Origin of the sequence: Microbacterium sp. GbtcB4, assembly GCF_019091465.1 — a bacterium.
GTDB lineage: Bacteria > Actinomycetota > Actinomycetes > Actinomycetales > Microbacteriaceae > Microbacterium > Microbacterium paraoxydans.
On sequence record NZ_JAGXJJ010000002.1, the window covers coordinates 217069 to 327447 of the forward strand.

A 110379-nucleotide genomic window follows, 5' to 3' on the forward strand; every position below is an offset into this window, starting at 1 on the left:
ACCAGTACCGATCACGACGGCGACCGTGCCGGCGCCGAGCTTCGGAAGCGAGTTCTTGATCGCGTGGTAGGGGGTGAGGCCCGCGTCGGTCAGCGAGACGTTCTGCACGGGGTCGAGGTCACCGAGCGGCACGAGGTGACGTGCGTCGTCGACGATCATGTACTCGGCCATCGAGCCCTGGCTGCCCAGCCCCGGAGGACGGATGCCCTCGGCGGCGGCATTCGTGCAGTAGTTCTCCTTGCCCATCGAGCAGTTGTGGCAGCGACCACAACCCCACGGACCATAGACGGCCACGGCATCCCCGACCTTGAGCGTCGAGTCGACGCCCTCGCCGATCTCGTGCACGATGCCGGCGCCTTCGTGGCCGAGCGTCAGCGGCAGCGGGTAACCCTGCTCGTGGTAGTCCTTCTCGGGGAGCCCCATGACGTAGTCGTCGGAATGGCAGACACCGCCCGCGGTGACCTTGAGGAGGACCTGTCCGGGACCGGGCTTCGGAATCGGGATGTCGACGACCACCGGGGGCTTGCCGATCTCGACGTAGCGGAGAGCTTTCATGAGCATCTTCTTCCTGGCGTCGAGAGGTCTGCCGCGCGGTGCGGAGGCGGGGGCTCTCGATACCGTCCCTTCCAGTATCCGCCCGAATCATCGTGATCAAACCGTTGCATTCGTTACCTCGCCGTTATACAGTGATCACACGGTGAATGTTTGCTGTGGCATCCACCGCATGTGATTGCAGGACACTCTTGGTGCAAGGGACAAGGGCCGGTCGGGAGCCTCTCCGACCGGCCCTTTACTGCGCCCGGTACTCTGTGAGGATGACCGATCGGAAGCTCGCGCTGGAGGCCTGGGAAAGCCTCTTCCGCGCGCAGCACGAACTGTTCACCGAGATGGCGGCCGACTTCGACACCAGCGACATCACGCAGGCCGAGTACGACGTGCTGCTCACCGTCACGCGCTCGCCGGAGATGACCGCCCGCCTGCGCGACATCACCGCCAACATGCTCATCAGCCAGCCGAGCGTCTCCCGCCTCGTCGACCGGATGGTGACGCGGGGACTGGTCGCGAAGTGCGCCGACCCGGACGACGGCCGCGGCGCCCTGATCCGCGCGACGGACGAGGGCGCCCGGGCCTTCCGTGCGCTCGCGACCGTGCACGGTCGGTCGATCGCCGACCGGATGTCACGCCTCGACGACGAGGAGCTGCGCCTGCTGCGCGACCTCGCGGAGAAACTCCGCACCCGCTGACCGCTCCCCTCCTCCACAGGCAGGGCGACGGGAGGAACGCCCACCGATACCGGCATGATGGCGCCCGACGCGGTGGCGGGCGTCTCTTTTCTGGCAGGGTGGGTTGCGCACGCCCACATCGACCGTGGGCATATCGGACCGCCCCCTCGGGGGGAACCAGGGAGGTCATCCATGGAGATCGCCGGAATCGTCGGCATCCTCATCGTCATCGGGATCGCGGTCGTCGCCGCGATCGTCGTCCTGCTGATCCTGCTGCTGTTCGCCCGCAGCTGGATCAAGGTGGCTCGCGCCGACGAAGCGCTCGTCATCTCCGGACGCAAGCAGAAGGTGCAGCGTGCCGTGATCGGCGCCGACGGCACGAGCAGCTCGGAGATGTCGGAATCGCCCGTCACGGTCATCGTGAACGGGAAGTCGCTCGTCAACCCGATCACCCAGCGCCACGAGATCATCTCCCTCCGCTCACGGCAGGTGTCGCTCAACGCCGAGGCCCAGTCGCTCGACAACGTGACGCTCAACGTCGACGGCGTCGCCATCGTCAAGATCGGCTCCGACCCGCTGCTGGTGCGCCGGGCCGCCGAGCGCTTCGCCTCCCAGGACAAGGCCATCGAGCAGTTCACCACCGAGCAGCTCGAGGGCGCCCTGCGCGGCATCGTCGCGACGCTCTCCGTCGTGGAGCTCATGCGGGAGCGCAAGAAGTTCTCCGACCAGATCGCCGCCGACGTCTCCCAGGAGCTCGCCGAACAGGGCCTCATCCTCGACTCCTTCCAGATCAAGGGCATCACCGACAAGGTCGGCTACATCCAGTCCCTCGGTGCCCCGGAGATCCAGGCGAAGCGCCAGGCCGCGGAGATCTCGCAGACCAACGCCGACCGCGCGATCAACCAGAAGAACATCGCCAACCAGGAGGCGAACCTCGTCGAGCAGACCGCCCTCGACACCAACACCGCCAACGCCAACGCGGGCATCGGCCGCGCACGCGCCGAGGCGGAGCAGGCGGAGCAGCTCGCCCGCGCCCAGGCCGAGCAGGCCGTGCTGCAGCAGCAGGCCGAGAACAAGCAGGCGCAGCTCGACGCCGACGTCAAGCGCGTCGCGGACGCGCAGCGGTACGAGGCGGAGACCCGCGCGCAGGCCGAGCTGTACACGCGTGAGCGGGCGGCCGAGGCGGCGGCGATCGAGCAGGTCAAGCAGGCCGAGGCGCGCACCCGCATCGCCGAGCAGCAGGCACAGGCCGACAAGGCGCGCGCCGACGGTGAGGCGGCGGCCGCGATCGCGAAGGCCACCGGTGACGCCGACGCGCTGCGCGCCCAGGCGGAGGCGGAGGCCGAGGCTCGTCGGCTGCGCGCCAACGCCGAGGCCGAGGCGATCCGCGCCGAGGGTGAAGCCCGTGCCGCCGCTGTCGAGGCCGAGGCCAAGGCCATCGCCTCCAACCAGGATGCCTTCCTCTCCCAGCGCGTGCTGGAGGTGCTGCCGTCGATCATGTCGGAGTTCGCGAAGGGCTACGCCGCCATCGGCAGCGTCTCGATCGTCGGCGGATCCGGCGAGGACGGCGCGTCCAACGTCGTCGGTGCCGACAGCGCGAAGGCCCTGCGTTCGGTCTTCGACAGCGTGCACTCCGCGACCGGCCTCGACCTCGCCGGCATCATCCAGGGACAGGCCGTCGGCCGCGGTTTCGGGGCGGGAGTCGCCGAAGCGTCCGCGCCCGCCCCGGCGCCGCGTACGCCCACGCCGACCACTCCACCGCCGCCCGCGCCGCCCGCTCCCGCTGCGGAGTAAGCAGCGTACGACAGCGGATGCCGCGGCCGATCGGGTCGCGGCATCCGCTCTCTCACGACCGGGCAGACTGGACGGGTGACCCGCGCCGCCTTCGACCTCACCGCCATCGGCGCCGGTCTGTCTTTCGCGGGCGCCCTCGACGACCTCTCCACCGTCCTCGACACGAGCGGATCCGTGGTCGTGACCGCGCCGCCAGGTACGGGCAAGACCACGCTCGTCCCGCCGCTCCTCGCCTCACGCCGCACCGGACGCGTGATCGTCACCCAGCCGCGCCGGATCGCCGCGCGCGCGGCCGCTCGCCGACTCGCACAGCTCGACGGCACACCCCTCGGCTCCCGGGTGGGCTTCACCGTCCGCGGCGAGCGCACTGTCGGGCCGGACACGAGGGTCGAGTTCGTCACCGCTGGCGTGCTCCTGCGACGGATGCTCGACGACCCGGGGCTCGACGGCGTGAGTGCGGTCATCATCGACGAGGTGCATGAGCGTGCCCTCGAGACCGATCTCCTCATCGGCCTGCTCTCCGAGGTTCGCGAGCTGCGAGATGACCTCGTCGTCATCGCCATGTCCGCCACCCTCGACGCCGACCGGATCGCTGCGGTCATCGGCACCGAGGAGGCTCCCGCGCCGATCATCGACCACGACGTCCCGGCCTTCCCCCTCACCGAGCGCTGGGCACCGAGTTCCGCGCCCCGCCTCGACGAACGCGGAGTCACCCGGGGCTTCCTCGACCACGTCGCGAGTGTCACCGCCACCGCCACCGCCGAGCTCGTCCGGGATGATCCCGAAGCGGATGTGCTCGTATTCGCCCCCGGCGCGCGCGAGGTGTCGGAGATCGCTCGACGCGTCCGGGACCGGAACAGCACCTTCGATGTGCGAGAGCTGCACGGCCGAATCCCGTCAGCGGAGCAGGACGCCGTGATCCGTGGTCGTGCGCCGGAGGCCCCGCCCCGCATCATCGTCGCCACCTCGGTCGCCGAGTCTTCTCTCACAGTGCCGGGTGTGCGGCTGGTCGTGGACAGCTGTCTGGCACGGCAGCCGCAGCGTGACGCCGCGCGCGGAATGACGGGCCTGGTCACCACCGCCGCCTCCCGTTCCTCCTGTGTGCAGCGTGCCGGACGCGCCACCCGGCAGGGCCCCGGCACCGTGATCCGCTGTGTGGACGAGCGCGCCTATGCTGCCGCTCCCGCGCGGCCGTCCCCGGAGATCGCCACGGCCGACCTCACCGACGCCGCCCTCCTGCTCGCCTGCTGGGGCGCCCCGGGCGGTGCCGACCTGCGCATGATCGAACCGCTGCGAGCCGACAGCCTGGCCGATGCCGTCACGGTGCTCCGCGGTCTCGGAGCGATCGACGGCGACGGGCGCGCCACGGCAGAGGGCCGTGCGCTGGCACGAATCCCCACCGATCCGCGGTTGGCCAGAGCGCTGCGTGACGGCAGCCCCGCGGTGGGGAGCCGGCTCGCCGCCGAGGTCGTGGCGCTCCTGGGTGGCGATCAGCGCACCCCGGACGCCGACGTCGCCCGCGCTCTCGTCACGTTGCGCGGAGGGGGCACCGCCGAGGCCCGGCGCTGGCGAGAGGACGCGCGTCGTCTGGAACGCCTCGTCGACGTGACGCCCGACACGCGCGCGGGTCTCGACGGCGTCGGGCTCGTGATCGCGCTGGCCTTCCCCGAGCGTGTCGCCCGCCGCGTCGAGCACTCGGGATCGGGAGCGACCTTCCTGCTGGCGTCCGGCAGCCGGGCCGGTGTCAGCGGCGCTCTGGCCGCCTCGGAATGGCTCGCCGTGGCCGACGTCGCCCGAACCTCGTCCCGGACGGCAGCCGGCTCCGGTGCGGTCATCCGCGCCGCAGCGGCCCTCACCGAGGAGCAGGTGGAGCGCGCGGCAGGCCCCCTGATGAGCGACCGCGTCGAGGCCGAGTACGTCGGAGGCCGTGTACAGGCCCGCCGCGAACGCCGGATCGGGGCGATCGTGCGCTCATCGGTGCCGGTGCGCCCTTCGGCCTCGGAAGGCCGGGATGCCGTAGGCCGAGCACTCCGACGCGATGGCCTCGGCATGTTCACGTGGTCCGACGGCGCGGAGGCCCTGCGGCGCCGACTCGCGCTGCTGCGACGTGAACTCGGAGACCCCTGGCCCGATGTGTCGGACGCGGGTCTGCTCGAATCGCTCGATGTGTGGCTGGCACCGGAGCTCGACGCTCTCGCCTCCGGCACGCCCGCGAGTCGGCTGGATCTGTCATCGGCGCTGCGTCGTCTGCTGCCCTGGCCCGAGGCCGTGCACCTCGATGCGCTCGTCCCGGAGCGGCTCGACGTGCCCAGCGGCTCCCGGGTACGCATCACCTACCCGGAGCCCGACGGCGACGCGACCGCACGGCCCGTCGTGGCGGTGAAGCTGCAGGAGTGCTTCGGGTGGGCGGAGACTCCCCGGCTGGTGGACGGCCGCGTCCCCGTCCTCTTCCATCTGCTGTCCCCGGCGGGGCGGCCGCTCGCGGTCACGGACGACCTCGCCTCGTTCTGGTCGGGCCCCTATGCGCAGGTGCGCGCCGAGATGCGCGGCCGCTACCCCCGGCACCCCTGGCCCGAGGACCCCTGGGCCGCCGTGCCGACGAAGCACACCAAGAACCGCGCCGCGCGCTGACCTGGGCCAGGACTCCGGCTCAGCGTGTACGCCGCCGCAGCGTGAGGGCGGCGAGCACCAGAGCGCCGACCGTGAAGGCCACGACGATGAGCAGCGGACCGAACACGTCCCACTCTTCGTCCCCCGCCGTGACGGCGTTGATCGTGTCGATCGCGTAGCTGAGCGGCAGCCAGTCGGAGATGGCGTACAGCACGTCGGGCATCTGGTCGCGCGGCATGAACAACCCGCCGAGGATGATCTGCGGGAACACCAGCAACGGCATGAACTGCACGGCCTGGAATTCGGTCTGGGCGAACGCGCTCGCCAGGAGGCCGAGGGCTGTGCCGAGCAGTGCGTCGACCACCGCGACGAGACCCAGCTGCCACAGCGGCCCGTCCACGTCGAGCCCGCACACCCCGACCGCGAACGACACCGTGATCACCGCCTGCAGCACGGCCATCAGCCCGAACGCGAGCGCATACCCGAGGATGAAGTCGGCCTTCTCGAGCGGCGTGGTCATCAGCCGTTCGAGCGTGCCGGAACGGCGTTCGCGCAAGGTGGTGATCGACGTGATGAGGAACATCACGATGAACGGGAACAGCGCCAGGATGGCACCCCCGAATTGATCGAACACACCGTCCTGCTCGCTGAACAGCCAGGCGAAGAGACCGACGAGCAGGCTCGGGGCGATGAGCATCAGGGCGATCGACCGCGGGTCGTGTCGGAGCTGCGTGAGCACACGGCCGGCGGTCGCGAACAGCCGTCGGCCGTTCATGTCCCGTCCTCCTCCTGGTGCTCGTGCGCTTCTCGGCGTGCGCGCCTGGTGGTCGCGGTGCCGGCGGCCCTGTCGCGTTCGATCAGCGCAAGGAACGCGGCCTCGGCGTCGGTCGTTCCGGTGTCGGCGAGCAGTGCGGACGGCGTCGTGTCGGCGATGATCCTCCCCTCCCGCATCAGCAGCAGCCGGTCGCAGCGCACCGCCTCGTCCATCACGTGACTGGACACGATGAGCGTGACGCCCTGATCAGCCAGGCGGCGGAACAGGGTCCAGAGTTCCGCCCGCAACACGGGGTCGAGACCGACCGTCGGCTCGTCCAGCACGATCAGTTCCGGGGAGCCGATCAGTGCCACCGCGAGCGACACCCGCGTCGCCTGGCCGCCGCTCAGCGCATCGACGAGCTGCCCCGCCTGCGCGCCGAGGCCCACCTCCTGGATGACCCGGTCGACATCGCCCTTCGGCGCTTTCAGGAGCGACGCGAAGTAGGCGAGATTCTGCCGCACGCTGAGATCGCCGTAGACCGAGGCGCCCTGCGTGCCGTATGCGACGCGGTGCCGGAGCGGGCGGGACCCGCCCGGCTCGCCGAGGACAGTCACATCACCGGAGGCGATCCGCTGCACACCGACGATCGACCGCATGAGCGTGGTCTTGCCGCACCCGGAGGGGCCGAGGAGACCCGTGATCTGGCCACGCGGAACGACGAGGTCGATGCCGTCGAACACGGACACGGCCCCACGCCGCACGCGGAGCTGCGTGATCTCGACGGCCGCATTATTCATCATGCGATGAATTATGCGCCTCGCCTCGTCGGGCGTCAACGCCTCTCGGTCGGCACGGCTTCGGAGCGCCGGATCGACACGCCGCCGCCGGCCCGTGCCGTCCGGCGCGGCGGGCGAGATCTCCGAAGCTGTGCCCGCCGCGGGGAGGGTCAGTCGAAGAGGTAGCGCTGGACGGTGGGGCCGACGCGACCGACGAGCTCGTCGACGGAGGCGCCGGCGAGCGCGGGAAGCTGCAGGACGTAGCGGCCGATGAGCATCCCGGCGATCTGCGACGCGACGAGGGCGGCACGGAGGTCGGCGTCCTGCACGTCGAGGCGGCGCGCCACACGGGAAAGCAGTTCGCGGGAGAGGAATCCGGCGAGGAGGGGCGTCGTCAGTCTGCTCCCGATCGCCGTGCGCAGGAGCAGCACGCCGCGGCGGCGCACGTCGGGCTTCTCGAACGCGTCGAGCACATAGCGGACGAGTCGGGCCCCCGCTTCGTCCTTCGGCCCCGCGAGGATCTCGGGCACGTCGAGGTCGGGGCGCAGCGGTATTCCGGCGGCCTCGGCGAACAGGTCGGCCTTGGTGCCGAAGTAGTGGTGGACGAGCGCGGAGTCGACCCCGGCGCGGGCGGCGATCGATCGCACCGTGGCGCCGTCGTACCCCTGCGCACCGAACTCGTCGACGGCGGCGGACACGATGCGCTCGCGGGAGTCGGTGCCGCCGCGCGGGCGCCCGCGTCGTCTCGGCGCCTTGTGCTCGGTCATGCCCGTCAGCCTACGGCTCCGCGGATCCTCACTCACCGAGCAGATGCCGGAGATACCGCTGCGGCTGCCCGAGGAACGAGCGCCAGTGGTTCACGATCTCGAGGTCCTCCCAGGCGGCCGGGCGGAGCCCCCACTCCCCGACCTCCCCTCCTCCGTCGAGCCACCCCTCTGTGTGCCTGCCACCCCCTCCGTGCGCACGCAACGGGCCGGGGCGCGCGAAAGGGGGTGGGTCGGCGAGGTCAGCACTCGATGACGTTCACCGCCAGACCGCCCTCGCTGGTCTCCTTGTACTTCGTCGACATGTCGAGGCCCGTCTGCCGCATCGTCTCGACGACGGCATCCAGCGAGACGTAGTGGCTCCCGTCACCGCGGAGCGCCAAGCGGGCAGCGGTGACGGCGGTCGAGGCCGCGATCGCGTTGCGCTCGATGCACGGGATCTGCACGAGTCCCCCGATCGGATCGCACGTGAGGCCGAGGTGGTGCTCCATCGCGATCTCCGCGGCGTTCTCGATCTGCCGGTTCGTGCCGCCCATCACCGCGGTGAGCCCGCCGGCAGCCATCGCGCAGGCGGAGCCGACCTCCGCCTGACACCCGCCTTCGGCGCCGGAGATCGAGGCGTTGGCCTTGAACAGCGACCCGAGGGCAGTGGCCGTCAGCAGGAACCTGCGTATTCCCCGGCGGCGGTTGGCCTCCGCGATCTCCGCGTCCTCGCCGTCGAGTGCGGGAGGCGACGGCGGAGCTCCGTCGAACCCGAGCAGCGCGCTGCCGACGAGCTCGCCGTACGGCGTCACCGCGTTCCCGGCACCGAGGCCCGAGTCGGCGAGGAAGCGCCACCAGTACATCGCCACCGCGGGGAGGATTCCGGCCGCGCCATTGGTGGGTGCCGTCACGACGCGGCCACCAGCCGCGTTCTCCTCGTTCACCGCAAGCGCGAAAGCCCCGAGCCACTCGCCGGGGAGCTCCCGGTGCCCGTCGGCTTCGACCGCCTCGAGCTGCGCGCGGATCGTGCCCGCACGGCGCTTCACCTGCAGCATGCCCGGAAGGACGCCCTCGGCGTGGAGTCCGGCGTCCACGCAGCCCGCCATCGCGTCCCAGATCGCATCGAGGCCGGCGGCGACCTCCTCCTCGCTCCGCAGCGCCGTCTCATTGCGGCGAGCGACTTCCGCGATAGACAGGCCGAGGTCATCGCACACCGCGAGCAGCGAGGCGGCATCGGTATAGGGATGCGGGAAGGCACCGGTCGAGAGGTGCGCCTCCTCCCCCTCGCGCCGGATAAAGCCTCCGCCGATCGAGTAGTACGTCTGCTCGAACAGTGTGGTCCCGTCGGTCTCACGGGCGATGAGCGTCATGGCGTTCGGATGCCCGGGGAGACGGGTCCGCGGCGCGAACACGATGTCGTCCTTCTGGAACGGCACCGCATGGGCGCCGTCGATCCGCAGCGGCTCCCCCTCCGGATACGCCGACCACGCCGCACGGACGGCCGCCGGATCGCACGTCTCGGGAGCGAGACCGCGGAGCCCCGCGACGACCGCATCCGGGGTGCCGTGGCCGATCCCGGTGGCGCCGAGCGAGCCGTACAGCGTGCACTCCACGCGACCGACACGGTCGAGCTCGCCGGAGGCGGAGAGCTGTCGCGCGAAGTCGAGCGCGGCGCGCATGGGTCCGACGGTGTGCGAGCTGGACGGGCCGACGCCGATGGAGAAGAGGTCGAAGGCCGAGACGTACGCAGTCACCCCTCCAGGCTACGCCGAGTTCGGGATTCCGGTTCACCGCGATTAACCGCGCGGCCGGCGGGTCCGCGTCAAGGCCCTTCATCTCCCGGAGAGGCGGAGGCAGGCTGAGAGGACGACATCGCAGAAAGGGACGATCATGACCGACAGCACTCCCGAACCGACCGCGAACGACGACCTCTCGCCCGAGGCGCAGACCCCGACCCCGACCCCGGCCTCCGACACCACGGAGGGTGAGGCGACGACGCCGGAGCAGGCGGACTCCCCCGAAGACGCGGACCCGGCCGAGGTCCCGAGCACCGAGGAGCTGGAGGAGCCCAGCACCGAGAAATCCCCCGGCGAGGAGCCGAAGGCCCCGAAGCGCGACGACCCGGAGCCGGATCACGAGGCCGTCGGCCTCGGCGTCGACTGACCCCCTCCCCGAGACCCCGCACTACCGTCGAGACCCCGCCCTGCAGACATCTGCAGGGCGGGGTCTCGACGCGAAACCGGGGTCTCGGGGATCTACTCGACGAGCTTGCCCGTCGTGTCGACGTCGCGCATGAGCTCGGCGATCTCGTCGGGGACGGCGGGGATCTCCTCGCGGGTCACGCCGGCGGTCGGCGACCACACGAGGTTCACCTGCAGCGTGGGATCGGTGTCCGGGAAGTCGCTGCGGTTGTGGCATCCCCGCGTCTCCCGACGCTCCCGCGCCGCCTCCAGCGTGGCCCGGGCCGCGAGCGCGGAGGCCTTGAGATCGAAGGCGTGCGCGAGGTCCTGGAATCCGGCGATGTCCGGGTGGATGCCGATGTCCTCCATCCGCCCCTCGATCATGTCGAGGTCGGCGAGGCCCGCCTTCAACCCTTCCTCCGACCGCACGACGCCCGCATACTCCGTCATGAGGTTGCGGATGGCGCGCTGCAGCGCCCGCACGTTCTCGCGCCCCTCCGCGGCCAGGAGGTCGTCGATCTCGGCACGAGCGGCGGCGACCGCATCGGCCGACCGGCGCTGGGCGTCGAGCCCCGCGGCGTGGGCCATGGCGGCCTGACCGACGATCCGGCCGTAGACGAGCAGCTCGATGAGGGAGTTCCCGCCGAGACGGTTCGCGCCGTGGAGTCCGCTCGACGCCTCCCCGATCGCGTACAGCCCCTCGACGTCGGTCTGGTGGTCGTCCGGCCGCACCCACACACCGCCCATCGAGTAGTGCGCGGTCGGCGCGATCTCGATCGGGTCCGCCGTGATGTCGAGCATCTGCAGCTCCATCATCGTCTGATAGACGCGCGGAAGCCGGGTCATGATGGTCTCGCGGGGCAGGTGCGACACGTCGAGCCAGACGCCGCCGTTCGCGGTGCCGCGTCCTTCCTGGATCTCGGTGTAGGCGGCGAGCGCGACCCGGTCCCGCGTCGACAGCTCCATCCGCTCGGGGTCGTACTTCGCCATGAACCGCTCGCCGAGTGCGTTGCGGAGGATGCCGCCCTCCCCGCGCGCGGCCTCGGAGATGAGCGTGCCGGCGGCGTTCTCGGGCTCGATGATGCCGGACGGATGGAACTGCACCAGCTCGGGGTCGCGAAGTCGCGCCCCCGCCTCGACGGCGAGCCGGAAGGAGTCTCCGGTGTTCTCGTCGCGGCGCGACGACGTGCGGCGCCAGATGCGGTTGTGTCCGCCGGCGGCGAGGATCACGGCGTCCGCATGGATGAGGTAGCGCGTGCCGTCGGCCTGATCGAAGCCGTAGGCGCCGAAGACGACGTTGTCGCGCACGAGGAGGCGGGTGATGTAGACGTTGTCGAGGATGGGCACGTCGAGCTGCTCGGCGCGGGCGACCAGCGTCCGTTGGATCTCGAGGCCCGTGTAGTCGCCGGCGAAGGCGGTGCGGCGGTAGGTGTGCGCGCCGAAGAAGCGCTGCGAGATGCGGCCGTCGCCTTCACGGGCGAAGTCCATGCCCCAGCGCTCGAGGTCGCGGATGCCGCGCTCGGCGCCCTGGGTGACGATCTGGACCGTGTGAGGGTTGGCGAGGAGGTAGCTCTCCTTGATGGTGTCCGCGGCGTGCTGCTGCCAGCTGTCCTCGGCGTCCATCGTGCCGAGCGCCGCGTTGATGCCGCCGGCTGCGAGCGACGTGTGGGCGTCCTGCCGCGGGCGCTTGCCGACGGCGAGCACGTCGACGCCGTGCTCGGCGACCTCGATCGCGGCGCGGAGCCCGGAGCCTCCGGTGCCGATCACCAGGACCGTGGTGGAGATCTGTCGTTCGGGTGCATTCATGCTCTCGACGCTAGTTAGGCGATCCTAATAACTCCAATGCATAGTTCGTCTGGAAACCATGCGGGTACGCTATGGATATGAACCTCGAGCAGCTCCGCGGGTTCGTCGAAGTCGCCCGCCTCGGCCATTTCACCCGCGCGTCCGAGCACCTCCACCTCGCGCAGCCCTCGCTGAGCCGTCAGATCTCGACCCTCGAGCGGGAGCTGGGCGCCGAGCTGTTCCATCGCGCCCGCGGCCACATCGCCCTCACCGCCGCCGGTGAGACGGTCCTCCCCCGCGCGCAGCGCATGCTCGCCGAAGCCGACGCCATCCGCGACGAGGTGGCCGAGCTCGCCGGCCTCCGTCGCGGCCGCGTGCGCCTCGGCGCCCCACCCACCCTCTGCATCAGCCTCGTCGCGGAAGCCCTCAGCTCGTTCCATGCCGCCCACCCCGGCATCGACCTGCACCTCACCGAAGGAGGCTCCCGGCTGCTCGTCGAGCAGCTCGCCGTCGGTGCCGTCGACATCGCCCTCGTCACCCAGTCCGAGGGGCCCGTGCCCGCCGGAGTCAGTCTCACGCACATCCCGCTGCTCGCGGAGGAGCTCGTGGTGATCTCGTCGGCGGCCGCACCTCCGGTCACCCACGGCCCATCCGTGAGCCTCGCGCACCTCGCGACCCTCCCGCTCATCCAGTTTGATGAGAGCTACGAGCTGCGCGCCGCGATGGACGCCGCCTTCCGCGCCGCCGACCTCACCCCGACCCTCGCGCTGGAGGGTGCGGAGATGGATGCGGTGCTCCGCTTCGTGGAACGAGGCGTCGGGGTCGCGGTGGTCCCGGCGATGGTGCTGTACGAACGCCCCGCCCTGCGGTCGGCGCGCCTCGCCCACCCGGCGATGTCCCGGACGATCAGCCTCGCCCACCGCTCCGACGTCACCCCCGCGGTCGCGGTGGCCGCGATGCGCACCGCCATCATGGCCACGGCGGCCGACCTCGCCGAGCGCGACCCGGCGATCACCAGCCTGCTCTGACCGGAGCACTCACCCCGGAACAGCGAAAACCCCCGCCGCTTCCGCGACGGGGGTTCCGTACTGTCTCAACACAGTGTGCGCCTCGAGGGACTCGAACCCCCAACCTTCTGATCCGTAGTCAGATGCTCTATCCATTGAGCTAGAGGCGCAGGACCCGCGGTGCTTTACCGCTCAGCGGGCCGACGACCAGCCTACAACAGACGAGACCGGAAAGCGAAACGAGGCCTCAGTCCGCCTTCGCGGCCGCCTTCTCCTGCTTCTTCCGCCGCTTCTCCTTGGCGCGCTGCTCCGAGGAGAGTGCCTGGAGATCGACCAGTCGCAGCGCCTGCATCCGCGCCTCGCGCATGCGCGCGTAGTCGGGATCCTGGTCCGGTCGCATGCCCTCGACGCGCAGCCGGCGGTCGAGGTTGTGCCGCACGTCGGCCCAGGCCGCCGCGCGCGCCTCCTCGACGATGCTCTCGAGTTGCGGCCGGTCGTCCATCATCTCGCGCAGACGCTGCGCGACGCCGAGCGACTGCTTCGCCCGCCGCCGGAGATTGCGCACATCGCGGTCGCGGTAGTCGTGCGTGCCGACCGGGTCGGAATGTCGACCGCGGGCGCGCTTGCGCAAGGCCGTGACCGTGGCGGCGGCCTCCTCCGACTCCTCGGCCATCGCCTCGAGAGCAGCCCTCGCATCCTCGACGTACTTGTCGAGGTCGAAGATGCCGTCCTCGGCGATGGTGCCGATGAGGATGTGATTCTTCACGGCGAGGCGCGCAGCGGCCGTCGCGATCGCGACGCCTTCGGCGATGGCATCCGCAGTCCGTCCCACCGGCACCTCCTTCTCTCGAGCGTACCGGTATGGATGCCGCGCAGTCTCGGCCGGAATCGCTCCGGATCAGCTTGCCGCAGACGTCCGACATCGGCAGGCGGCATCGGGCCGAGGCTCAGCCGACGACGCCGACCCAGATTCCGGAGGCCCAGGCCTGCTGCTCCCCGGAGCAACCCACCGCCCCGGGGAAGCCGCGGACGACAGCCATGCAGTTGGCGAGGAACTCCGGATCGCCGCCGAACATCGCCCCGTACGCGCCCGAGGAGGTGAGGGTGCCCCAGACCCGGAACTGGTAGATGTGAGCCAGCTCATGCGCCATCGCCCAGTTCAGGCGTCCGTCACTCCAGCCGGTGATGTCGGCGCGGTACTTGATGTACCCGTTGCTGTTGGCGCAGGCCGGGGCTGTGCCGCCCGCACAGGACGACGACTCGTACAAGCCGACGCCCCCGCCGCCGACCCTGTCGAGGGCGGCCCGCACCCGCGCGTAGCCGTCCGGCCCGCTCGACGTCCATGCGGGCCCGCCGGGACCGGCACTCTGCGACGCCTGCCACCCGGCGACCTCGGTGCCGACCTTCTGCGTGAGCGCCTCCACCGTCGCGGTCGCCGCGACCACGGTGTCCGGGTCATGGCGCTCGGCGCGCACGGTCTCCTGCGCGGACCGGGCGGACGCGAGATGCGCCGCCGTGTCGACCTTGCCGTCCGCGCCCTGGAGGACGGCGGCCAGCGTCGAGAGCTCCTCCAGGAATGCCGGCCGCACCGCCAGGACGGAGGCCCGATCCTCAGCGTCCTGCTCGGCCCGGGCCACGGCGCCGGACAGGTGGTCGGTGCGCTGTGCGGCGTCGTATGACCGGTCGGCCAGTACGGAGAGCTCGGCCACCGCCTCGGCGCGCTCCTGGTCCAGCGCGTCGGAGCGCGCGACGGCGGCCGCCGCGACGAGCACGGCCGCCGACACCGTCACCGCGAGCACCCGGCGCCTCACGGGAGGAAGCCCGTCGTGTCGTTCAGCTCGGCGTCCTGCTCCGCGATGCGCGACCTCAGGGCGGTGAGACGCTCCGCCAGTTCGAGGTTCTCGGCCTGCGACTCCGCGAGCACCTGCTCGATCCGCGCGATCTCCGCCTTCACGGCGGCGACACCGGCGGCGCGCTCCTGATCGGCCACCACCAGGAGTGCAGCACCTCCGAGCAGGAGGATCCCCCCGACGACGACAGCAAGACTTCGCATCTCGCTCCCCAGGACAGCGCGAACAGACCGGACCGACTCCGACCGGACAAGGATACAACCGCTCGCGGCGCGTCCGGGGGTCGTTCTCCCGACGGATGCCTCAGGTGGTCGCCGTCTGCGCCAGCCGCCGTTCGGCCGCGGAGTGCCCGCTCGCCAGGTGCGCGGGGACGATCCGCCGCAGCGCCTCGACATCGCGCGCACGGACGGCCTTGAGGATGACGCGGTGCTCCTCCGCCATCGCCTCCAGATCGTCGTGCTGTCCGAACAGCCAGCGCAAGCGCGTCAGGAACACGGCGATGAGCTCGCCGAGCATCTCGTTCCCCGCCAGGTCGACGGCGACCTCATGGAACGCCGCGGCCGCCGTCCGGGCGGTCTCCGCGTCGCCGGCCCGGGCCGCGGCGACTTCGCGCTCGTACACCTCGCTCAGCCGGGCGAGCCCTTGCGCATCGTGACGCTCGGCCGCGAACACGAAGATGAGGGTCTCGATCGCCTCGCGCACCTCCGCGAAGTTGCGGATGTCGTCATGGGTGAACTCGCGCACCACGGCCCACGTCCGGGGCCGTGCGACGACCACGCCCTCCGCGACCAGCGTGCGGATGGCTTCCCGCACCGGGAGTCGGGACACATTCAGCTCGGCGGCGATATCCCGCTCCACCAGCCGGGAACCGGGCGCGCGCCGCCCCAGCACGATGTCGTCTCGGAGGATCCTCGTGACCCTGACCGACTCGAGTTCCCCGCCTACCCCCACAGCCCCCGCCATCCGGGCATTGTCGCACCCCGGCCCGGGATTGGCCAAGTTTGGTATCCCAGACCGGGGCGCGCGCCAGGGTCAGGGCAGACGGTTCGCCCGCGCGACGTTGGCCGTCAGCTCTTCCGCGTTCTGCCGGATGACGTATGCCGGGCGGTCGCGCTCGACCCGCCACGACTCGCTGAGCGGGCCGACGTTGACCGTGTCGAAACCGGCCTCGTCGTAGAAGCGGGTGACGAAGGCCACGGCCTCCGCGTCGTCCCCGGCCGTGGCCAGCGCGCGACGGTTCGGCGTACCGGCCGGGGTCCCGTCGGTGGTGATCTCCGCGGCGTAGATGTGGTTGAACGCCTTGGCGATCTTCGAGTCCGGGAGCTGTGCCTGCACGAGCTCGGACGTGGTGGTCTCGCCCTTGTCGAGGGCCTCGATGTGCCCGTCGCGCTCGAAGTAGTAGTTGTTCGTGTCGAGCACGATCTTCCCGGCGAGCTGCGCGGCGGGAAGCTGATCGATCGCGTGCAGCGGCACCGTCACCACGGCCACGTCCGCCGCGGCGGCCGCCTCCTCCGCCGTCGCCGCCTTCGCGCGCGGCCCGAGCTCTGCGACGAGATCGGCCAGGGTCTCCGGCCCTCTCGAGTTCGCGATCACGACGTCATAGCCGTTGGCCACCGCCACACGGGCGACCTGGCTGCCGATGTTGCCTGCTCCGATGATTCCGAGAGTTGTCATGCTCGGGCCAACGCCTGCCGCCGGATGCTATTCCCGGCGAGGAGGGAGGCGAACGCGGTCAGAGGCGCGTGAGCGCGTCCTCCGCCGCCACCCAGGCGAGCATGGCGCACTTCACGCGCGCCACGTACCGCGAGACTCCCCCGAGCGCCGCGGCATCGCCGAGCAGTTCCTCGTCCGGCTCGATCGTGCCGCGGGAGCGCATCGCCTCCCGGAAGGCAGCGATGCGCACCTCGAGCTCGTCCACGGTGAGGCCCTCGGCGAGCTCGGCGAGCAGGGACGCGGAGGCCTGGGAGATGGCGCACCCGTGTCCCTCCCACGCGATCGCCTCCACGCCGCCGTCGGCGCCTCGATGCACCTGCAGCGTGATCTCGTCGCCGCAGGTCGGGTTGAGCTGATGCGATTGCGCGGGGATCTCCTCGCGGAGGCCGAAGCCGTGCGGCGTGCGCGAGTGGTCGAGGATCAGCTCCTGGTACAGGCTCTGCAGGTCGCTCATGCGCCCCTCCCGAAGAACGCGATCGCCCCGGCGACCGCCTCGATGACAGCGTCCACCTCGGACGCGGTGGTGTACAGATAGGTGCTCGCCCTCGTCGATGAGGTCACGCCGAGCCGACGGTGCAACGGCTGGGCGCAGTGGTGACCGACGCGCACCGCGATGCCCTGGTCGTCGAGGAACTGCCCGACGTCGTGCGAATGGATGCCGGCCACGTCGAAGCTCGCGAGACCGACCCGCGGCAGCTCGATGCCCGCGCCCAGGACGCGCACGCCGTCGATCGCGCCGAGCCCTTCGACGAGACGCTGCCCGAACGCGGCCTCGTGCGCGGCGATGCGATCCATCCCGACCGCGGAGAGGTAGTCGACCGCGGCGGCGAGCGCGATCGCCTGGGACACCCGCTGCGTGCCCGCTTCGAAGCGCTGCGGCGGCGGCAGGTACTCGGCCGCGGTCGTGGTCACCGTCGTGATCATGGAGCCGCCCGTGAGGAACGGTGGCATCGCGGTGAGGACCTCGCGACGACCGTAGAGCGCGCCGATGCCGGTGGGGCCGAGCATCTTGTGGCCGGAGAGGACCGCGAAGTCGACGCCGAGCGCGTGCAGGTCCAGCGGGAGGTGCGGAGCCGACTGGCAGGCGTCGAGCAGGGTGAGGGCGCCGACCTCCCTGGCCAGCGCGACGAGGGTCTCGACCGGATTGATCACGCCCAGCACGTTCGACACGTGGGTGAAGGCCACGAGCTTCGTGCGCTCCGAGATGATCTCCGCGGCCGCATCCAGACGGAGGGCCCCGTCGTCGTCGAGCGGGATGACCCGGAGCGTTGCCCCGGTGCGCGCGGCGAGCTCCTGCCAGGGGATGAGGTTGGCGTGGTGCTCCATCTCGGTAGTGACGATCTCGTCCCCTTCGCGGAGCCGGAGAGGCTCGGCCGCAGCACCACCCCGGCCGAGGGAGGCGTTGGAGAGGGAGTAGGCGACGAGGTTGACCGCTTCGGTGGCGTTCGAGGTCCAGACGATCTCGTCGTCATCGGCGCCGACGAACCGGGCGAGGGTGCTGCGGGCGTCTTCGAAGAGCTCGGTCGCCTCGGCGGCCAGCGTGTGGGCGCCGCGGTGGACGGCCGCGTTCATGGTGGTGGCGAAGCGGCGTTCGGCGTCGAGCACGGACTCCGGACGCTGCGACGTCGCCCCCGAATCGAGGTACGCCAGCGGGTGGCCGTGGACGCGGGTGTGCAGGATCGGGAAGTCCTCGCGGATCCGCTCCACCTCGGTCTCGGTCAGCGGGGCGATCACGTCGACTCCGGGAGAAGCGCTCATCGTTCCAGTCTCCCATCTTCCGGCTGACCGGGGCCCGGCTCCGGACGGGCACAGCTTCGGAGATGGGGCGAGACACGTCGGGCTGCCGGACCGTCGAGCGGCGTGTCGGCAACGATCTCCGAAGTCGTGCCCGGCGGAGGCGCTACGACATGCGGGCGAGGCGGGCGCGAGCGATGCAGAAGGCCCCGTACAGCGCGAAGCCGACGCCGACAGCACCGAGGATGAGCCGGCCGAACGGCAGACTGAGGAGGCTGTGCAGAGCGGCGTCGAGACCCGCGGCGCGTTCCGGGTCCTGCGTCACGGCCGCCACCACGAACAGCACCCCGGTGACCCCCACCGCGATGCCCTTGCCGATGTAGCCCACGATGCCGAGCGCCATCACGCCGGCGCGGGCGGCTCCGGTCGGCACGTCGATGAGCTTGCGGAAGGAGCGCATGATCCCGCCGATGATGAAGCCGATGCCGACGCCGATGACGCTGAGACCGATCACCACGAGCAGCGCCACGCCGCCGGGCGCGGACAGGACCACCTGGCTCAGGGTCTTCGAGGCGTCGGAGGACTCCGCGCGGCCCCCCACGGCGTAGATGAGCGCGAGGCCGGCGATCACGAGGTACGTCCCGGAGATGCCGAAGAGCTTGAGGCGCTTGCCCCACTTCTTCGTCTCCGCGGGGTCGGCGGCGAGGAACCCGCTCGCCACCTGCCACACGGCGAGCGCAAGAAGGCCGACTGCGATCGCGAGGAGCAGCAGTCCGCCGATCGGGTTGTTGCGCACCTGCTCCATCGCGCCGTCCTGGTCGGCGTCCCCCGACCCGCCGGCCGCGATCGTGATGGCGATCGCGCCGATGATGATGTGGATGATGCCGAGGACCACGAATCCTGCGCGGGCGGTCCGCCGGAACGCGGTGGAGTCCTTCGCCACGCGTGCCGCATGCTTGACGGTGCTCATCCTCGAAGAGTATCCGCCGCGGACCGCCGGAATCAGGGGGTTGCTTTCCGGACGCCCGGTGCGAAAGCGCTCAGGTGATCCGTTCCACCGGCTGCCGCAGGATGGTGCGCAGCTTCTCCGGGGCTGCGCGACGACGGTCGCTGAGGTAGATCTCGTGGTGCCGCCCGCGCAGCCGCAATCCGTTCTCCGGGACGAAGCGCTCGTGCAGCTCCTCGAGCACCGGGCCCTCGTCGTCGAACGGCCCGACGTGCAGCGTCTGCACGCACAGACCCTCGTCGAGCACCTCCGGCCGGACGGCGGCCAGCGCCGGGAGCTCTTCCCCCTTCTTCGCGTTCTTCGCCGCGACCGTCTCGACCGCGCGGTCGAACAGGGCAGGAGTGACGTGATCGCCCACCATGATCATGAGCGTCCAGAGCCAGGTCGACTTGTCGCGCCGGGTGGTGAACGACGCCATGTCGGGCGCATGCCACAGGCCTTCCAGGGGCATCACGACCTGATCGATGCCGAGCTCGGCGCGACTGGCGAACTTGAGGGTGTACGCCAGCGGGTAGAGCGCCGCGACCGCATCGAAGAAGGCCGGAGCGGTGTTCGGATCTCCGGCGCCGTCGATCATCAGATAGGTCAGCGGCGGCACCTCGAGGACACGGAAGGCGCCCCGCTTCGCCTGATACGCGTCGAGAGTCTTCTTGGGATCGATCGCCGCCATGGCCCGCCTCTCAGTACGTCGTGCGGTCAGTGTGCCACCGGGCACCGACATCGGGTCGAGCCGCTCGGGCCCGACCCGATGCACAGTCAGCTCTGCTCGACGGGGAGCCAGAGCTCGCAGGAGGCCGTTTCGCCGGTGAACTCGCGATAGCGGACGATCGAGGGCCCGGGTCGCAGCCGCCACGGGTTCGACGGGAACCACTCGGTCGCCGTCGCCGCCCACAGGTTCTGCAGGGTCTCCGGGAACGGGCCGCTCGCGCCGAACACGGCCCAGGCACCCTCCGCCACGCGCAGAGCGTCGAGGTCGTCGGGGACTGCGGTGTCTTCGCGCACGGCCACCCCGTGCAGGTAGGTCAACGGCGTCCCCTCCGGGGCGTCCGGGTCGATGTCGGCGGTCACGGCGAGGATGCCCGCGGGCTCCTCGTTCCCGAGCGCCTTGAGGCGGGCGTGCTCCTCGGGCGGTATCGCGGCGATGTGCGCCTGGATGTGCGGATTGACGCCGACGTGGATCAGCGGGACCTCCGCGGCATGCCCGGCGAGGACGAATGCGGGACGGTGGGTGATGGTGACATCCATCGGGGTGCTCCCTTCGACGCTCAGGCGGAACCGGAGCGTGGGTTGTGTGCGGAGAGGACCCCCGTGCCGACGCGCGTCCGCCGGCCCGATGCCGTGCACGGCGCGGAACGCCCGGGCGAACGCCTCGGTCGAGCCGTAGCCGTGCCGAACGGCGACATCGAGCAGACTCGGCGCGCCGGCCGCGAGCTCCGCGCCGGCGAGCGTCATCCGACGACGCCGCACGTACTCGGTCAACGGCATCCCGGCGAGCGCCGAGAACATCCGGCGCAGGTGGTACTCGGTGGTGCCATGCGCACGGGCGAACGCAGCGACGTCGATCTCCTGGCCGTGGTCCGCCTCGACGAGGTCGACCAGGGCGTTGAGCGTGCCGATCACGGGGGCCCTCCTTTCCCCCTCATCGTCTGGCCGCTGTCCATCCGCGCACCCGACCGTTCCGACCCGATGCGATCGGGTCGGTGCTCAGAGCTCGGTCGGGACTGCGGGCTCCGTGTCCTCCACCTCGGGGTGACGGGCGAGGTTCACCACGGCGGCGATGAGACCGCCCCACACCGTGACCATGGCGATGATCATCATGACGATCGCGGTGGTGGTCATGCGCCCGCTCCCTTCTTCTGCGCCGCCGGGACGGCGATGCTCGTCGTCTCGGGGTCGGCGGCGTACTCCTCCTGGTCCAGGAAGTCGTCGTACCCGACGTCGTCCTTGGCACGGGAGCGCCTGCTCCACGGCACCAGCGACAGCAACACTCCCCCGATGACCAGCGCGATGACCATGCCCCAGCCGAACAGGCCGAGGAACCAGCCGGGGTAGCCGCTGTACGGCTCGGCGATCTTCGTCAGGAGTTCCGTGATCAGCAGGTACCCGAGCACGAGCGGTGCGAGGACACCCACGAGCAGGCGCCAGAGCAGGCCGACGCGGAAGCTCGAACGGCGGTTCAGGTGGTCCTGCAGCTGCGGCAGCTTGTGCAGCACCCAGGCCACGACGATCACTGCGACGAGAGCGACCGCCATGATGCCGAAGGCGTTGACGAAGGCGTCGGTCGTGTCGAGGACCGACAGCGCGGTGGTGGTGGAGAACAGGGCGGCGGAGATGATGGCCAGCGGGATCGAGACGACGAGGGTGGTGCGCACCCGCGCCCAGCCGAGCTTGTCCTGCAGCGCCGCGACGATCACCTCCAAAATCGAGATCATCGAGGTGATCCCGGCGAAGACGAGGGCGCCGAAGAACAGCACGCCGATGATCGAGCCGCCGGTCGCCTGCGACACGATCGTGGGGAACGCGACGAACGCGAGACCGATACCCGAGGTGGCGACACCGGAGACATCCGTGCTCTGCGCCTGAGCCATGAACCCGAGGGCGGCGAACACGCCGATGCCGGCGAGGATCTCGAAGCCGGAGTTGGCGAACGCGACCACGAGACCGGACCCGGTGAGGTCGGTCTTGCGCTTGAGGTAGGACGCGTACGTCACCATGATCCCGAACGCGACGGACAGCGAGAAGAAGATGTGCCCGTAGGCGGAGGCCCACACGGCCGGGTCGGCGAGCGCTTCCCAGTTCGGCGTGAAGAACGCGTTGAGGCCGTCCAAGGCGCCAGGGAGGAAGAGGGCCTGCACGACGAGCACCGCGAACATGAGGGTGAGCAGCGGCATCAGGATCATGTTGGCGCGACCGATGCCGCGCTTGACGCCGAGCGCCATGATGATGATGACGATCAGCCACACCGCGATCAGCGGTAGGCCCACCTGCGGCACGAACTCGCCGGACAGGCCGACCTCCGCGACGTCGGCGGACTGCAGGAAGTCGACGAAGAAGAAGTCGTTCTCGTTGCCCGCGCCCCAGGTCAACTGCGCGGAGAACCAGGTGTACATGCCCGCCCACGCGACGATCACCGCGTAGTACACCGCGATGACGACGCAGATCAGCACCTGCCACCAGCCGAGCGGTTCGGCGGCCCGGTGCAGACGCCGGAACGCGAGGGGCGCGGAGCCCCGGAACCGGTGGCCGATCGCGTAGTCGAGGAACAGCAGCGGGATACCGGCGGTCAGCAGCGCGCACAGGTACGGAATGAGGAACGCACCGCCGCCGCCCTCGTAGGCGACGTAGGGGAAGCGCCAGATGTTCCCGAGACCCACGGCCGAGCCGATCGCCGAGAGGATGAACACGTTCCGCGAGCCGAAGGCCTCGCGCTGCGGCGTCTGGGTGGGTCTAGGCATGCCCGCGAGGATACCGGAAGCCATGGGCCCCGGCGAGTGACGCGCTCGGGTCAGAGCATCGCCGTCAGCACGCCCCCATCCGCCCGCAGCGCGGCGCCGTTCGTCGCGGAGGCCCGGACGCTGGAGAGGTAGACGACGAGGTCCGCGACCTCGGTCGGATCGAGGAAGCGCTCCAGGAGTGTGGTCGTGTTCTGTCCGATGATCGCCTCTTTCATCACGTCCACGGAGACGGACTGGGCTGCTGCGACGGCGGCGACGCTCGCCGCGACGCCCTCCGAGTAGGTCGGGCCACCCAGGACGGTGTTGACCGTCACGCCGGTGCCGCGGGTGAGCTTGGCCAACCCGTTGCCCAGGGCGATCATCGCCGCCTTCGTCACGCCGTAGTGCACCATGTCGGCCGGGACGTTGACGCCGGACTCGCTGCTGACGAAGACGATGCGCCCCCAGCCCCGTTCCCGCATCCCCGGCAGGAGAGAGCGTGAGAGACGCACGCCGCTCATCACGTTCACCTCGAAGTAGCGCGCCCAGTCCTCGTCGGTGATGTCGGCGAAGTCGGCGAGTCCGAAAAGACCGACGTTGTTGACGAGGATGTCGACGTCGCCGAGCTGCTCCGTCAGCCGCGCCACCTGCGACGGGTCGGTGAAGTCCGCGGCGATCCCGGACACGGTCACCTCCGGGTGCGCGAGGGCCAGCACGCGCACCGCCGCGTCGACCCGTCCCTCGTCACGACCGTTGATCACGACATCGACCCCCTCGGCGGCGAGAGTGGACGCGACCGCGTATCCGATCCCCTGGCTCGATCCGCTGATGAACGCCCTCTTGCCGCGCAGCCCCAGTTCCATCCGTCTCCCTCTCACTTCCGCGGACCACCCGCTTCACTTGCCTGAGCAAGTCATCCTAGTCTCCACTTACTTTCCCAAGCAAGCAAAGAGCACGGATCGACCGCTACGGTGGAGGAATGTCGCCATCCTCCCGCGCCCCCTTGAACGCCGACGAGATGGACGTCTGGTCGGCGCTCGCGACGCTCCTCGAACGGCTCCCCGCGGCCCTCGACGCGCAGCTGCAGCACGACAGCGGACTGACCCACTTCGAGCACGGCATCCTGTACGCCCTCGACGCTGCACCGGAGCGCACGCTCCGCCTCAGTGTCCTCGCCGGCTACGCGAACAGCACACTGTCCCGGCTCTCCCGTGCGGTCACCCGCCTGGAGGCGAAAGGCTGGATCCGGCGCGAGGTCGATGCGGAGGACGGGCGCTTCACCCTCGGCATCCTCACCGACGCGGGCCACCGGAAGGTCGAGGAGTCGACCCCCGCGCACCAGGCCCTCATCCGCCGCGTCGTCTTCGACACCCTGACCCCGGCGCAGGCCCGGCAGCTCGGCGCAGCCAGCCGGAAGATCTCAGCCGCGCTCTCCCCCGACCCGACCTGGGCGCCGGGGGCGAAGGCGTGAGGAGGGCCCGCCCGCACGCGAGAACACGAAAGCCCCGGCGAGCGGACTCGTCGGGGCTTCTCTGTGCGGAGACGAGGGGATTTGAACCCCTGGTCCCCGTAAGGGGACTCCACCTTAGCAGGGTGGTGCACTAGGCCGGACTATGCGACGTCTCCAGGCATCCGGCTCGAGAGCACGGATGCACCCCACCATCATAACGGGTCCGACGCGTGGTCACGAACCGCCGGTGTCGGATGCTCCCCGGAGCGGCCCGGTCGCCCTGCGATACTGGCCGCACGTTGCGAGGGTCCGGCCCCGCGGACGCGAGAGGAGTCGCCATGTCCGAGTCATCGGGAGCGCACGTCCGCGCGGGGTTCGCCGCCCCGGCCGACCCGAGGCGCGGCGCCCTGGGCTATGCCGCGGTGCTCGCCCTCCTCATCGTTTCGTACGGGCTGTGTGCGGCCCAGCCCGGCACGGTCCCCAGCCCCTGGGCGTTCCTCGCGATGCTGGTCACGGTCGCGATCGTGTTCCGCGTGACCAGGGCGCACGCCCTCGTGCAGCGGGTGTCGTGGGTCGTGCTCTCGGCCGCGGGCCTGGCCGCCCTTCTCGCGGCGTTCTTCGCCACGGACAGCCCCGCCCTCGCCGTCGCCCTCTCCGCCGCCTCCATGATCGCGCTGCTGGTCGCGCCGTGGGCCATCATCGCGCACCAGGTCACCCGCCGAGGCCTCGACGTCGAGGCGCTCCTGGCCGCGGTGACCGCGTACATCCTCGTCGGCATGTTCTTCGCCTTCGTCTACAACCTGCTGTCGCTGCTACTGCCGACCCCGCTGTTCGGGGATGCGGCGAACGACTCGCTCGGCAATCAGCTCTTCTTCTCGTTCACGGCACTGACCACGACGGGCTACGGGAACCTCGTCCCCGTCGGACCGGGCGTGCAGGCGGTGGCCGTCGCCGAGGGGATCACCGGGCAGCTCTTCCTCATCACCGCCGTCGCCCGCATCATGCGGGGTGCGAGCGCGCAACGCATCACCCCGACGCCGGCCTGATCGCGGTCACTCGCCGGTCGTCGAGCGGCGGGCGACGAGCTCCGGCCGGAACAGCACGTGCTCCGGCGCCGGTGCCACCTCGTCCTGTCCCCGCAGCAGCAGGTCGACGGCGGTCGAGCCGATGAGGGCGGCCGGCTGCCGCACCGAGCTGAGCGGGATCACGGCGGCCGCGGCGAAGTCGATGTCGTCGTAGCCCACGAGTGCGATGTCCTCGGGGACCCGGGCGTCGCCGGTCATCACCAGGCTCTGCAGGAGGCCCAGGGCCAGGAGGTCGTTCGCCGCGAAGACCGCGTCCGGCCGATCCCCCGGGGCACGGTCGAGGATCTGGGCGCCGGCCCGGCGCCCCTCCTCGACGGTGAGCGCGGAGGTCGGGATGAACTCCAGCCCGATCCCCGCCGCGGCTGCCGCGGCCTGCGCGCCGCTCAGGCGGTCGGAGACCTGGCGCAGCGCGACCGGGCCGCCGACGAAGGCGATCCGGCGACGGCCGACCGCCAGCAAGTGCTCGGTCGCGATGCGTCCGCCCTCGACGTCGTCGACGGCGACCGAGGCGAACCGCTCATCCTGCGATTCCCGGTCGACGAGCACCGCGTGCGTCCCGCGCTCGTGCATCCGCACCAACCGCGGCAGGGACTCCGCCACGGGAGTGACGAGCACGCCGGTCACCCGCTGCTCCTCGAAGAGATCGAGATGCATCGCCTCCCGCTCCTGCTTCTCGTCGCTGTTGGCGACGAGGACGGAGAGTCCGTGCTGGTCGGCGCGCTCCTCGGCTCCGCGGATGACCTCGGCGAAGAACGGGTTGCGGATGTCGAGCACGACGAGGCCGATCGTCCGGCTGCGCCCCGCCCGGAGCTGCCGCGCCGCATCGTTGCGCACGAACCCGAGGCGGTCGATGGATGCCTGCACACGCGCGACGGTCTCCGCGGCCACCTTCTCCGGCCGGTTGAGCACGTTCGATACGGTCCCGACGGAGACACCCGCGTCCTCGGCGACCTCCCGCACGCTGACGGCCATCGCGCCCTCCCTCCGGTTCCCGCCGCTGAAACGACTCATCCGCGGGGATCGCCTCAGACTCTCACGTCGTATTGACACGCGTCAACACAGCCCCTAGTCTCATCTGCATCAGGGTTTGAAACGATTCATTCCCTCAATGGAGAGAGAAATGATGTCCTCACCCACGACGGCGCCCGTGCTCGAGCTCGCCGACGTCCAGAAGGCGTTCGGGTCGGTGATCGCCCTGCGCTCCGGCACCATCGCCGTCCACCCCGGCTCCATCCACGCGCTCGTCGGCGAGAACGGGGCCGGCAAGTCCACGCTCGTGAAGATCGTCGCCGGCCTCTATCAGCGCGACGGCGGGGTCTTCCGCCTCCGCGGCGAGGAGGTCGACTTCACCTCGACCGCGCAGTCGAAGGCCGCCGGCGTCGCGGTCATCTACCAGGAGCCGACGCTCTTCCCCGATCTCTCCGTCACCGAGAACATCTTCATGGGGCGCCAGCCGACCGGGCGGTTCGGGCGGATCGACCGCAAGGCCATGCGCCACGAGGTCGAGCGCCTCTTCACCCGCCTCGGCGTCACCATCGACCCTGACCGCCCCGCCGAGGGCCTGTCGATCGCCGATCAGCAGGTCATCGAGATCGCCAAGGCGGTCTCCCTCGACGCCACGCTGCTCATCATGGACGAGCCCACCGCGGCGCTCTCCGGCGTGGAGGTGGAGCGGCTGTTCGCGATCGCCCGGAGCCTGCGCGATGAGGGACGCGGCCTCATCTTCATCTCACACCGGTTCGACGAGGTGTTCGCGCTCTGCGACACCGTGACGGTCATGCGGGACGGCGCGTACATCGCGACCTCCGCCATCGCCGACACCACGGTCGACGAACTCGTGCACCAGATGGTCGGCCGCGAGGTGTCCGAGCTGTTCCCGAAGCAGGAGGCGACGATCGGCGAGCCGCTGCTCGAGGTCGAGGGGCTCACGAGCCCCGGCCTCTTCCACGACATCTCGTTCTCCGTCCGTGCGGGCGAGATCGTCGGGCTCGCCGGCCTCGTCGGCGCCGGGCGCAGCGAGGTCGCCCGCGCGGTCTTCGGCGTGGACGGGTACCGCGAGGGCAGCGTGCGCATGAAGGGCCGCCGCATCCGCGCCCGCCGTCCGGTGGACGCGATGCGCGCCGGTCTCGCCCTCGTCCCCGAGGACCGCCGGAAGCAGGGCCTCGTCATCGAAGCCGGCGTCGGCGGGAACATCACCCTCGCGATCCGCCGGCGTCTCGCCCGCCTCGGCCTGCTCACCACCGCGATGGAGAACCGCGCCGCTCGGGAGTGGGCCTCGCGGCTCGAGGTGAAGACGCACGCCCTGGACACCGTCGCCGCGACGCTCTCCGGCGGCAACCAGCAGAAGGTCGTCCTCGCGAAGTGGCTCGCCACGCAGCCGCAGGTGCTGCTCATCGACGAGCCCACCCGCGGCATCGATGTCGGCACCAAGTCCGAGGTGCACCGCCTGCTGTCCCAGCTCGCCGGCCAGGGCATGGGCATCCTCATGATCTCGTCCGAGCTGCCCGAGGTACTCGGCATGGCCGACCGGGTGCTCGTGATGCGCGAGGGTCGCATCACGGCCGAGATCCCCCGCTCGGAGGCCACCTCCGAGAACGTCATGTTCGCCGCGACGCACGCATCGGAGCTCAGCTCGTGACCACCGCCATCCCCGTCTCCGCGCTCACCAAGCGCATCTCCGGTCTCGGCAGGGCCCGAGAGTTCGGCATCCTCCTCGCCCTCGTGCTCGTGGTCACCGCCGCGACCCTCAACAACCCGAAGTTCCTGTTCAGCGCCGACGGCTGGCGCGACCTGCTGCTGACGCCGTCGATCCTCGTGCTCGTCGCGGTGGGACAGGCCATCGTCCTCATCACGCGCAACGTCGACCTGTCCGTGGGTTCCGTGATGGGTCTGACCGCGTACCTGACCGGTCGGCTCTTCATCGACATCCCCGGCATCCCGATCGTCCTGGTCGTGGTCGCCGCCGTGGTGCTCGGCGCCCTCCTCGGCCTCGTCAACGGCGCGCTCGTCGCGTACGCCAAGGTGCCGGCGATGGTGATCACCCTCGGCACCCTCTACGCCTACCGCGGCATCAACGTGCTGTGGACCGGCAGCGACCGCGTGAACGCCTCCGACATGCCGCGCGACTTCCTCGCCCTCGGCACAGGGCAGCTCCTCGGCATCCCGATCCTCGCGATCGTCGCGGTCCTCGTACTCGCCGTCGCCGCCTGGTACATGAAGAACACCCGCGGCGGCCGGGAGTTCTACGCGATCGGCTCCGACCCCGCGGCGGCCGAGCTCTACGGCCTGCGCGTCACCCGCCGCGTGCTCACCGCGTTCGTCCTGTCGGGAGCTCTCGCCGGACTCGCCGGCGTCTTCTACGCGGCCCGGTACGGCACCATCAACTCCCAGGCGGGAGCGGGATGGGAGCTGGACGCGGTGGGCGCGGCCGTCATCGGCGGCGTCGCGATCACCGGCGGCATCGGCTCGGTGTGGGGCGCCGCGATCGGCGCCGTGCTGCTGCTGACCATCAACCGCGTACTGCCGATCCTCGGCATCCCCGACTTCTGGCAGCGTGCCGTCGTCGGCCTGCTCATCATCGGCGCCATCGTGCTCGACCGCGTGCTCGCGGTGCGGCAGAGACGGCGGCTCATCGAGGCGAGGGACGAATCATGACCACCGCGACCGCCACCGCGACCACCCGCGTCATCCGCGACTACGACAAGCCCCTGTGGCGCCGGCTCCTGCTCACGCGCGAAGCCGCGATCGTCGGCCTGCTCCTGCTCGTCGCGGTCGTCTCGGCCTCCAGCATCCGCGGGTTCGGACAGCCCATCACGCTGACCTACCTGCTGCTCGACATCGCGCCGATCCTCCTGATCGCCCTGCCGATGACCCTCATCATGATCACCGGCGAGATCGACCTCTCGGTGGGCAGCATGGTCGGGCTGTCCAGCGTCGTCACCGGCGCGCTGGTGCAGGCCGGGCTCCCGTTCGAGCTCGCCGCGCTCGCCGCCCTCGTCGTGGGCGTGGTCGGCGGAGCGTTCAACGGCTTCCTCGTGACCGTCGTCGGACTACCCTCGCTCGCCGTCACGATCGGCACGCTCGCCCTCTTCCGCGGCCTCGCCGTCGGGCTGCTGGGCACGGCCGCCGTCACCGACTTCCCGGAGTTCTGGACGGCTCTCGCCAAGGCGAAGATCGCGGGCACCCCGATCCCCGTCATCACGATCCCGTTCCTCCTGCTCGTCGCGGTCTTCGCGATCCTGCTGCACTTCACGCCGTTCGGCCGCGGGGTGTACGCGATCGGTCTGTCGAAGGACGCGGCGCACTTCTCCGGTGTGCACGTCGAGCGCACGAAGCTCATCCTGTTCGTGCTGTCCGGAGCGGTCGCCGCGTTCGCCGGCATCTTCTATACGCTCCGCTACGGCAGCGCCCGCGGCGACAACGCCACCGGCCTCGAGCTCCAGGTCATCGCGGCCGTCGTGCTCGGCGGGGTGTCGGTGTTCGGCGGTCGCGGCAAGATCTACGGCGTCATCGCCGCCGCCTTCCTCATCGGGGCGCTCGCGAGTGCACTCCGCCTGGTGAACGTCACCTCCGACGTCATCAACATCATCACCGGCACGCTCCTCGTGATCTCGGTGGTGGCCGCAAGCTTCCTGGCCTGGCTGCAGAAGGCACGCCGCCGACCGGGCAGACCCCCCGCCGGTGCCGCCACAGCGACGAAGGCACCGATGGACGCCGCGCCCGCGGCATCTCCCGACGAAAGGAACGAACAATGACGTTTGCACGCAAGCGTGTCACCGCCTTCGCCGCCCTCGCGGTGGCGGCGGCGGTCGCACTGACCGGCTGCGCCGGCTCCACCGACGGCGGAGGAGACGGCGGCGGCGACGGGGCGGACGCCTCGATCACCTTCTTGCCCAAGAACCTCGGCAACCCGTACTTCGACACGTCCAGCGAGGGCGGCAAGAAAGCCGTCGAGGAGTTCGGCGGCACGTTCTCCGAGGTCGGCCCTGCCGAGGCCACGCCCGACGCCCAGGTCAGCTACATCAACACGGCCACGCAGCAGGGTGTCGGCGCCCTCGTCGTCTCGGCCAACGACCCGCAGGCCATCTGCGACGCGCTGAACGAGGCCAGGGACGCCGGCGTCAAGGTCGTCACCTTCGACTCCGACACCAACACCGACTGCCGCGACCTGTTCATCAACCAGGCCGACTCCGAGGGCATCGCGAAGGTGCAGATCGACCTCATCGCCGAGCAGATCGGCGGCGCCGGGGAGATCGCCATCCTCTCCGCGTCGGCCAACGCCACGAACCAGAACGCCTGGATCGAGCTGATGGAGGAGTACGTCGCCAGCGAGTACCCCGACATCACGATCGTCGAGACGGTCTACGGCGACGACGACGACCAGACGTCGTTCGACAAGACGGCCGCGCTGCTGCAGACCCATCCGGACCTCAAGGGCATCGTCTCGCCCACCACGGTCGGCATCGCCGCCGCGGCGCGCTACCTGTCGACGTCCGACTTCAAGGGCCAGGTCGCGCTGACCGGACTCGGCACCCCCAACCAGATGCGCGAGTACGTGGAGGACGGCACCGTCACCGCCTTCGCGCTATGGAACCCGGCCGACCTCGGCTACCTGGCCGCTTACGCCGCCCAGGCCCTGATCGCCGGCGACATCACCGGCGAAGAGGGCGACACCTTCGAGGCCGGCGACCTCGGCGAGTACACCGTCGGCGCCGACGGCGTCGTCCTGCTGGGCGACCCGTTCGTGTTCGACGCCGACAACATCGGCGACTTCGACTTCTGAGTCGCCCTCCGGCCGGCGCTCCCTGCGGGCGCCGGCCGGACCCCGGGAGGAATCGCATGACCCGCGTCGCCTTCCAGCTCCAGGTGAAGCCCGAGCTGCTGCCCGAGTACCTCGCCCGTCACACACCGGTGCGCCCGGAGATGCTCCGCGAGATCGCGGCCGCCGGACGACGCGACTACAGCCTCTTCCTCGGAAGCGGTGGCGTGCTCTTCGGCTACTACGAGACCGATGACGACGCGGCCGCGCAGGCGTACCTCGCCGCCTCCCCCGTCGCCGCACGCTGGGAGGCCGAGATGGCCCCCTTCTTCCTCGACCTCGACGGCCGTCCCGATCAGGCCGCAACCCCTCTCACCGAGGTGTTCCACCTCGAAGACCAGCTCGCCGCCGCCGGCGAGAGCGCCACACCCGCCACCGACAACGAAGGCCGTGCATCGTGAGCATCCTCACCCCCGACATCCTCGCCGCGCTCGAGAAGCAGAGCATCGAGCTGCCCAGCTGGGCGTTCGGCAACTCCGGGACCCGGTTCAAGGTGTTCAGCACTCCCGGCACGCCCCGCGACCCGTACGAGAAGATCGCCGACGCCGCGCAGGTCCACGCCCACACGGGGCTCGCCCCGACCGTGGCGCTGCACATCCCGTGGGATCTGGTCGACTCGTTCGACGATCTGCGCCGTCATGCCGAGGACCACGGCGTCGCCCTCGGCACCGTGAACTCCAACACCTTCCAAGACGACGACTACAAGTTCGGCGCCCTCACCCACGAGGATGCGGCCGTGCGCCGCAAGGCCATCGACCACCACCTGGCCTGCATCGACGTCATGGACGCCACCGGCAGCCGCGACCTGAAGATCTGGCTGGCCGAGGGGTCGAACTACCCGGGTCAGGCCGACCTGCGTGGACGCCAGGATCGCCTGCACGACTCGTTGCAGCAGATCTACGCGCGTCTCGGCGACCACCAGCGCCTCGTGCTCGAGTACAAGTTCTTCGAGCCGGCGTTCTACCACACCGACGTCCCGGACTGGGGGACGTCCTACGTGCAGGTGACCGCCCTCGGCGACAAGGCGATGGTCTGCCTCGACACCGGTCACCATGCGCCGGGCACCAACATCGAGTTCATCGTGATGCAGCTGCTGCGCCTCGGCAAGCTCGGCTCGTTCGACTTCAACTCCCGCTTCTATGCGGACGACGACCTCATCGTGGGTGCCGCCGACCCGTTCCAGCTGTTCCGGATCCTGTTCGAGGTGATCCGGGGCGGCGGGCTGAACAACCCCGACGTGGCCTTCATGCTGGACCAGTGCCACAACATCGAGGACAAGATCCCCGGGCAGATCCGCTCCGTCCTGAATGTGCAGGAGATGACCGCGCGCGCCCTGCTCGTCGACCGCGAAGCGCTGGCGACCGCCCAGCGCAGCGGCGACGTGCTCGCGGCGAACGCCGTCTTCATGGACGCCTTCTCCACCGACGTCCGCCCGGCCCTGGCCGCGTGGCGAGAGGAGCGCGGGCTGCCTGTGGACCCGATGGCGGCGTACGCGGCCTCCGGGTACGGGCAGCGGATCGCGGAGGAGCGCGTGGGTGGCGTGCAGGCGGGCTGGGGAGCCTGAGCGTATGAGCGCGCACGACATCCACGATCACGTCTTCGACGGGCCGCACGGGCCGCTGCGCGTGCGCGTCTACTCCCCGGAGTCGCCGAGCGGCCACGGCTTGGTGTGGGCTCACGGCGGCGGATTCGCGGGCGGGGACATCGACATGCCGGAGGCCGACGCCGTCGCACGGGCGTTCGCAGATCGCGGAATCGCGGTCATGAGCGTGGACTACGCCCTCGCCCCGATGACAGCCGAGTGGAGCGCACGCCTCGGCGCGGAGAGGCGCGGCGGCGTGCACTACCCCGTCGCGCACGAGGAGATGGTCTCCGCGTTCCGCTGGGCCGCCATGTCGGACGTCGCGTCGCGAGGTTGGGCGATCGGCGGAGCCAGCGCAGGCGGCAATCTCGCCACCGGCGCGGCGCTCCGCCTCGCGCACGAGGGCGGCGCCGTGCCCGCACTCGCCGTCCTCGCGTACCCGACCCTGCAAGCGGTGCAGGCCGCTCCCGACCCGGAGCTGCGTGCCCTGCTCGACGGAGATCCCTCCGCGGACGTGTTCACCCCCGATTTCGTGCGCGGCATGTACGAGAACTACCTCGGGAGCGACCCCGACACGGCGGACGTCTATGCCGTCCCCGGCACCGCAGAGCCCGCAGCACTCTCCTCCTTCCCGCCCACCATCATGGTCAACGACGAGACCGACGAGCTCCGAGTATCCGGCGAGGCGTTCGCCCGCTCCCTCGCCGCTGCCGGCGTCGAGGTCGAAGTCGTCGTCGAGCCGGGCACCACCCACGGCCACCTCAATCGCCCCGAGGAATCCGCTTTCGCCGCGACGATCGATCGGTTCGCGGCTCGGATCCTGCAACTCCCCTGACTCTCCGGCGTCGACCGGGCATCTTCACTCACGAACCGAGGACTCACATGACGAACCCCACCGCCGCCGAACTGATCGCGCGGAGCAACCGCCTGGGCGCCGACCCGAAGAACACGAACTACGCGGGCGGCAACACCTCCGCCAAGGGCACCGAGATCGACCCGGTGACGGGGCAGCCGGTCGAGCTCCTCTGGGTGAAGGGCTCCGGCGGTGATCTCGGCACCCTGACCGAGGCCGGCCTCGCGGTCCTCCGCCTCGACCGTATGCGCGCGCTCGTCGACGTCTATCCGGGGGTCGAGCGGGAGGACGAGATGGTCGCCGCGTTCGACTACTGCCTGCACGGCAAGGGCGGCGCCGCCCCCTCGATCGACACCGCGATGCACGGCCTGGTCGACGCCCCGCACGTGGATCACCTCCACCCCGACTCGGGCATCGCGATCGCCACCGCGGCCGACGGCGAGGAGCTCACGACGACGATCTTCGGCGATCGGGTCGTCTGGGTGCCGTGGCGCCGCCCCGGCTTCCAGCTCGGACTGGACATCGCGCAGATCAAGGCGGAGAACCCGCAGGCCATCGGCACGATCCTCGGCGGCCACGGCATCACGGCGTGGGGCGACACCTCGGAGGAGGCGGAGGCGAACTCCCGGTGGATGATCGACACCGCCGCCGCCCACATCGCGGAGCACGGCTCCCCCACACCGTTCGGCGGCACGCGATCGGGCTTCGAGGCCATGCCGGAGCGCCGCGCACGGGCGGCCGCCCTCGCCGGCACCATCCGCGGGCTCGCGTCGACGGACAAGCCGATGGTCGGCCACTTCACGGACAGCGACGTGGTCCTCGACTTCCTGGCCTCCGAGAAGGCTCCGGCCCTCGCCGCTCTCGGCACGAGCTGCCCCGACCACTTCCTGCGCACCAAGGTCAAGCCGCTCCTCCTCGACCTGCCCACCACCGCGACCCTGGAGGAGCAGACGGAACGCCTGCGGGAGCTCCACGCCGCCTACCGCGCCGACTACCAGGCCTACTACGACGCCTACGCGACCGCCGAATCCCCCGCGATCCGAGGTGCGGATCCACTCATCGTCCTCGTGCCCGGCGTCGGGATGTTCTCGTACGGAGCGAACAAGCAGACCGCACGGGTCGCCGGAGAGTTCTACGTCAACGCGATCAACGTCATGCGCGGTGCCGAGGCCTTGTCGGCCTACACCCCCATCTCCGACGCGGAGAAGTTCCGCATCGAGTACTGGGCGCTGGAGGAGGCGAAGCTGCAGCGGATGCCGAAGCCGAAATCCCACCAGGGCCGCATCGCCCTCGTCACCGGTGCCGCGAGCGGGATCGGCAAGGCCATCGCGACGCGCCTCGCCGCGGAGGGCGCCTGCGTCGTCATCGCCGACCTCGACCTGGACAAGGCCAGAGCCGCGGCCGCCGAGCTCGGGAACGAGGACGTCGCCATCGGCGTGGCCGCCGATGTCGCCGACGCCGACGCGGTGCAGGCGGCGATCGACGAGGCGGTGCTCGCGTTCGGCGGCCTCGACCTCGTCGTGAACAACGCGGGTCTCTCGCTGTCGAAGCCGCTGTTGGAGACGACCGAGAAGGACTGGGATCTCCAGCACGACGTGATGGCGAAGGGCTCGTTCCTCGTCTCGAAGGCGGCAGCCCGGGTGCTCATCGATCAGGGACTCGGCGGCGACATCATCTACATCTCCTCCAAGAACTCCGTCTTCGCCGGTCCGAACAACATCGCGTACTCGGCGACGAAGGCCGACCAGGCGCACCAGGTGCGACTGCTCGCGGTGGAACTCGGCGAGCACGGCATCCGGGTCAACGGGATCAACCCCGACGGCGTGGTCCGCGGTTCCGGCATCTTCGCCTCCGGGTGGGGAGCGAACCGGGCGGCCACCTACGGCGTCAAGGAAGAAGACCTGGGCCAGTTCTACGCCAACCGCACCATCCTCAAGCGCGAGGTCGTCCCCGAGAACGTCGCGGACGCCGTCTTCGTGTTGACCGGTCCCGAGCTGAGCCGGACCACCGGTCTGCACATCCCCGTCGATTCCGGCGTCGCCGCGGCGTTCCTGCGATGACCGACGACCGCTCGCCCGCGACCGCACGACACGTCCGTGCGGTCGCGGCGGTGGATCTCGGCGCCACGAGCGGCCGCGTGATGATCGGCCGGGTGGGGCCGGGCGTCCTGGAGCTCGAGCCGGTCTCCCGCTTCCCGAACGGCCCAGTCACCCGCGCCGACGGTCTGCACTGGGACTTCGACGCGCTCGTCGCCCATGTGCTCGACGGCCTGGCCGAAGCGGTCAGCCGGGAACCGGGGATCGAGTCGATCGGGATCGACTCGTGGGCCGTCGACTACGGCCTCCTCCGCGCCGGAGAGCTGCTCGCGGAGCCGTTCCACTACCGTGACGATCGCACCGCTCGAGGAGTGGCCGAGGTGCACGCCCTCGTCCCGTTCGACGACCTCCACGCGCGCAACGGCCTGCAGTTCCTCCCGTTCAACACGCTCTACCAGCTCCGGGCGGACGAACTCAGGCACGACGCCGACACCGCGCTCCTCATCCCGGACCTCCTCGCCTTCCTCCTCACCGGCGCCCGCGTCGCCGAACGGACCAACGCCTCGACGACGGGGCTGCTGGATGTGGAGTCCGGCACCTGGGACCGGGCGCTCGCGACCCGCCTCGGCATCGACGCCTCCCTCCTGCCGGACCTCGTCGACCCCGGCATGGTCATCGGTCGGCTGCGCCCCGAGGTCGCGGAGCGCATCGGCGCGGATCTGCCGGTGATCGCCGTGGGTTCGCACGACACCGCCTCGGCGGTGGTCGCCGTCCCGATGACCTCGCCCCGTGCCGCGTACATCTCCTGCGGCACCTGGGGGCTGGTCGGGGTCGAGCGGGTCGAGCCGATCCTCACGGGGGCGGCAAGGGACGCCAACTTCACCAACGAACGCGGCGTGGACGACCGCTTCCGCGTCCTCCACAACGTGACCGGACTCTGGCTCCTCAGCGAGACCGTGCGAGCCTGGGAAGACGAGGACGGAGCGCCCATCGACCTGTCGGGGCTGCTCGCCGAAGCTGCTGCCGCGGCGCCGCCGTCGGGGGTGTTCGATGCGAACGACCCCGCGCTCTCGGCCCCCGGCGATATGCCTGCGCGTATCAGCGATCTCCTGCGTTCCCGCGGCACCACCGTCCCCGCCTCGCGTCCCGCGTTCGTCCGGCTCGTCGTGGAGAGCATCGCCACCGCGTTCGCCGACGCCGTCCGGACGGCGGGCGGTCTCGCCGGGCACCCCGTCGACGTCATCCACCTCGTCGGGGGCGGGTCCCTCAACCGGCTCCTGTGCCAGGCGACGGCGGACCGCACCGGGGTTCCCGTCCTGGCCGGCCCCGTCGAGGCGACGGCCCTCGGCAACGTCCTCATGCAGGCGCGGGCGCTCGGCGCGGCGCCTGCCGAGCTCTCGGAGCTTCGCGCCCTCGTGGCGACGACGCACCCGCCGACGGTCTACCGCCCGCGGAGCGCCTGAGCGCTGATCAGCGCACGTTGCCGTTCGAGCACGTCTGCTGCGCGGCGGAGTTGCCCTTGATCGAATCGGGCAGCGCCACGACGTCCGGAGCGGTCGTCGGGGTCGGCGTCGCCTCCTGCGTCGGGGTGGTGGGCTCGGCGGGCTCGGTGGGTGTCGTCGGCTCCTGCACGACGACACCGTCGTTGCTGGTGTTCTCGTGCGTGATCTGCAGCTGGGCGTTGGCCTCGATCGCGTCCCAGAGGGCCGCGGCGGCCTCGTCGTTCGGCACGACCTTGTTCGGGTCGTCCCAGTCCTCCAGGGTCGGGTACTGCACGAACACGATGTCCTCGAACGGCACCGACTTCACGGCGAGAGCGATCTTCACCATCGTCATCGGATCGGCGAGCGACGTGCTCGTCTCCAGGTTCTGGATGCCCGTGTTGGCGAGCTTCAGCATCACCGGCACGTTGCCCAGCACCTCGCCGCTGATGAGCTTGCGGGCGAGGCTCGACATGTACTGCTGCTGGTTGCCGATGCGGCCCAGGTCGCTGCCGTCGCCGACGCCGTGACGGGTGCGGAGGAACTGCAGAGCCTCGAGCCCCTGGACGGTGTGCGTGCCGGCTGCCATGTCGAGACCCGTGTAGCGGTCGCGGATCGGGTTGGCGAGGCAGACGTCGACGCCGCCGATCGCGTTGGTGATCTCGATGACGCCGCCGAACGTCACGGAGGCGGCGAACTGCACCTCCTGGTCCGTGAGGGCCGATATCGTGCGGACGACGCAGTTCAGTCCGCCGTCGGTGTAGGCGACGTTCAGGGGCTGCTTGCTCATCGCGGCGGTGGCGTTGCCGTCCTCGTCCTCACAGGACGGGATGGGGATCATCAGGTCGCGCGGGAAGCTGACGACCGTGATCCGCCGCGGCTCCTCCGAGACGTGCACGAGCAGATTCACGTCGTTGAGGGTGCCCTCGGCATCCCCGCCGGTGCACCGATCGCCGAAGTACTGCTTGTAGTCGTCCTCGCACGTGTCGACGCCGGTGAGGACGAGGTTGAAGCCGCCCTTGTACTCGCCGATGTCCGGCGGCACGTCTTCCTGCCCGTCGAGGTCGACGGCGTTCGCCGAGACGGTGCTGGAGAAATCGAGGTAGAAGTAGGCCGCGACGCCGATGCCGCTGACGAGGACCACCGCCATGCTGATCGCGAGAAGCCGGAGGAGCTGGCTGACGGCGCCGGGCGAACGCAGCTGACCATGTCGCGCGACGGTGCGGCGGCGGCGGGTGTTGTCGCTCACTCGGGCCCTTTCGGATTCAGCGCGGCGGGGGTACCGCGCTCAGGAAGCGGAGGGTGTGGGATTCGAACCCACGAGACATCTCTGCCCACTGGTTTTCAAGACCAGCTCCATCGGCCGCTCGGACAACCCTCCCGACAGAAGCATCTGTCGACCAGGCGCGAGTCTAGCCGAGTTCTATTCTCCGGCGTCGACCTGGGCGGGCGCTGGAAGCGTGTCCAGGGCGCTGGCGAGCCCTCCCTGCTCGACGTCGGCGGTGATCTCCCCCGCGGCGTCCTTCACCTCGACCGGCGCCTGTCCCATGGCCACCGCGCGCCCACCGCCGCTGCGCGCCCAGCCGAACATGCCGATGTCGTTGCGTCCGTCTCCGGCGACGAGCACGCGCGCGGCGTCGAGACCGAGCTCGTCGCGCACGCGTTCCAGGGCCGTGCCCTTGTCCACTCCCTGCGGTGCGATGTCCAGCCAGGCCGTCCAGCCGATCGCATACGAGACCTCGTTGAGCCCGGCATCGGCGACGAGCCGGTGGAAGTCGTCCTCGTCGTGCCCGGGTGAAACGACGACGATCCGGGAGACGGGGAGGGCCCCGAGCTCCTCGAAGTCGACCTGACGGCCGCCGTCGAGCGTCCAGTCGTCGAGCTGCTCGGTGAACAGCCGCTGCCCCGAGCCGAGCTCCACCATGTACCGCGCGTCCGGGAGCCGGTCCCGCAACAGCGCCAGCACGGGTGTCGGGTCGAAGGTCTCGACGTGCCAGCGCTCCCAGTCGTCCCCGTCGCGGCGCATCGTGACGGCGCCGTTGGAGCACACCACGTACTCGGCGGTGAGGCCGAGCTCCTCCACGTAGCGACGGGTCGCCATCCAGCTGCGACCGGTCGCGATGGTCACCACGTGTCCCGCGTCGCGGACGCGGGCGACGGCCTCAGGAACACCGGGGCTCATCGTCTCGTCCTGCAGGAGGATGGTCCCGTCGACGTCGAGGCCGACCAGCCAGGGCGCCGTCACCGGGTGCTCTGCTCGTCGGCGAGCGGGCGGATCACCTCGAGTCCGCCGAGGTAGGGGCGCAGGACCTCCGGAACCCGCACCGAGCCGTCCGCCTGCTGGTGCGTCTCGAGCAGGGCGACGATCCAGCGCGTCGTCGCGAGCGTGCCGTTGAGGGTCGCGACGTGCTGGGTCTTCGGCGCCGTACCGCCCTCCTCCACGGCAGGGCGGTAGCGCACGTCCAGACGACGCGCCTGGAAGGTCGTGCAGTTCGAGGTGGAGGTCAGCTCGCGGAACGCGCCCTGTGTGGGCACCCAGGCCTCGATGTCGTACTTCCGCGCCGCGCTCGGCCCGAGGTCTCCCGCGGCGACGTCGATCACCCGGTATGCGAGGCCGAGCGAGGTCAGCATCTCCTCCTGCAGCGCGACGAGGCGCAGGTGCTCGGCCTCGGCGTCCTCAGCCGTGGTGTAGACGAACATCTCCAGCTTGTTGAACTGATGCACGCGGATGATGCCCCGGGTGTCCTTGCCGTGCGAGCCGGCTTCCCGGCGGTAGCACGTGGACCATCCGGCATAACGGAGGGCCCCGCTTGCGAGGTCCACGATCTCGTCCTTGTGATACCCGGCAAGAGCGACCTCGCTGGTGCCGACGAGGTAGAGGTCGTCGTCCTTGTCGAGGTGGTACACCTCATCGGCGTGCTCCCCCAGGAACCCCGTGCCCTGCATGATCTCAGGGCGCACGAGGGTGGGCGTGATGAGGGGGACGAAGCCGTTCTGCAACGCCTTGTCGAGAGCGAGGTTCATGAGCGCGATCTCGAGTCGGGCACCGATCCCGCGCAGGAAGTAGAAGCGCGCACCGGAGACCTTGGCCCCCCGCTCCATGTCGATGGCGCCGAGAAGCTCACCGAGCTCGAGGTGGTCGCGCGGCTCGAAGTCGAACGCCGGGACCTCGCCCACGCGACGGAGCTCGACGAAGTCCTCCTCGCCGCCGGCCGGGACGCCGTCGATCACGACGTTCTCGATCCGCGCGAGTGCCGTGGCAGCGGCCTCGGCCGCTTCGTTCGCCGCGTGCTGGGCCTGCTTGACGCGGTCCGCGAGGTCTTTGGCCTGCGCGACGAGGGCCGCCTTCTCCTCCTTGGGCGCCTTCGCCACCTGCTTGCCGAACGCGTTCTGCTCGGCGCGCAGCTCCTCGAACGCGGCGAGCGCGGCGCGGCGCGATCGGTCGGCCTCGAGTGCGACGTCGACGGTGCTCTGGTCATTGCCACGGGCAGCCTGCGAACGGCGGACGATCTCCGGGTTGTCGCGGAGGAGTGCGAGGTCGATCATGCCGCAAGTCTACGAGGTGTGCGCCCGGGGACCGGGCTGCCGGGTATCCCTCCACCCGTGCTGCTCTCCTCGGACGATGCCGGTCTAGAGTAGCGCCATGACCACGAGTCCTCCCGTTCTGAAGCAGGCGGCGCTCGTGTACAACCCGGTGAAGGTCGACGGGAAGCGTCTGCGCGCCCAGGTCCGCGACCTGTCCCGCGAGGCCGGATGGGACCACCCCGCCTTCTACCCCACGACCGTGGAGGACGCGGGGCAGGGGGCGACGGCGGAAGCGCTCGCGCGCGGGGTGGACGTCGTGCTCGTGGCCGGCGGCGACGGCACGGTGCGGGCGGTCGCCGAAGCCATCGCCAATACGGGCGTGCCACTCGCGATCGTCCCGAGCGGCACCGGGAACCTTCTCGCGCGCAACCTCGGTCTCCCGCTGGCCGACCCCGCGGAGATGATCCGTGCCGCCCTCGGCGACTTCCACCACCCCATCGACATCGGCTGGGCCCGGATGACCAGGGAGGACGGCGGCGAGGAGGAGCATGCGTTCGTCGTGCTCGCCGGCATCGGCCTGGACGCCGACATGATCGCGAACACCCGTGCCGATCTGAAGAAGTCCGTCGGCTGGATCGCCTACGTCGACGGCGCCGCCCGGTCACTCCCCCGCGCGAAGCCCTTCCGCGCGGTCTACCAGATCGGCACAGGGCGCCTGCACTCCACGAAGGTGCACAGCATCCTGTTCGCGAACTGCGGCACCCTTCCGGCCGGCATCTCCCTGATCCCCGACGCGTCGATCACCGACGCGACCCTCGACGTCGCGGTCATCCAGCCGACCGGCGTCCTCGGCTGGCTCGGCGTCTGGCGCAAGATCTGGTGGGACAACTCCGTGCTGCGCCGGTTCCGTGCCGGACGGCTCGTGCTCGAGCGCCGTGGCACGGACGCGTCCGTCCATTACTTCCGGGGCGCCCGCGCCGAAGCTGCGGCGCCCGCCCCCACGCCCATCGAGCTCGACGGCGACGAGTTCGGCGAGGCCGTGCGCGTCACCTGCCGTGCCGACCCCGGCGCACTCCTGCTGGCTCTGCCCACCGGGCACCCGGTGCACATCCTCTGAGGAGTCGCCTCCTCAGCGCACGTCGACAGTGCCCTCCAGACCGCCGCCGACCAGGGTCAGCTGGAACGGACCATCATCATCGACCTCGTCCTCGGCGAACTCGATCACCGTGCCCCGCGGCGCCATGTCCATGGTGCACACCTGGTTCTCGTCGGTGACGAACGTGACGGTCCCCGTGGACCCCTCGCCCTCGACGGACTCGACGACCGGAGCACAGCTGGAGGATCCCCAGGTCAGGAGGACGAGCCCACCGTCGTCGAACCAGCCGGCCGAAGGCTGATACTCGGTCGACGATCCCGGTGTCGCCGTGGCGTCGGGATCGGCATCGACGTCGATCTCGTCCAGCAGGTCCCCGTACGTCACGACGAGAGTGATGTCCTTCGTCGGGTCGACCCCCTCGGGCAGCGCGCCCAGGCTCGCGCGCGGTGCGAGGTCGGCCGTGCAGGCCTGTTCCGTCGCACCATCGGCGTCCGGCTCGACGAGGGTGACCGAGACCCGCTGTCCCTCGGCGGTGATGTCGTCGACCTGGGGCAGGCACGTCGAGGATCCCCAGCTCACGATGGCGAACATCCGTCCGTCGTCGAGGAGCGTCGCGTCCATGTCGTCCTGGTCGTCGCTGCTCCCCGCACTCCCGGGACCGCTGGACGGGTCGGACGTCGAGTGCGGTGCCGCTCCGCCGGGACCGACCGTGCAGCCGGCGAGGACGAGAGCGGCGGCGAGCGCGGAGGACACGGCGATCACAAGCCTGCGGGGAGTCATGCCCTCAGGCTAGCGGCGGGTTCCCCCGCCCGAAATGGGGCTTGACGAAATGCGCGGTCACTGCAGCGCGGAGGTCAGCCGTGCCAGGTTGTCGAGCACGGTGGAGCGCAGGGGCTGCTGCATCCATTCCTCGAGGGTCAGCTCCCGGCTCAACGACCGGTACTTGTCCTCGACCTCGCGCATCTCGGCGACGAACTCCTGGCCGCGGACGAGCATCGAGACCTCGAGGTTGAGGCCGAACGAGCGCATGTCCATGTTGCTCGACCCGATGACGGCCACCTCATCGTCGATCGTGAGGCTCTTCGTGTGGAGGATGTAGGGCTTCCGGTACATCCAGATCCGCACCCCCGCGCGCAGCAGCGCTTCGTAGTAGCTCCGCTGGGCGTGGTAGACCATCGCCTGGTCGCCCTCCTCCGAGACGAACAGCTGCACCTCGACACCGCGGTCGACGGCCGCGGTGACCGCCAGCAGCAGAGCCTCGTCCGGGACGAAGTACGGGCTGACGATCATGATCTGCTTCTTCGCCGCGTAGAGGAGCGCGAGGAACAGGCGCAGGTTGTTCTCGACCTCGAAGCCGGGACCGGACGGCACCACCTGGCAGTCCAGGTCCCCCGATCCGATGTTGGCGTGAGAGATGTCGATCTCCTCCAGCACGACATCGGTCTCGCTGTACCAGTCGCTGAGGAAGATCGCGTTGACGCTCAAGACCACCGGTCCGTCGAGCCTCACCATCAGATCGACCCAGTGCAGACCGCGTCGGATGTTCTTCGGCAGGTTGTAGGTGGAGTCGGTGATGTTCTGCGATCCCAGGAAGGCGATGTTGCCGTCCACGACGAGCAGCTTGCGGTGGTTGCGCAGATCAGGGCGCTGCATCTTGCCCTTGAGTGGCTGCACCGGGAGCATCAGATGCCACTCGGCGCCCATCTCGTTGAGACGGGCGATGGTCTGGCGGTAGCGGGGCTTGCCGCGGTTCGCCCAGTGGTCGAGGAGCACGCGAACGGCGACGCCCCGCGCCGCGACCTCTTCGAGGGCGCGGAAGAAGTTGTCCGTCGAGTCGTCGGACTGCAGGATGTAGAACTCGACGTGCACGTAGTCCTGCGCCGTGCGGATCGCCTCCGCCATCTCGTCCAGTGATTCCTGGTAGTCGGAGATGAGGTGCGCGCCGTTGTCGCCGGAGAGCGGCAGAGCGCCGAGGCGCTGATTCATCTGCACGATCGGCCCGAACCAGGCGGGGGCGTTCGGCCGGAGCGTCCCGAAGTGGAGGTGCTCGCTGGTCTCCGCGATGTACTCGTTGATCTGCTCCTGCTTGCGGCGCCGCGCACGCGGCAGGCGGGGGTTGCCGATCAGCAGGAACAGGAAGACGCCGACCACCGGGATGAAGAACACGGCGAGGAGCCAGGCCATCGCCGCGGTGGGCCGGCGGTTGCGCGGGATGACGATGATCGCGGTGACGCGGATGATGATGTCGAGCACCAGCACGAAGGCGGCGACCCACCAGCCCCAGGACTCCGCGGTCATCACGCCCCCTCACCCACACCGGGGATCGTCGTCACCCCGGGTCGCGCCGGACCCGGCGCGCTCGCTTCACAGTAGCGGATGGGGCGGACTCAGGCCCGCGGAGGCAGTCCGCGCGCGGCGCGTTCCTCGGCCTCGATCTGCGCGTGGACCTTCCGCTCCGTGCGGTCGAACCGGAGGATGCCGCGGAGAACGACGAAGAAGACGATGCTGACGCCGACCGTCGGCAGGAGCGACCATGCCGCGGCGAGCCAGAAGTTGTCCATGCCTCCATCGTACGCGAGCGACTACTCGTGCACAGGCGCCGCTTCACAGGAATCTCGTCCACATCGCGCCGGACCCGCTCCGACGGAGACGGGGGCACGCGAACCTCTCCTCATGACAACCGTGCTCCGCGCCTCCGACTCCGCCCAGTTCCTCGGCATCGTGCCCGCCCTCGCAGGGTTCACGCCGCACGAGAGCATCGCCCTCCTCCCGTTCCACGGTAGCCGCAGCGACGGGGCGATGCGCCTCGATCTGCCCGACGCCGCCGTTCCTCCCCTGCAGTACGCCGCCGCGGCCGTCGAGTTGCTCGGCCGCGTCCCCGGTACGGATGCGCTGGCCGTCGTCGTGTACACCGATGAACCACCCCAGACGACGCCAGATGGCCTCGTCCTCCCTCAGGCTGTGACGGTGGACACCCTTCTCGGATGTGCCGAGGAAGCGGGGCTGCGTACCGTCGAGGCCCTGTGTGTGACGCCCGAGGGATGGGCCCGGTATGACGACGAGGATCCGACGCTGCATCCCTTGTCGGACATCGTTCCGCCGCCGGATGCCTCCTCCCTCGGCGACGTCTCCGGCGATCAGTTCTCCGGCGCGGGGCTCCCGCCGGTCTCCGCCGCGGAGGAGGACCAGATGGCGCGCATCCTGCGCGGGCTCGACGCCGCCCTCGCGCCAGGGCAGGCCGACCCCTCTCGTTCCGCAGAGCCGGAGGTGATCTCGGCGTGCGCGCTCCTCGACGACATCCCCGCTTTCCTCGAGTCAGTGGTCCATCACCACGACAGTCTGCGGCCGTTCGACACCGCAGCGCTCGTGTGGTGTCTCGGACGTCCGCCGGTGCGCGATGCGGCGATCGCCCAGTGGGCCACCGATCACCGTCGGGGCATTCGCACCATGGAGGCGCAGCTGGCTTTCGCCGCCTCCGGCGCGCCGGTGCCCGACGACATCGGACGAGTGTTCCTCGGCCGCGGCCCGGCGCCGGACGGGGAGCGCCTCCGCGCGGCGCTGCACGCCGTCCGAGACGCCACCGCCCTGGCACCGCGGGCAGCACGCCCCGGCCCGCTCACGGTCGCGGCCTGGCTCTCCTGGGCGCTCGGCCGGGCCACGCACGCAGGTCGCTACCTCGACATGGCGAGGGAGATCGATCCCGGGTACAGCCTCGCGCTGCTGCTGGACACCATGATGTGCGGCGCCGTTCTGCCGGAGTGGGCGTTCCACGGGCGGCGTGGAGCGTGAGCGCGTCGCTTCTACTTGACCAGCGGGAAGAGGATGGTCTCGCGGATCCCGAGGCCGGTGATCGCCATCAGGAGTCGATCGATGCCCATCCCCATGCCCCCGGACGGCGGCATGCCGTGCTCGAGAGCCCGCAGGAACTCCTCGTCGATCGGCATGGCCTCGACATCGCCTCGCGCGGCGAGCTTCGCCTGCTCGACGAAGCGTTCGCGCTGGATGACGGGGTCCACGAGCTCGGAGTAGCCGGTCGCCAGCTCGAAGCCCCGGATGTAGAGGTCCCACTTCTCCACGACGCCCTCGACGGACCGGTGTTCGCGCACGAGGGGAGATGTGTCGACGGGGAAGTCCATGACGAAGGTCGGCCGCACGAGGTCACCCTTCACGAAGTGCTCCCAGAGCTCCTCGACCAGCTTCCCGTGCGTGGCCTGAGGCGGCACGTCGACCCCGTTCGCCTCAGCGAAGGCGATCAGGTCGTCGACGGAGTCCGCGGGCGTGACCGTCCGTCCGGAGGCGGCGGAAAGGGACTCGTACATCGAGATGCGGTCCCACTCGCCGCCCAGGTCGTACTCGGTGCCGTCCGCCCAGGTGACCGTGGTCGACCCCGCGACGGCGACCGCGGCCTGCTGGACGAGTTCCTGCGTGAGGGCCGCCATCTGGTTGTAGTCGCCGTAGGCCTGGTAGGCCTCGAGCATCGCGAACTCCGGGCTGTGCGTCGAGTCGGCGCCCTCGTTGCGGAAGTTCCGGTTGATCTCGAACACCCGCTCGATCCCGCCCACGACCGCGCGCTTCAGGTACAGCTCCGGCGCGATGCGGAGGTAGAGCTCGGTGTCGAACGCATTGGAGTGGGTGACGAAGGGGCGGGCGGATGCACCGCCGTGCTGCACCTGCAGCATCGGCGTCTCCACTTCGAGGTACCCGTGGGCGGCGAAGGTCGCCCGCAGGCTCGCGTTCACCGCCGCGCGCGCACGCACGGTCGTCCGCGCCTGCTCACGCACGATCAGGTCGAGGTAGCGGCTGCGCACACGCCCCTCTTCGCTGAGCTCGGCGTAGGCGTTGGGAAGCGGCAGGATCGCCTTCGACGCGATGGTCCAGTCGTCCGCCATGATCGACAGCTCACCGCGGCGGCTGGAGATGACCTCGCCGTGCACGAAGACATGGTCACCGAGGTCGACGTACTCCTTCCAGTCGGCGAGCGACTCCTCGCCGACATTGGCAAGGGAGATCATCGCCTGGATGCGGGTGCCGTCGCCGGCCTGGAGCGTGGCGAAGCAGAGCTTGCCGGTGTTGCGGCTGAACACCACGCGCCCCGCGACGCCGACGACCACGCCGGTCTCGGCGCCGGGCTCGAGGTCGCCGTACTCCGCACGCAGTGCGGGGATGCTGTGCGTCACCGGCACCGCGACAGGGAAGGCGCCGCCGCCGGCGTCCGAGCGCTTCTCGATCAGACGCTCGCGCTTGGCGAGGCGGACGGCCTTCTGCTCGTGGATGTCCTCTTCGGTGGAAGGGGCGGCCGAGGCCGTTTCGGGCGCGGCGGGCGCATCAGTCATGTGCGGGGCTCCTTGGAAGTCCTCCCCAGTTTACCGAGATGGCGCGGGACGTCCTCGCCGCGCGGCGTGCTGGGTAGCCTCGAAGCATGGCCCCCACTCGGATCCTCCGTGCGAGCGCCGTCGTCGCTCTCGCCACCGTCCCTGTCCTCGCGCCGGAAGTCGCCGTCGCGGTGACCCCGGCGACCGCGACCACCGTCGTCTCCGCCGCCGATGTGGACGAGTTCTCCTACGCCTCGTGGGACGCGGTGTACGACGTCGGGCTCGACGATGACGGCCGGGCCCACATGCAGGTGAGGGAGACGCTCGTCGCGCGATTCCCCGACGCCGACCAGAACCGCGGCATCGTGCGCGGCCTGGCGACGGCATACAAGAACGCTGACATCGACACCCGGGTGCTCGCGGTCACCGATGAGGACGGAGCCGCCGTCCCGTATGAGACCGACGAGGATGACGGGACGCTCTTCATCCTCACCGGCGACGACGACTTCGTCCACGGCCTCACCACCTACGTCATCGAGTACGAGATGCGCGACATCATCGTCGGGAGCGCACCCGACCCGTCCGGCACCCACGCCGCAGACGAGTTCTACTGGGATCTCCTCCCGCTCGACAGCACGCAACCGATCGAGGCGTTCCAGGCCGACATCCGGTTCGACGCCGTGCTGACCGCCCATCTCACCGGCGCGACGAAGTGCTACATCGGCCCCTCCGGATCCACCGAGCCCTGCGACCTGGAGGGACCGATAGCGGACGGAGAAGCCGCTTCCTTCCACGTCGAAGCCGGGCCTCTGCCCGCCGCGGACGGTGTGACGGTGGCCGTCGGCTTCGATCCCGGCTCAGTGACTCAGCCCGCTGCCCGCATGCCCGACGCGGTCGCCGATCTCGGGCCTGCCGTCGCTGCCGCCGGCGCCGTGGGTCTGTCCGCGGTCGGATGGGCAGTCGCCGTGGGCGCTGCACGACGTCGGCGTCGCGCCACCGGGATCATCGTGGCGCAGTACGACGTCCCCGACGACCAGCCGCCCCTCCTCGCCGCCGCGATCCTGCCCGGAGCCGAGAACGTGATCCCTGCCGAGATCGTGCACCTCGCCGTCCGCGGCGCGCTGCGCATCGAGGACGGGACGTCGACCGGAGCACCACGGCTTCGACGACGGCCCCACGGCAGCGCGCCGAGTCCCCTCGATCAGGCTGCGCTCGACGCGCTCTTCCTCCACGCGGGTGCGGACGGCGTCGTGGACCTGCCGGCCGAGAGTGAGGCATTCGCAACGCGGATGACGGCGCTGACGACGAACGGACGCGAAGAGGCCGCCCGCCGGGGCCTGACGACCAGGGTGCGCAGCCGCGCGGCCGTCATCCTGCAGTCCGTGGCGATCGCCCTCGCCGTCGCCGGTCTCGTCGTCGCCGTCGTCGCCGTCGCATCCGGACGGTTGTCCGCCGGCCCCGCGCTTCTGGCCATCTCCGTCGGAGCCCTCCTCGTCGCGGCCTCCAGCTTCTTCACCTTCTCGCGGCACACGGTCCTGACTCCGGAGGGAGCACAGGCGTACGAACACCTGCAGGGGGTGCGCGAGTTCATCCGCGTCGCCGAGGAGGACCGGCTGCGGATGCTGCAGTCCTACACCGGGGCGGAACGACGTACCGACGAGGGCGTGGACGTCATCCACATCTACGAGCGCCTCCTCCCCTACGCGATGCTGTTCGGCATGGAGGAGGAGTGGGGCCGCGTGCTCGAGACGGCATACAGCCAGGAGACGCACGGCCCATCCTGGATCGGCGACCCCGCATCCTTCGCGCTTCGCACCTCGCTCGTGGCGTTCATGAGTTCCTCCACGGCGGCGGCGACGTACTCCGCACCGTCCACCGGCACATCATCCAGCAGCGGCGGTTCGTTCGGCGGCGGATTCTCCGGTGGCGGCGGCGGCGGCGGCTTCTCCGGAGGACGCTGAGCCGGGAAGCGGTCGGCTGGCGGCGCTGCGCGCACGATCACACGCCCGCACCCGATCAGACGAGTGGCGGCGGTTCTGAGGCGTCGCGCAGCGCCCGCTCGACGGTCGACTGCACCAGCGCGGAGAGGAACCCGCCCGGATTCTCGACGCCGATCTCACGGAGCCGCGAGGTCGACTGGCCGATGATCGAGCGGGAGAACTCCGTGGCCGTGGCGATCGCATCGGCATAGGCGGGACGGTCGGCCTCGGCGATGACGACCGGTTCGCACCCCATCTCCACAGCCAGCGCCTGGGCGATCGGGAGCACGGCGGCGGGAGCGGTGACCGCCGCGAATCCCGCCTGCAGCTGTCGGAGATCGATCGAGGTCCCGGTGAACGTGATCGCCGGATGCACCGCCAACGGGATGGCACCGCGCTCCGCCGCCGGGCGCAGGACCTCGATGCCCTGCGCCGGATCGGTGTGCAGGACGAGCTGGCCGATCTGCCACCCGCCCAGCTCCGCGATGCCCGAGACGAGGGCCGGAAGCTCGGCGGAGGGGACCGCGAGGACCACCAGTTCGGCGCGCCGCACGACCTCCTGGGTGTCCAGCACCGGGACGCCCGGGAGAACCGCGGACGCACGTTCGTCGTCCGATCCGCTCGTGATCCCGACGATCGCATGTCCGGCTCCGGCCAACGCGGCGCCGACAACAGGGCCCACACGCCCCGCGCCGACGATGCCGACGCCGAGACGGCCGTCACGCACCACGCTCACTCCTCGCGCGGCGCGTCCGGTCGCGCCGGCGGGATCGGTGGCGTCGGAGGCACGACCGAGCCGGGCGACGCCGGCGGGGCGGACGGCGCCGCCGTCTGCGGCGGTGGCGGCGCCACCGGTGGAACGGAGGGCGGAGTGACCGGAGGCGCCGTGACCGGAGGCGCCGGCGGCGGCGTCACCGGAGGCGTCCGGACGGGCGGGACCGGAGGCGGCGGCGTCGCGGGCCCCGGAACGCCCGCGGGCGGAGCCGGCGGAGCGGACGGAGCGGACGGAGCGGATGCCGCCCCTCCGAATGCGGGAGACGTCGGCGTCGCAGGACCCCCGAACACCGGCGGAGCGGGCGGTGCGACCGGAATTCCGGCCGCGGCGTGCTCGCTCCAGCGGTGGGTGTGGTCGCGGGACGCCGCCTCGGCCGCGGCGACGCTGACCTCGTTGAGCAGCGCAAGGGCGTCGGCGCGCTCGAGCCCCGAGAGGAGGCCGGTGATCGGCCCGGGCACGGTGTGCACCTGTGCACCGGAGACCCCCTGGGCCCGGTCGATAGGCCCCTGGCTCAGCGAAACGCCCTGGAGACGCGCGAGCGGGAAGACCGCGAGCTTGCGCCACACGATGCCGCGGCGCAGGAGCAGGCCGTCCGTCGTCACCGTATAGCCGTGGCGCTTCCAGGAGAACGGTCGCCGCCACCAGGCCCGGCGCGGCATCGTCCGGTAGGGGTCGGCGTCGGTCGGACCGACGACGCCCTGGTCCCACAGCGCGGGGATGCTCTCAGCCGGCACGTCGGGCAGCACGAGCGACAGCACCCGCTCCACGTCCGCGCGCTTGCCGACCGGAAGCACGACGTTGAACTGCTGACCGCTGCTCGACGACTGCTGCGCGGCACTCTTGCCGCTCATCCGGTTGATCTTGATGGTCCACCAGCCGAACGGCCGCCAGAGCAGGGACTGCGACACCTCGACCGCGAAGATGCGGCCGGGCGGCAGGGTTTCGGTGACGGTGGTGAGCAGCCCGTAGGTGATGCGCACGCCGTCGGGGGTGGGCGCGATGGAGTAGCGCAGCGACTTGGAGATCTGCGCCCACGTGATACCGACCACGGCGATGACCATGGGGACGCCCATGCCGAGACCGATGCCGAGGAGGACGATCCCGCCGTCGGGATCGCCGTCGACGAGGATGCCGATGAGGGTGCTGCCGATCGCGATCGCGAAGATCACGCCGAAGAAGACCAGCCACAGCAGCCCGGAGATGAGCTGCGAGCCGATCAGCCGGCCGGCCGGGATCTTGACGACGCTCTCGGGGACGACGTCCTGCAGGTCCACACCGGCGAGCAGGCCGTTGACGCCCTCGTTCATCGAGCCGACGAGCTGTGCCCGGGTGGAAGCCGGAGCGGTCCCGCCCGGCGTCGCTGCGCCCTGCGGATCCAACGCCGCGTGCCGCGCGGCACGAGCCCCGGAGGCCAGGCGAAGGATCTCGGCGCGCACGCCTTCGGCGCGCGGCGTCGCCAGGTACTCGAGCGCGACGTTCGCGTCGGTGCCCGCGCCGACGACCTCGAGCTTCGCGAGGCCGATGATGCGTGCCGGGAACGGCCGCGTGAGGTTCACACCCTGCACGCGGTCGAGGGGAGCACGGCGATGGGAACGGAAGATGATGCCCTTGCGCACCTCGACATGGTCGCCGGTGATGCGGAACTGCTGGAAGCGCCAGACGAACCAGAAGATCGCCACGAGCACCACGACGAGCGCCAGGACACCCAGCAACGCGATGAGCGCGAAGTTGTTCGCGAGCACCCAGTCCACCGGGTCGCCGCCGGTGTAGTCGTCGTAGTGCGCTTCCTCGGGCGCGAACTGCCCGACGAGCCAGGCGATGACCCGGTCGCGCATGTTCGCGATCACGATGCCACCCACGATGATGAGCGCCAGGCCGCCCTTGAAGAGCGGCGTGAGCGGATGCATCCGGTGCCATTCACCGTCCGCGAGGTGCGTCGACGGTGTGCCCGCGGAGGTCTGCCCCGGCGAGGCGGTGGGGAGCTGCGACTCGCTCACAGGCCGGTCCGGCGGGTCTCGGCGACCTGGATGAGCGTGTCGCGCAGCGCCTCGGCCGCCGACTGGGTGAGGCCGGGGATCTGCACACCGGTGGTCGCCGCGGCGGTGACCATCTTGAGCTGGGAGATGCCGAACGCCCGGTCGAGCGGCCCCTGGGTGATGTCGACGAGCTGCATGCGGCCATACGGCACGGCGATCATGCGCTGCCACAGGATGCCCTTGCGGAACACGATGTCGTCCGCCCGCAGCATGTAGCCGATCGCCCGCGCCTGCCGCGGGAGGATGACCAGCGTCACGAGCGTGATGAGGATGATGACCCCGGCCGGGATCCACACCCAGTCCTGTTCGAGCACGATGTTCAGCACGACGGCCGCCGCCACGACGATCGCCAGGAAGATGACGTTCTGCACGATCTGCGACACCACGTAGCGCGGCGAGATCTGGTGCCAGGTGCCGTCGAGCTCGAGGCGGGCCTCGTTGCGCGCCGTGCGCAGCCCCGTGTAGGTGCCCTGGTCGAGGGCGCCGAGGTCAGTGCCCTCCGCCGGGTTCAGGGGCGCGGTCTCTGGGTTCTGAGTCATCAGGATCCTTCGGCAGGGTGCAGAACTGTTCGGCGACGAGAGCGGCGATGACGAGCACGACCGCACTCGCGATCAGCGCCACCATGGCCACAGTCGACCCTATCGGGGGATCGATGGGGCGCGTGAGGAGGAAGGCCAGCAGTCCTGCCCCGAAGCCCGCCAGGATCGCCCCCAGCAGACTGGACGCCCGCGCGAGGGTCGCGGCCCGGAGGGCACGGAACGGGTCGATGCGCACCCCGGAGCGGACGCTGCGCCGCACCGGCCAGGCCACCCCGAGCGATGCGCCCGCGATGAGGACGAGCAGCACCGGGAGGAAGAGGGACGGCGTGAACGTGGCCCGCCCCGTCGCCGTGAGCATCTGGTCGAGGATGAAGCCGGCCCCGGCGCCGACGAGCGCGAGGACGGCGAGAAGTCCGGCGGAGGTGCGCTTCATCCCTCGCCTCGCGCGCGAAGGTCCGCCGCCAGATCGGCGACCCGGCCGCACCCCACGAGCTCGGCGTCGGGGTCGATGTCGAGCCACGGCTCCAGGACGAACAGCCGCTCCGCCGCCCGCGGATGGGGCAGCTGGATCCGGGGGTCGTCCGAGACGACGTCGCCGTAGGCGATGAGGTCGAGGTCGAGGGTGCGGTCGCCCCACCGCTCGCCGCGCACGCGGCCGTTCTCGTCCTCGATGGCGTGCAGCATGCCGAGGAGGATCTCGGGAGCGAGCCGGGTGGTCACCAGAGCCACCGCGTTCACATACCCGGGGGCGTCCGGATCGGGGCCGTCCACACGGAGCGCCACCGTCTCGAACAGGCGCGACAGGCGCACGTCCGAGACGAGCGGGAGCCGCCCGATGCGCGCGGCCGCGGCGCGGATCGTGTCCTCTCGGTCTCCGAGATTGGCGCCGAGCGCGACGACCGCCACCGTCTCGGGGCGCGGAGCTCGGGGGCCCGGCACCTCCGGCGGGCGGGTGAGGTTGCGGCTCATGTGGTGATGTCCTCCAGCGACTCCGGAGCGCGAGTCCGATGCACCGTCACGGCCACGTCGTCGAAGATCGGGGCGATCGGTGCCTGCGGCTTGTGCACCGTCACGGTCACCTGCTGCACGCGGCGGTCGCCGAGGGCGACGTCCGCGATCCGCTCGGCCAGGGTCTCGATGAGGTTCACCGGCTCCCCCGCGACGACGGCGGCCACCCGCTCCGCGAGCTCGCCATAGTGCACGGTGTCGGCCACATCGTCGGACGCGGCGGCCTGTTCGAGGGAGAGCCGCAACCGGAGGTCGACCGTGAACTCCTGCCCGTTCTCCCGCTCGTGCGGGTAGACGCCGTGGTGGCCGAACACGGTCAGCCCTGTCAGCACGATCTCGTCGAGGAAGTCCATGCCTCTAGGGTACGGCGACGCTCCGACCTCGCACTCAGCCTTCCCAGGCGCGGGTGATCGCGAGGGCGTCGCGGGTGGCCGCGACGTCGTGCACGCGCACCGCCCAGGCGCCGGCGCGCATCGCGAGCGCGCTCGTCACCGCGGTCGCCAGGTCCCGGCGCTCCTCGGAGACGCCGTCACCGCCCGGGGCCGCCTCCTGCAGCACGTCGGCGAGGAAGCGCTTGCGCGACGTCCCGACCAGCACGCGGAAGCCGAGGCCCACGATCTCGTCGAGGCCCCTCAGCACGTCCCAGTTCTGGGCACCGGCCTTGGCGAACCCGATACCGGGGTCGACGATCAGGCGGGAGGGCGCGATCCCGGCGGCGGCCGCCTCCCCGATGCGCTCGCGCAGCTCGCCGGCCACCTCTCGGGCGACGCGGCGGTAGTCGGCGTTCGCATACATGTCGGCGGAGAAGCCCCGCCAGTGCCCGATCGCGAAGTCGGCACCCGACTCCGCCACCGCGGCGCGCATGTCGGGGTCGGCGAGTCCGCCGGACACGTCGTTGACGATGCGCGCCCCCGCGCGGACGGCGGCCGCGGCGGTCGACGCGTTGAGGGTGTCGATGCTGACGACGACACCGGCCGCGGCGAGCTGTTCGACGACCGGGAGGACGCGGCGCTGTTCCTCGTCCACCCCGACGCGCTCCGCGCCCGGCCGGGTCGACTCGCCCCCGACGTCGAGGACGGACGCTCCTTCCGCGCGCAGACGGAGGCCGTGGGCGACCGCGCGGTCCGCGTCGAGGTACCGCCCGCCGTCGCTGAACGAGTCGGGGGTGACGTTGACGATGCCCCAGATGCCGGTCATGCGCGCGACGTCCCGGCCCCCGGCACGGTCATGCCGATCAGGGTCACCAACTCCGCGCGTGCCACGGGGTCCGAGTAGACCCCGCGCGCCGCGATGGTCAGCGTCGAGGCTTCGGTCTGCCGTCCGCCCCGCATCGTCACGCAGCCGTGGCTGGCATCGAGAACGACGAGCACGCCGCGCGCGTCGAGGTTCTCGGCGATCGTGTCGGCGATCTGCTCTCCCAGCCGCTCCTGCACCTGCGGCCGCGCGGCGAGGATCTCCACGACGCGCACGAGCGCACCGAGACCGACGACCTGCTCGCCCGGAAGGTAGGCGATGTGCGCGTGTCCCGCGAAGGGCAGGAGGTGGTGCTCGCACACCGAGCGGAAGCGGATGTCGCGCAGCAGCACGGCACCGGACGGCAGGGTGTCCGGCGCCGGCCCGCGGGTGACGCTGATCGTGTGGGCGAGCGGTTCGGCGGGATCCTCGCCCACCCCCGCGAAGAACTCCGCGTAGAGCTCGGCCATCCGGGAGGGCGTCTGCTTGATCCCCGGACGATCGGGGTCCTCGCCGATCGCCTCCAGGAGTTCCCTGGTGAGCCGTTCGACGCGCCCCTTGTCGACGGTCACGTCACGCCGTCGCGGGACGAGGGTTGCCCGCTCCGGCGGAGCCCTGCTGCGGACGCGGCGGGGCCGTCGGCGCCTCGACGGAGGCGGCGAGCGAGACGTCCTTCTTCGGGACTTCGATCGGCGGCCGCTCCGAGACTGGGCGGTCCTCGCTGGACAGCCACAGCGGACGCTCGGGGAGCTTCTTCACCTCGGTGAAGATCTCCGCGATGCGGTTGTGGTCGAGGGTCTCCTCCTCGAGGAGCGCGAGGGCGAGACGGTCGAGGATGTCCCGGTTCTCGCTGAGCACCGCGTACGCCTCGTTGTGCGCCTGCTCGATGAGCGCCCGCACCTCGGCATCGACACGCTCCGCGACCTTCTCGGAGTACTCGCGGCCACGGCCCATGTCGCGCGCGACGAACATGTCGCCGCCCTCGGTGCCGAGCTTGACCGGACCGACCTGCGTCGTCATGCCGTACTCGATGACCATCTTTCGGGCGATCGAGGTCGCCTTCTCGATGTCGTTGGACGCACCGGTGGTGGGGTCGTGGAAGACGAGCTCCTCGGCGACGCGACCGCCCATGGCGTAGGTGAGCTGGTCCTGCAGCTCGTTGCGGGTCACCGAGTACTTGTCGTCCAGCGGCAGCACCATCGTGTAGCCGAGCGCCTTGCCGCGGGGCAGGATCGTGATCTTCGTCACGGGGTCGGTGTAGTTCATCGCCGCCGCCGCGAGCGCGTGTCCGCCCTCGTGATACGCCGTGATGAGCTTCTCCTTGTCCTTCATCACGCGAGTGCGGCGCTGCGGGCCGGCGATCACGCGGTCGATGGCCTCGTCGAGGGCACGGTTGTCGATGAGCTGCGCGTTCGAGCGGGCCGTGAGCAGCGCGGCCTCGTTGAGCACGTTCGCCAGGTCGGCACCCGTGAAGCCGGGGGTCTTGCGAGCGACGACCTCGAGGTCGACGTTCTTCGACAGCGGCTTGCCCTTGCTGTGCACCTCGAGGATCTTCTGGCGGCCCTTGAGGTCGGGGGCGTCGACACCGATCTGACGGTCGAAGCGACCGGGGCGCAGCAGCGCGGGGTCGAGGATGTCGGGACGGTTGGTGGCCGCGATCACGATGACGTTCGCGTTCGGGTCGAAGCCGTCCATCTCGACGAGCATCTGGTTCAGCGTCTGCTCGCGCTCGTCGTTACCGCCGCCCATGCCAGCGCCGCGGTGACGGCCCACGGCGTCGATCTCGTCGATGAAGATGATGGCCGGGGCGCTCTCCTTGGCCTGGCTGAACAGGTCGCGCACGCGGGAGGCGCCGACGCCGACGAACATCTCGACGAAGTCGGAACCGGAGATCGAGTAGAACGGGGCTCCGGCCTCACCGGCGACGGCGCGGGCGAGGAGGGTCTTTCCGGTTCCGGGAGGGCCGTACAGCAGCACGCCCTTCGGGATGCGGGCGCCGATGGCCTGGAACTTCGCCGGGTCCTGCAGGAACTCCTTGATCTCGTGGAGCTCCTCGATGGCCTCGTCGGCGCCGGCGACGTCGGCGAAGGTGACCGTCGGGGTCTCCTTGTTGACGAGCTTGGCCTTGGACTTGCCGAACTGCATGACCTTGCCGCCGCCGCCCTGCATGGAGGACAGGAGCCACCAGAACAGCAGGCCGAGCAGCACCAGGGGAAGCAGCAGGGAGAGGAAGCCGTCGAACCAGGTCGCGCGCGGCACGGCGTCGTTGAAGCCGTCCTTCGGAGCGGCCGCATCGATCGCGGCGACCACCTCGTCGGCGCGGGCCTCGACGTAGTAGAACTGGACGTTCTCGGAGCCCTCGAACGGCTTCGACAGCGTCATGTCCACGCGCTGATCGCCGTCGGTGGTGACGACCTCGGTCACGGTCTTGCCGGAGAGCAGCTCGAGCCCCTCCTGCGTCGTGATCTGCTTCGGCGCACCGAGGTTCGAGATCAGCAGGAATCCGCCGAAGAGCAGCACGCCGATCAGAGCGACGTAGATCAGCGGATTGCGGGTGAGCTTCTTCACATCCATGGTCGGATCAGCGTATCGCCTCCGTGCTAGGGGGCCGCTGTGCGTTCACCCACGGCGCAACGCCGTCGGCGCTGCCGCCTCGGTGGCTGAGCCCACCCGGGTCGCTGACCCCGCCCGGCTTCTGAGCCCGCCTGGGTCGCTGAGCCTGTCGAAGCGTCAGCTGTAGACGTGCGGTGCCAGCACGGCGACGTCGCGGAGGTTGCGGTAGCGCTCCGCGTAGTCGAGTCCGTAGCCGACGACGAATTCCACGGGGATGTCGAAGCCGACGTACTTGCAGTCGATCTCGACCTTCGCGGCCTCCGGCTTGCGCAGCAGCGCCAGGACCTCGATCGACTCCGCACCGCGGGACTCGAAGTTCTCCAGGAGCCAGCTCAGGGTGAGGCCGGAGTCGATGATGTCCTCGACGATGAGCACGTGCTTGCCGTGCAGGTCGGTGTCGAGGTCCTTCCGGATCTGCACGACACCGCTCGACTTCGTGCTGGCGCCGTAGCTCGACACCGCCATCCAGTCCATCGGCGCGTGGAACGGCAGCGCTCGCGCGAAGTCCGCCATGACCATGACCGCGCCCTTTAGCACGCCGACGAGGATGAGGTCCTTGCCCTCGTAATCCTTCGCGACCTGCGCCGCGAGCTCGTCGAGCTTGGCGTGGATCTCCTCCTCGGTGACGAGGATCTGTGCAAGGTCGTCCTGGATCTCCGCGGCGCGCATGGATCGATTTTAGGTGACGTGACCGTGTGCTCCGGTCGCGGGCGCGTACCCTCCCCCGCAGGACGACGCCGCACTACTCTGACGGTGACGCGGGCGCACGCCCCGACGGAAGGAGATCCCCATGGCGACTCACGACATCCTCAGCCAGGTCCCCCTCGGCGACATCGCGCAGAAGCTCGGAGTGTCGCGCGACGAGGCCAAGGTCGCGGTCGAGCAGGGCGGCGCCGTGCTCCTCGGCGGGCTGGCCAAGAACGCGGAGAGCTCCGAGGGATCGGCGGCCATCGAGAAGGCCCTCGGCAAGCACCGCGGTGCGTCGAGCCCGGCGACGGTCGACGACATCGACCAGGAAGACGGCGAGAAGATCGTCTCCCACATCCTCGGCGGGAAGGAGAAGGAGGTCACGAAGGAGCTGACGGAATCGAAGGCGACCCCGGGCATCGACTTCGGGAAGCTCCTCCCCATCCTCGCGCCGATCGTGATGGGTCTCATCGCCAACGCGACCAAGGACAAGACGGCGAAGGCGGACGCGGAGGGCTCCGGCGGGATCGGCGACGTCATCGGCGGCATCCTCGGCGGCGGCGACTCGGGCTCCGGCGGCGGGTTGGGTGACGTGCTGGGTGGCCTCCTCGGCGGCGGTAAGAGCGGCTCCGGCGGCGGCATCGACCTCGGCGGCATCCTCGGCGGCCTCTTCGGCGGCAAGAAGTAGAACGCGACGCCGCCGCGGCCCGCGATTCAGCGGGTCGCGGCGGTGAACACGATCCGGCCGCCCTGACGCACGGCGGCGCACCCCGGCAGATCGATCGGGCCCTGACCCGACCAGTCGGTCACGAGGCGGGCGACCTCGATCGTCTGCGCGCGGCTCAGGCTCGCCCCGAACTCGCTGTCGACCACGAGCCGGATGATGCGGTTGCGCAGCGCGGCCGGGTTGGCGGCGAGCGCGGCGACGCTCACGGAGATCCCGGCCTCGGCGTGCTCGACGATGTCCTCGATCGTCTCGTGGATCATCTCGTCGAACGCCTCCGCGTCCTCCCGGAGCTGCTCGGCGGTGCGCGCCAGCGCCTCGGCGATACCCGGGCCGAGCTGCGTCTCCAGCACCGGGAGCACGTGGCGACGCACCCGCACCCGCGTGTAGCGGTCGTCGGTGTTGTGCGGGTCTTCCCACGGCTGCAGCTCCGCCGCGGCGCAGAACGCACGGGTGGTCTCGCGGCGCACGCCGAGCAGCGGACGCAGCCACCGGAGGCCGTCGTCGTCCTCCCGGTCCGGCGCCATGCCCTGCAGGCTCGTCGCCCCGGAGCCGCGGGCGAGTCCGAGCAGGACCGTCTCGGCCTGGTCGTCGAGGGTGTGTCCGAGCAGGACCGCCCGCGCGCCGATCTCGCCCGCCGCGTCCCGGAGCACGCGGTAGCGCGCATCCCGCGCGGCCGCCTCCGGACCGCCGTCGCCGTCGACCTCGACGCGGAGGACGAGCGCCTCCAATCCGAGCCGTCCGGCGATGCGTCCCGTCTCGGCGGCGACCTCGGCGGACCCGTCCTGCAGACCGTGGTCGACCGTCACCGCGGTCGCACGCACCCCGACTTTCGCGGCCTCGAACGCGGTGGCCGCCGCCAATGCGAGCGAGTCGGCACCGCCGGACACCGCGACGACGACGGTCGAGCCCTCGGGCAGGTCGGCGAGCGCGGTGCGCACGGCGAGGCGGATCTCGGCGACGGCGGGGTCGAGGGAAGGCATCCCTCCACGCTAGGGCACCGCCTCCTCCGTCACGGTCGGATCCGCGGCCCCCGAGTAGGCTGGTCCGCGGCATCCAACCGATCTTCCTGAGGAGCACACGCATGGGCGCACACGACGCCGTCATCGAGATCCCGCGCGGCAGCCGCGTGAAGTACGAGGTCGACCACGAGACCGGGCGAGTGCACCTCGACCGCGTGCTCTACACGACCTTCGGCTACCCGGCCGACTACGGCTACTTCGACAACACGCTCGGCGAGGACGGCGACCCGCTCGACGTGCTGGTGCTCCTCGACCACCAGATCTACCCCGGCGTCGTCGTCGAGGTCCGCCCGGTCGCCGTACTGAAGATGAGCGACGAGGCCGGCGGAGACGACAAGCTCGTCGCCGTGCTCTCCAAGGACCCGCGCTGGGCCCACATCCAGGACATCGACGACGTGCCGGAGTACACGAAGAAGGAGATCGCGCACTTCTTCGAGCACTACAAGGACCTCGAGCCCAACAAGTGGGTCAAGGTCGACGAGTGGGGCAACGCCGCCGAGGCGCAGCGCATTCTCGACGAGGCCATCGTCCGCTTCGGCGAGCAGGGCCACTGACCGGACCCATCTGGGTCGCTGAGCCTGTCGAAGCGAACACCCCCGGACGCCATGCGTCCGGGGGTCTTCCGCTATCCAGCCGTCCGTCAGACGGAGATGCCCTTGCTCGCCATGAAGTCGATGGGGTTCGTGTAGCGGCCGTTGATGTAGACCTCGAAGTGCAGGTGGCAGCCGAAGGAGCCGCCGGTGTTGCCCGCATACGCGATGACTTGGCCGGCGCGCACCCACTGACCGTTCCGGACCGCGAAGCCGCCGGGCTTGATGTGCGCGTAGCCGGTCGCGATGCCGCCGCCGTGCTGGATCCGGACGTAGTTCCCGTACCCGCCGTTGTAGAACGCGGCATCGACAGTGCCCGAGTGCGCCGCGTAGATCGCCGCGCCGCAGCCGTTCGCGAGGTCGACGCCGTAGTGCCAGCTCGACGAGCAGCCGTTGGCGTTGCACTGCTGGGAGCGCGGGCCGTAGCCGGAGCTGCGGTAACCGCCATGCGGACGCACCCAGCCGCCGCTTCCCGGGGTCCCGCCGCCGCCGCTGTTGCCGCCGGCATTCGCGGCGGCTTCGGCGGCCTCGCGGCGCTTACGCTCCTTCTCGCGCTCCTCGACGCCCTTCTGGTAGCCGGCGACGGTGGTCGCGGTGGTGTCCTTCAGCGCGGCGAGCTGCGCCTGCATCGTGGCGAGGTTCGCCGACTGCTCGTCGAGAGCGGCCTGGGCGGCGTCGGCAGCCTGCTGCGCCGCGACCATCTTCTCCTCGGCGATCTTCTGGAGCCGGTCGCGCTCGTCCCGGGCGACGACCGCCTGATCGCTGAGCGACTGCGCGGAGTTCCGCGCGGCGACCGCGTCGTTGTAGACGGTCTGGTTGTACTCGAGGAGCTTGTCCATCGAGCCGAGGCGGGCGAGGAGCTCGTCGGCGTTGGCTGCGGAGCCCGCGAAGAACAGCTCCAGCGAGGTGTCGTCACCGCCGTTGCGGTAGAGCTGCGCGGCGACCTGACCGGCCTTGCGGGCGGACTCGTCGGCGACGGCGGCCTGCGCGTCCGCCTTCTCCTGCAGCGAGTCGGCCTCCGCGATCGCGGCGAAGTAGGCCTGCTGCGCGTTGTAGAACTCGGTCGAGGCGACCTCGGCGGCGGCCTGCGTCTCGGAGACCTTCTGCGTGAGCGACTGGATCAGCCCCTCGATGCGCTTCACCTCTGCGGCCTTGGAGGCCTCGTTCTGCTTGGCCTTCTGCACGTCGTCCCAGCTCGGGTACGACGCGGCGTGGGCGGCCGTGACTCCAGACGAGATGCCGAACGCGCTGAGGGCGACGACGCTGAGCGCGCCGAGTCCGAGAGCGCCGCGGCGGCTGATGCCGTCGCCGAAGAGGGTACGTCGCTCCGTCGGGGTGGGCGCACACCCGCAGTCCGCGGATGCCGCGAGTGCCGCATCCTGCGTGGTCTTGTCGTTCACACGGCCCCTTCCGCCGGTTTCACAGATGCCACAGTAACAACAACTTTCACACCAGCACCAGACTCCTGGAGCGGCGCGAACGGCATCCCCGGCCCCTCCATGGTCCCGCTCGAACACGCCCGGGGGAAGCGGGTTCCGGGCTCGATTCGCGATTTGCCCGGATGATCCCTTATGCTTGAGCGTCGGCAAGGAAGTCCCCCGGGACTGACTCGGCCCCATCGTTTAGCGGCCTAGGACGCCGCCCTTTCACGGCGGTAGCACGGGTTCGAATCCCGTTGGGGTCACTCCATCCGATACAATTGAAAACACCAGTATGGCCCTGTAGCGCAGTTGGTTAGCGTGCCGCCCTGTCACGGCGGAGGTCGCGGGTTCAAGTCCCGTCAGGGTCGCTCCGTGCGACGAGCTCTTTCTTCGGAGAGGGCTCTTCGTCTAGGACGCGGCAGCATCATCGCCGCGCGGCTCTGTAGCTCAGTTGGTAGAGCGTTCGACTGAAAATCGAAAGGTCACCGGATCGATGCCGGTCGGAGCCACTGGAACCCTCGCGTAGCTTCTACATCGCGGGGGTTCTTTTATGCGCTTATCAGGGTTTTTCCGCGTCAGCGACTGCCTCCCTCCGGGCAGGCTCTGGGGTTTTCAGTCGTGGACTCCGCACAAACTCCGCACTATCAGGCTCAGGCAGCAGCGTCGCCCGAACGCAACTAGCGCCCAATCCTGACCCCAAAGTCTCGATGCATCCCCAGAGATAGAAGCCCCGTGTAGTTGCTAGCGAAGGGCACGGCACGAAGGTGGTCAATCAACGCTCGCTGACGAATCGTCACTGAGCCCTGTTCACCAGTCAAGCGCGCCTTCGCCACCGCGTGGATCGCGTCGATCTCGTCGGCGAAAGCGGATGCAACTGCGAGGTTGATGGAAGGGAACGCGAACTGGATCGTCTCTCGCCACTGTTGCACCCCCTCTTCGGCGCTAGGACCCTTGCTGAGGAACCGGATGGACGGTCCGTGGTGGTCGATGATCACGCCATTCGGGTCCTCCTCGCTACCGAGGCGCAGCCCGGATTTCCGAGGTTGCACTGCAAGCCCGTGCTTCGTCGAGTTGTACACGTTAGCCTCGCGGGCGAGCAGCGCGGCTGCCCGAGTCAAGAGAAATCGAAGGACGTCAGCGTCCTCTGTCCATGCCTCCGCGGATACCTCAGCAGGCGCATCGAGCCTGCCGCGGAATACCTCGCGCAATAGCTCATTGCGCGGAGGGCTGGTCAACAAGTCGCCCGCCATCTGCTTGAACTTCGCGAAGCTCGTCAACGACGAGAGCTTCAGCGGCGGACAAGGCTCCGGTTCCACGTGCGCGAAGTACAACCGCAGGAGTGCCTCCGCCGCGAGGTACATGATCGAGATCGACTCGACCACAGCGAATCCGTCGATCTCTTCGTCGTCTAGTGGCACCTCTAGCTCGACGCCCATACCCCACGCACGGACACCTCCAACGAGCGCGGGATGCAAGGCGGCATCGGCGTCGCCGAGGGCGACGAGCAACGCGATTCGAGTTCGCAGGTACTGCGATGGTGAATGCGAATAGAAGTCACGGTTCAGCTCGTCCGCAAGATTCAGCCCGCTCGCAGGATCAGGCGCCGGCGGCTGCTCATCAGTCATCGATGGATCGTATCCGCAGCCACGGACACTACGATCGGGTAGAGCGGAAGCCCTCTCCTCACTCCGCCCCGGGCTGCTTCTCGCACCGGATTAGATCAGCCCGTCCAGCTTCTGGCCCATGATGCCTGCAGCTTTGGTGGAGCCCTTGATGGTGTTCATGTACACGTCCTGGGTCATGCTCGGGTTCTCGTGTCCGAGGTAGTCGGCGATCTCTGTCGCGGACAGTCCAGCCTTGTCAAGAATCGTGGCTACCGACTTTCGGAACGCGTGCGTTGACAATCCCGGGTACCCCAGGCCGTCGCGACGGTCTCGAAGCTCCCGCTGCGTGTTCGAGGGATCGCGAGGGCGCATCAGCGGAGTCGGGAAGATGAGGTTGGTATCGGCGCGCAGCCTCTCGTGCCGCTTGTGAAGGAGGAGCATGGTCGCTTCCGGCAAGTGGGTGGTACGCGCGGACTTGTCGGTCTTCGCGAACTCCTGCCGCACAATTCCCCGCCCCTTCACACGCACATTCTGCGCGACAACGGAAGCTGTGCCGGCGGCGAAGTCGATAGCGCTCGCTTCGAGCGCGCACACCTCGGCCACTCGCCACCCTGACGCGAGCATGAACGTGATCAGATCCACCGTGTCCCACTCGTTGAGCTTCTCGTCCTCACGGACGCGCTGGAGAAACATCGGCAGTTCGTCCAACGGGATTGCGGTGCTGCCCTTCTTCTTCCTTTGGGTGACGCGCTCGAGCTCACGCACGGGGTTGTGCGACAAAGCCCCGTTCCGCACCGCTAGGCCGAGCATGCCACTCAGCGCCGATCGGCAGTTCTTTGCTGCCCCCGGGCCGGCTTCCTTCTCAACGGCGTTAAGGAACTTCTGCAGCCGTTCAGGTGTGGCCTCGGCGACTGAGAGGTCGCCGATCCGGGGCGCGATATGAGCGGTGACTGCATAGCCGTAGGTCTCCAGCGTGCCTTCTGAGCGCCCCAACTCACGCCGGGACTCCAAGAACCTCTGGCCGAGGGCGCGGAGGTGCGTTGCCGGTTTCAGCTCGCCACCGCGGTCGGCCTCGATCGTGGTCAGCGCATGCCTCAGCGCGGCCGTCGCCTTGGCCTTGCTCGGCGCGTGCTTCTCGATCTGGCGGGATTTGCCGTCCGCGAAACGATACCGCGTGCGGGCACGCCACTTCCCCGGCTGAACCTCGGCCACGTGGATGGTGCCGTAGGTTCCGATCGCCATTCGAGGTCTGGCCATCAGACTTCACCGTCGGTGGATGCGCGGAGTTCGTCAATGAGCACACGCGTGACGCGCCCACGCGCCTGCGGCGTGCTGTCCTCGCCGGCACGGAGCAGGGCCTCGACTTCAAGGGAATGGCCCCAGAGTCGCGCCGCGTACTGCTGAAGCAGAGGTGGGCGTATCCCAAGCTTCTTTGCCGCCCGAGACTCTGCAAGGCTCACACTAGGCCGACGAGCGCTCTGACGCGTGTCACGGTCGGGCACCTCCGTCATGGCCCCCCACTGTGCATCCACCTGGTCATACGACTCGGACTTCCTGCCGTGCACCCTCATATGCTCAAGGGCCGCCATCTCGAGTTCCTCGTCCCACTCGTGATCCCCACCTATCGGCGCGGCGCCCACGTGCGCATAGTCGCCATCCTCGAGCGCGATCGGTGCGCCCGACAGTACGCGGTTGACCCACTCCCGCCGCACGGGCTGATCCTCACGGAGCTCGTACGGCCGTTCCAGCAACTCCGCAGCCCCAAGAAGGTCGGCGAGTCGAAGCGGCTCACCAGAGAGCTTTCCAAGTGCGAGTGCGAGCGTGAGAAGCGTCGGAACCGTCGGCGCAGCCTTGCCCCGCTCAATCGCCTGGACGCTAGACAGGCTCCACGTTGCTCCGTAATCGCGTCCAACGGTCGCGATCGCCTCAAGGGTAATCCCGTGCCGCCGCCGGTAGGCGGCAAGAAATCCGCCCACCGCTTCCGCGTATGCCATTGATTCCATGCTTACAAGTTACCAGAATCATGTAGCTTGTGTTACGGTACCTCACAAGTTACAAATTTCTGGTACTCGCTATCAAAGGACTCCGCATGACACAGACGACGAACACCCTCCTCGACGTTCACGATCTCTCCGCCCAGACCGGCATGTCTGTGTCGACTATCTACCGCAAGCGGTCGCTCGGTGAGCCGCTCCCCCGGGCCGTGAAGATCGGCGCCGCTGTTCGCTGGCGTCAGGCCGATGTCGACCGTTGGATCGAGGAGCAGCTCGAGCCGGCGATGTGATGCGTCCTCGCCGGACCCATTGCGCGCGGAAACCGTGCGGAACTTCGAGGCAACTGTCGGGACCGACACGTTCCGCGTGGTGTTCCGCACGTGGCGCGCCCCGCCGTCGCCTAGATAACCCGCGCACGGGAGCGGAGATGCGGACGGAACCCCATCACTTCTCTATTGGCACCTCGGAGGCGAAATAGGTGCAGTCCGCGCAGGAGAAGTGCGGGGGTGACTTCCGCACTACCGATCTTCCTCGGCTCCCGGGAGCGTGCCTGCTCTTGCCTCGCCCCCGAAGCGGCCTGCTGGTGCTCAACACGCGCACGGCAGGGTGCAGGCGCGGATACGAAGGGACCGCAACCACAAGATCGACATCACGCTCGAACCCTGAGCGAGCACTACCCATACGGAAGAAACAAAAAGGGCCACCGAGCTGCAACTCGGCGACCCCATGGCGGATCTGAAAGGAGATCCTGCATTTGACTACCACCAGCGTACCTGAAGACCGCGATATCCCCGAGGCGCTCGGGAAGCGGTCCACCGCGCAGCAGCTCGTTGAGTTGGCCCTCGATCACTACGACCTTCACGTCGATACCGATGGCAAGCCTTTCGGTGTTCGCAAGGGCGGTCACGTAGCGATTCCTCTCCTCGGCAGCAGACGCTCCGTCCGCAAGGAACTCGGCGGCATGTACCGGCGTCGGACCGCTCGCACAGCCTCGCAGAACGCGTTGACTGAGGCGATGAGCGCGCTTGAGTACGAGGCGGAGGAGAGTTTCGAGCCCATCAAGCTGCACCTGCGCACGGCGCGCCCCAGCGACGACGAGATCTTCATCGACATCGGCGATCGCAGTGAGCAGGTCATCCGCGTGACGGCAGCCGGCTGGGAGATCCTCGACGGCGACGATGACCTTCCCGTGCTGTTTCGCCGCACCGCCGTGACCGCCCCTTTGCCCGTCCCTGCGCGCGGCGGAAACCTCGACGCATTGTGGGAGTTCGTCAATCTGCCGGCCTCGGACCGCGGCTTGATCATCGGCTGGCTCGTCGCTGCGACGATCCTTGTCGGTCTTCCGTGCCCGGCCTTGGCTCTGCTCGGTGAACAGGGAACCGCCAAGACCAGTAGTGCACGACGGCTCTTCTCCCTGTTCGATCCGACCACCGCGCCGGTGAGGCGCCCACCGAACGATGCGGACCGGCTGCTTCACGCCGGGGCTCACTCGCGCGGCGTGGTCTTCGACAATATGTCGTCGATGCCGCGTTGGTTGTCGGACGGCTTGTGCCGATTCGTGACCGGTGAAGCTGATGTCGACCGCGCGCTGTACACCGACGACGACGTGCGCATCATGCAGGTGCAGGGCGTCCTGGGATTCACCAGTATCGATATCGGCGTTCTCAACGGCGACCTCGCCGAGCGATGCGTCTGGGGAGATCTTGAGGTGATCCCCGCAGACAGGCGTCGCTCAGAACGCGAGTTGAACTCCGCTTGGAACGCGAGCTACGCCTCGATGGTGGGTGCATTGTTGGACCTTGTTGTTCTGACCTTGCAGCAGCTGCCCGTCGTGAAACTCGGCAACAAGCCTCGGATGGCGGACTTCGCCGAGATCTTGGCCGCTCTTGATCATGCAACGGGGTCAGACACTCTGAGCCGTTACCGGCGGGCGCAAGATTCTGTCGCCGAGGACATCGTGAGCACCGACCAGTTCCTGGTGGCGATCACCGAGACGATCAAACGTCGCTGGACGGGTACCGGCAAGGCCCTTCACGAGCTCTTGCGCAGACCCTCGGACGATCGCTATTGGCCCGAGCCTCGTGGCATGAGTGGCAAGCTCCGGCGAGTGGCTCCGGATCTTCGAAAGGCAGGGTGGCAGATCGACGAGATCAAGCCGGACCCGACCACCAAGCGTTCCAAGACTTGGGTTCTGGTGCCTCCGGATTCCGCCATCTCCGATGCGGATCTTGCGAGCGTGAAACTGACCCGCGAGTTCGTCGCTGAAGACGTTCGAGCGTGGATCGCTAGGTTCATGGCGAACGGGGCCACCGCCTCATGCGCCACCGACCACGGATCCGCTGCGAGCTCGGGCTTCCCTATCACTTGCCGGACGCCCGGCTGCACTGCCGGCTGGCGCTCCGAGTGGGACACGCCGTTGCAGCGGTCCCGAGCGCTGACCTCACGACTCGCGGACGAACTCACGGCTCTCGGTATCAGCGTTGCTGACCTGGACCAGTACGTCGGCAGCGATCCCTTTGCACCTCCGGGTAGGGGCGAGGAGACCGTAGCCCCACCTAAGACCGAGCCCCGTTGATCGGGGCTGACCACTACACCGCACCGTTAGGAGAACACCATGCGAAGGACCCGTAGTCAGCTCCGAGCTGCGCAGATCGCCGCGCTGCAGGCCGAGCAGGACGCCTACGACAAGAACGTGAACGACGCGATCAAGGTCGCGGCGTTCGCACGCTGTGACGCCGTCGAGCAGCTGTACGAGCTTCTCGACGTCCAGCCTGAACCACCCATCATTCGTGATGGCAAGCACGGCCGCTACGAGGTCACGTCCGATAAGGACGAGGCCAAGCGCGCTGCTCGCCTCATCGAGGCTGTCACCGTCCTGCTATCAATTGAGGAGCAGCCTACGACGCAACCAGTCGGCAGTGATCGTCAGGTTCCTGCTCAGGCAGCTGAGAGACCGCCGCAGGCGGCTTCTCCGGCCCTGGTCGCGACGACTTCAAGCACGCCGACGGCGGTCAAGCAGCCAGCCGCCTGAGCGTTGCGTCGCCCGCGGCCCCGTGCGGTCGCGGCGAGTAGAGAAACCCCATCTGCCCTCGAAGAGGCGCTGATGGGGTTTCTCCGTTTCGGAAGGTGGCGCCACGACCTGTGCGTGGAGGCGGGAGCCTTCATCCGGGTGTCGGGCCGGAGGCCTGACCAAGGAGTATCCAAGGACAGGAGCGCAGCGATATGTCTGACGGATAAACTGCTTGCCGTTATTTGTGTAGTCTGGGACCACCCTCGCGGAGCGGGGAAGCAAAGGCCCAGACTGCACAAAGAACCGAGCGAAGGGGACGACCTGATGACGAGGACCGGCAAGGCGAGCGAAGCGACGCCGCGTCGTCCGAGGAAGAGGGTCGTCAACTTTGCGAAGCGCCGCACACTGAGGTTCAGCGACGACGAGGAACGAGCCGTCGACGACGTGCGGCGAGCTTTGGCCAAGTCCTCCGGACGCGACCTCGAAGAGGTCTCCTTCTCCGAAGCTCTGCGCCTGCTCATTACTGACCGTGAGGGTGCCGCCGAGGTGGAAGCGAGGGCGCTGGCTATCGAGCGCCAGGGCCCGAACGTGACCGACTGGGGCCTGGCCGACATCTCCGATCGGCTCGGGTACGAGCTCGGTCCGATTCGCAATCACATCGCGCATATCGGCGGCAACCTCAATCAGATCGCGAAGCGGCTGAATATCGGCGACCCGGTGACCGCTGGGGAGGTCTCGGAGGCTCTCCTTACGGTGGCTGAGCTACGCGATGTTCCCGACGATATCGAGAAGCGCATCGCACGCCTCGTGGACCATGGCCTGCCGCCGCGCGGGACGGTGTAGTTATGCCTGTTGTGGTGGCGAGCTCGACGCGGTCGGCCGATGCGCTGATCAACTATGCGCTCGATGACAAGCCCGAGCAAGATGGCGAGCGGTACGTCATGGCGTCCGGCGTGGGCGGCATGCTGGTATCGGTCGCGAAGCAGCAGATGCGCGACGTCCGCAAGAAGTGGGGTAAGGACAAGCCTGGCGCGTTCGTCCAGGCGTATCACGTCATCCAGTCTTTCGCGAAGGACGAGTTGGACCCCGAAGAGCCAGACGACTGGCTGACGGCTCAGAAGCTCGGGACAGCACTCGCAGAAGAGAGGTTCCCCGGCCGACAGGTGCTCGTTGTAACACAACGAGACGGGCGAACAGGCTGTGTGCACAACCACCTCGTCGCGAACTCCATCGAGACCAAAACCGGCCGCAGTCTCAACAGTTCAGTCGTCACGCACGCACGCCTTGTCGAGGCACATGAGCGTGTTCTTGAACAGCGCGGCTTCGAGCAGCGAGCGGACCTCAAGCAGGCCTTCAGCGACGCGAACGAGCGCTTCGAGCGGGGCGAGCCGAGCGGTCTTCGCCGCGCCGGGTCGACCGCGGACAGTGAGCTTCGCGAATGGCAGCGGCACATCATCTGGGAAACAGAATGCGACCTCGCGGATGAGTTCGGTGCGCCCCGCAACAAGCAACCTTTTAGTCTCACCGTGCTGAGGGCGAGCATCGAGAACACGCTCGCCGATCCAGCCGTTGTCGACTGGGACAGCTTCGTCGAAGTCGGTAGAACCCGAGGCGTTCAGATCGAACAGCGCGGCAAGAAGGGCCGTGGCATTTCGTACGGCATGCTTCGCGAGAATCCGGACCGAACCCCAGCCGATCCAACGCCGAGTGATCGACGCCGCTGCACCACACTCGGCACGGCCTTCGAGAGGGACGCTGTTGAGACCGCTTTCGCTCGCAACAGCGCGGTGACATTGTCCGTGCCACAACACACGACTGTTGAACGCCGACTGTCGCCCAAGAAACGCATGATGATCGCTCTGGACGAGGCGACACAGGAGGCAAATCGCGCCGCGCAACGCCTGGTGGCTACAGCCCTGTCAAACGCCGACGCGATGACAAGCGAACACGAGAATTCCGGTGCGCACGCTCCCACCGAGCTACCCGCAGTCCCGGGCACAATGGGACTGTCGGAACTCCGAGAAACTCAGCCACGGATCGCGGACCCAGAGGAACCAGAAACGGAGGTCACGGTTCCCGACTACCGTCCGCACGACGTCGAGCAACCGCGATCGGCGCGGCCGCAGGCTAACACCGGTGAGAATCAGGAGACCTCCCCCAAGCCTCGCCCGCTGCGACTGCGGTTCCCCGCACTCTTCGAAGAGGCGGAGCTTTCCGCGCCCGATCACCAAGAACGGAGCATCGGCGACTAGCACTGTGCAGTGGGTGGCCGGTGACCGCCTCGTGTCCATATAGTGGTCCGACGGTGCCCACACTACATAGTCGCTAGTGGCAGTCCGAAAAACGGGCTTCAGCTGGTCCTTTACAGGCCGGTTCGTGGTCACTAACGAGACACCGGCATTTCGCTGGGCAGCAGGGGTGGCCAGAACATGACCACAATATGGTCGCTCGGCGCCCACTGATCTCGGCCGTTTCGCATTCTCCACGTTGAGTTGTCGACGCCATGTCCGAGTCGGCACTCACGGGCATGATGGATGGATGCAGATCCATGAGACAGCCGACAGCTTCGACCTGCCGGATGAGCGCGTGTGGGTCGTGGGCGACCTCCACGGCAATGCTGGATGGATTCAAACGCTGCTGCCCGCGATGCGTCGGCATGACCCATCGCTGCGCACCATCCTTCAACTCGGAGATTACGGTTTCGAGCATGCTCAGCCCGGGACTGGCCCGGTCGATTATTGGGCGAAGCGCACAGGCATCGAGCGCGTGCTGGTCACGCCTGGCAACCACGAAGAGTGGAACCACATCACCCCGGCGCAGGAAAGCGCCTCCGGTATGGCGATCAGGGTCAGTGACGTCGTGTGGCTCATCCCCCGGCCGTTCCGTTTTCAGATCGCGGGACGCGAGGTGCTATCGCTCGGCGGCGCGTCCAGCGTCGACAAGGCGTTTCGAACTGCGGGCAAGGACTGGTTCGAGGATGAACTCATCACGGAACCGATGGAAGCCGCCGCGATTGCCGGCGGCCCGGCCGACCTTATGCTCACGCACGAGTCTCCAGCGATCGCGGTACCGGAGGTGCAGCGGCTGCTCACGAACAATCCGCATGATTTTCCTCCCGAGGCGTTGGCCGTATCTGCTGCACAGAGAGAGCGTGTGCAACGTGTATCTGATGCTGCGCTCCCCCGCTTGCACATGCACGGCCATATGCACGTTTACGGTAAGTTTGAGCGCGAGGACGGCAGGACCGTGGTCAGTCTCGATCGGGACACGTTTGCCTGCAACGCAGGAGTGCTCGACCTCGCGGGCCTCGCGTTCAGCCCACTTCCACTCAACGAGATCCGCGGCGGAAGACGACGGTACAAGCACCGCGCTGATCAAGGCGATGGCGCCGTCGTTCGCAGCTGATGGACCGGCGGATCGTCACCCTCCGCGGGATGATGCGAGCAGCCCGGAAGCGACTGGCCTCATGCGCTCTCCACTTCGAGGCGCAGATCGCGCTGCCCCGAACCGGTTGCTGGGGGCTTAGCGAGCGCCCCAGCTCCGTAGGAGCATTCCGCTGAGCCCTGTGCTCATCCGCCCAGAACTCGTCTCCGGGCGTGGCACAAATCTGACCTCTCTGCCCTTCTAATCACGGGAATGAGACCTCAGCGGACGCCGATGGAGCTAAGTGTGTCATTGGACCGCCAGCGGCCTGGATGATGATGAACCCGGCTCGATGCTGAACTCGATGAGCCGAATCGTATTTACTTTGTTTATTCCGCGGGGCAGCTCACGTTGCGCGCACGCCGGCCCACGCAGCTACGTGGTCACGTCGCTCTGAACACATCGACGCGGGACGTCGATAGCTAGGTCACGGGCGCCTGCCCCGGCCGCGCCGACTACGACGATGTCGACCTGATCGCTGAGGTTCTGCATCAACAGTGACCCCCGCCGCTTACGCAAGCTATACTCGCTAATGACCGTTAGGATCCGATGATGTCGAACGCAACCGCACACCCCCTCCGCAGCGATCGACGCGCATACCTCACGGCGACTCGGTCGGACGAAGGTCGCGAGATCACCATCAAGATCGTCGGTCCTGTGGAATTCACGGACCACGAGGCCGAGGAGCTCGCGCACGAGCTGAACGTGCTGGGCTCCAGCGGTCGGCGCGCTCACCTCATCAGCATCCTGCAGGGCGTGAACAAGGCGCTCCGGCTCGAGGAAGAGCCTGGGCACTCGTCGCTGACGGAGGCTGAGCTGGACGCACTGCGCGCAGCCGGCTCGCTCGTTGAGCCGGAGAACGCGCTGCCTGTCGAAGAGCGCCCCAGCGTGCTCACGGCCCTCCGCCAGCAGGACATCCTCGCTGAGGCGCTGCCGACTAAGCGCGTCGCAGAACTGCTCGACGTGACCGAAGGCCGAGTGCGCCAGCGCCACGGCGAGGGGACTCTCTTCGCGATCCCGGGCCCCGGCCGCGGCCTGCGGTTCCCGACGTTCCAGTTCACCGACCACGGTGAGCTCCCGGGCTGGGGAACGGTGAGCCGAGCGCTGCCCGAAGGGGCGAACCCCGTGGCCGTGGAGTACTTCCTCACTCACGCTCACCCCGACCTGGGAGACGGCGAGCTGACTCCTGCCCAGTGGCTCGCAGCCGGCAAGCCCGCAGAACCTGTCGCGGCGCTGGCCGAGCAGGCGTTCTCGATCCGATGAGCGCGCTTCCTGCCCCCGACGCATCGAAGTTCCCGCATCCTCTCCCCCCGAGCGCTGTCCGTACGCTGCCGGCCGGCACGATCTTCGGACGCATCTACGACGCCGGCGGCGCTCACCCTGCCCGGTGGCACGAGCTCCGCCACTTCGGGCCCACGGGGAGCCGATTCGATCACCACCCCGATCCCGTGGGTCACCATCCGAACCACGCCGTGACCTACGTCACGCCCCAGATCACGGTTCCACCGGAGACGGCAGTTCAGAGCCTCCTGCTCGTTTGCCTATCAGAGTGCTTCAGCGACCGAGGCGTCATCGAACGCGGTGGCGTCGGAGCGGGAGGGACCGGGGGCACGCAGCCTCGGTTCGTGCTGTTCGCGACCACCCGCGAGATCACACTCCTCGACCTTATCGACAGCACCTGGGTCACGGACGTCGGCGGGAACGATCAGATCAACACTGGCGATCGGTCGCTGTCCCGGCCGTGGGCCCGCGCCATCCACCAGGCATATCCCGACGTCGACGGCGTCTTCTACCGCCCCCGCACCATCGCGCAGCGTCCGCAGCTCCCCGAGGCTCGCGCCGCGGCGCTGTGGGAGCGCGCCGAAGACGCCCTGCCGGTGAGCCCGACCGCGGACATCGAACTCAGCTCGCCTGGACTCACCGTGACGCTCGAGTCGTTCGCGAAGACCCTAGGCCTCGGCTTGGCGTAGAGACCCGAAAGGAGGGTGTCATGACCGCCCGTACCTGGTCTCAAGACCTCGAATACCTTCGCACTACGCTCACGCGTGCTCAGCAGACGCGCTATCGGCGCCAGGAATTTGTCCAGCTCGAGGACGGCAACACGGAGCTCGGATGGGTTCTCTATGAACGCGAGCAGATGCTCGCAGCAGTGAACGCTCTCCACGCCGCTGCAGGCAAAGCGCCCGTCTCGAGCGACCAGCTCCAGGCTGCAGAAAGCAGTGCCTGTGGCCATGTCGACTATACGTCGAAGTTCGCCATCGGGTGCGCGGACCTGGTGGCCGCGGAATGAGTCCGTCATCCGCCACCCCGCACGCCTCCGACTCGGCCGAGCAGCGCATGGCGGAGCAGCGCATGGCGGAGCGCGCGATCGTCGCGGCCGTCGCCGAGCAGCTGGGCGTCGCGCTCACTCCCGCTCGGATCGCGATCGATGACGCCCACATGGAGATCGACGGGCGACCCCAGACCGCATGGTCCTCGTGGAGGCCTACGCCCGTATCGGCGCACTCAAGGGTGCGCAGCCCCGCAAGCTCGCCACCGACGCGTTCAAACTCGCCTGGGCCGGTCAGAAGCTCGGTGCGACCCGGCTCATCCTCGCCGTGGCTGACGAGGCGGCGGCCAGCTACCTGCATCGCCCGGGCGCGTGGCTGACGGCTTCCATCCGCGACGCCGGCATCGAGATCATCGTCGCCGAACTCGGCGACGTGATGCGCGAAGCGATTCTCGCGGCGCAGGCTCGTCAGTACCGCTGAGATTCAGCTACTGTAGCTCGCGGCGGCCGCGACGGAACTTCTTCTTCTTGAGCGGCGCCGTCGGCCGTGGATCAGCTGCCTGCGAGAGCGGATCGACGTACCCTCGCCGGTTCGCCGGCACCCACCCCTTTGGTGTGTGATCGCGCTCAGCATGGCGTGCGTCGAGCCCGGCCTCACGCCGTTGCCCACGTGCGCGCCCCGCGCGCGCCTGGCGCTCTTTCGCGATGCGTTCACGCTCCTGCTCACGCAGGACGTCCGCTCGCCGCTGCTCCTCAGACGTAAGCCGCGGGGCGCCATCAGAGGAACGAACCGGGTGCTTCTTTCCGTCGCCGACGCGCAGACGGATACTCGCGGCGTTCTTCGCCTTCCAGTTCGTCCCCTGCTCGAACCCGCGCGCCTCTCCCACGGCGGCCTCAGTGCGCGGCGTCGTACGCCTGCTGCACCGCGTCGGGGACGCGGCCGCGGTCGGAGACCTGGTGACCGTTCTCCTTCGCCCACGCGCGGATTGCCGAGAGGTCGCGCTTGGCGGCGCCCTGCGAGTTCCGGCGCCCACGGCCTCCGCGAGTACCGCCGGCGGACACCCGGCGGGCTGCCGCGATCCACGGCTCAAAGGCCTCTCGCAACGCTGCTGCGTTCTTCTCGGACAGATCGATCTCGTACGCGGTGCCGTTCAGGGAGAAGGTCACCGCCTCGCCGGATCCGACTTCCAGGACTTCTCCGTCGATGTCGTCGACGAGCTGATGCACGATTTTGCGGGCCATGCCGCCGAACATATCAGCCAGCATCTAAGCCGAATCGCAATGGTGGCCGATATCCCGCGAACTGCGTGCGGGATTCGAGACCACTCTTGTCGATGTCGACCTCTCGACGTACCATTACTAATGCATTACTAACACGCTTGGAGGCCTCGAATGGCTGCACGACCGATCAGTTTCGCCGTCGAAGAGACGGACGTCCCTTTGCTCCAGGAGCTCGCCGATGCGTTCGGCGGCGGCAACCGCAGCGAATTCCTGCGCGTCGCCATGAAGGAGTTCAAGAAGAAGCTCCGCGTCCAGCAGATGAACGATCTGCACGCCGAGATGCTCGAAGAGCGCGGCGGCAAGGTCTACACGACCGAGGAAACGCTCAAGCTCATCGAGGACTTGGGAACCTCATGAACAGCCAGCGGGAGCGCCCTCGGATCGCGGTCGTCTACGACATCAACGTCTACCTCGACCACATCCGTAGCGGCACCGGAATGCTGCTCCCCGACAAGCTCCCCTCCCCTTCGGCGGCATCCGACGCTCTCTCGCTCGCGTTCGATCAGCAGGTGCGTTTGTTCACCTCGCCGCACATCCTGCGGAACGTCCACCGCCTGATGATCGCCTCCGGGCAGTCTGAACGAACCACGGCCAAGTACATCGAGTTCGTCGCCGAGGCCTGCGACGACTCCGGAGGCGCGATCGTGGACCCGGTCGTCCGCGACTATGCCATCGGGAATCACGAGGACAATAACATCCTCGCCCTCGCGAAGGACCCCGCCGTCGACGCGGACGTGATCGTCTCCTCCGACCATCACCTCATCGATCTCGGTCCCGCATGGAACGGCCGGCTGATGATGCGGCCGCGACAGTTCACCTCGCACATGGTTCGGTCCAGCTTGCAGAGTGCGGCTCAGCACACCCCCGCCCCGAAGGTGCCGCGGACTCCCGCGCCACCGAAGCGCGTCTCCGATGCCTTCCCCGAGCTTCGCGGTGTGCACCTCGATCGGTATGGTCTTGCTGGCTCCTCCGCACCTCAGCGAGAAGATGGCCTGCAGCACTGAGAACAACCCGGGACACTGCCGACCTTCGAGGACAATCCGTGGGAATGCGGTCAACGAGGGCATCGTGCATGATGACCTCATGAGCGCATCGCACGACGTCATCACCCCCGCCGAGCTCGGCCGCGAACTCGGTCACAACGACGGTGATCGGCCCGGCATCACTGTGCGCCGCTATCTGCGCGAGCGCTACCCCGACCACTTGAAGAACCAGCGCTGGGAGCTGACCCCCGAGCAGGCCGACGAGGTTCGTGCGCACTTCGGCAGGACCTCGGCGTGAGCGCTGACTCCCTGCACGACCTCACCAATCCTGCCGTCGCCGCGCTCACCGGAGAGCGCTGGGCGATCATGGAGGCCGCGCAACTCGTCCCCGCCCGTCCCGGACTGTACGCCATCTACGGCGACGAGCAGGCCTGGCGGGATCTCCAGCTTGAGCCGGCTCCGGATCATCCCCTGTACGTCGGCAAGGCCGAGGAGAGCCTGGTCTCGCGCGACCTGAACGGTCACTTCGCCACGAACCCGAAGTCCAAGCCCCGCACCGGCGGGTCCACGGTCCGGCGGTCGTTCGCCGCCCTCCTGCGCGACTTCCTCGATCTGCATGCGGTCCCGCGCAACCTCGCGAAGCCGGAGCGCTTCGCGAACTACGCCCTTGCCGACGGCGGCGACGCACGCCTCAACGAGTGGATGCACGCGCGCCTCCAGCTCTCTGTCTGGCCGGCGCCAGCGGACATGCGGGTCCCGCTCGGCGACGTCGAGACCAGCGTCATCGTGCGCCTCACACCACCGATCAACTTGGACAAGAACCCCGGCAGGCTCCCCCGGCTCTCGGCTGCTCGAGCCGCGATGGCCGCCGAGGCCGCCGCGTGGCGCCCCGAGGGCTGAACGCCATCGTGGAACTCGAGATCACCGCTACTCCGCGCGAGACACTCGTCTGGGCGCCGTCGACCGAGCACGCTGCACAGCTGCGACGAGAGCTGACTGACTCCGGCTACCTAGTGCTCGATGCTGATCCGTGGGAGCTGAACCAGCAGAGCATCATCCCCGAGGGCGAGCATCTCGAGTTCGACCCTGCGCGGATCTTCAACGTCGACATCGGCGCCGACGCGAACGCGTCCCTGCAGATGCTCGTCGACTCCGGTCACGTGCTCTTCTGGCACCGGTGGCATCCGCGACCAGCCCGGAAGATCTGGGGGGTCGCCGTCTCGTCGCAGCGTGGTCGCCGAGCAGGCACCAGTCCGGTCGAAAGCGCCGTGCACTTCGGACTCAAGGTCCGCGGCAGCCGCGAGCTCGGCCTCCGCATGTCGCGCGAGACCTACGCCCGGATCAACAAGCGCTCCTCCCTGCAACGCTGGTACCGCGAGGAGGACCCGTATCTCTGGGACGCGATCGACGACAGATACGAGGACCCCGACCACCGCATCTACACAGACGCATGGTGCTCGTTCCTCCAGGAGCTGGCACTGGCGAACTACGACCTCAACATGGCGCACTTCGCCTCCCTCGACACTGCCGAGTTCGATGCCGCGCTGCAGGCGGCAATCACCAGCCAACCGGGCATGACCGAGGTCACCGATCTCACGAAGTGGGATGGGGTGCCCGGCCTCTACGTCATGGTGCTCGACGAGTACCGCCAGGCGTATGTCGGCGCGACGAACGCCTCGGTCGGAGTGATGAAGCGCATCAAGCAGCACTGGACCGGTGCGAAGCCTCTGGACCGGTTGATCTGGCCCGATCCCCGAACGTCCATCCTCTCGATCGACAGCTTCAGAGCTCTCGACACCACGCGCATCTTCGCCGCCAGGACCTCGCGGTCGTTCGACGGTGAGAACCCGCTGCTGGACCTCTTCCCGCCGCAGTTCATGTTGAACCGCATCATGGGCGGCCGCGATGTAGTGAAGCTCGCCGGCCTCGTCGGCGTCGACCAGGTCATCAGAACGCGCGTCTTCGACGCCGCCGCGCCTGACCAGCAGACTGAAGCCGCGAGCAATCTCAGTCAGGCCTGAGACACCTTCAACAGGCGAGCCGCTTGCGCTTCACCCGTGCTGTCAGCTCAGCGCGTAGGTCAACAGGTAGCGGTGTTCCCGTCGATGATCTCGAGGTCGAGCGTTCCGGTGATTCCTGCCAGGTCCGCGGTTCCCGAGCCGGGCACGATCTCGTAGCGCAGCTGTTGGTCGGGTGCCGTCATCGTTCCGAACTGCTGGAACGCGAAGCCTCCGCGCAACCCGTCGAGCTCGCCGTCAACGGTTTCCACGGCGACATAGCCCGCCTTTCCGGTTGCCGGATCGCCAGCTGCGAGCATCGTCCCGGCCCCCTGCCCGGCAAGGTCACCCCGCCATGTCTTGGTGATGACCATTCGGCGGATGCCCGCCTGATCGTGCTCCGCGGGCTCGAGCGACACCTCGAACGTTCCTCTTGCCGTCCTCATGTCGCCACTGACCTCCGCGGTCCTGATCTCTTCGCCCATCAACGCGCTCAACGGTGTCCTCTTCCTGTCATGGCTTCGACGTTACGGGGCGCGAGAACCAGCGTGCTTGAAGATTCGCGACACCATGTGTCCGTCGGGACTCGCCTGGAACGAGCCACCAACTGCAACAGAACAGCCCCCATTCGCTCCGAGAGCGTGGGGGCTGTGCCGACTAGTGAGCGAAGTGCTTACTCGCGGCTGAGGCGCACGGTCATCGTGGTGCCCATCGCGGTGACCTCGTAGCTGAGCTCGTCGTTCTCGTACGTGAACGTCTTGGTCGCGTCGCTCGATGCCATGATCGAGGACTCGGTCTTGGACGTGTCGTTCGCCGAATCGAAGGTGAACGAGTCGCCCTCTGCCGGGACCTCGACGGTGCCGGCCCAGTACAGCGACTTCGTGTCACCGCCGTCGGCGACCCAGTGGACCTCGATCGTGTCACCGGTGATCGTGGCCTCCTGCCACGCGTCCTCGGAGTTGGAGTTGTTCTGCTTCCAGGAGCCCTCCAGACTCACCGGCTCCGGAGCTTCCTCCTCCTGGACCTGCTCGGTCTCGGACGAGGAGGACTCGCCGCCAGACGACGAGCTGGACGGTTCGGGAGATGCGCACCCCACGGCGCTGATGCCGAGGAGTGCCAGAAGTGCGATGGTCGCGCCGAGCTTGGGTGCTGTGATGTTCAAGGGATGCCTCTCCGAGCAGGTTGATGTCGACGCTGACCGTATCAGCGCCTACTGACACCTTCGGTTCTCAGTGCGAGACGCGAAAGGCGCTGATGACCATCGTTACCGGACGGTCATCAGCGCTCGCGTGGCGAGCTCCCCGTGCCCGTCATGGCGTCGATCGCACGGGCTCGAGCAGACCTGCCACCTCGACGAACGCGTCGGCTCGTCGCTTTACGCGTGCAGCTCTCTCCTCGAGATCCCGCACGAAGAGAGCCTGCGGCGAAGGGTGAAACGTCCGAACGACGGTGAGACCCCGCTCACGCTCGATCTCAGGGGACTGCCTAAGCAACCGGCGCCAGGCGTGATCCGCATCACCACCCTGGAGTAGCACGACCTTCAGCCTCGGCGCGAGTTCCAGCAGGTGCAGGATCGTCTGGACGCCGGCATCCAGCTCAGCCGCCTTCGGGGCGCGGTTGATGTACCAGGGGTACGCATTCCACGGCAGCAGCTCGTACGGAGATAGCGCTGCTTGCTCGAGCAGGACCGCCTGAAGCTCGGCGCTGCCGTCGTTGTTCTCGACGCAGATGAAGCCCGAACCCTTGCCGTCCTGCGTCGCGGGCCCTGGATCGCGAAGAATGCTCAGCACCCGCGCTTCGACTCCACCATGAAGGGGCGCGACGTACGGCGCCCACCCGCGGCCGACCTCACGCAGTTCGTCGACGTACTCGTTGACCGGCGCGATGTGCAGCGCATAGCGATCGTCCCACTGCTGCTGTCGAAACTCAGGGTCCGCCATACGTCGGGGCATGCGCCGACGGTATCAGCCAGCGTCCGTCCGGGTGTGCGGGATGCCGCACGTGCGACCGAGGGAGTCGCCACCCATGAGGCATCCCGCGTGAGGCCTCCCCAGCCTCGTCCCCAGAACCGGACACCCGCGGGGGCCCGCGGTGATCCGATACCTCAGGATGCCGCGTGACAGCGGCCGGCACAAGGTTCAGACGAAAGGTGGTTGTCACCGTCTTTCGTGACCGCAAGACTCGTCGTGAACTGTTCTTCGGAGACGGGAGCACCATCATGGGTCAGCGCGACGCATCAGAGACCATCCGGCAACAGCAGGCAGAGCTGCAGGCACGGCTCCCGTTCGACGATGAGCGGGATCTCGCGGCGGCCGAGCGAGGATTCATCGGCACGCTAGACGAGCCTGCGATCCGCAACGCCGCCGGCGATATCATCTGGGACGCGTCCACCTATGACTTCTTGCAGGGTGATGCTCCGGAGACGGTGAACCCGAGCCTGTGGCGCCAGAGCACGCTGGTCGCCAAGCACGGCCTGTTCGAGGTCGTGCCCGGCCTGTACCAGATCCGCGGGCTCGACCTGTCGGTGATGTCATTCGTCGAGGGCGACACCGGCGTGATCGTGATCGACCCGCTGATCTCGAAGGAGACCGCAGCCGCGGCGATGGCGCTCTACCGGCGTCACCGCGGTGACCGCAAGATCACCGCTGTCATCCACACCCACTCTCACATCGACCACTTCGGCGGCGTGCAGGGCATCGTCTCACAGGCCGACGTCGACGCGGGGGTCGAGATCATCGTCCCCGCGGGCATGGTCGAGCACGCGGTGGCAGAGAACGTCTACGCGGGCACCGCGATGGGCCGGCGCGCCGGGTACATGTACGGCGCGGCACTCGCACGCGGCCCGCAGGGGGCAGTCGGCGCCGGTCTCGGACAGACGACGTCGACCGGGGAGGCGACCCTGCTCGCGCCGACGCTGGAGATCACCGAGACGGGGCAGACCCACACCGTCGACGGGCTGGAGATCGAATTCCAGATGGCGCCGGGCACCGAGGCGCCCAGCGAGATGCACTTCTACTTCCCGAAGTACCGGGCGCTGTGCATGGCGGAGAACGCCACGCACACGCTGCACAACCTGCTCACCCTGCGGGGCGCGGTCGTGCGGGATCCGCACGTGTGGTCGCAGTACCTCACCGAGGCCATCGAGCGTTACGGCGACGACGCCGAAGTCGTGTTCACCTCGCACCACTGGCCGACCTGGGGCAACGCGGAGATCCGTGAGTTCCTCGGTCTGCAGCGGGACCTGTACGGGTACCTGCACGACCAGACGCTGCGGATGCTGAACCAGGGCATGCAGGGCGCCGAGATCGCCGAGGCGATCCAGCTGCCGCCCGCGCTCGAGAACGCCTGGCACGCCCGCGGCTACTACGGCTCGGTCAGCCACAACGTAAAGGCCATCTACCAGCGGTACATGGGCTGGTTCGACGGGAACCCGGCTCGGCTCTGGCCGCACGCGCCGAAGGAGCAGGCGAAGCGCTACGTCGACGCGATCGGAGGCATCGACCGGGTCCTCGAGCTCGCCCGCGCCGCCTTCGACTCGGGAGACTTCCGCTGGGCGGCCACACTGCTCGACCACGCGGTCTTCACCGAGGAGAACAATGCGGAAGCGAAGGCGCTCTACGCCGACACCCTCGAGCAGCTCGGCTACGGCGCTGAGAACGGCACCTGGCGCAACTTCTTCCTCTCCGGGGCGACCGAACTGCGCGAGGGAAACTTCGGTACCCCGACCGTGACCAACGCCCCAGCCATCCGAGCGCAGCTCACCCCGGAACAGCTGTTCGATGCCGTCGCGATCACCGTCGACGGCCCGCGCGCCTGGGACCTCGACCTCGGATTCGACATCACACTCAGTGATCTCGACCGCTCGTTCCACGTCACGCTCCGCAACGGCGTGCTCGTCTACGTCGAGCGCGAACCCGCCACAGATGCCGCACTGCATCTCACCCTCACCAAGGAGCGGCTCATCCGCCTCGCCGGCGGAGACCTCGACGCCGAGGGCCTGGACGTGCGCGGCGACCTCGGCGTCCTGAAGCAGTTGCTCGGCGTACTGACCCCCGGAGACCCGGCATTCGAGATCGTGCTGCCCTAAAAGACGGCGCGCATGGACGCCACCGAGAAAGTCACTCATCCCGGCCGGTGGTTGGAGGTGGCCACGGTGGTGCTGCTGTCCATAACCGCGGTCATCACCGCATGGTGCGGATTCGAGGCGTCGAAATGGGGCGGTGAGATGTCTATCGCCTTCAGCCAAGCGTCCAGCGCACGTGTCCAGGCCGCCTCCGCCGAAAGCAGGGCCCAAGCGGCGCGCCAATACGATCTGACCATCTACACCGAATGGGTGCTCGCCACCGCAGACGACGACCAGGAACTCGTCACCTTCATCGAGGAACGCTTCACGGACGAGTTCCGGATCGCGTTCGACGCCTGGACGGCGGAGGGGCGCGTATCCCAGGGGCCCCTCGCCAGGGAGGAGTACATTCCGCCGGGGACCGAGGAAGCGGAAGACCTGCACGCGCGCGCGGACGCCAAGTTCGACGAAGCACTCGTGAACAACCAGCGCGGAGACAACTACGCTCTGCTCACCGTGCTCTTCGCGCTCGTGCTGTTCTTCGCGGCGCTGTCCCAGAACCAGCGCGCCGAATGGCGCCGGCGCACCTTCTTCATTCTGGGCCTGACTCTCGCTGTCATCGGTGTGGTCATCTTGGCGACGTTCCCCGTGAAAGTGTGACTGGCGTCGAAGCCCTGACCTCTCGGCCATAGCCCAGCGAATAGTCTGGTGAAGCCGGTAACCGAAAACCGGCCCGGCACGAGCTATCGCACGAAGAGGGAACTGCACAGTGACGTCACCGACCACGAACCGACGCTCGGGAGTGCGCTGGTCCTTCCTCGCCGGGCTGGCCATCGCAGCGGTCGTCGTCGCCGTCGACCAATGGACCAAGATCTGGGCCGCCTCTGCGCTCTCGGGCGGAGAATCGAAGGACGTCCTGCCACCGGTTCTCGAGTTCCAACTCACCGTCAACCGTGGCGCCGCGTTCTCCCTCGGCACCGACTTCACCTGGCTGCTCGGACTCCTCGCCGCTGCCGCCGCGGTCGCCATCACGGTCTACCTGTGGCGGGTGGGATCGCTCTGGTGGGCAATCGGGCTGGGCCTGGTCCTCGGCGGTGCGATCAGTCATGCCGCTGACCGCCTGGCACGCGGTGGCGTCATCGACTTCATCGGCTACTTCGATCTGTTCATCGGCAACGTCGCCGACATCGCGATCGTCGTCGGCGGCATCTACCTTGTCGCGCTCGTCCTCCTGCGTGTGCCGACCCGCCGCATCAAACCGACCCCGGCGCCCTCGCCGGCGTCGTAGCTATCGCCAGGGCATGTGCTGCAGGCACCAGGTGTTGCCGTCGGGGTCGGCGAAGAAGGCGTAGAACACTCCGCCGAGGTCCTCGACCTCGCTGATCTCGACGCCGCGCTCGACCAGTTCGGCACGAGATGCCTCGATGTCGGCGACCACCAGGTGCAGCCCTCGCAGGGTCCCCGGAGGCATGTCGAGCGTGGGCAGGCCCTCGGCCAGGGTGATCGAGCATGCCGAACCCGGTGGCGTGAGCTGGACGATGCGGACGCCGGGCTCTGGGTTGATGTCGACGTCGAGCCGAAAGCCGAGCTGGTCTCGGTAGAAGGTCTTTGCTCGTTCGATGTCGGTGACCGGAACCGGCACGAGCTCCAGCAACAAGGCTCCCGGCGGCACGGGTGGGTTGGTCAGATCGTTGACGGTGTCGCTTGGGGGAGTGGATGCGTCGGTCATGGATACCGCCCTTCTTGAGCTGGATGCCCCGCAATCGAGGGGCCGATGATCTGCGGTCCGAGTCTGCCCTCGGCCTCGATCTCCGCCAGTCTCGCTGACGGCTACCGAATCGTCGACCCTCGGGCAAGGGCTTCGAACAAGCCCATCTCTTGCCACCTGAACGTGCGCTCTCGATCGGCGATCTCGATTGCCCGCCGGAGCTCGCTGAGTACGCCGGGGATGATTCGATATTCGTGCCGATAACGCAGAACGCCGATGACTACGGCGTGGAGCTCGACACGGTGACCTGACACCACGCGTGGCGATGAGCCAACTGCTACACGATCAGTGGCTCCGTTCCGGCGTGCGCTAGCGGCGACCGTCCAGGCTCAACGCCAGACCCTCGCCGCAACACGAGACCGAGATCCCTCCCCTGAAGCAGTTCCCGGCGAAGCTCGCTCGGAACCGCGTCATGGGTGGACGCGACGTTGCCCGCTTCGCCGGCCTCGTCGAGATCGACAAGGTCATGAGACGTTGGGATGTCCCTGTCTCTTGACGCCGCGATTCGGCCAGTCATTCACGCCGTTCATCGGAGGCCGGCGGCGATCGCCAGACCAGTGCTACCCCGATGATCGTGGTGATGATGGCGACGTCGTAGCTCGCCACCGTGTACGTCCACCAAGTGCCATTGTGGCTTCCGTATTGTGTATCGGTGCTCAGATGGATCAGGACGAGCGCGGGTCCGGCTGCCAGGAGCACAATCCCTAACCGCACAAGTCGGCGGTGCAGTCGGTACGCACGCGACGGGCGAGGTGGCGGCCTGCTCGGTGCGGAACGATGGCTGAGCGCGGACAGGCGGAGCGGATCGAATCGTGCGTCCGGCGACATCAGAGGATCGCTCCAATCGCGAGGTAGGTGGCGAAGGCGAGGAGGACGACGGCGATCGTTGCCGCGGTGATGAAGAAGACGAAGTTCCGGAACGGATTCTTGTGTTCGTTCATGGTGGATTCGTGAGTGGGCTGCGGTTACCGGGCCGGGCTGAGGACGGTGAAGCCGTCGACAGTGACACCAACGATGCCTCGGTCATCGACGAGGATGATGCGGTCATCGATGGTGCTGAGGGCTTGAACGGCTCCGTCGAGTGGCCCCAGCTGCTGCCACGTCCCGTTCTGATCTTGGGCCCAGAGGACCCCGTCGGTGCCGGCGCCGACGAGTGTGCCGTCTGTGCGTGCTACGAGGGCGTAGAGCAGGGGTGATTCGGGGACGGGGGTGAAGGTGTCGCCACCGTCGGTGCTGACGAGCAGTCCTTCTTCGGTGGCGGCATAGAGCCCGGACTCTGTGGCGGCGAGGTCGGCTGCCGCTAGAGGGGCATGGGTGGTCCAGTTCGTTCCGTTGTCGGTGCTGGAGAGCAGGTCGATTTGGCTGGAAGCGATGCCGTACAGGGTTCCGTCGGGGCTGGCGGTGAGGACGTGGAAGTCGGTTGTTCCGTTCAGGGCGATGGGCGACCAGTTGAGGCCATAGTCATCGCTACGGATGATGCCGAGGTTCGGGGATCCCAGCTCGGCCGGGGTTTGCTCTCCGGGGTGTCCGGAGGCGAACAGGGTGTCGCCGGTGACAGTGAATCCCATGGCATCGAAGTCATGGCCGCCGACGGGTCCGGAGACGTTCCCGTCCGGTGTGACGGTGAAGATGCCGTTGTGCGTGGCGACGAGCAGATCGTCACCGCGGGGGTCTTCGGCGATGCCGTGGATGTGGTCGATGCGGGGTGTCGCATCGGGCTCGTCGGACTGCGCGGCAGTACAGCCCGTAATGACGAGCGTCAGCACGGGGATGGTTGCGGCGGCGAGAAGAAATGATCGTTTCATGATGGTTTCCGGGTAGCGGCCAGGAGGGTGGCCAGGCTTGTGACGCGGGCAGCAGGGAGCGCGCCGCGGGGTCGGTCTTCGCGCGGGGCGATCGCGCGGGAAACGCAGGGCGGGTCGTTCGGGAATCGGCCCGCCCCGCGTGGTTCTACAGTTCTCCGAGGAGGTCCTTCATCGTGGCGATCTCCGCCGTCTGGTCATCGATCACCTGTTGCGCGAGCTCGAGGACGTCCGGGTTCTGCGCGTCGTCAAGCGCCGTCTGTGCCATGTCGACGGCGCCTTCGTGGTGCACGATCATCTGCTCGAGGAACAAACGGCTGGCCTCGGTCGCGTCGGCGTCTTCCAACATGGTCATGTCCTCTTCGGACATCATGCTGTCGTCGCCGCCCATGGAGCCGTGGTCCATGCCGCCCATCGAATCGGGGTCGTACTCCACACCCCAGTCCTCGAGCCACCCGAGCATCTTGTCGATCTCCGGGCCCTGCGCCGCCTTGATCTGTTCGGCGAGCTCGACCACCCGCGGGTCCGCGCCGTCCTTGGCCAGCAGAATGTCCGACATCTCGATGGCCTGCTCATGATGAGGGATCATCATCGTGACGAACATCTCGTCAGCCTCGGTTGAGGCCGACGAGGACGTCGACGCGGACGGTGAGCTGCTGGTACCGGACGGCGCGGTGCCGGTGTCGGCGCAGCCGGTCAGTACCAGGGCGAGGGTGAGAGCGCCGGTGCTGAGTGCGAGGGGGATCTTCTTGTTCATGGTCGTTCCTTCGTAAGTCGTATGAGAGTTCGCTGAAGCGGCGGCGCCAACGGGCGCCGCAGGGCCGCCCACAGTTGGGTCGGCGTGCGAATACTCAAGTTCGACTGATCGAAAGAACCGTCAACGAGGGGCCACGAGGGAGGGCATCGGTCGCTTCCCACCGCAACCAGCTGGTCACCTCGCGAAGGGAGATGCCGGAGCGTCGGGCAAACGTCGGTGGGACGAGGAGCAGAAGGCCGGCCAGCAACGCGAGTACGCAGGCGGTGACCATGTCGTCGTGACCCTGCCCTTGTCCGGTGGTCACGTGGCACGGCCCGTCGCAGGCAGCGGCACCACCGTCGTCGAGGCTCGCCGTGGCGTCCGGAACGTGAGCGACTGTCGATGCGGAATGGGCGACGCCCGAGGAGCCGTGCCCGGCAGGTTCCGCGGTGAAGGTGTGCATGCCCAGGAGGCCGACGATGATCAGGACGGCCGCGGTGCCGAGCATCAGCAGGGTGCGCAGCGACAACTGCGGGCTTGTGGCGCGAACCGTCACCTGCATCCTCGATCCTTCCTGTTCCTCACGACGCTAGCACCGCCGCCTGTGTGCCCGACATCGATCCTGTGCACACTCAGAAGCCGCCTGCCAGCTCGTGCTTGACCGCCAGGATTTCCCTTGCCGCTGACCACCCGACAGCACCCGCCCTCTTGCCGTCGGCGGTCCTGAAGGTCGAGACGAGGCCGCCGCCGGCCGATGACGTCGTTTCCGCGGTCGCCTGCGGCAAGACGACGCCCGCTCCACTCAGCGTGACGCCGTGCACATTCACCGTGAACCCGGAAACGTGCCGGTACGGGCCAGGATCGTCCCCGCCGTGCAGATCATGAAGCAGCGCTCGGGCGGCGTGAGCCCCTTGTGCCACCGCATCATCCCAATGATCCATACGATAGAGCGAACCGTCGGGACCGACATGAGCGGCGACCCCACCGGCCGCATACACTGCCGGGATCGTCCTGGCACGGAGCCGGTCATCGACCTCGATCGCGGCACCGTCTGAGCGGATCCATGAGACAGCCGGAACTGTTCCGTGGGCGAGGACGATCACGTCTGACGATACAGATGTCCCATCATCGAGGAGTACGTCACCCCCGCTTCCGGAAGCCGAGATGGAGCGCACTGTCCGGCCTGGATGGAACTCCGTGTGCGCAGCGTGCAGATCGCGGAGCCGGGTGGCGATCGGCAACCCGAGGCTGTGCGCCAAGGGGATTTCGGAGCGCGCGACGAGATGCACTCTGGCACCAGCGCTCACAAGGTAGCTTGCTGCTTCTGCTCCGACCAGCCCGGCACCGAGGACAGTGACAACCCGCCTTTCGAACGTCGGACCCGCATGCCCTCGGATGCGTAGCGCGTCGGACGCGCTGTGCAGCGTGAAGACCCCCTCGCTGACGCCTGTCGCCTGCAGGGGACGCGGGGCGGCGCCGGTCGCCACGACAGCCGTTGCGAATATCAGCCGTCTGCCATCGTGCAGCAAGATGCCCCGCTCTTCCATCCCGACAGCGCTGCCGGGGATCGTCTCGACATCGATCGAGTCCAAGGCAGGCAGCGCGGATTGCTCCGGGGTGAGCAGGCCACGAAGGATGCCCTTGGTCACCAGCGTGCGGTTGTACGGGGCGAACGGCTCCGCATGCACGATCCGGATCGACCCGTCGAAACCGCTGCGCCGCAACGTGACCGCCGCAGAATGACCCGCGGCGCCCGCGCCGACGATGAGCACATCCGAGCTGGTCTTATCCATGAGAAGCTCCCTTCACCCCCTTGACCGGAATACCCTGGGTGGGTATATGGTTAGGCATACCAGTACCCTACCGGGGTATTCCGAATCGAGGGAAGGAAGCCATCATGAGCACGAGCGAGTACCAGGTGAGCGGGATGAGCTGCGGCCACTGCGAGGTCGCTGTTCGCGGCGAGGTCAGCCAGGTCCCCGGCGTCGAGAACATCGAAGTGAGTGCGCAGACCGGCCGGCTTCTCGTCACGACGAGTTCCGCAGTGGATGACGCGGCCGTGCTCGCGGCCGTCGATGAGGCCGGGTACGAGGCGGTCCGACTCTCATGAACGCCCCGGGCCGCCTCGGCCTCTACGGCGCGGGCCTTGTCGTTGTCTTCGGCGCCGCCTTCGCCGCCGCGGGCGCACTCGTGCCCGACAGCACGGTGACCGCATGGGCGGACGCCGGGCATTCCTCGCATGACGCGCAAGCGCCCGAGGATGCTGCTGGCACGAAAGACGATCAGGAGATGGGGGTGAGTGGAGTGATGAGCGCGGCATCGGGATTCACAATGAGCCCCGTACAGGCGCCGGCGAACGTCGAGACGGACGGTGAACTCTCCTTCGACATCCGCGATCCCTCAGGTGTCCCGATCACCGATTTCGACGAGGCCCACGATAAGCAGTTGCACCTGATCGTGGTCCGCAACGACGGGCGTGAATACCGTCACGTGCACCCCGAACTCGACCCGAGGACCGGGGTCTGGTCGCTGCCATGGTCCTGGGATACCGCGGGAACGTACCGGCTGTATGCGGACTTCACCTCTGAGGGGGTGAGCGCCACGCTCTCCCGCACCGTCGATGTGGCGGGGCAGCTGACACCGGAGCCCGAGGTCGCCGTCAAGACAAGCGACACGGTCGACGGCTTCGACGTGACCGTCAGCGGCGACCTGGTCGCCGGAACTGGAAGCGAACTGACTGTCAAGGTCTCTCGGGACGGGGAACCCGTCACGGTGCTGGAGCCGTACCTCGGTGCGTTCGGCCACCTCGTTGCCCTGCGCGATGGCGACCTGGCGTATCTGCATGTGCACGCGCGCGGCGAGGAACCACAGCCGGGCGATCTGGCCGGCCCCGAGGTGGAATTCACCGCCGAGACACCCACCACCGGCCGCTACCTGCTGTACCTGGACTTCCAGGTCGACGGACAGGTCCACACCGCACAGTTCGTACTCGAGGCGACCCCCGCCACCGGCGACCAGGCGGACACCGAAGACGACGCCGAGCACGACGGGCACTGACCCGCTCAGTGCGCATCGAGTTGCAAGAAGGATCGAGGAGACATCATGACGGATACGCAGTCAGCAGCCGCGTCCAGCGTGGAGCTGGAGATCGGCGGGATGACCTGCGCGTCGTGCGCGATGCGCATCGAGAAGAAGCTCAACAAGCTGGACGGTGTCACCGCCACCGTGAACTATGCGACGGAGAAGGCGAAGGTCACCGCACCGAACGGGTTCGACCCGGCGCTGCTGATCGCCGAGGTGGAGAAGACCGGCTACACGGCCGCCCTTCCCTCACCGGAGCCGTCCGCGGTAGTCGACGGTGAGGACGCTCCGGATAGGGAGCTGGTGAGCCTGCGGAACCGTTTGATCGCTTCCATCGTGCTGACCCTTCCTGTGATTGCGATGTCGATGATCCCCGCATTGCAGTTCACTTACTGGCAGTGGCTCTCACTCGCCCTGGCCGGCCCCGTCATCGTTTGGGCGGCCTGGCCTTTCCACAAGGCAGCGTGGACGAATCTCCGGCACGGTGCGGCGACCATGGACACGCTCATCTCGATGGGGACGATAGCCGCCTTACTGTGGTCGCTCTACGCGCTGTTCTTCGGCACGGCCGGCGTCCCCGGGATGACCCACCCGTTCGAGCTCACCGTGGCACCGTCGGACGGGGCGGCGAACATCTACCTCGAAGTGGGTGCCGCGGTGACGATGTTCATCCTCGCCGGACGCTACTTCGAGAAGAAGGCGAAACGGCAGGCGGGCGCCGCCCTGCGCGCGCTGTTGGAGCTGGGAGCGAAGGATGTTGCTGTGCTTCGCGCCGGCGCCGAGACCCGCATTCCCATCGCGGACCTGCGAGAGGGCGACGAGTTCGTCGTACGGCCCGGCGAGAAGATCGCCACCGATGGTGTGATCGTCTCCGGCACCTCCGCGGTCGACGCGTCCATGCTCACCGGTGAATCCGTGCCGGTCGAGGTCGGCGAAGGAGACTCCGTCACGGGGGCGACGGTCAATGCCGGTGGCCGGCTCGTCATCCGGGCGACGAGGGTCGGGTCGGACACCCAGTTGGCGCAGATGGCGAAGCTCGTCGAGGACGCCCAATCGGGCAAGGCCGAGGTGCAGCGCCTCGCCGACCGGGTGTCGGGTATCTTCGTGCCCATTGTCATCGCGATCGCCATCGCCACGCTGGGCGCTTGGCTCGGCGCGGGATTCCCTGCCGCGGCGGCGTTCACCGCCGCGGTCGCGGTGCTGATCATCGCCTGCCCGTGCGCCCTGGGCCTTGCCACGCCCACCGCACTGCTGGTGGGCACGGGCCGCGGCGCGCAGATGGGCATCCTCATCAAGGGTCCGGAAGTTCTCGAGTCGACGCGACGGGTGGACACCGTCGTTCTGGATAAGACCGGGACGGTGACCACAGGGCGGATGACGCTCACCGGCGTGTTCACCGCTGACGGCGTCGACCGCGGCGAGCTGCTGCGCCTGGCGGGTGCGGTGGAGGACGCCTCCGAGCATCCCATCGCGCAGGCCATCGCCAAAGCCGCAGTCCAAGAGGTCGGCACGCTTCCGACACCCGAGGGTTTCGCGAACATCGAGGGCAAGGGAGTGCAGGGCATCGTCGACGGGCACGCCGTCCTTGTCGGCCGCGAGTCGCTTCTCGAGGACTGGTCCCAGCGCCTTCCCGAGAATCTCGCCGCCGCGAAGAGCGAAGCAGAGCGTCAGGGCAAGACCGCGGTCGCCGTGGGGTGGGACGGGGAAGCACGCGGTGTGCTCATCGTCGCGGACACCATCAAGCCGACCAGCACCGAAGCCATCAGGCAGCTGAAGGCGCTGGGACTGACACCGGTGCTCCTCACCGGAGATAACCGTGCCGTGGCCGAGCAGATCGCGTCTGAGGTCGGCATCGATGAGGTCATCGCCGAAGTGCTCCCGAAAGACAAGGTCGACGTGGTCACCAGGCTGCAGCGCGAGGGCAAGGTCGTGGCGATGGTCGGAGACGGCGTCAACGATGCGGCCGCGCTCGCCCAGGCAGACCTGGGGTTGGCCATGGGCACGGGCACCGATGTGGCGATCGAGGCCAGCGACATCACGCTCGTCCGCGGCGATCTGCGCAGCGCGGCCGACGCGATCCGTCTGTCTCGGAAGACGCTCGGCACGATCAAGGGCAACCTGTTCTGGGCCTTCGCCTACAACGTCGCCGCCATCCCGCTGGCAGCCCTCGGTCTGCTCAATCCCATGCTCGCCGGCGCCGCGATGGCGTTCTCCAGCGTCTTCGTCGTCGGCAACAGCCTCCGCCTGCGCACGTTCCGCAGCCAGGCGGCGGACCCATCCCCGACCGCCGCGCCCGCACCGCGTGATCATGCGACGCGGAACGCAACCGTCGGAACCCACTGAAATCACGAAAGAGGAACACACATGTCTGATTCCGGATCCTGCTGCAGCCACAACAGCCACGGCTCTGTCCCAGCCGACGGACGCAAGGACCTCCTCGCGCCGTCCGCCGAACAGCTCGCCGAATGCCCCGTGATGGTCGGCAGCACCGTCGTGAAAGCGGACGCTGAAGCCGCTGGCCTCTACCGCGACTACGAGGGCACCCGCTATTACTTCTGCTGCGCCGCCTGCGGCCCCCTGTTCGACGCTGACCCCGCCAAGTACGTGACCGCAGCCTGACATCGCTTCACCTGTGCGGGGCGGCACACGGATCGCCCCGCACAGCTTCATCGTTTCCGAGGAGGATAGCCTCATGAGCCAGCCACACAGCGACGACGCTGATCACACCCACGAACACGCAGCGCACGGGCACACCCCATCGGTCCCCGCCGCGGCCACAGAAGACCCCCCCGTCCACACCCCTCACCACGACACCGCCGTGCACCACGACGGTCCCGATACTGCACCGCACGGAAGCGGCGCGCCGATGGGCCACCAGGGTCACGGCGAGCATGCCGGCCATGACGCACATGGTGGACACGACGCTCACGGTGGACACGGGGGTCATGCGGGGCATGGCGACCACGTCGGACAGTTCCGTCGCCTGTTCTGGATCATGCTGATCCTCGCCGTCCCCACCGTCGCGCTGTCGGGCATGTTCGCGATGATCCTCGGCTACACCCTCCCCGACATTCCCGGCCTGGCCTGGGTGTCCCCGGTACTGGGAACAGTGATGTACATCTGGGGTGGAAAGCCGTTCCTCGTCGGTGCTGTCAGCGAAATCCGCGACCGCAAGCCCGGGATGATGCTCCTCATCGGACTCGCCATCACCGTTGCGTTCATCGCCTCTTGGGGTGCGAGCCTCGGCCTGCTGCACCACGAGCTCGACTTCTGGTGGGAGCTCGCGCTCCTCATCGTGATCATGCTGCTCGGGCACTGGATCGAGATGCGGTCCCTCGCGCAGACCACGTCCGCTCTCGACTCCCTGGCCGCGCTCCTGCCCGACGAAGCAGAACGCGTCGAAGGTGACCAGGTCGTGACGGTCTCGCCTGCCGAACTCGTCGTCGGTGATGTCGTCATCGTTCGCCCCGGGGGCAGCGTCCCCGCCGACGGTCGCATCGTCGACGGTCGCGCGTCGATGGACGAGTCAATGGTCACCGGCGAGTCCCGCACCGTGACGCGCGGTATCGATGACCAGGTCACGGCCGGAACTGTGGCGACCGACTCCGGGCTGCGCGTGGAGATTACCGCCACCGGTGACGACACCACTCTCGCCGGCATCCAACGCCTGGTCACCGAAGCACAGAGCTCGTCCTCGCGCGCGCAGCGCCTTGCCGACACGGCGGCAGGCTGGCTGTTCTGGTTCGCTCTCGGCGCTGGCGTGATCACGGCGATCGTGTGGACGCTCGTTGGGCTTCCCGATGATGCCGTCATCCGCACCATCACGGTGCTCGTCATCGCTTGCCCCCACGCACTCGGTCTCGCAATCCCCTTGGTCGTCTCCATCGCCACCGAACGCGCCGCACGCGGTGGCGTACTCGTGAAGGACAGGCTCGCGCTGGAGAGCATGCGCACCGTCGACACCGTGCTGTTCGACAAGACAGGCACCCTCACCAAGGGCGAACCGACCGTCTCCGAGGTCTCAGTCGTCGAAGGCAACGACACCGACCGGGTGCTCGCCCTGGCCGCCGCCGCGGAGGCCGACAGTGAACACCCGCTCGCCAAGGCCATCGTCCGCGCCGCCGCCGACCGTCACCTCGACGTGCCCCGCAGCTCGGACTTCACCTCCTCTCCCGCAGTCGGCGTCACCGCGACCGTCGACGGGACCGTTGTACGGGTGGGGGGACCGCACCTGCTCACCGAGGAAGATGCGCAGGAGCTGCCCGTTGCCGAGCGGTGGCGCAATGACGGTGCGATCATCCTCCACGTGGTTCAGGACGGCCGTGTGATCGGCGCTCTCAAGCTCGCCGATGAGGTGCGGTCGGAATCGCGCGAAGCCGTCGATGCACTGCACGCGCTGGGTGTGCAGGTCGTGATGATCACCGGCGATGCCGAAGCCGTCGCGCACACCGTGGCCGAGGACCTCGGCATCGACCGTGTCTTCGCCGGCGTCCGACCGGAGGACAAGGCCGCGAAGGTGCAGGAGCTCCAGAACGAGGGACGCAAGGTCGCGATGGTCGGTGACGGCGTCAATGACGCCCCCGCCCTCGCCCAGGCCGATGTCGGGCTCGCGATCGGCGCCGGCACGGACGTTGCCATCGCCTCTGCCGGAGTCATCCTCGCCAGCGACGACCCCCGCTCGGTGCTCTCCGTCATCGAACTGTCCCGCGCCGCATACCGGAAGATGAAGCAGAACCTCTGGTGGGCCGCCGGCTACAACCTGATCTCCGTACCCCTCGCCGCCGGCGTCCTCGCCCCCATCGGGTTCGTGCTGCCGATGTCGGTCGGGGCGATCCTGATGTCCCTGTCCACCATCGTGGTTGCCCTCAACGCGCAGCTCCTGCGGCGACTCGACCTTCGCCCGGAAACCACGGCCCGCGCGATCCTCAACCGATAACCAATCCAGAACCGGAGACCACGATGACCGACACCATCGAGACCGACCAGGTCGAGTCCGACACCGCCTGCGAACACGGCGAACACGGCGAACACGGCTACATCACCGACAAAGCCCGCTATCTCGCCCGTCTCAAACGGATCGAAGGACAAGCCCGCGGCATCCACCGCATGGTCGACGAGGAGAAGTACTGCATCGACATCCTCACCCAGATCTCAGCGCTGACGAGCTCACTCCAGGGCGTTGCTGTCGGTCTTCTCGAAGACCATCTCCGCCACTGCGTCACCGACGCCGCACGTGCAGGCGGAGACATTGCCGAGGCCAAGATCACTGAAGCATCCCAGGCCATCGCACGCCTCGTCCGCTAAGCCAGCGAGGCGGCCCCGCGGATGCCTTCGATGCTCCTCGGATAGCTCTGGGCGAGTGGACGCTCAGGACTTTGCGCGCCTGTAGTCAAAGGCGCCGTCCTGACGCTGAGAATCGAGCAACTGATCGAGGATGCCATCGTGATCGATGACGGGCTTGGGCTGGCCATCCGGCTGCAGCCGCCCATCTAACCGAACGTGGCGTCGATGACGTGGTCGTCGAGCGTGGCTCCTCCGCTGGTGCTGCCGTGTCCGAGTGGGGTCATGCACGCCTCTTCTCAGGCTGGCCGGAGCTCACCGACACTGCAGCGCGTCGCCTGCTCGAGCCGACCGGGACGGCGCCGGCAAACGGCTACCCGACGGGGGCGGAGTGGGTGAGTGAGTACCTCACCCCACTCGTCGATGTGCTGGGTGACCGCGTCCTCTACGGCACAACGGTGACGGGAATCGCGCGGCAGGGGCGCGACAAAGACGTAGACAGCGGCCGCAAGGGCCAGCCATTCGTTGTGCACACGGTCGACCAGGACGGCTGCGATGGCCGTATCCTCGCCAGTGCTCGACGCCGTGGCCAGCATCGCCTCGGAGATCGACCCGAACATCCACTCCTGCGGCTCCGTCGGAGCCACCGGCGCACGCCAGCTCGCGCAGCCCGAGAAGGACCTGTTCATCGTCGGTGCGAAGTCTTATGGCCGCGCCCCCACCTTCCTGGCGCTCACGGGCTAGGAGCAGGTCCGCAGCGTCGCAGCTCACCTTGCCGGAGATCACGAGGCTGCGGAGCGCAACGAGCTCGTCCTTCCCGACACCGGGGTCTGCGGCGGTGCCGGCGGCTTCGACGCCGAGGGTGCCAGCTGCTGCGGCACGCCATCCGTACTGCGCAGATCGGCGCAAGGCCCGTCGGCGCAGTCTGACCGACCCACGAGAGGGCGACTTCCCGATTGGGAGGTCGCTTCTTGGCATCCAGGTGCAGTGTCCGTGAACTGTCTCGCCGCCGATTGCGCCTTACTTTGAAGAATGTCAATATAGATTCATGTCGAATCAACAGATTGAGCTGGTCATCATCGGATCGGGCCCCGCAGGCTTCACCGCCGCGATCTACGCGGCCCGGGCAAACCTCGCCCCGGTCGTTATCGCCGGTTCGGTGACCACCGGTGGTGCGCTGATGACGACGACCGAGGTGGAGAACTTCCCTGGGTTCGTCGACGCCGTCAACGGACCGGAGTTGATGGAGTCGATGCGTCAGCAGGCCGAGCGGTTCGGCGCCCGCATCCTCCTCGACGACGCAGTCAGCGTCGACCTCGACGGACCGATCAAGGCCATCGTGACTGGCGCGGGTGAGACGTTCCGTGCGCGTGCGGTGATCCTCACCATGGGCTCCGCCTATCGCAAGCTCGGGTTGCCGGATGAGGAGCGACTCACCGGCCGAGGCGTGTCCTGGTGCGCCACCTGCGATGGGTTCTTCTTCCGCGAGCAGGAGATCGTCGTCGTCGGCGGCGGGGACTCCGCGATGGAGGAGGCCCTGTTTCTCACCCGTTTCGCATGCAAGGTGACCGTCGTGCACCGTCGCGGCGAGGTCCGCGCTTCGAAGATCATGGCGCAGCGCGTGCTTGACCACCCGAAGATCGAGGTGGCATGGAACAGCGAGATCGCCCGGCTGAACGGCGACGAGAAGCTCGAATCCGTCACCCTCCGTGACACCGTCACCGGCACCGAGCGCGAGCTGGCGGCGACCGGTGTCTTCGTCGCGATCGGCCACGACCCCCGCTCGGAGTTGGTCACAGGACAGGTCGTCACCGACGCAGGCGGGTTCGTCCGAGTGGATCATCCTTCCACCCGCACGAACATCCCCGGGGTGTTCGCGGCCGGCGATCTGGTCGATCACACCTACCGGCAGGCGATCACCGCCGCCGGCACCGGCTGCGCCGCCGCTCAGGACGCCCAGCACTACCTCTCGAACCTCGAGAACGACCCGGCCGCTCCGATCGAGGCCGAGGAGGTCTTCGCATGAGCACGCTCACCGCCGTCACCGACGCCACGTTCGAGGACGAAGTTCTCGACTCCGACATCCCTGTCGTCGTCGACATCTGGGCCACCTGGTGCGGTCCGTGCCGCCAGGTCGCTCCGCTTCTTGAGCAGCTCGCCGCCGAGTACGACGGACGAGTGAAGATCGTCAAGGTCGATGCGGATCGGAATCCCGAGACCGTGACCGCCGCTGGCGTCACGTCGATCCCCACCCTCGGCTTCTTCCGCGACGGCACCGGCACGGACATCCTCATCGGCGCGCACCCGAAGCCCGTCATCGCCGAGAAGATCGAGGCGCTGCTCGCATGACCACCGCAACCGCAGCTTCCGCTCCCGCCGCCGTCCGGCGTCTGTCCACCCTCGACAAGTGGCTGCCACTGTGGATCGGGCTCGCCATGGTCGCAGGACTTCTCCTCGGCCGATTCGTCCCCGCTCTGTCGGACCTGCTCGGCCACCTCGAGGTCGGCGGCATCTCGGTGCCCATCGGGCTCGGGCTGCTGGTGATGATGTACCCGGTGCTCGCGAAGGTCCGCTACGACAAGATCGCGGCCGTCACCGGCGACAAGAAGCTCCTCGTGTCTTCGCTGGTGCTGAACTGGCTCGTCGGCCCTGCGGTCATGTTCGCCCTCGCCTGGATCTTCCTGCCAGATCTGCCCGAGTACCGCACGGGGCTGATCATCGTCGGTCTCGCCCGCTGCATCGCGATGGTCGTCATCTGGAACGACCTCGCCTGCGGCGATCGGGAAGCGACCGCCGTACTCGTCGCGATCAACTCTGTCTTCCAGGTGGTCGCCTTCTCACTGCTGGGCTGGTTCTACCTCACCGTCCTGCCCGGCTGGCTGGGTCTGGACACTCAGGGGTTGGAGATCTCGGTCTGGCAGATCGCCCTGAACGTGCTGGTCTTCCTCGGCGTGCCACTCGTCGCCGGCTTCGCTTCCCGCTGGATCGGCGAGAAGCGTCGCGGCCGCGCCTGGTACGAGGAGAAGTTCCTCCCCGTGATCGGCCCCTGGGCGCTGTACGGGCTGCTGTTCACCATCGTGCTGCTGTTCGCGCTGCAGGGCGATGCGGTCCTGGCCAACCCGCTGGACGTCGCGCGGATCGCGCTGCCACTGCTGGTCTACTTCGGGCTGATGTGGTTCGCAGGGCTCCTGCTCGGCAAGAGCCTGGGCCTGAACTACGCCCGCTCCACCACGCTGGCCTTCACCGCGGCCGGGAACAACTTCGAACTCGCCATCGCCGTCGCCATCGGCACCTTCGGCGCCGCCTCCGGGCAGGCTCTGGCGGGCGTCGTCGGCCCTCTCATCGAGGTGCCCGTCCTCGTTGGACTCGTCTACGTCTCCCTCTGGGCGGCGCGCGCTTGGTTCCACACCGATCCCTACACCGGCGAAAGGATCACCTCATGAACGTCACGCTCACCGACGCCGTCGACAGCTGCAGCCCGGTCGCTACCCACGCCATCGGCCACGAGGCGGCGTCCACCGTCGCCGCGACCTTAAAGGCTCTGTCGGATCCGCTGCGCCTGCGCATGCTCTCCGCGATCGCTTCCGATCCGCGAGGCGAGTCCTGCGTGTGCGATCTCGCCGAGCTCGCACACGTCTCACAGCCCACCGTGTCGCACCATCTGAAGGTCCTCAAGGGCGTCGACGTGCTCACCTCCGAACGGCGCGGCACCTGGGTCTGGTACCGCATCAACCCCAGCCGCCGGGGCGCCGTCACCGCTCTGCTGGACTCCTTCGCGCCTGCGACCATGACGGCGCCCGGCGAAGACGGCGACGCCGAAGGCCGCGCCGGCCACCCCGAGTTCGATGCGCGGATCACCCACCTCGCCGATGAGCTCGCCGCCGAGGTCCCCGAGCTCGCCCCGGAGACCGTGCTGGGCATCGTTCGTGAGTCGTACACGTCACTCGCCCGCACGGCAATAGTCACGGGAGCGCTTGTCCCGCTCACCGAACGCTTCGCACGTCAGCGACTCGCCGACCTCACGCGCGACCGCGACTCCGCTGTACCCCAGGTGTTGTTCGTCTGCGTGGCCAATGCGGGGCGTTCGCAGCTCGCTGCCGCGCTTGTCAACAAGCTCGCCGCCGGCAGGGTTGTCGCCCGCTCGGCAGGATCTGCTCCCGCGGACGTCATCCATCCGCACGTCCGCTCGATCCTCGCCGAGATCGAAGGCGACCTGGCCGCCGAACGCTTCCCCAAGCCCCTCACCGACGATGCCGTCCGTGCCGCCGACGTGGTGATCACGATGGGCTGCGGCGACGTCTGCCCGATCATCCCCGGCGTCCGCTACGACGACTGGGCCGTCGGCGACCCTGCCCTCGCATCCCGCGAGGGCGTCGAAGCCATCCGCGACGACATCGAGGACCGCGTCCGCGCCCTCGTCGATGAGCTCACGCACTGACCACCACCCACAGGAGCCCTCATGACCGACACCACCAAGCCCTCCGTCCTCTTCGTCTGCGTGCACAACGCCGGCCGCTCCCAGATGGCTGCCGGGTTCCTCCGCGACATCGCCGGCGACCGCATCGAGGTCCGCTCCGCCGGCTCCATGCCGGCCGACCAGATCAACCCCATCGCCGTGGAAGCGATGAAGGAACTGGGCATCGACATCACCGCCGAGCAGCCCAAGATCCTCACCACCGAAGCCGTGCAGGCCTCCGACGTCGTGATCACCATGGGATGCGGCGACGCCTGCCCGTTCTTCCCTGGCAAGCGCTACGAGGATTGGAAGCTCGACGATCCTGCCGGTCAGGGCATCGAGGCTGTTCGCCCGATCCGAGACGAGATCCGGGCACGCATCGAGAGGTTGGTCGACGAAATCCTCTGATTCAAAGTCTGTCCGCTGAGGCGGGCCTCGCGCACGCTCGATAGTGTCAGCGAGCGACGGCCTCGTCGAGGGCATCCGTGAGGTCCCTGAGCTGGGTGAGCTCGAGCTTCTCGCCGTCGAGGAAGAAGGTCGGCGTGCCACTGACGTTGAGATACTGGCCGTCGTTGCGGTCTGCTTCGACTCTTTCCTTGGTGGCGGGGTCGGCGATTGCTTCGTCGTACGAGTCCATGTCGAGGCCTAGGTCTTCGGCGAACGTCCGGAACAACTGGGTGTGAGAGGTCTGCTGCTCGCCCCTCTGAGCCTGGGTCTCGAACAGGCGAGCGTACATCTCCTCGAACTTGCCCTGTTGAGCTGCCGCTTCGGCGGCGAGGGCGGCGTTCATGGAGTTGAAGTGTCCGGGCAATGGGAAGTACCGCACGACGTAGTTGATCTCGCCCTCATAGTCGGCGCGGATCTGTTCGACCACCGGGTAGAACGCTCCGCAGGCTTCGCACTCGAAGTCGAGAAACTCCACCAGCGTCGGCGCATCCGGGCCGGCGTCGTCCAGGACGTGCGAGTCAGTCCGGGCGCCGGGCAGTGCGCCCGCCGAGCCGGAAGGGTCGGGAGCAGCGGGCCGGGTCAGCATGACCACGACCAGAGCTGCGATCACGAGGACGATAACGACGGCACCGGTGATGAGGCTGACTTTGACGGGGGTCTTCACGAAGGATGGCTCCAGCTCGGACGGCGATATCACCGCAGGGTTGGTCAGGCGCGTGCGGGCTCGGGTGCCGGCGCTAGCTCTCGGAGAGCAGCGGGGCGTCGGGCTGCACGGACGCCGTTGAGGATGACGACGACCTCGGCGATCTCGTGTACCAGGACGACACCGGCCAGACCGAGAACGCCGAACAGCGCCAGCGGGAAGAGCACGATGATGATGGCGAGGGCCAGGGCGATGTTCGCGGTCATGATGCGTCGCCCGCGGCGCGCGTGCGCGAGCGCGCCGGGGATGAGGCGGAGGTCGTGGCCGGTGAACGCGACATCGGCGGACTCAATGGCGGCCGCCGAACCTTTCAGTCCCATGGCGATGCCGACCGTGGCGGTCGCTAGTGCTGGGGCGTCGTTGATGCCGTCCCCGACCATGGCCGTCGGGCGGACGGTGGTCAGGGATTCGATCGCGTGGGCCTTGTCGGCGGGCAGCTGCTCGGCCCGCACATCGTCGATGCCTGCCTGGGCGGCGATGGCGCGGGCGGTGCGTTCGTTGTCGCCGGTGAGCATGACGGTCTCGATGCCCTGACTGTGGAGCATCCGCACGGTCTCGGCCGACTCCGGGCGCAGTTCGTCACGGATGCCGATGAGCCCGGCGACAGCGCCGTCGGCTTCGACGACGACCACGGTCATGCCCTCCGCAGCCATCCCTTCGGCGGCGGTGCTGAGCACGGCCGGGTCAAGCCAGCGCGCGTTCCCGACGCGGATGAGTGTGCCGTCGACGCGGCCGGCGATGCCGTGGCCGGCTTCTTCCACGACATCGATGGCGGACAGCGCCTTCGGGGATGCCGCGGTGATCGCGGCGGCCAAGGGGTGCGTGCTGGTCGCCTCGATGGCGGCAGCCCAGGCGAGCAGGTCGTCGCGATTGGTCCCGTCGGCGGGTCGGACGTCGACCACCGCGGGTTCGTTGCGGGTGAGCGTCCCGGTCTTGTCCAGCGCGACGGCGCGGATCGTGCCGAGCTGCTCGAACGCCTCCCCGGACTTGATCACCACGCCGAACTTCGACGCGGAGCCGATGGCGCTGATCACGGTGACCGGCACCGCGATCGCCAGCGCGCACGGGGACGCCGCGACCAGGACCACCAGTGCCCGCTCGATCCAGGTCCAGGGGTCACCGACGACGAAGCCGAACAGCGCGACGAGCGCCGCGGCGATCAGGACGACGGGAACCAGCGGGCGCGCGATCCGATCCGCTAGTCGTGCCCGATCGCCCTTGCGGGCGTGGGCCTGCTCCACCAGCGAGACGATCTGCGTGAGGGAGTTGTCGCGGCCATCCGCGGTCGCCTCGATCCGCAACGTCGCCGACCCGTTCACCGAACCTGCCGCGACCACGTCGCCGGGCCCGACCTCGACCGGGATGGACTCCCCGGTGATCGCCGATGTGTCCAGGCTGGAGCGTCCCTCGACGACGACACCGTCGGTCGCCACACGCTCGCCCGCTCCGACGACGAGGATGTCGAGCTCGCGCACATCGGCAGCAGGGACCGTGATGTCGCCACTGAGCCGTGAGACGCGCACCGTCTCCGGGATCAGTGACAGCAGTGCGCGCAGGCCCTCCTTAGCGCGGTCCATCGCTCGGTCCTCCAGCGCCTCAGCGAGGGAGAACAGGAACGCCAGGGTCGCTGCTTCACCGACGTGCCCGAGCAGGACGGCGCCGACAGCAGCGATCGTCATCAGCAGACCGACACCGAGCCGGCCACGGATCACGCGCCGGATCGCACCGGGAACGAACGTGTACGCGCCAGCGAGCAGAGCTGCCCACTGCAGCACCAGTGCGGCAATCTCCAGGCCCGTCCACTCGAACGCGTACCCGGCGAGTAGGAACACACCGGACAGCGCCGACGGCAGTAGAGCGATGTCCCGCCACCACGGTGGACGCACCTCGAACTCGTGATCGGCGCCGGCGGCTGGTGGCAGGGCGGGGCCGCAGCACGCATCGCCGTCATCATGAGCAGATACGCCCGCCGCCGCCTGCACGACCTCTGGGCCGCAGCAGCCGTCTCCCCCCTGCGGTAGCGACAACTCGACGCGGTGGATGGTGCCTGTCTTCCGCGGCTCGTCGTCGCCGCAGCACTCCGCGCTCATGCGCAGCACTCGCACTTCTCGTCAACGCACGGCACGCCTTCATCGACCGCCACAACCGCGTCGAGAAGATGCCGCAGGCCCACCGTCAGGTGCGGATCTGCGATCTCGTACCGCGTGCGACGACCCTCCGGCGTCGCGATCACCAGTCCACAGCCCCGAAGACAGGTGAGATGGTTCGACACGTTCGTGCGGCTCAGTTCAAGATCACGGGCGAGCTCGGCCGGATAACCCGGGGCATCCAGCAGCGACAGCAGGATCCTCGAACGCGTCGGGTCGGCCATCGCCCGACCCAGCCGGTTCATCACATCAAGACGAGAAGCAATAGTCAGCACACGATGACTATACACGGGACACTGAACTATAGCGATGGCGACTCCACTGGACACTGCATCGAGGCGTGGCGCCTTGTCCACCACCTCCTGGAACGTGCCGAGCTTCACTCAGGATCGCGCCTACCGGAAGTTCTTCGACGAGTCCGTGTCGTTCGGATGCGACGGGGATGCCTCGATGAGTATCACCCGTCCCGGCTTCTTGCCCTTCGGCTGGGGAGCGTCGACCGCGTAGCGAAGCCTCGCGCCGTCCGTGACCTTGTACTGCCAGACGGGCAGGGTCCTCCCGCCCACCACCGCTGTAGATAGGTTGCCCTTCAGCTGGTAGCAGCGCGAGCTGTCGAACCGCGTCGGGTGAGCGGTCAGGTAGTCCCAGGCATCCGCGAGGGCGTTCTTCGCGGTCGCGCGAAGGTCGCGCCACCCGCGCTCCGCCGCGACGTCGCCGAAGACGATCTCGTACTCGCTGACCCTTGTCGGTCGCGGAACCGACGATCCCCGCCTTCCCGCCATTACGGGCGCTCGACCCGCGCAGACGTCTCCGTCAGATCGATCGGCTTAGCCGGCCGCGCACCCATGGCGTAAGCCGCAGCAGTCTCCCGCCACTCGTGCTGAGCACGCAGCAGGCGTTCAAACGTGCCCAACTCGCTGGCGGAGTAAACCAGCCGCTCAATTTCGCTCGCGTAAGTGGCCAGCTCGCCCTCATCGAACTCACTCGTCCACGCGAAGAGCTCCCGCAGCGCAGCGCCGACATCGCCCCTGTTCCGCCCGATAGCGCGGAGCAGTTCACTGGAGAGCTTCACGCCAAGCTCGAGCGTGTCGAGGTCGTGGCCACGAAGGATCACCAGGTCATCGCCATCCCGACGAGTGATACGCACCTGGCCCTCGTCGATGTGGGCAAGGACATCCTTCGGCTTACGGAGGAGATCGGTGAAAGTCGCGGTGCTCATGAGACCAGAGTACATCAGATAAACATCAGAGGTTCTGCGTCTTGTGCGCTGGAGCCCCCCGCTGCACCCGTCCGGATGTCCGTTCAGTCGGACACCCCACTGAGAACGAGTGCATCGGCCGCGATAATGTCGGAAGCGCGGTGAGATGACGCTAGATGTCACTCGGACGGGGACGGCGTCGGATTCTCTACGCGCTTTGCGGTGACACATTCCTGACGATGCACCACCGGATTGCCATCCCGCCCACGAGATCAGGTGAGTTCACTCTCGAGTTGTTCGATGCGTGCGCGGATGTCGTCGCAGTTCGAACGGACGGCGTCGATACCCTGGCGCGCTGGGTCGTCCAGCTTCCAGTCCTCGTAGCGCTTGCCAAGAAAGAACGGACAGGCCTCGCCGCATCCCATACTGATGACGACGTCAGACGCCTGCACGGCTTCGGTTGTCAGCACTTTTGGGCTGCTCGGCTGTGCTGTCGATTCCGAGCACGCCCATCGCCTCGTCAGCAGTCGGGTTGGACCGCTCGGCGGGCATGGATCCCGCCGAGCGGACCTCGACGCGGTCGCCTGCGATGTCGCGGAGACATCCGGCCGCCATCTGCGAGCGTCCGGCGTTGTGGACACCGACGAAGAGGACGGAGCGCTTGGTGGTGGTGTCAGTCATGGAGGGCCCTAGTAGGTACTAGTCCAGGAGGCCTCGTCCACGAGGGTGCGTACCCGTACGGTTTGATTGTCGAGGCTGGTAACATCCTCGTGAAATGATCACGTCTGGCCGGTCTCGTAACCAGGCGGCGTCTGTTGACAAGCTCCTGATAACGAAGATCATTACAGGCCTTGGGTTGGCCCTGCTCTTGATTGTCGGAGCATGGTCCGGTGGTCATCGCGACGCGGACGCCTCTCCATATCTCACTGCTACCTCGACTGCATCGATGGAAACCGAGCTTACGAGCTATGGTGCGGTTGGCTCGTCGACGCATGGTTCTGGTGGCGCCTCATCGGAACGGCTCCTGATAGACGGCGCCTCCGCGAACGCACTGATCGGCCTTACAGGGTGCGTGTTTGGCCTCGTCTGCTCCTTCCTGATCCTCATCGTCGCTCGAGCCTTCGTAAATCGCGTGCCGAACGGAAATCGCGAGCGACTTCCGCGCATGCCCGAGATGAGGGCCGCACCCGACCGCCCGTTTGCACGAACTCTTTCCCTCACGCAACTCTCTCTGTCGCGCACCTGACATCGATCAGCCATCTCACGATGGCGCTTCACATTCGGTGGGGTTCACGTTCGTTGTGCTGTGTTGTGGTTGGAGAGAAATGAAAGCGTCTCAAAAGGCGATCCTCGTCACGGTGGGTCTCGTCGTTGTCCTCCTTGTCGTCGCGCTGGTGTACGTCCTTCTCAGTGAGAATCGGGCCTCCGCGCCCGAGACAGAAGGCAACGACGGCCCTCAGGTGGTGCGAGAGAATTCACATGTGCTCGACGATGGCGGCGACGCAGCGGTCACCGTGGTCGAGTTCCTCGATTTTGAGTGCGAGGCGTGTGGCGCCTTCTACCCGCTGGTCGAGGACCTTCGTGAGAAGTTTGATGGGGAGATCACCTACGTCATCCGGTATTTCCCGTTGCCTGGCCACTTCAACTCGAAGAACGCTGCGATCGCGGCAGAAGCGGCGGCCCAGCAGGGACGGCTGGAAGACATGTACCACCGCTTGTTCCAAACACAGGCCCAGTGGGGTGAGGCTCAGGAGTCGCGTGCGAACCTGTTCCGGGGTTTCGCTGTGGAGCTCGGGTTGGATATGGCTGCTTTCGATGAAGCGGTCGCGGATCCGGCGACCGCACAACGAGTGGAGTTCGACGTTGATGAGGGCGAGCGACTCGGCGTCAGCAGCACTCCGACGTTCTTCATCGACGGGGAGCAGGTCGTATTGGAGAAGTGGACGGACCTCGAGGACGGCATCGAAGCTGCGGTGAACGGGACGCAGTGATGGTGCGTTCGTTATCGCATCGCCGAGCGATTATCGTCGGGGCCGGCCAATCTGGATTGGCGATGGCGTCCGCGCTGTCGTCCTATGGGCTGGAGGCACAGAAAGACTTCGTCATCATCGATTCCGCGCCGACCGGTCAACGAAGCTGGGCAACCCGTTGGCACTCGATGAGGCTTCTCAGCGATGCTCGCAACAGCACTCTCCCCGGGTTCCCCTTTCCCGGGGACAATCGCCGTCATCCAGGCGGTCGCGAGATGAGCGACTACCTGGCTTCTGTAGAGAAGACGCTCGGCGTGAAACCTCTCTGGGGCGTTCGCGCTCTCGAGGTGGAACGCCGCGGAGACGGATCCACGTTGCACCTTTCGACGTCCATCGGGGACGTGCAAACGCGAAACGTTGTCTGTGCCACAGGATCTGCGGCAGTGCCCCGAGTCCCTACCTGGCGCCAGAATCTGTCGGCACCCGGAACGGTTCTACATTCCAGTCAGTACCTACACCCGGGCCAGATCCCTTCGGGGACCGTGTTGGTGGTCGGCGGAGGGTTCAGCGGCGTACAGATCGCCGAAGAACTCGCTCACTCGCGAGATGTCACTCTATCCACCCGAACAGAACGACCGCGGCCGTCAGCGCGATGGTCCATCTGGCCGAGGCTGCGCCGCAACCACTCGATTCGTTCCGGCCCCGCGCCCACCGCTCTGGCCGGCGTGAGCCACGCGCCCCCCGTCGTGGAGGCCGACGGAGCCGTCGTGACATTTGCCGATGAGTCGACGATGCAGCCGCACTCCATGATCCTCGCTACCGGCTACGAACCCGGCGACAAGTGGCTACCCGCCCCGGAACCCACCGGTGCTCGGACACAAGCCAACACGCATATTCCCGGACTGTTCACGGTCGGCATCCCGAAGTACTCCCGAACCGGCGCAGACACGATTCCGGGGGCATGGAGTGATGCTGCCATCGTCGCCCCCAACATCATCGACCGCCCCTGAAAGGATCACCATGACAGAAGCAGGGCACTCGCACGGAGTGGGTGACGCCACTCCCCGCAATCGTCTGATCATCGCTTTCGCGATCACCTCCTCGGTCTTCGTCATCGAGGTGATCGGGGCGATCATCACCGGCAGCCTCGCACTACTCGTCGATGCGGCGCACATGCTCACCGATGTCACCGGGTTGGCTATGGCCGTCACCGCGGCGCATCTCATGAATCGCCCTCCCACCCCCAAGTACACCTTTGGCCTGCAAAGGACCGAGGTTCTCGGAGCACTCGCCCAAGCAGCGCTGCTCCTCGGGGTCGGCATCTTCGCGCTCGTCGAAGGTATACGGCGGCTCTTCGAACCCCCAGAGATCGCGTCAGGAAGCCTGCTGTTCTTCGGTATCGTCGGCCTGGTCGCCAACATCGCATCCATGCTCGTCCTGTTCAGCGGCCGCGGACGCAATCTCAACATGCGCGCCGCATTCCTCGAGGTCGTCAACGACGCCCTCGGCTCCGTAGGCGTGATCGCCAGCGCGATCCTCATCGCCGCTTTCGGCTGGTATCAGGCCGATGCCGTCGCCGGTATCTTGATCGCCCTGCTCATCATCCCTCGCACGCTCATCCTGTTGCGAGCATCCGGACGTGTGCTGTTGGAATCGACACCCCCGGGTCTCGATCTGGACGATGTCCGCCGCCACATCCTTGCCCTTCCGCACGTGGTCGCGGTGCATGATCTGCACGCGACTCAGGTCTCAACGGACCTCCCCACCCTCAGTGCCCACGTCGTGGTCGACGACACCGTCACCATGGAGACCTCCGCGGCGTTGCTGACAACTCTTCAGGAGTGCGTCAGCGAGCACTTCGCCGTCAGCATCGAGCACTCCACTTTCCAGATCGAACCCGAATCGCATCCCGGAGAGCACGACACCCATGCATAAGAACCTCCCCAGACGCACCGCCATTGTCTTATCCGCCGTGCTGTTGTCAGGAGCAGTCGTCGTCGCCACCCCGACGGTCGCTGTCGCTGACGACAACTTCGACTCGTCGTACCCCGTTGCCGACTCGACCATCAGCGGCTCGCCTGATGAGATCTCACTGATGTTCACGGGAACCCTCAACAACGAGGCCGGCACGACGATCATCGAGGTCCTTGATGAAGGCGGAGAAGACGTTGCTGTCGATTCGCCGACGGTGAGCGGTCAATCGATCACTCAGCATCTCTCCCCGGAAGCCGCCGATGGTCTGTTCACAGTGCGCTGGAAGACAGTCTCTGGGGACGGGCATCCGATCAGCGGGCAGTTCTCGTACACCGTCGGACAGCCCGGACCGAGTACGAAAACCGCGCCACCCGCAACGCCGAGCCCCAATCCCAGTCCCAGCCCGGAAGAATCCGACAACACTACGGAGGAGCCAGAGCCCGCTCCTGCCAGGCAGACATACGGTGGCACACCATCAGGCGGAGCAGAGTCCGAGATGCTGCCCGTGTTCTTCGTCGGCGGCCTGGCAGTGATTCTCGGGTTCGGCGTCGTCGGAGTGATTCTGGCCGGACGCCGGCGCCACCAGCAAGACCGTGCCCAGGCTTCTAGAGATACGGCGGCTGGGGAGGGGGGTCACGATGCGTGACCGGGCACGAAGGTTCGCCGTGGTGTTGATCATCGCCGCGATCGTCACTTTGGTCGATCAGGGAACCAAGGCCCTCGCTCTGAGCTCATTGAGCCAGGATCAGCGCATACCCCTGGTCGGCGATTGGCTCGGTCTTCAATTGGCGTTCAACCCGGGGGCGATCTTCTCGTTGGGCGAAGATGCGACCTGGGTCATCACTGTCGTCGGCGTCATCGCGACCACTCTGCTCGTGGGAGCCGCTACGCGAACCCAAAACGCATGGTCAGCAGTCGGCTTCGGTTTCATCGTGGGAGGCGCGATCGGCAACCTCATCGATCGCCTCTTCTCTCCCCCGTCGTTCGGAATCGGACACGTCACCGACTTCCTCGCCTACGGAAACCTCTTCATCGGAAATCTGGCCGATGTCGCCCTGGGTATCGGCGCCGTGTTCCTTGTGATCGCGGGTCTGCGCGCCAGTCGCCGACACTCCTCGCCTTCTCGCCCCGAATCCACAGATCCCGCACCAGCCGAAGAGATGGCCCGCCCATGAGCCCCAAACAACGTGTTCCCTCCACCTATCAGCGCAATGCTCTCGCCCCCAGCCTCGTCGCTGCCGCCATCCTGTTTCTCGCGCCTTTGCTCGTCCAGGCGGGCTGGGCGCCACTCGTCCTGTTTGTTGCGTCGATTTTCGGGCTGATCATCGCATGGTTCGCCGTGCAGGCCCGTCATTGGTGGTGGGTACCGATCTTCGTCGCGGTGGCTGTGCTCTGGAATCCGGTGATGCCCTTCCCCTTCTCCGGTGTCGTGTGGGAGATAGCTCAGCCCGTCGCCGCTGTGGTCTTCCTGGCGGCGGGGGCGACGATCAAGGTGATCCGGAAATGATCTGCGGGAACCTCGCGTCAACACCATGCTTGTGAGCGGCGCGATCCCCGACACTCCGCCAACGCTGCAGTCCTTGCTCGCGCCGGCGGATCTGACCATTCCTGTGTTGCCCGTCATCGCCGGAGTCCTTGCGGCCCTCTATCTCGTCGGAGCGGTCCGCCTATGGATGCATGGTCGGCGCTGGTCCGTCTGGCGGACCGTCAGCTTTCTTCTCGGATGTGTTCTCCTGGCGGCAGTCACTGGCCTTGGGGTAGAGGCGTACGGAGAAGTCCTTGTCTCTGTGTTCATGTTCCAGCAGCTGACCCTGATGATGACGGTGCCGCCGTTGCTGGTTCTGGGCTCGCCGGGCACTCTTCTCCTCCGAGCGACACCGCACCGTGGAGCCGGCCGGATGATCCTCACGGCAGCGCATACCGGTCTTCGGAGTCGCGCCGCCAGGTGGTTGCTCAGCCCGTGGTGCACGGTTCCCCTCTACCTGTTCGCCTTCTACGGCCTCTACCTCGCGGGCTCGGCGGACGTCATCCTCGCCCTGCCTGCCGGCCACGTCATGCTCGAGTTGGCGTTCCTCCTCGCCGGCGTGCTGTTCACCATTCCGATCCTGTCTTCGGATCCACTCCCGGTGAGGTTGGGTCACGGAGCGCGGGCACTCGATGTGTTCGCCGAAGCCGCACTCCACGCGTTTTTCGGAGTGTTTCTCATGATGGCCAGCACGATCCTGGTCGGTTCGTTCGTCGCACCCACGGAGGCCCTGGGCGTCGACCCCCTCGAAGATCAACAGCTTGCCGGCGCGCTGGCTTGGTCGTATGGCGAAGCGCCCACGGTGCTGATGCTGGTGTACGTGATGCACCGCTGGTTCCGCAGCGACACGGCCGCTGCTGCTGCTGCAGACCGGTACGTCGATCTGCATGGGAACTCAGAGCTCGACGCGTATAACTCCTACCTCAGCAAACTGAACTCTGATGACCCTCAACGTTGATGCAGTCGTGAGGCGCCCAATCGCCTCCCGCAGGAGGTGTAGTCGTCACATCGGGTTCGATCCACGCACCATGTCGACGGCAGTACCGTTGCCCGTTGCGATAGTCGCGTCCGCTATCGCCGGCGCCGCGCTGGATCTTGCGTACCCGGAGCTCGGCTGGTGGCCCGTGGCCTTTGCGAGTGTGACGATCGGCCTGTGGACACTGCGCGGGCGTTCGCTACCCGCGGCGT

Annotated in this window: 116 protein-coding genes, 6 tRNA genes and 2 pseudogenes (2 of these 124 cut by a window edge); 63 read left to right on the forward strand and 61 right to left on the reverse strand. The window is 68.3% G+C overall.

The window, feature by feature from the left end; genetic code table 11:
- Positions 1 to 555, reverse strand: partial view of an NAD(P)-dependent alcohol dehydrogenase gene (locus tag KVS71_RS04900; RefSeq protein ID WP_105950743.1) — the 5' portion only. It extends 492 nt beyond the left edge of the window; the window shows 555 of its 1047 coding nt (coding positions 1-555); the start codon lies at positions 553 to 555; its stop codon lies beyond the left edge, outside the window.
- Positions 556 to 815: 260 nt separating this feature from the next.
- On the opposite strand from KVS71_RS04900, the gene KVS71_RS04905 reads away from it, so the two are divergent.
- The 3 genes from KVS71_RS04905 (at position 816) to hrpB (ending at position 5648) form a co-directional block, all read left to right on the forward strand.
- A complete protein-coding gene (locus tag KVS71_RS04905) occupies positions 816 to 1244 on the forward strand; it encodes a MarR family winged helix-turn-helix transcriptional regulator (protein WP_105949268.1) in 429 nt (142 codons plus the stop codon).
- A gap of 171 nt (positions 1245 to 1415) precedes the next feature.
- Entirely contained in the window at positions 1416 to 3017 is a 1602-nt protein-coding gene (locus tag KVS71_RS04910) for an SPFH domain-containing protein (RefSeq protein WP_217584053.1), read from the forward strand.
- A 75-nt stretch (positions 3018 to 3092) separates the two neighbouring features.
- Positions 3093 to 5648: an ATP-dependent helicase HrpB gene (gene hrpB, locus KVS71_RS04915; RefSeq protein ID WP_217584054.1), complete on the forward strand. Its 2556-nt coding sequence runs from the start codon at positions 3093 to 3095 to the stop codon at positions 5646 to 5648.
- Between the two features lie 19 nt (positions 5649 to 5667).
- On the opposite strand, the gene KVS71_RS04920 is transcribed toward hrpB, so the two are convergent.
- The 4 genes from KVS71_RS04920 to KVS71_RS04935 all read right to left on the reverse strand — a co-directional run bounded on the left by KVS71_RS04920 (position 5668) and on the right by KVS71_RS04935 (position 9660).
- Complete coding sequence (locus KVS71_RS04920; protein WP_217584055.1) at positions 5668 to 6402, reverse strand: ABC transporter permease; 735 nt, start codon at positions 6400 to 6402, stop codon at positions 5668 to 5670.
- Positions 6399 to 7184 carry an ABC transporter ATP-binding protein gene (locus KVS71_RS04925; RefSeq protein WP_217584056.1) on the reverse strand — a complete coding sequence of 262 codons (786 nt, stop codon included), beginning with the start codon at positions 7182 to 7184 and terminating at the stop codon, positions 6399 to 6401. The genes KVS71_RS04920 and KVS71_RS04925 overlap by 4 nt, the downstream gene beginning before the upstream one ends.
- 146 nt (positions 7185 to 7330) lie before the next feature.
- On the reverse strand, positions 7331 to 7927 hold the full coding sequence (locus KVS71_RS04930; protein ID WP_217584057.1) for a TetR family transcriptional regulator: 597 nt from the start codon (positions 7925 to 7927) through the stop codon (positions 7331 to 7333).
- Positions 7928 to 8166: 239 nt separating this feature from the next.
- Complete coding sequence (locus KVS71_RS04935; RefSeq protein WP_217584058.1) at positions 8167 to 9660, reverse strand: L-serine ammonia-lyase, iron-sulfur-dependent, subunit alpha; 1494 nt, start codon at positions 9658 to 9660, stop codon at positions 8167 to 8169.
- A 136-nt stretch (positions 9661 to 9796) separates the two neighbouring features.
- Here KVS71_RS04935 and KVS71_RS04940 point away from each other — a divergent pair, with 136 nt between their 5' ends.
- On the forward strand, positions 9797 to 10069 hold the full coding sequence (locus KVS71_RS04940; protein ID WP_060921439.1) for a hypothetical protein: 273 nt from the start codon (positions 9797 to 9799) through the stop codon (positions 10067 to 10069).
- Positions 10070 to 10161: 92 nt separating this feature from the next.
- On the opposite strand, the gene KVS71_RS04945 is transcribed toward KVS71_RS04940, so the two are convergent.
- On the reverse strand, positions 10162 to 11892 hold the full coding sequence (locus KVS71_RS04945) for an L-aspartate oxidase (protein ID WP_105949264.1): 1731 nt from the start codon (positions 11890 to 11892) through the stop codon (positions 10162 to 10164).
- Positions 11893 to 11963: 71 nt separating this feature from the next.
- On the opposite strand from KVS71_RS04945, the gene KVS71_RS04950 reads away from it, so the two are divergent.
- Positions 11964 to 12899 (forward strand): LysR family transcriptional regulator, encoded by a 936-nt coding sequence (locus KVS71_RS04950; RefSeq protein ID WP_186326287.1) that lies wholly within the window; start codon positions 11964 to 11966, stop codon positions 12897 to 12899.
- 76 nt (positions 12900 to 12975) lie between these two features.
- Here KVS71_RS04950 and KVS71_RS04955 read toward each other — a convergent pair.
- The 14 genes from KVS71_RS04955 to KVS71_RS05020 form a co-directional block, all read right to left on the reverse strand.
- Positions 12976 to 13048, reverse strand: a tRNA-Arg gene (locus KVS71_RS04955).
- A 77-nt stretch (positions 13049 to 13125) separates the two neighbouring features.
- On the reverse strand, positions 13126 to 13710 hold the full coding sequence (locus KVS71_RS04960) for an asparagine synthase (RefSeq protein WP_082749961.1): 585 nt from the start codon (positions 13708 to 13710) through the stop codon (positions 13126 to 13128).
- Positions 13711 to 13825: 115 nt separating this feature from the next.
- Positions 13826 to 14677, reverse strand: coding sequence for a hypothetical protein (locus KVS71_RS04965; protein WP_231919575.1), 852 nt, complete (start codon positions 14675 to 14677; stop codon positions 13826 to 13828).
- A gap of 8 nt (positions 14678 to 14685) precedes the next feature.
- Positions 14686 to 14931, reverse strand: coding sequence for a hypothetical protein (locus KVS71_RS04970; RefSeq protein WP_025104550.1), 246 nt, complete (start codon positions 14929 to 14931; stop codon positions 14686 to 14688).
- Between the two features lie 100 nt (positions 14932 to 15031).
- Positions 15032 to 15691, reverse strand: coding sequence for a GntR family transcriptional regulator (locus tag KVS71_RS04975; protein ID WP_217584059.1), 660 nt, complete (start codon positions 15689 to 15691; stop codon positions 15032 to 15034).
- 69 nt (positions 15692 to 15760) lie between these two features.
- A complete protein-coding gene (locus KVS71_RS04980) occupies positions 15761 to 16402 on the reverse strand; it encodes an NADPH-dependent F420 reductase (protein WP_060921433.1) in 642 nt (213 codons plus the stop codon).
- 58 nt (positions 16403 to 16460) lie between these two features.
- Positions 16461 to 16895 (reverse strand): Fe-S cluster assembly sulfur transfer protein SufU, encoded by a 435-nt coding sequence (gene sufU / locus KVS71_RS04985; RefSeq protein ID WP_060921432.1) that lies wholly within the window; start codon positions 16893 to 16895, stop codon positions 16461 to 16463.
- Positions 16892 to 18199 carry a cysteine desulfurase gene (locus KVS71_RS04990; RefSeq protein ID WP_060921431.1) on the reverse strand — a complete coding sequence of 436 codons (1308 nt, stop codon included), beginning with the start codon at positions 18197 to 18199 and terminating at the stop codon, positions 16892 to 16894. Before KVS71_RS04990 ends, sufU begins: the two co-directional genes overlap by 4 nt.
- Positions 18200 to 18341: 142 nt before the next feature.
- Positions 18342 to 19145 (reverse strand): DUF1206 domain-containing protein, encoded by an 804-nt coding sequence (locus tag KVS71_RS04995; RefSeq protein ID WP_060921430.1) that lies wholly within the window; start codon positions 19143 to 19145, stop codon positions 18342 to 18344.
- A gap of 70 nt (positions 19146 to 19215) precedes the next feature.
- Positions 19216 to 19851 carry a GyrI-like domain-containing protein gene (locus KVS71_RS05000; RefSeq protein ID WP_217584060.1) on the reverse strand — a complete coding sequence of 212 codons (636 nt, stop codon included), beginning with the start codon at positions 19849 to 19851 and terminating at the stop codon, positions 19216 to 19218.
- An 86-nt stretch (positions 19852 to 19937) separates the two neighbouring features.
- Positions 19938 to 20801 carry an AraC family transcriptional regulator gene (locus tag KVS71_RS05005; RefSeq protein ID WP_060921428.1) on the reverse strand — a complete coding sequence of 288 codons (864 nt, stop codon included), beginning with the start codon at positions 20799 to 20801 and terminating at the stop codon, positions 19938 to 19940.
- An 84-nt stretch (positions 20802 to 20885) separates the two neighbouring features.
- A complete protein-coding gene (locus tag KVS71_RS05010; protein WP_075251602.1) occupies positions 20886 to 21020 on the reverse strand; it encodes a methionine/alanine import family NSS transporter small subunit in 135 nt (44 codons plus the stop codon).
- Positions 21017 to 22636, reverse strand: coding sequence for a sodium-dependent transporter (locus tag KVS71_RS05015; RefSeq protein WP_082749962.1), 1620 nt, complete (start codon positions 22634 to 22636; stop codon positions 21017 to 21019). The genes KVS71_RS05010 and KVS71_RS05015 overlap by 4 nt, the downstream gene beginning before the upstream one ends.
- Before the next feature lie 50 nt (positions 22637 to 22686).
- Positions 22687 to 23478 (reverse strand): SDR family NAD(P)-dependent oxidoreductase, encoded by a 792-nt coding sequence (locus tag KVS71_RS05020; protein WP_105949257.1) that lies wholly within the window; start codon positions 23476 to 23478, stop codon positions 22687 to 22689.
- 116 nt (positions 23479 to 23594) lie between these two features.
- Here KVS71_RS05020 and KVS71_RS05025 point away from each other — a divergent pair, with 116 nt between their 5' ends.
- Positions 23595 to 24086 carry a MarR family winged helix-turn-helix transcriptional regulator gene (locus tag KVS71_RS05025; RefSeq protein ID WP_060921425.1) on the forward strand — a complete coding sequence of 164 codons (492 nt, stop codon included), beginning with the start codon at positions 23595 to 23597 and terminating at the stop codon, positions 24084 to 24086.
- 66 nt (positions 24087 to 24152) lie between these two features.
- On the opposite strand, the gene KVS71_RS05030 is transcribed toward KVS71_RS05025, so the two are convergent.
- Positions 24153 to 24241: transfer RNA gene (locus tag KVS71_RS05030), tRNA-Ser, on the reverse strand.
- A gap of 162 nt (positions 24242 to 24403) precedes the next feature.
- On the opposite strand from KVS71_RS05030, the gene KVS71_RS05035 reads away from it, so the two are divergent.
- A complete protein-coding gene (locus KVS71_RS05035) occupies positions 24404 to 25111 on the forward strand; it encodes a potassium channel family protein (RefSeq protein WP_082749959.1) in 708 nt (235 codons plus the stop codon).
- Positions 25112 to 25117: 6 nt separating this feature from the next.
- Here the strand turns inward: KVS71_RS05035 and KVS71_RS05040 are convergent, their stop codons facing one another.
- Positions 25118 to 26122, reverse strand: coding sequence for a LacI family DNA-binding transcriptional regulator (locus tag KVS71_RS05040; protein ID WP_025104562.1), 1005 nt, complete (start codon positions 26120 to 26122; stop codon positions 25118 to 25120).
- A gap of 148 nt (positions 26123 to 26270) precedes the next feature.
- Between KVS71_RS05040 and KVS71_RS05045 the strand changes: the two genes are divergently transcribed.
- Genes KVS71_RS05045 through KVS71_RS05085 form a run of 9 tightly spaced genes read left to right on the forward strand, consistent with a single transcriptional unit; the run spans position 26271 to position 36902 of the window.
- Positions 26271 to 27788 carry a sugar ABC transporter ATP-binding protein gene (locus KVS71_RS05045; RefSeq protein ID WP_060921424.1) on the forward strand — a complete coding sequence of 506 codons (1518 nt, stop codon included), beginning with the start codon at positions 26271 to 26273 and terminating at the stop codon, positions 27786 to 27788.
- Positions 27785 to 28804, forward strand: a complete 1020-nt coding sequence (locus tag KVS71_RS05050; protein ID WP_368874554.1) for an ABC transporter permease — start codon at positions 27785 to 27787, stop codon at positions 28802 to 28804. The genes KVS71_RS05045 and KVS71_RS05050 overlap by 4 nt, the downstream gene beginning before the upstream one ends.
- Entirely contained in the window at positions 28801 to 29904 is a 1104-nt protein-coding gene (locus KVS71_RS05055; RefSeq protein WP_060921422.1) for an ABC transporter permease, read from the forward strand. Before KVS71_RS05050 ends, KVS71_RS05055 begins: the two co-directional genes overlap by 4 nt.
- Positions 29901 to 30932, forward strand: a complete 1032-nt coding sequence (rhaS, locus tag KVS71_RS05060) for a rhamnose ABC transporter substrate-binding protein (protein ID WP_025104566.1) — start codon at positions 29901 to 29903, stop codon at positions 30930 to 30932. Before KVS71_RS05055 ends, rhaS begins: the two co-directional genes overlap by 4 nt.
- Before the next feature lie 56 nt (positions 30933 to 30988).
- On the forward strand, positions 30989 to 31369 hold the full coding sequence (locus KVS71_RS05065) for an L-rhamnose mutarotase (RefSeq protein WP_060921421.1): 381 nt from the start codon (positions 30989 to 30991) through the stop codon (positions 31367 to 31369).
- Positions 31366 to 32532: an L-rhamnose isomerase gene (gene rhaI / locus KVS71_RS05070; protein ID WP_060921420.1), complete on the forward strand. Its 1167-nt coding sequence runs from the start codon at positions 31366 to 31368 to the stop codon at positions 32530 to 32532. Before KVS71_RS05065 ends, rhaI begins: the two co-directional genes overlap by 4 nt.
- A gap of 4 nt (positions 32533 to 32536) precedes the next feature.
- On the forward strand, positions 32537 to 33385 hold the full coding sequence (locus tag KVS71_RS05075; protein WP_060921419.1) for an alpha/beta family hydrolase: 849 nt from the start codon (positions 32537 to 32539) through the stop codon (positions 33383 to 33385).
- A gap of 47 nt (positions 33386 to 33432) precedes the next feature.
- On the forward strand, positions 33433 to 35463 hold the full coding sequence (locus KVS71_RS05080; protein ID WP_217584061.1) for a bifunctional aldolase/short-chain dehydrogenase: 2031 nt from the start codon (positions 33433 to 33435) through the stop codon (positions 35461 to 35463).
- Entirely contained in the window at positions 35460 to 36902 is a 1443-nt protein-coding gene (locus KVS71_RS05085) for a rhamnulokinase family protein (RefSeq protein WP_217584062.1), read from the forward strand. The genes KVS71_RS05080 and KVS71_RS05085 overlap by 4 nt, the downstream gene beginning before the upstream one ends.
- Before the next feature lie 7 nt (positions 36903 to 36909).
- Here the strand turns inward: KVS71_RS05085 and KVS71_RS05090 are convergent, their stop codons facing one another.
- The 4 genes from KVS71_RS05090 to serS all read right to left on the reverse strand — a co-directional run bounded on the left by KVS71_RS05090 (position 36910) and on the right by serS (position 40466).
- Positions 36910 to 38169 (reverse strand): LCP family protein, encoded by a 1260-nt coding sequence (locus KVS71_RS05090; RefSeq protein ID WP_060921416.1) that lies wholly within the window; start codon positions 38167 to 38169, stop codon positions 36910 to 36912.
- 47 nt (positions 38170 to 38216) lie between these two features.
- Positions 38217 to 38301: transfer RNA gene (locus tag KVS71_RS05095), tRNA-Ser, on the reverse strand.
- A gap of 42 nt (positions 38302 to 38343) precedes the next feature.
- A complete protein-coding gene (locus KVS71_RS05100; protein ID WP_060921415.1) occupies positions 38344 to 39165 on the reverse strand; it encodes an HAD family hydrolase in 822 nt (273 codons plus the stop codon).
- Positions 39162 to 40466: a serine--tRNA ligase gene (serS, locus tag KVS71_RS05105; RefSeq protein WP_217584063.1), complete on the reverse strand. Its 1305-nt coding sequence runs from the start codon at positions 40464 to 40466 to the stop codon at positions 39162 to 39164. Before serS ends, KVS71_RS05100 begins: the two co-directional genes overlap by 4 nt.
- A 97-nt stretch (positions 40467 to 40563) precedes the next feature.
- Between serS and KVS71_RS05110 the strand changes: the two genes are divergently transcribed.
- The gene (locus KVS71_RS05110; protein WP_217584064.1) at positions 40564 to 41562 is read left to right on the forward strand and encodes a diacylglycerol kinase family protein; all 999 of its coding nucleotides are present in this window, start codon (positions 40564 to 40566) and stop codon (positions 41560 to 41562) included.
- A gap of 12 nt (positions 41563 to 41574) precedes the next feature.
- Here KVS71_RS05110 and KVS71_RS05115 read toward each other — a convergent pair whose 3' ends face one another.
- The 3 genes from KVS71_RS05115 to KVS71_RS05125 form a co-directional block, all read right to left on the reverse strand.
- Positions 41575 to 42321 (reverse strand): hypothetical protein, encoded by a 747-nt coding sequence (locus KVS71_RS05115; protein ID WP_217584065.1) that lies wholly within the window; start codon positions 42319 to 42321, stop codon positions 41575 to 41577.
- 57 nt (positions 42322 to 42378) lie between these two features.
- Entirely contained in the window at positions 42379 to 43839 is a 1461-nt protein-coding gene (cls, locus tag KVS71_RS05120) for a cardiolipin synthase (protein ID WP_060921411.1), read from the reverse strand.
- An 89-nt stretch (positions 43840 to 43928) separates the two neighbouring features.
- Positions 43929 to 44102: a hypothetical protein gene (locus tag KVS71_RS05125; RefSeq protein WP_167627854.1), complete on the reverse strand. Its 174-nt coding sequence runs from the start codon at positions 44100 to 44102 to the stop codon at positions 43929 to 43931.
- 112 nt (positions 44103 to 44214) lie between these two features.
- Here KVS71_RS05125 and KVS71_RS05130 point away from each other — a divergent pair, with 112 nt between their 5' ends.
- Positions 44215 to 45330: a DUF4192 domain-containing protein gene (locus KVS71_RS05130; RefSeq protein WP_217584066.1), complete on the forward strand. Its 1116-nt coding sequence runs from the start codon at positions 44215 to 44217 to the stop codon at positions 45328 to 45330.
- 11 nt (positions 45331 to 45341) lie between these two features.
- Here KVS71_RS05130 and lysS read toward each other — a convergent pair whose 3' ends face one another.
- Entirely contained in the window at positions 45342 to 46874 is a 1533-nt protein-coding gene (lysS, locus tag KVS71_RS05135) for a lysine--tRNA ligase (RefSeq protein WP_217584067.1), read from the reverse strand.
- An 86-nt stretch (positions 46875 to 46960) separates the two neighbouring features.
- Between lysS and KVS71_RS05140 the strand changes: the two genes are divergently transcribed.
- The gene (locus tag KVS71_RS05140; RefSeq protein ID WP_217584068.1) at positions 46961 to 48814 is read left to right on the forward strand and encodes a DUF2207 domain-containing protein; all 1854 of its coding nucleotides are present in this window, start codon (positions 46961 to 46963) and stop codon (positions 48812 to 48814) included.
- A gap of 55 nt (positions 48815 to 48869) precedes the next feature.
- Here KVS71_RS05140 and KVS71_RS05145 read toward each other — a convergent pair whose 3' ends face one another.
- The 10 genes from KVS71_RS05145 to hpt all read right to left on the reverse strand — a co-directional run bounded on the left by KVS71_RS05145 (position 48870) and on the right by hpt (position 57705).
- On the reverse strand, positions 48870 to 49562 hold the full coding sequence (locus tag KVS71_RS05145) for a DUF2520 domain-containing protein (protein ID WP_060921443.1): 693 nt from the start codon (positions 49560 to 49562) through the stop codon (positions 48870 to 48872).
- A gap of 2 nt (positions 49563 to 49564) precedes the next feature.
- Complete coding sequence (locus KVS71_RS05150; protein ID WP_368874555.1) at positions 49565 to 51604, reverse strand: PH domain-containing protein; 2040 nt, start codon at positions 51602 to 51604, stop codon at positions 49565 to 49567.
- Positions 51601 to 52182 carry a PH domain-containing protein gene (locus tag KVS71_RS05155; RefSeq protein WP_217584069.1) on the reverse strand — a complete coding sequence of 194 codons (582 nt, stop codon included), beginning with the start codon at positions 52180 to 52182 and terminating at the stop codon, positions 51601 to 51603. Before KVS71_RS05155 ends, KVS71_RS05150 begins: the two co-directional genes overlap by 4 nt.
- The gene (locus tag KVS71_RS05160) at positions 52133 to 52615 is read right to left on the reverse strand and encodes a DUF3180 domain-containing protein (RefSeq protein WP_025104584.1); all 483 of its coding nucleotides are present in this window, start codon (positions 52613 to 52615) and stop codon (positions 52133 to 52135) included. The genes KVS71_RS05155 and KVS71_RS05160 overlap by 50 nt, the downstream gene beginning before the upstream one ends.
- A complete protein-coding gene (gene folK, locus KVS71_RS05165) occupies positions 52612 to 53151 on the reverse strand; it encodes a 2-amino-4-hydroxy-6-hydroxymethyldihydropteridine diphosphokinase (protein ID WP_060921543.1) in 540 nt (179 codons plus the stop codon). The genes KVS71_RS05160 and folK overlap by 4 nt, the downstream gene beginning before the upstream one ends.
- Positions 53148 to 53543: a dihydroneopterin aldolase gene (gene folB, locus KVS71_RS05170; RefSeq protein WP_217584070.1), complete on the reverse strand. Its 396-nt coding sequence runs from the start codon at positions 53541 to 53543 to the stop codon at positions 53148 to 53150. The genes folK and folB overlap by 4 nt, the downstream gene beginning before the upstream one ends.
- 34 nt (positions 53544 to 53577) lie before the next feature.
- Positions 53578 to 54387 carry a dihydropteroate synthase gene (gene folP / locus KVS71_RS05175; RefSeq protein WP_217584071.1) on the reverse strand — a complete coding sequence of 270 codons (810 nt, stop codon included), beginning with the start codon at positions 54385 to 54387 and terminating at the stop codon, positions 53578 to 53580.
- Positions 54384 to 54995, reverse strand: a complete 612-nt coding sequence (gene folE / locus KVS71_RS05180; protein WP_144880617.1) for a GTP cyclohydrolase I — start codon at positions 54993 to 54995, stop codon at positions 54384 to 54386. Before folE ends, folP begins: the two co-directional genes overlap by 4 nt.
- A gap of 1 nt (position 54996) precedes the next feature.
- Positions 54997 to 56997: an ATP-dependent zinc metalloprotease FtsH gene (gene ftsH, locus KVS71_RS05185; protein ID WP_217584072.1), complete on the reverse strand. Its 2001-nt coding sequence runs from the start codon at positions 56995 to 56997 to the stop codon at positions 54997 to 54999.
- 156 nt (positions 56998 to 57153) lie between these two features.
- Complete coding sequence (gene hpt / locus KVS71_RS05190) at positions 57154 to 57705, reverse strand: hypoxanthine phosphoribosyltransferase (RefSeq protein ID WP_017204674.1); 552 nt, start codon at positions 57703 to 57705, stop codon at positions 57154 to 57156.
- A gap of 121 nt (positions 57706 to 57826) precedes the next feature.
- On the opposite strand from hpt, the gene KVS71_RS05195 reads away from it, so the two are divergent.
- Positions 57827 to 58411, forward strand: coding sequence for a DUF937 domain-containing protein (locus KVS71_RS05195; RefSeq protein WP_217584073.1), 585 nt, complete (start codon positions 57827 to 57829; stop codon positions 58409 to 58411).
- Between the two features lie 26 nt (positions 58412 to 58437).
- Here the strand turns inward: KVS71_RS05195 and tilS are convergent, their stop codons facing one another.
- Positions 58438 to 59430, reverse strand: a complete 993-nt coding sequence (gene tilS / locus KVS71_RS05200; protein WP_217584074.1) for a tRNA lysidine(34) synthetase TilS — start codon at positions 59428 to 59430, stop codon at positions 58438 to 58440.
- Between the two features lie 101 nt (positions 59431 to 59531).
- Here tilS and ppa point away from each other — a divergent pair, with 101 nt between their 5' ends.
- Positions 59532 to 60023: an inorganic diphosphatase gene (ppa, locus tag KVS71_RS05205; RefSeq protein ID WP_025104593.1), complete on the forward strand. Its 492-nt coding sequence runs from the start codon at positions 59532 to 59534 to the stop codon at positions 60021 to 60023.
- 86 nt (positions 60024 to 60109) lie between these two features.
- Here the strand turns inward: ppa and KVS71_RS05210 are convergent, their stop codons facing one another.
- Positions 60110 to 61459 carry a M23 family metallopeptidase gene (locus KVS71_RS05210; protein ID WP_144880613.1) on the reverse strand — a complete coding sequence of 450 codons (1350 nt, stop codon included), beginning with the start codon at positions 61457 to 61459 and terminating at the stop codon, positions 60110 to 60112.
- A gap of 211 nt (positions 61460 to 61670) precedes the next feature.
- Here KVS71_RS05210 and KVS71_RS05215 point away from each other — a divergent pair.
- The 3 genes from KVS71_RS05215 to KVS71_RS05225 all read left to right on the forward strand — a co-directional run bounded on the left by KVS71_RS05215 (position 61671) and on the right by KVS71_RS05225 (position 61989).
- Positions 61671 to 61743, forward strand: a tRNA-Glu gene (locus tag KVS71_RS05215).
- A 31-nt stretch (positions 61744 to 61774) separates the two neighbouring features.
- A tRNA-Asp gene (locus tag KVS71_RS05220) sits at positions 61775 to 61848 on the forward strand.
- Between the two features lie 68 nt (positions 61849 to 61916).
- A tRNA-Phe gene (locus tag KVS71_RS05225) sits at positions 61917 to 61989 on the forward strand.
- Positions 61990 to 62157: 168 nt separating this feature from the next.
- Here KVS71_RS05225 and KVS71_RS05230 read toward each other — a convergent pair.
- From KVS71_RS05230 to KVS71_RS05240, 3 genes are all read right to left on the reverse strand, one after another.
- The gene (locus KVS71_RS05230; RefSeq protein WP_029266130.1) at positions 62158 to 63105 is read right to left on the reverse strand and encodes a hypothetical protein; all 948 of its coding nucleotides are present in this window, start codon (positions 63103 to 63105) and stop codon (positions 62158 to 62160) included.
- Between the two features lie 90 nt (positions 63106 to 63195).
- A complete protein-coding gene (gene xerC / locus KVS71_RS05235) occupies positions 63196 to 64326 on the reverse strand; it encodes a tyrosine recombinase XerC (protein WP_062635495.1) in 1131 nt (376 codons plus the stop codon).
- A 14-nt stretch (positions 64327 to 64340) separates the two neighbouring features.
- Positions 64341 to 65078: a helix-turn-helix domain-containing protein gene (locus KVS71_RS05240; protein WP_062635493.1), complete on the reverse strand. Its 738-nt coding sequence runs from the start codon at positions 65076 to 65078 to the stop codon at positions 64341 to 64343.
- 95 nt (positions 65079 to 65173) lie between these two features.
- On the opposite strand from KVS71_RS05240, the gene KVS71_RS05245 reads away from it, so the two are divergent.
- The 9 genes from KVS71_RS05245 to KVS71_RS05285 all read left to right on the forward strand — a co-directional run bounded on the left by KVS71_RS05245 (position 65174) and on the right by KVS71_RS05285 (position 73801).
- Positions 65174 to 65368, forward strand: a complete 195-nt coding sequence (locus tag KVS71_RS05245) for an AlpA family transcriptional regulator (protein WP_062635491.1) — start codon at positions 65174 to 65176, stop codon at positions 65366 to 65368.
- Between the two features lie 464 nt (positions 65369 to 65832).
- A complete protein-coding gene (locus KVS71_RS05250; protein WP_051667911.1) occupies positions 65833 to 67653 on the forward strand; it encodes a hypothetical protein in 1821 nt (606 codons plus the stop codon).
- A gap of 39 nt (positions 67654 to 67692) precedes the next feature.
- Positions 67693 to 68109, forward strand: coding sequence for a hypothetical protein (locus KVS71_RS05255; RefSeq protein ID WP_029266140.1), 417 nt, complete (start codon positions 67693 to 67695; stop codon positions 68107 to 68109).
- A 303-nt stretch (positions 68110 to 68412) separates the two neighbouring features.
- Complete coding sequence (mobC, locus tag KVS71_RS05260; protein ID WP_029266142.1) at positions 68413 to 68931, forward strand: plasmid mobilization relaxosome protein MobC; 519 nt, start codon at positions 68413 to 68415, stop codon at positions 68929 to 68931.
- 2 nt (positions 68932 to 68933) lie between these two features.
- Positions 68934 to 70340, forward strand: coding sequence for a relaxase/mobilization nuclease domain-containing protein (locus KVS71_RS05265; RefSeq protein ID WP_029266145.1), 1407 nt, complete (start codon positions 68934 to 68936; stop codon positions 70338 to 70340).
- A gap of 286 nt (positions 70341 to 70626) precedes the next feature.
- A complete protein-coding gene (locus KVS71_RS05270) occupies positions 70627 to 71493 on the forward strand; it encodes a metallophosphoesterase (RefSeq protein WP_051667912.1) in 867 nt (288 codons plus the stop codon).
- Positions 71494 to 72063: 570 nt separating this feature from the next.
- Positions 72064 to 72774 carry a hypothetical protein gene (locus KVS71_RS05275; protein WP_102207978.1) on the forward strand — a complete coding sequence of 237 codons (711 nt, stop codon included), beginning with the start codon at positions 72064 to 72066 and terminating at the stop codon, positions 72772 to 72774.
- Entirely contained in the window at positions 72771 to 73481 is a 711-nt protein-coding gene (locus KVS71_RS05280; protein ID WP_051667914.1) for a hypothetical protein, read from the forward strand. Before KVS71_RS05275 ends, KVS71_RS05280 begins: the two co-directional genes overlap by 4 nt.
- A 20-nt stretch (positions 73482 to 73501) precedes the next feature.
- Positions 73502 to 73801, forward strand: coding sequence for a hypothetical protein (locus KVS71_RS05285; protein ID WP_029266153.1), 300 nt, complete (start codon positions 73502 to 73504; stop codon positions 73799 to 73801).
- A 5-nt stretch (positions 73802 to 73806) separates the two neighbouring features.
- Here the strand turns inward: KVS71_RS05285 and KVS71_RS05290 are convergent, their stop codons facing one another.
- Positions 73807 to 73950: a hypothetical protein gene (locus KVS71_RS05290; protein ID WP_156040315.1), complete on the reverse strand. Its 144-nt coding sequence runs from the start codon at positions 73948 to 73950 to the stop codon at positions 73807 to 73809.
- 29 nt (positions 73951 to 73979) lie between these two features.
- Here KVS71_RS05290 and KVS71_RS05295 point away from each other — a divergent pair, with 29 nt between their 5' ends.
- Positions 73980 to 74261, forward strand: a complete 282-nt coding sequence (locus tag KVS71_RS05295) for a hypothetical protein (RefSeq protein ID WP_029266155.1) — start codon at positions 73980 to 73982, stop codon at positions 74259 to 74261.
- Positions 74262 to 74674: 413 nt separating this feature from the next.
- Here KVS71_RS05295 and KVS71_RS05300 read toward each other — a convergent pair whose 3' ends face one another.
- Positions 74675 to 75022, reverse strand: coding sequence for an Lsr2 family protein (locus KVS71_RS05300; RefSeq protein WP_029266159.1), 348 nt, complete (start codon positions 75020 to 75022; stop codon positions 74675 to 74677).
- Between the two features lie 150 nt (positions 75023 to 75172).
- Here KVS71_RS05300 and KVS71_RS05305 point away from each other — a divergent pair, with 150 nt between their 5' ends.
- The 5 genes from KVS71_RS05305 to KVS71_RS05325 all read left to right on the forward strand — a co-directional run bounded on the left by KVS71_RS05305 (position 75173) and on the right by KVS71_RS05325 (position 78065).
- Positions 75173 to 75418 carry a hypothetical protein gene (locus tag KVS71_RS05305; RefSeq protein WP_029266161.1) on the forward strand — a complete coding sequence of 82 codons (246 nt, stop codon included), beginning with the start codon at positions 75173 to 75175 and terminating at the stop codon, positions 75416 to 75418.
- Positions 75415 to 76065, forward strand: a complete 651-nt coding sequence (locus tag KVS71_RS05310; protein ID WP_029266162.1) for a hypothetical protein — start codon at positions 75415 to 75417, stop codon at positions 76063 to 76065. Before KVS71_RS05305 ends, KVS71_RS05310 begins: the two co-directional genes overlap by 4 nt.
- 79 nt (positions 76066 to 76144) lie before the next feature.
- Positions 76145 to 76342, forward strand: a complete 198-nt coding sequence (locus tag KVS71_RS05315) for a hypothetical protein (protein ID WP_071327683.1) — start codon at positions 76145 to 76147, stop codon at positions 76340 to 76342.
- Positions 76339 to 76944 carry a GIY-YIG nuclease family protein gene (locus tag KVS71_RS05320; protein ID WP_029266166.1) on the forward strand — a complete coding sequence of 202 codons (606 nt, stop codon included), beginning with the start codon at positions 76339 to 76341 and terminating at the stop codon, positions 76942 to 76944. Before KVS71_RS05315 ends, KVS71_RS05320 begins: the two co-directional genes overlap by 4 nt.
- Entirely contained in the window at positions 76926 to 78065 is a 1140-nt protein-coding gene (locus KVS71_RS05325) for a hypothetical protein (RefSeq protein ID WP_062635485.1), read from the forward strand. The genes KVS71_RS05320 and KVS71_RS05325 overlap by 19 nt, the downstream gene beginning before the upstream one ends.
- 59 nt (positions 78066 to 78124) lie before the next feature.
- Here KVS71_RS05325 and KVS71_RS05330 read toward each other — a convergent pair whose 3' ends face one another.
- The 3 genes from KVS71_RS05330 to KVS71_RS05340 form a co-directional block, all read right to left on the reverse strand.
- Positions 78125 to 78526 carry a DUF3224 domain-containing protein gene (locus tag KVS71_RS05330; RefSeq protein ID WP_197971866.1) on the reverse strand — a complete coding sequence of 134 codons (402 nt, stop codon included), beginning with the start codon at positions 78524 to 78526 and terminating at the stop codon, positions 78125 to 78127.
- Positions 78527 to 78714: 188 nt separating this feature from the next.
- Positions 78715 to 79203: a hypothetical protein gene (locus KVS71_RS05335; protein WP_029266170.1), complete on the reverse strand. Its 489-nt coding sequence runs from the start codon at positions 79201 to 79203 to the stop codon at positions 78715 to 78717.
- A gap of 148 nt (positions 79204 to 79351) precedes the next feature.
- The gene (locus KVS71_RS05340; RefSeq protein ID WP_199787686.1) at positions 79352 to 79981 is read right to left on the reverse strand and encodes a uracil-DNA glycosylase; all 630 of its coding nucleotides are present in this window, start codon (positions 79979 to 79981) and stop codon (positions 79352 to 79354) included.
- 278 nt (positions 79982 to 80259) lie between these two features.
- Between KVS71_RS05340 and KVS71_RS05345 the strand changes: the two genes are divergently transcribed.
- From KVS71_RS05345 to lspA, 3 genes are all read left to right on the forward strand, one after another.
- The gene (locus KVS71_RS05345; protein ID WP_036331343.1) at positions 80260 to 82128 is read left to right on the forward strand and encodes an alkyl/aryl-sulfatase; all 1869 of its coding nucleotides are present in this window, start codon (positions 80260 to 80262) and stop codon (positions 82126 to 82128) included.
- Positions 82129 to 82140: 12 nt separating this feature from the next.
- Positions 82141 to 82764 (forward strand): hypothetical protein, encoded by a 624-nt coding sequence (locus KVS71_RS05350; RefSeq protein WP_051667916.1) that lies wholly within the window; start codon positions 82141 to 82143, stop codon positions 82762 to 82764.
- A 109-nt stretch (positions 82765 to 82873) separates the two neighbouring features.
- On the forward strand, positions 82874 to 83392 hold the full coding sequence (lspA, locus tag KVS71_RS05355; RefSeq protein ID WP_081859717.1) for a signal peptidase II: 519 nt from the start codon (positions 82874 to 82876) through the stop codon (positions 83390 to 83392).
- Here the strand turns inward: lspA and KVS71_RS05360 are convergent, their stop codons facing one another.
- From KVS71_RS05360 to KVS71_RS05380, 5 genes are all read right to left on the reverse strand, one after another.
- A complete protein-coding gene (locus KVS71_RS05360) occupies positions 83393 to 83833 on the reverse strand; it encodes a VOC family protein (protein WP_036331298.1) in 441 nt (146 codons plus the stop codon).
- 1004 nt (positions 83834 to 84837) lie between these two features.
- Positions 84838 to 85677 carry a F510_1955 family glycosylhydrolase gene (locus KVS71_RS05365; RefSeq protein WP_029266184.1) on the reverse strand — a complete coding sequence of 280 codons (840 nt, stop codon included), beginning with the start codon at positions 85675 to 85677 and terminating at the stop codon, positions 84838 to 84840.
- Between the two features lie 145 nt (positions 85678 to 85822).
- A complete protein-coding gene (locus KVS71_RS05370) occupies positions 85823 to 86431 on the reverse strand; it encodes a DUF305 domain-containing protein (protein WP_029266186.1) in 609 nt (202 codons plus the stop codon).
- A 94-nt stretch (positions 86432 to 86525) separates the two neighbouring features.
- On the reverse strand, positions 86526 to 86972 hold the full coding sequence (locus tag KVS71_RS05375) for a DUF6153 family protein (protein ID WP_029266188.1): 447 nt from the start codon (positions 86970 to 86972) through the stop codon (positions 86526 to 86528).
- Between the two features lie 70 nt (positions 86973 to 87042).
- Positions 87043 to 88203, reverse strand: coding sequence for an FAD-dependent oxidoreductase (locus KVS71_RS05380; protein WP_051667917.1), 1161 nt, complete (start codon positions 88201 to 88203; stop codon positions 87043 to 87045).
- Positions 88204 to 88307: 104 nt separating this feature from the next.
- Here KVS71_RS05380 and KVS71_RS05385 point away from each other — a divergent pair, with 104 nt between their 5' ends.
- The 12 genes and pseudogenes from KVS71_RS05385 to KVS71_RS05440 all read left to right on the forward strand — a co-directional run bounded on the left by KVS71_RS05385 (position 88308) and on the right by KVS71_RS05440 (position 99635).
- Positions 88308 to 88520 (forward strand): heavy-metal-associated domain-containing protein, encoded by a 213-nt coding sequence (locus KVS71_RS05385; protein WP_029266192.1) that lies wholly within the window; start codon positions 88308 to 88310, stop codon positions 88518 to 88520.
- On the forward strand, positions 88517 to 89467 hold the full coding sequence (locus tag KVS71_RS05390; RefSeq protein WP_029266194.1) for a hypothetical protein: 951 nt from the start codon (positions 88517 to 88519) through the stop codon (positions 89465 to 89467). The genes KVS71_RS05385 and KVS71_RS05390 overlap by 4 nt, the downstream gene beginning before the upstream one ends.
- Positions 89468 to 89512: 45 nt before the next feature.
- The gene (locus KVS71_RS05395) at positions 89513 to 91834 is read left to right on the forward strand and encodes a cation-translocating P-type ATPase (protein ID WP_029266196.1); all 2322 of its coding nucleotides are present in this window, start codon (positions 89513 to 89515) and stop codon (positions 91832 to 91834) included.
- 21 nt (positions 91835 to 91855) lie between these two features.
- Positions 91856 to 92110: a YHS domain-containing protein gene (locus tag KVS71_RS05400; RefSeq protein ID WP_029266198.1), complete on the forward strand. Its 255-nt coding sequence runs from the start codon at positions 91856 to 91858 to the stop codon at positions 92108 to 92110.
- A gap of 247 nt (positions 92111 to 92357) precedes the next feature.
- Positions 92358 to 94427: a heavy metal translocating P-type ATPase gene (locus KVS71_RS05405; protein WP_231479864.1), complete on the forward strand. Its 2070-nt coding sequence runs from the start codon at positions 92358 to 92360 to the stop codon at positions 94425 to 94427.
- Positions 94428 to 94450: 23 nt separating this feature from the next.
- A complete protein-coding gene (locus tag KVS71_RS05410) occupies positions 94451 to 94795 on the forward strand; it encodes a metal-sensitive transcriptional regulator (protein ID WP_029266204.1) in 345 nt (114 codons plus the stop codon).
- Between the two features lie 209 nt (positions 94796 to 95004).
- A pseudogene (locus tag KVS71_RS05415) lies at positions 95005 to 95700 on the forward strand (hypothetical protein).
- A gap of 119 nt (positions 95701 to 95819) precedes the next feature.
- Entirely contained in the window at positions 95820 to 96797 is a 978-nt protein-coding gene (gene trxB / locus KVS71_RS05420) for a thioredoxin-disulfide reductase (protein ID WP_029266208.1), read from the forward strand.
- The gene (gene trxA / locus KVS71_RS05425; protein ID WP_029266209.1) at positions 96794 to 97120 is read left to right on the forward strand and encodes a thioredoxin; all 327 of its coding nucleotides are present in this window, start codon (positions 96794 to 96796) and stop codon (positions 97118 to 97120) included. Before trxB ends, trxA begins: the two co-directional genes overlap by 4 nt.
- The gene (arsB, locus tag KVS71_RS05430; RefSeq protein ID WP_029266210.1) at positions 97117 to 98214 is read left to right on the forward strand and encodes an ACR3 family arsenite efflux transporter; all 1098 of its coding nucleotides are present in this window, start codon (positions 97117 to 97119) and stop codon (positions 98212 to 98214) included. Before trxA ends, arsB begins: the two co-directional genes overlap by 4 nt.
- Positions 98211 to 99209, forward strand: coding sequence for a metalloregulator ArsR/SmtB family transcription factor (locus tag KVS71_RS05435; RefSeq protein WP_029266212.1), 999 nt, complete (start codon positions 98211 to 98213; stop codon positions 99207 to 99209). The genes arsB and KVS71_RS05435 overlap by 4 nt, the downstream gene beginning before the upstream one ends.
- A gap of 21 nt (positions 99210 to 99230) precedes the next feature.
- Positions 99231 to 99635 (forward strand): arsenate reductase ArsC, encoded by a 405-nt coding sequence (locus KVS71_RS05440; protein WP_029266214.1) that lies wholly within the window; start codon positions 99231 to 99233, stop codon positions 99633 to 99635.
- A gap of 46 nt (positions 99636 to 99681) precedes the next feature.
- Here the strand turns inward: KVS71_RS05440 and KVS71_RS05445 are convergent, their stop codons facing one another.
- The 6 genes and pseudogenes from KVS71_RS05445 to KVS71_RS05470 form a co-directional block, all read right to left on the reverse strand.
- A complete protein-coding gene (locus tag KVS71_RS05445) occupies positions 99682 to 100338 on the reverse strand; it encodes a thioredoxin domain-containing protein (RefSeq protein ID WP_029266216.1) in 657 nt (218 codons plus the stop codon).
- A 44-nt stretch (positions 100339 to 100382) separates the two neighbouring features.
- Positions 100383 to 102467 carry a cation-translocating P-type ATPase gene (locus KVS71_RS05450; RefSeq protein WP_231479865.1) on the reverse strand — a complete coding sequence of 695 codons (2085 nt, stop codon included), beginning with the start codon at positions 102465 to 102467 and terminating at the stop codon, positions 100383 to 100385.
- Positions 102464 to 102799 carry a helix-turn-helix transcriptional regulator gene (locus KVS71_RS05455; RefSeq protein ID WP_029266220.1) on the reverse strand — a complete coding sequence of 112 codons (336 nt, stop codon included), beginning with the start codon at positions 102797 to 102799 and terminating at the stop codon, positions 102464 to 102466. The genes KVS71_RS05450 and KVS71_RS05455 overlap by 4 nt, the downstream gene beginning before the upstream one ends.
- Before the next feature lie 120 nt (positions 102800 to 102919).
- On the reverse strand, positions 102920 to 103306 hold the full coding sequence (locus KVS71_RS05460) for a hypothetical protein (protein WP_029266222.1): 387 nt from the start codon (positions 103304 to 103306) through the stop codon (positions 102920 to 102922).
- The gene (locus KVS71_RS05465) at positions 103306 to 103743 is read right to left on the reverse strand and encodes a hypothetical protein (RefSeq protein ID WP_136025417.1); all 438 of its coding nucleotides are present in this window, start codon (positions 103741 to 103743) and stop codon (positions 103306 to 103308) included. Before KVS71_RS05465 ends, KVS71_RS05460 begins: the two co-directional genes overlap by 1 nt.
- A 251-nt stretch (positions 103744 to 103994) precedes the next feature.
- Positions 103995 to 104403, reverse strand: a pseudogene (locus KVS71_RS05470) (heat-shock protein HtpX).
- A 94-nt stretch (positions 104404 to 104497) separates the two neighbouring features.
- Here KVS71_RS05470 and KVS71_RS05475 point away from each other — a divergent pair.
- The 9 genes from KVS71_RS05475 to lnt all read left to right on the forward strand — a co-directional run.
- Entirely contained in the window at positions 104498 to 104968 is a 471-nt protein-coding gene (locus KVS71_RS05475) for a hypothetical protein (protein ID WP_136025418.1), read from the forward strand.
- A gap of 79 nt (positions 104969 to 105047) precedes the next feature.
- Positions 105048 to 105713, forward strand: a complete 666-nt coding sequence (locus KVS71_RS05480; protein ID WP_029266226.1) for a thioredoxin domain-containing protein — start codon at positions 105048 to 105050, stop codon at positions 105711 to 105713.
- The gene (locus tag KVS71_RS05485) at positions 105713 to 106702 is read left to right on the forward strand and encodes an NAD(P)/FAD-dependent oxidoreductase (protein ID WP_029266228.1); all 990 of its coding nucleotides are present in this window, start codon (positions 105713 to 105715) and stop codon (positions 106700 to 106702) included. The genes KVS71_RS05480 and KVS71_RS05485 overlap by 1 nt, the downstream gene beginning before the upstream one ends.
- Before the next feature lie 10 nt (positions 106703 to 106712).
- Entirely contained in the window at positions 106713 to 107627 is a 915-nt protein-coding gene (locus KVS71_RS05490; protein WP_029266230.1) for a cation diffusion facilitator family transporter, read from the forward strand.
- Positions 107620 to 108312, forward strand: a complete 693-nt coding sequence (locus KVS71_RS05495; protein WP_029266231.1) for a copper resistance CopC family protein — start codon at positions 107620 to 107622, stop codon at positions 108310 to 108312. Before KVS71_RS05490 ends, KVS71_RS05495 begins: the two co-directional genes overlap by 8 nt.
- Positions 108313 to 108331: 19 nt before the next feature.
- Entirely contained in the window at positions 108332 to 108841 is a 510-nt protein-coding gene (locus KVS71_RS05500; RefSeq protein WP_231868231.1) for a signal peptidase II, read from the forward strand.
- Positions 108838 to 109173 carry a DUF6804 family protein gene (locus KVS71_RS05505; protein ID WP_029266233.1) on the forward strand — a complete coding sequence of 112 codons (336 nt, stop codon included), beginning with the start codon at positions 108838 to 108840 and terminating at the stop codon, positions 109171 to 109173. Before KVS71_RS05500 ends, KVS71_RS05505 begins: the two co-directional genes overlap by 4 nt.
- Positions 109174 to 109198: 25 nt before the next feature.
- Entirely contained in the window at positions 109199 to 110149 is a 951-nt protein-coding gene (locus KVS71_RS05510; RefSeq protein ID WP_029266234.1) for a cytochrome c oxidase assembly protein, read from the forward strand.
- 70 nt (positions 110150 to 110219) lie between these two features.
- Positions 110220 to 110379: the beginning of an apolipoprotein N-acyltransferase gene (gene lnt, locus KVS71_RS05515; RefSeq protein WP_051667918.1), read on the forward strand. It continues 1364 nt past the right edge of the window; the window shows 160 of its 1524 coding nt (coding positions 1-160); the start codon lies at positions 110220 to 110222; the stop codon falls past the right edge of the window.

Coding starts and splice junctions, on each gene's coding strand:
- KVS71_RS04905 (WP_105949268.1), top strand. CDS start 816: ATGACCGATCGGAAGCTCGCGCTGGAGGCCTGGGAAAGCCTCTTCCGC.
- KVS71_RS04910 (WP_217584053.1), top strand. CDS start 1,416: ATGGAGATCGCCGGAATCGTCGGCATCCTCATCGTCATCGGGATCGCG.
- KVS71_RS04920 (WP_217584055.1), bottom strand. CDS start 6,402: ATGAACGGCCGACGGCTGTTCGCGACCGCCGGCCGTGTGCTCACGCAG.
- KVS71_RS04925 (WP_217584056.1), bottom strand. CDS start 7,184: ATGATGAATAATGCGGCCGTCGAGATCACGCAGCTCCGCGTGCGGCGT.
- KVS71_RS04930 (WP_217584057.1), bottom strand. CDS start 7,927: ATGACCGAGCACAAGGCGCCGAGACGACGCGGGCGCCCGCGCGGCGGC.
- KVS71_RS04940 (WP_060921439.1), top strand. CDS start 9,797: ATGACCGACAGCACTCCCGAACCGACCGCGAACGACGACCTCTCGCCC.
- KVS71_RS04945 (WP_105949264.1), bottom strand. CDS start 11,892: ATGAATGCACCCGAACGACAGATCTCCACCACGGTCCTGGTGATCGGC.
- KVS71_RS04950 (WP_186326287.1), top strand. CDS start 11,964: ATGGATATGAACCTCGAGCAGCTCCGCGGGTTCGTCGAAGTCGCCCGC.
- KVS71_RS04970 (WP_025104550.1), bottom strand. CDS start 14,931: ATGCGAAGTCTTGCTGTCGTCGTCGGGGGGATCCTCCTGCTCGGAGGT.
- KVS71_RS04975 (WP_217584059.1), bottom strand. CDS start 15,691: ATGGCGGGGGCTGTGGGGGTAGGCGGGGAACTCGAGTCGGTCAGGGTC.
- KVS71_RS04980 (WP_060921433.1), bottom strand. CDS start 16,402: ATGACAACTCTCGGAATCATCGGAGCAGGCAACATCGGCAGCCAGGTC.
- sufU (WP_060921432.1), bottom strand. CDS start 16,895: ATGAGCGACCTGCAGAGCCTGTACCAGGAGCTGATCCTCGACCACTCG.
- KVS71_RS04990 (WP_060921431.1), bottom strand. CDS start 18,199: ATGAGCGCTTCTCCCGGAGTCGACGTGATCGCCCCGCTGACCGAGACC.
- KVS71_RS04995 (WP_060921430.1), bottom strand. CDS start 19,145: ATGAGCACCGTCAAGCATGCGGCACGCGTGGCGAAGGACTCCACCGCG.
- KVS71_RS05000 (WP_217584060.1), bottom strand. CDS start 19,851: ATGGCGGCGATCGATCCCAAGAAGACTCTCGACGCGTATCAGGCGAAG.
- KVS71_RS05010 (WP_075251602.1), bottom strand. CDS start 21,020: ATGACCACCACCGCGATCGTCATGATGATCATCGCCATGGTCACGGTG.
- KVS71_RS05015 (WP_082749962.1), bottom strand. CDS start 22,636: ATGCCTAGACCCACCCAGACGCCGCAGCGCGAGGCCTTCGGCTCGCGG.
- KVS71_RS05020 (WP_105949257.1), bottom strand. CDS start 23,478: ATGGAACTGGGGCTGCGCGGCAAGAGGGCGTTCATCAGCGGATCGAGC.
- KVS71_RS05025 (WP_060921425.1), top strand. CDS start 23,595: ATGTCGCCATCCTCCCGCGCCCCCTTGAACGCCGACGAGATGGACGTC.
- KVS71_RS05035 (WP_082749959.1), top strand. CDS start 24,404: ATGTCCGAGTCATCGGGAGCGCACGTCCGCGCGGGGTTCGCCGCCCCG.
- KVS71_RS05040 (WP_025104562.1), bottom strand. CDS start 26,122: ATGGCCGTCAGCGTGCGGGAGGTCGCCGAGGACGCGGGTGTCTCCGTC.
- KVS71_RS05045 (WP_060921424.1), top strand. CDS start 26,271: ATGATGTCCTCACCCACGACGGCGCCCGTGCTCGAGCTCGCCGACGTC.
- KVS71_RS05055 (WP_060921422.1), top strand. CDS start 28,801: ATGACCACCGCGACCGCCACCGCGACCACCCGCGTCATCCGCGACTAC.
- rhaS (WP_025104566.1), top strand. CDS start 29,901: ATGACGTTTGCACGCAAGCGTGTCACCGCCTTCGCCGCCCTCGCGGTG.
- KVS71_RS05065 (WP_060921421.1), top strand. CDS start 30,989: ATGACCCGCGTCGCCTTCCAGCTCCAGGTGAAGCCCGAGCTGCTGCCC.
- KVS71_RS05075 (WP_060921419.1), top strand. CDS start 32,537: ATGAGCGCGCACGACATCCACGATCACGTCTTCGACGGGCCGCACGGG.
- KVS71_RS05080 (WP_217584061.1), top strand. CDS start 33,433: ATGACGAACCCCACCGCCGCCGAACTGATCGCGCGGAGCAACCGCCTG.
- KVS71_RS05085 (WP_217584062.1), top strand. CDS start 35,460: ATGACCGACGACCGCTCGCCCGCGACCGCACGACACGTCCGTGCGGTC.
- serS (WP_217584063.1), bottom strand. CDS start 40,466: ATGATCGACCTCGCACTCCTCCGCGACAACCCGGAGATCGTCCGCCGT.
- KVS71_RS05110 (WP_217584064.1), top strand. CDS start 40,564: ATGACCACGAGTCCTCCCGTTCTGAAGCAGGCGGCGCTCGTGTACAAC.
- KVS71_RS05115 (WP_217584065.1), bottom strand. CDS start 42,321: ATGACTCCCCGCAGGCTTGTGATCGCCGTGTCCTCCGCGCTCGCCGCC.
- cls (WP_060921411.1), bottom strand. CDS start 43,839: ATGACCGCGGAGTCCTGGGGCTGGTGGGTCGCCGCCTTCGTGCTGGTG.
- KVS71_RS05125 (WP_167627854.1), bottom strand. CDS start 44,102: ATGGACAACTTCTGGCTCGCCGCGGCATGGTCGCTCCTGCCGACGGTC.
- KVS71_RS05130 (WP_217584066.1), top strand. CDS start 44,215: ATGACAACCGTGCTCCGCGCCTCCGACTCCGCCCAGTTCCTCGGCATC.
- lysS (WP_217584067.1), bottom strand. CDS start 46,874: ATGACTGATGCGCCCGCCGCGCCCGAAACGGCCTCGGCCGCCCCTTCC.
- KVS71_RS05140 (WP_217584068.1), top strand. CDS start 46,961: ATGGCCCCCACTCGGATCCTCCGTGCGAGCGCCGTCGTCGCTCTCGCC.
- KVS71_RS05155 (WP_217584069.1), bottom strand. CDS start 52,182: ATGACTCAGAACCCAGAGACCGCGCCCCTGAACCCGGCGGAGGGCACT.
- KVS71_RS05160 (WP_025104584.1), bottom strand. CDS start 52,615: ATGAAGCGCACCTCCGCCGGACTTCTCGCCGTCCTCGCGCTCGTCGGC.
- folK (WP_060921543.1), bottom strand. CDS start 53,151: ATGAGCCGCAACCTCACCCGCCCGCCGGAGGTGCCGGGCCCCCGAGCT.
- folB (WP_217584070.1), bottom strand. CDS start 53,543: ATGGACTTCCTCGACGAGATCGTGCTGACAGGGCTGACCGTGTTCGGC.
- folP (WP_217584071.1), bottom strand. CDS start 54,387: ATGACCGGCATCTGGGGCATCGTCAACGTCACCCCCGACTCGTTCAGC.
- ftsH (WP_217584072.1), bottom strand. CDS start 56,997: ATGGATGTGAAGAAGCTCACCCGCAATCCGCTGATCTACGTCGCTCTG.
- hpt (WP_017204674.1), bottom strand. CDS start 57,705: ATGCGCGCCGCGGAGATCCAGGACGACCTTGCACAGATCCTCGTCACC.
- KVS71_RS05195 (WP_217584073.1), top strand. CDS start 57,827: ATGGCGACTCACGACATCCTCAGCCAGGTCCCCCTCGGCGACATCGCG.
- tilS (WP_217584074.1), bottom strand. CDS start 59,430: ATGCCTTCCCTCGACCCCGCCGTCGCCGAGATCCGCCTCGCCGTGCGC.
- ppa (WP_025104593.1), top strand. CDS start 59,532: ATGGGCGCACACGACGCCGTCATCGAGATCCCGCGCGGCAGCCGCGTG.
- KVS71_RS05230 (WP_029266130.1), bottom strand. CDS start 63,105: ATGACTGATGAGCAGCCGCCGGCGCCTGATCCTGCGAGCGGGCTGAAT.
- xerC (WP_062635495.1), bottom strand. CDS start 64,326: ATGGCGATCGGAACCTACGGCACCATCCACGTGGCCGAGGTTCAGCCG.
- KVS71_RS05240 (WP_062635493.1), bottom strand. CDS start 65,078: ATGGCATACGCGGAAGCGGTGGGCGGATTTCTTGCCGCCTACCGGCGG.
- KVS71_RS05245 (WP_062635491.1), top strand. CDS start 65,174: ATGACACAGACGACGAACACCCTCCTCGACGTTCACGATCTCTCCGCC.
- KVS71_RS05255 (WP_029266140.1), top strand. CDS start 67,693: ATGCGAAGGACCCGTAGTCAGCTCCGAGCTGCGCAGATCGCCGCGCTG.
- mobC (WP_029266142.1), top strand. CDS start 68,413: ATGACGAGGACCGGCAAGGCGAGCGAAGCGACGCCGCGTCGTCCGAGG.
- KVS71_RS05265 (WP_029266145.1), top strand. CDS start 68,934: ATGCCTGTTGTGGTGGCGAGCTCGACGCGGTCGGCCGATGCGCTGATC.
- KVS71_RS05270 (WP_051667912.1), top strand. CDS start 70,627: ATGCAGATCCATGAGACAGCCGACAGCTTCGACCTGCCGGATGAGCGC.
- KVS71_RS05275 (WP_102207978.1), top strand. CDS start 72,064: ATGTCGAACGCAACCGCACACCCCCTCCGCAGCGATCGACGCGCATAC.
- KVS71_RS05280 (WP_051667914.1), top strand. CDS start 72,771: ATGAGCGCGCTTCCTGCCCCCGACGCATCGAAGTTCCCGCATCCTCTC.
- KVS71_RS05285 (WP_029266153.1), top strand. CDS start 73,502: ATGACCGCCCGTACCTGGTCTCAAGACCTCGAATACCTTCGCACTACG.
- KVS71_RS05295 (WP_029266155.1), top strand. CDS start 73,980: ATGGTCCTCGTGGAGGCCTACGCCCGTATCGGCGCACTCAAGGGTGCG.
- KVS71_RS05300 (WP_029266159.1), bottom strand. CDS start 75,022: ATGGCCCGCAAAATCGTGCATCAGCTCGTCGACGACATCGACGGAGAA.
- KVS71_RS05305 (WP_029266161.1), top strand. CDS start 75,173: ATGGCTGCACGACCGATCAGTTTCGCCGTCGAAGAGACGGACGTCCCT.
- KVS71_RS05310 (WP_029266162.1), top strand. CDS start 75,415: ATGAACAGCCAGCGGGAGCGCCCTCGGATCGCGGTCGTCTACGACATC.
- KVS71_RS05315 (WP_071327683.1), top strand. CDS start 76,145: ATGAGCGCATCGCACGACGTCATCACCCCCGCCGAGCTCGGCCGCGAA.
- KVS71_RS05330 (WP_197971866.1), bottom strand. CDS start 78,526: ATGGGCGAAGAGATCAGGACCGCGGAGGTCAGTGGCGACATGAGGACG.
- KVS71_RS05340 (WP_199787686.1), bottom strand. CDS start 79,981: ATGGCGGACCCTGAGTTTCGACAGCAGCAGTGGGACGATCGCTATGCG.
- KVS71_RS05345 (WP_036331343.1), top strand. CDS start 80,260: ATGGGTCAGCGCGACGCATCAGAGACCATCCGGCAACAGCAGGCAGAG.
- KVS71_RS05350 (WP_051667916.1), top strand. CDS start 82,141: ATGGACGCCACCGAGAAAGTCACTCATCCCGGCCGGTGGTTGGAGGTG.
- KVS71_RS05360 (WP_036331298.1), bottom strand. CDS start 83,833: ATGACCGACGCATCCACTCCCCCAAGCGACACCGTCAACGATCTGACC.
- KVS71_RS05365 (WP_029266184.1), bottom strand. CDS start 85,677: ATGAAACGATCATTTCTTCTCGCCGCCGCAACCATCCCCGTGCTGACG.
- KVS71_RS05370 (WP_029266186.1), bottom strand. CDS start 86,431: ATGAACAAGAAGATCCCCCTCGCACTCAGCACCGGCGCTCTCACCCTC.
- KVS71_RS05375 (WP_029266188.1), bottom strand. CDS start 86,972: ATGCAGGTGACGGTTCGCGCCACAAGCCCGCAGTTGTCGCTGCGCACC.
- KVS71_RS05380 (WP_051667917.1), bottom strand. CDS start 88,203: ATGGATAAGACCAGCTCGGATGTGCTCATCGTCGGCGCGGGCGCCGCG.
- KVS71_RS05385 (WP_029266192.1), top strand. CDS start 88,308: ATGAGCACGAGCGAGTACCAGGTGAGCGGGATGAGCTGCGGCCACTGC.
- KVS71_RS05390 (WP_029266194.1), top strand. CDS start 88,517: ATGAACGCCCCGGGCCGCCTCGGCCTCTACGGCGCGGGCCTTGTCGTT.
- KVS71_RS05395 (WP_029266196.1), top strand. CDS start 89,513: ATGACGGATACGCAGTCAGCAGCCGCGTCCAGCGTGGAGCTGGAGATC.
- KVS71_RS05400 (WP_029266198.1), top strand. CDS start 91,856: ATGTCTGATTCCGGATCCTGCTGCAGCCACAACAGCCACGGCTCTGTC.
- KVS71_RS05405 (WP_231479864.1), top strand. CDS start 92,358: ATGGGCCACCAGGGTCACGGCGAGCATGCCGGCCATGACGCACATGGT.
- KVS71_RS05410 (WP_029266204.1), top strand. CDS start 94,451: ATGACCGACACCATCGAGACCGACCAGGTCGAGTCCGACACCGCCTGC.
- trxB (WP_029266208.1), top strand. CDS start 95,820: ATGTCGAATCAACAGATTGAGCTGGTCATCATCGGATCGGGCCCCGCA.
- trxA (WP_029266209.1), top strand. CDS start 96,794: ATGAGCACGCTCACCGCCGTCACCGACGCCACGTTCGAGGACGAAGTT.
- arsB (WP_029266210.1), top strand. CDS start 97,117: ATGACCACCGCAACCGCAGCTTCCGCTCCCGCCGCCGTCCGGCGTCTG.
- KVS71_RS05435 (WP_029266212.1), top strand. CDS start 98,211: ATGAACGTCACGCTCACCGACGCCGTCGACAGCTGCAGCCCGGTCGCT.
- KVS71_RS05440 (WP_029266214.1), top strand. CDS start 99,231: ATGACCGACACCACCAAGCCCTCCGTCCTCTTCGTCTGCGTGCACAAC.
- KVS71_RS05450 (WP_231479865.1), bottom strand. CDS start 102,467: ATGAGCGCGGAGTGCTGCGGCGACGACGAGCCGCGGAAGACAGGCACC.
- KVS71_RS05460 (WP_029266222.1), bottom strand. CDS start 103,306: ATGGCGGGAAGGCGGGGATCGTCGGTTCCGCGACCGACAAGGGTCAGC.
- KVS71_RS05465 (WP_136025417.1), bottom strand. CDS start 103,743: ATGAGCACCGCGACTTTCACCGATCTCCTCCGTAAGCCGAAGGATGTC.
- KVS71_RS05475 (WP_136025418.1), top strand. CDS start 104,498: ATGATCACGTCTGGCCGGTCTCGTAACCAGGCGGCGTCTGTTGACAAG.
- KVS71_RS05480 (WP_029266226.1), top strand. CDS start 105,048: ATGAAAGCGTCTCAAAAGGCGATCCTCGTCACGGTGGGTCTCGTCGTT.
- KVS71_RS05485 (WP_029266228.1), top strand. CDS start 105,713: ATGGTGCGTTCGTTATCGCATCGCCGAGCGATTATCGTCGGGGCCGGC.
- KVS71_RS05490 (WP_029266230.1), top strand. CDS start 106,713: ATGACAGAAGCAGGGCACTCGCACGGAGTGGGTGACGCCACTCCCCGC.
- KVS71_RS05495 (WP_029266231.1), top strand. CDS start 107,620: ATGCATAAGAACCTCCCCAGACGCACCGCCATTGTCTTATCCGCCGTG.
- KVS71_RS05505 (WP_029266233.1), top strand. CDS start 108,838: ATGAGCCCCAAACAACGTGTTCCCTCCACCTATCAGCGCAATGCTCTC.
- KVS71_RS05510 (WP_029266234.1), top strand. CDS start 109,199: ATGCTTGTGAGCGGCGCGATCCCCGACACTCCGCCAACGCTGCAGTCC.